The 115,343-nt window shown below is 36.2% G+C and carries 97 protein-coding genes and 3 pseudogenes (2 of these 100 cut by a window edge); 89 read left to right on the plus strand and 11 right to left on the minus strand.

Annotated features, from left to right (window positions below):
- The 16 genes from BR87_RS00230 to BR87_RS00305 form a co-directional block, all read left to right on the plus strand.
- Positions 1-339, plus strand: the 3' portion of a protein-coding gene (locus BR87_RS00230) for an acetyltransferase (protein ID WP_035027312.1). The gene continues 279 nt to the left of window position 1, outside the view; only the last 339 of its 618 coding nucleotides appear in the window; its start codon lies off the left edge, out of view; its stop codon occupies positions 337-339.
- A gap of 24 nt (positions 340-363) precedes the next feature.
- A complete protein-coding gene (gene wecB, locus BR87_RS00235) occupies positions 364-1,509 on the plus strand; it encodes a non-hydrolyzing UDP-N-acetylglucosamine 2-epimerase (RefSeq protein ID WP_035027314.1) in 1,146 nt (381 codons plus the stop codon).
- Positions 1,510-1,763: 254 nt separating this feature from the next.
- Positions 1,764-2,501: a YveK family protein gene (locus BR87_RS00240; RefSeq protein ID WP_035027316.1), complete on the plus strand. Its 738-nt coding sequence runs from the start codon at positions 1,764-1,766 to the stop codon at positions 2,499-2,501.
- A 13-nt stretch (positions 2,502-2,514) separates the two neighbouring features.
- Positions 2,515-3,219, plus strand: a complete 705-nt coding sequence (locus tag BR87_RS00245) for a CpsD/CapB family tyrosine-protein kinase (protein ID WP_035027318.1) — start codon at positions 2,515-2,517, stop codon at positions 3,217-3,219.
- Between the two features lie 651 nt (positions 3,220-3,870).
- Positions 3,871-4,533: a sugar transferase gene (locus BR87_RS00250; RefSeq protein ID WP_156959057.1), complete on the plus strand. Its 663-nt coding sequence runs from the start codon at positions 3,871-3,873 to the stop codon at positions 4,531-4,533.
- A gap of 450 nt (positions 4,534-4,983) precedes the next feature.
- Positions 4,984-5,919, plus strand: a complete 936-nt coding sequence (locus BR87_RS00255) for an ATP-grasp fold amidoligase family protein (RefSeq protein WP_084683533.1) — start codon at positions 4,984-4,986, stop codon at positions 5,917-5,919.
- Positions 5,920-5,947: 28 nt separating this feature from the next.
- On the plus strand, positions 5,948-6,697 hold the full coding sequence (locus BR87_RS00260; protein WP_035027322.1) for a glycosyltransferase family 32 protein: 750 nt from the start codon (positions 5,948-5,950) through the stop codon (positions 6,695-6,697).
- Between the two features lie 15 nt (positions 6,698-6,712).
- Positions 6,713-7,714: a glycosyltransferase family 2 protein gene (locus BR87_RS00265; protein ID WP_051929575.1), complete on the plus strand. Its 1,002-nt coding sequence runs from the start codon at positions 6,713-6,715 to the stop codon at positions 7,712-7,714.
- Positions 7,715-7,890: 176 nt separating this feature from the next.
- Positions 7,891-9,342, plus strand: a complete 1,452-nt coding sequence (locus tag BR87_RS00270) for a flippase (RefSeq protein ID WP_035027324.1) — start codon at positions 7,891-7,893, stop codon at positions 9,340-9,342.
- Positions 9,343-9,388: 46 nt separating this feature from the next.
- A complete protein-coding gene (locus BR87_RS00275; RefSeq protein WP_035027326.1) occupies positions 9,389-10,372 on the plus strand; it encodes a glycosyltransferase family 2 protein in 984 nt (327 codons plus the stop codon).
- A 75-nt stretch (positions 10,373-10,447) separates the two neighbouring features.
- Complete coding sequence (gene pssD, locus BR87_RS00280; RefSeq protein WP_035032603.1) at positions 10,448-10,897, plus strand: PssD/Cps14F family polysaccharide biosynthesis glycosyltransferase; 450 nt, start codon at positions 10,448-10,450, stop codon at positions 10,895-10,897.
- 19 nt (positions 10,898-10,916) lie between these two features.
- Positions 10,917-11,420: a glycosyltransferase gene (locus tag BR87_RS00285; RefSeq protein ID WP_035027328.1), complete on the plus strand. Its 504-nt coding sequence runs from the start codon at positions 10,917-10,919 to the stop codon at positions 11,418-11,420.
- Positions 11,421-11,428: 8 nt separating this feature from the next.
- A complete protein-coding gene (locus BR87_RS00290) occupies positions 11,429-12,568 on the plus strand; it encodes a hypothetical protein (RefSeq protein ID WP_035027330.1) in 1,140 nt (379 codons plus the stop codon).
- A 69-nt stretch (positions 12,569-12,637) separates the two neighbouring features.
- Positions 12,638-13,519 (plus strand): SP_1767 family glycosyltransferase, encoded by an 882-nt coding sequence (locus tag BR87_RS00295; RefSeq protein ID WP_051929577.1) that lies wholly within the window; start codon positions 12,638-12,640, stop codon positions 13,517-13,519.
- A gap of 21 nt (positions 13,520-13,540) precedes the next feature.
- On the plus strand, positions 13,541-14,611 hold the full coding sequence (locus BR87_RS00300) for a glycosyltransferase family 2 protein (RefSeq protein WP_035027334.1): 1,071 nt from the start codon (positions 13,541-13,543) through the stop codon (positions 14,609-14,611).
- 79 nt (positions 14,612-14,690) lie between these two features.
- A complete protein-coding gene (locus tag BR87_RS00305; RefSeq protein ID WP_035027336.1) occupies positions 14,691-14,912 on the plus strand; it encodes a hypothetical protein in 222 nt (73 codons plus the stop codon).
- A gap of 922 nt (positions 14,913-15,834) precedes the next feature.
- On the opposite strand, the gene tnpC is transcribed toward BR87_RS00305, so the two are convergent.
- Positions 15,835-17,373 (minus strand): IS66 family transposase, encoded by a 1,539-nt coding sequence (gene tnpC, locus BR87_RS00315; protein WP_169741123.1) that lies wholly within the window; start codon positions 17,371-17,373, stop codon positions 15,835-15,837.
- Positions 17,374-17,501: 128 nt separating this feature from the next.
- Positions 17,502-17,861: pseudogene (gene tnpB, locus BR87_RS12975) on the minus strand (IS66 family insertion sequence element accessory protein TnpB).
- A gap of 610 nt (positions 17,862-18,471) precedes the next feature.
- On the opposite strand from tnpB (BR87_RS12975), the gene BR87_RS13210 reads away from it, so the two are divergent.
- The 15 genes and pseudogenes from BR87_RS13210 (at position 18,472) to BR87_RS00390 (ending at position 30,180) form a co-directional block, all read left to right on the plus strand.
- Positions 18,472-18,639, plus strand: a complete 168-nt coding sequence (locus BR87_RS13210; RefSeq protein WP_211249957.1) for a TM2 domain-containing protein — start codon at positions 18,472-18,474, stop codon at positions 18,637-18,639.
- A 474-nt stretch (positions 18,640-19,113) separates the two neighbouring features.
- Positions 19,114-19,305, plus strand: coding sequence for a hypothetical protein (locus tag BR87_RS00330; protein ID WP_035027340.1), 192 nt, complete (start codon positions 19,114-19,116; stop codon positions 19,303-19,305).
- A gap of 15 nt (positions 19,306-19,320) precedes the next feature.
- Positions 19,321-19,497, plus strand: a complete 177-nt coding sequence (locus tag BR87_RS12980; RefSeq protein ID WP_156959058.1) for a hypothetical protein — start codon at positions 19,321-19,323, stop codon at positions 19,495-19,497.
- Positions 19,498-19,572: 75 nt separating this feature from the next.
- Positions 19,573-20,043 carry a hypothetical protein gene (locus BR87_RS12520; protein ID WP_169741124.1) on the plus strand — a complete coding sequence of 157 codons (471 nt, stop codon included), beginning with the start codon at positions 19,573-19,575 and terminating at the stop codon, positions 20,041-20,043.
- A gap of 224 nt (positions 20,044-20,267) precedes the next feature.
- Positions 20,268-21,249 (plus strand): annotated as a pseudogene (gene rfbB, locus BR87_RS00340) (dTDP-glucose 4,6-dehydratase).
- Positions 21,250-21,462: 213 nt separating this feature from the next.
- Entirely contained in the window at positions 21,463-22,230 is a 768-nt protein-coding gene (locus tag BR87_RS00345) for a tyrosine-protein phosphatase (RefSeq protein ID WP_035027342.1), read from the plus strand.
- 492 nt (positions 22,231-22,722) lie between these two features.
- Positions 22,723-23,028 (plus strand): PTS sugar transporter subunit IIB, encoded by a 306-nt coding sequence (locus BR87_RS00350; RefSeq protein WP_035027344.1) that lies wholly within the window; start codon positions 22,723-22,725, stop codon positions 23,026-23,028.
- A gap of 73 nt (positions 23,029-23,101) precedes the next feature.
- Positions 23,102-24,430 (plus strand): PTS sugar transporter subunit IIC, encoded by a 1,329-nt coding sequence (locus BR87_RS00355; RefSeq protein WP_035027346.1) that lies wholly within the window; start codon positions 23,102-23,104, stop codon positions 24,428-24,430.
- A gap of 64 nt (positions 24,431-24,494) precedes the next feature.
- Positions 24,495-24,818, plus strand: coding sequence for a hypothetical protein (locus BR87_RS00360; protein WP_035027349.1), 324 nt, complete (start codon positions 24,495-24,497; stop codon positions 24,816-24,818).
- A gap of 81 nt (positions 24,819-24,899) precedes the next feature.
- Positions 24,900-25,997: a DUF871 domain-containing protein gene (locus tag BR87_RS00365; protein WP_035027351.1), complete on the plus strand. Its 1,098-nt coding sequence runs from the start codon at positions 24,900-24,902 to the stop codon at positions 25,995-25,997.
- 82 nt (positions 25,998-26,079) lie between these two features.
- On the plus strand, positions 26,080-26,406 hold the full coding sequence (locus BR87_RS00370) for a PTS lactose/cellobiose transporter subunit IIA (RefSeq protein WP_035027353.1): 327 nt from the start codon (positions 26,080-26,082) through the stop codon (positions 26,404-26,406).
- A 4-nt stretch (positions 26,407-26,410) separates the two neighbouring features.
- A complete protein-coding gene (gene anmK / locus BR87_RS00375) occupies positions 26,411-27,547 on the plus strand; it encodes an anhydro-N-acetylmuramic acid kinase AnmK (RefSeq protein WP_035027355.1) in 1,137 nt (378 codons plus the stop codon).
- A 52-nt stretch (positions 27,548-27,599) separates the two neighbouring features.
- Positions 27,600-28,451, plus strand: coding sequence for a MurR/RpiR family transcriptional regulator (locus BR87_RS00380; RefSeq protein WP_035027357.1), 852 nt, complete (start codon positions 27,600-27,602; stop codon positions 28,449-28,451).
- A gap of 308 nt (positions 28,452-28,759) precedes the next feature.
- Positions 28,760-29,953, plus strand: a complete 1,194-nt coding sequence (locus BR87_RS13285) for a sunset domain-containing protein (protein WP_244877012.1) — start codon at positions 28,760-28,762, stop codon at positions 29,951-29,953.
- A gap of 26 nt (positions 29,954-29,979) precedes the next feature.
- On the plus strand, positions 29,980-30,180 hold the full coding sequence (locus BR87_RS00390; RefSeq protein WP_035027359.1) for a hypothetical protein: 201 nt from the start codon (positions 29,980-29,982) through the stop codon (positions 30,178-30,180).
- 102 nt (positions 30,181-30,282) lie between these two features.
- Here BR87_RS00390 and BR87_RS00395 read toward each other — a convergent pair whose 3' ends face one another.
- Positions 30,283-31,587, minus strand: coding sequence for a PTS sugar transporter subunit IIC (locus BR87_RS00395; RefSeq protein ID WP_035027361.1), 1,305 nt, complete (start codon positions 31,585-31,587; stop codon positions 30,283-30,285).
- Between the two features lie 173 nt (positions 31,588-31,760).
- Between BR87_RS00395 and tnpB (BR87_RS00400) the strand changes: the two genes are divergently transcribed.
- Positions 31,761-32,906, plus strand: coding sequence for an IS200/IS605 family element RNA-guided endonuclease TnpB (gene tnpB, locus BR87_RS00400; RefSeq protein WP_035027363.1), 1,146 nt, complete (start codon positions 31,761-31,763; stop codon positions 32,904-32,906).
- A 501-nt stretch (positions 32,907-33,407) separates the two neighbouring features.
- On the opposite strand, the gene BR87_RS00405 is transcribed toward tnpB (BR87_RS00400), so the two are convergent.
- Positions 33,408-34,163 (minus strand): MurR/RpiR family transcriptional regulator, encoded by a 756-nt coding sequence (locus tag BR87_RS00405; protein ID WP_035027365.1) that lies wholly within the window; start codon positions 34,161-34,163, stop codon positions 33,408-33,410.
- Positions 34,164-34,338: 175 nt separating this feature from the next.
- Between BR87_RS00405 and BR87_RS00410 the strand changes: the two genes are divergently transcribed.
- The 7 genes from BR87_RS00410 to BR87_RS00440 all read left to right on the plus strand — a co-directional run bounded on the left by BR87_RS00410 (position 34,339) and on the right by BR87_RS00440 (position 44,846).
- Positions 34,339-35,691: a 6-phospho-beta-glucosidase gene (locus tag BR87_RS00410; protein WP_035027368.1), complete on the plus strand. Its 1,353-nt coding sequence runs from the start codon at positions 34,339-34,341 to the stop codon at positions 35,689-35,691.
- Positions 35,678-36,397 carry a glucosamine-6-phosphate deaminase gene (locus tag BR87_RS00415; RefSeq protein ID WP_035027371.1) on the plus strand — a complete coding sequence of 240 codons (720 nt, stop codon included), beginning with the start codon at positions 35,678-35,680 and terminating at the stop codon, positions 36,395-36,397. Before BR87_RS00410 ends, BR87_RS00415 begins: the two co-directional genes overlap by 14 nt.
- Positions 36,398-36,451: 54 nt before the next feature.
- On the plus strand, positions 36,452-37,711 hold the full coding sequence (locus tag BR87_RS00420) for a PTS sugar transporter subunit IIC (RefSeq protein WP_035027374.1): 1,260 nt from the start codon (positions 36,452-36,454) through the stop codon (positions 37,709-37,711).
- A 204-nt stretch (positions 37,712-37,915) separates the two neighbouring features.
- Positions 37,916-40,261: a glycoside hydrolase family 65 protein gene (locus BR87_RS00425; RefSeq protein ID WP_035027377.1), complete on the plus strand. Its 2,346-nt coding sequence runs from the start codon at positions 37,916-37,918 to the stop codon at positions 40,259-40,261.
- Between the two features lie 341 nt (positions 40,262-40,602).
- A complete protein-coding gene (locus BR87_RS00430) occupies positions 40,603-41,412 on the plus strand; it encodes a glucosaminidase domain-containing protein (protein ID WP_051929583.1) in 810 nt (269 codons plus the stop codon).
- Positions 41,413-42,049: 637 nt separating this feature from the next.
- Entirely contained in the window at positions 42,050-43,387 is a 1,338-nt protein-coding gene (locus tag BR87_RS00435; protein ID WP_035027379.1) for an FAD-dependent oxidoreductase, read from the plus strand.
- Positions 43,377-44,846 carry an AcpB/EbpR/MafR family transcriptional regulator gene (locus tag BR87_RS00440; RefSeq protein WP_035032616.1) on the plus strand — a complete coding sequence of 490 codons (1,470 nt, stop codon included), beginning with the start codon at positions 43,377-43,379 and terminating at the stop codon, positions 44,844-44,846. Before BR87_RS00435 ends, BR87_RS00440 begins: the two co-directional genes overlap by 11 nt.
- A 269-nt stretch (positions 44,847-45,115) precedes the next feature.
- Here the strand turns inward: BR87_RS00440 and BR87_RS00445 are convergent, their stop codons facing one another.
- A complete protein-coding gene (locus BR87_RS00445) occupies positions 45,116-46,036 on the minus strand; it encodes a nuclease-related domain-containing protein (RefSeq protein ID WP_035027383.1) in 921 nt (306 codons plus the stop codon).
- 927 nt (positions 46,037-46,963) lie between these two features.
- On the opposite strand from BR87_RS00445, the gene glpK reads away from it, so the two are divergent.
- The 3 genes from glpK to BR87_RS00460 are packed head-to-tail and all read left to right on the plus strand — an operon-like array spanning position 46,964 to position 51,042.
- The gene (gene glpK, locus BR87_RS00450; RefSeq protein ID WP_035027386.1) at positions 46,964-48,469 is read left to right on the plus strand and encodes a glycerol kinase GlpK; all 1,506 of its coding nucleotides are present in this window, start codon (positions 46,964-46,966) and stop codon (positions 48,467-48,469) included.
- Positions 48,470-48,486: 17 nt separating this feature from the next.
- The gene (gene glpO / locus BR87_RS00455) at positions 48,487-50,325 is read left to right on the plus strand and encodes a type 1 glycerol-3-phosphate oxidase (RefSeq protein WP_035027389.1); all 1,839 of its coding nucleotides are present in this window, start codon (positions 48,487-48,489) and stop codon (positions 50,323-50,325) included.
- Positions 50,326-51,042 carry an MIP/aquaporin family protein gene (locus tag BR87_RS00460; RefSeq protein WP_035027392.1) on the plus strand — a complete coding sequence of 239 codons (717 nt, stop codon included), beginning with the start codon at positions 50,326-50,328 and terminating at the stop codon, positions 51,040-51,042.
- 171 nt (positions 51,043-51,213) lie between these two features.
- Here BR87_RS00460 and BR87_RS00465 read toward each other — a convergent pair.
- Positions 51,214-52,386, minus strand: a pseudogene (locus BR87_RS00465) (NAD(P)-dependent malic enzyme).
- Between the two features lie 287 nt (positions 52,387-52,673).
- On the opposite strand from BR87_RS00465, the gene BR87_RS00470 reads away from it, so the two are divergent.
- The 9 genes from BR87_RS00470 (at position 52,674) to BR87_RS00510 (ending at position 61,482) form a co-directional block, all read left to right on the plus strand.
- On the plus strand, positions 52,674-53,225 hold the full coding sequence (locus BR87_RS00470; protein ID WP_051929585.1) for a lysozyme family protein: 552 nt from the start codon (positions 52,674-52,676) through the stop codon (positions 53,223-53,225).
- Between the two features lie 654 nt (positions 53,226-53,879).
- Complete coding sequence (locus BR87_RS00475) at positions 53,880-54,695, plus strand: SGNH/GDSL hydrolase family protein (RefSeq protein WP_035027395.1); 816 nt, start codon at positions 53,880-53,882, stop codon at positions 54,693-54,695.
- A gap of 333 nt (positions 54,696-55,028) precedes the next feature.
- Positions 55,029-56,135 carry an ABC transporter substrate-binding protein gene (locus BR87_RS00480; protein ID WP_035027398.1) on the plus strand — a complete coding sequence of 369 codons (1,107 nt, stop codon included), beginning with the start codon at positions 55,029-55,031 and terminating at the stop codon, positions 56,133-56,135.
- A 24-nt stretch (positions 56,136-56,159) separates the two neighbouring features.
- On the plus strand, positions 56,160-56,969 hold the full coding sequence (locus tag BR87_RS00485) for an alkaline phosphatase family protein (protein WP_035027400.1): 810 nt from the start codon (positions 56,160-56,162) through the stop codon (positions 56,967-56,969).
- Positions 56,970-56,983: 14 nt separating this feature from the next.
- Positions 56,984-57,832 (plus strand): ABC transporter permease, encoded by an 849-nt coding sequence (locus tag BR87_RS00490; protein WP_035027403.1) that lies wholly within the window; start codon positions 56,984-56,986, stop codon positions 57,830-57,832.
- A 1-nt stretch (position 57,833) separates the two neighbouring features.
- On the plus strand, positions 57,834-58,718 hold the full coding sequence (locus BR87_RS00495) for an ABC transporter permease (RefSeq protein ID WP_051929586.1): 885 nt from the start codon (positions 57,834-57,836) through the stop codon (positions 58,716-58,718).
- Positions 58,699-59,709: an ABC transporter ATP-binding protein gene (locus BR87_RS00500; RefSeq protein WP_035027405.1), complete on the plus strand. Its 1,011-nt coding sequence runs from the start codon at positions 58,699-58,701 to the stop codon at positions 59,707-59,709. The genes BR87_RS00495 and BR87_RS00500 overlap by 20 nt, the downstream gene beginning before the upstream one ends.
- Positions 59,710-59,788: 79 nt before the next feature.
- Positions 59,789-60,586, plus strand: coding sequence for a histidinol-phosphatase HisJ family protein (locus BR87_RS00505; protein WP_051929588.1), 798 nt, complete (start codon positions 59,789-59,791; stop codon positions 60,584-60,586).
- A gap of 635 nt (positions 60,587-61,221) precedes the next feature.
- Positions 61,222-61,482: a hypothetical protein gene (locus BR87_RS00510; protein ID WP_051929589.1), complete on the plus strand. Its 261-nt coding sequence runs from the start codon at positions 61,222-61,224 to the stop codon at positions 61,480-61,482.
- Between the two features lie 171 nt (positions 61,483-61,653).
- Here the strand turns inward: BR87_RS00510 and BR87_RS00515 are convergent, their stop codons facing one another.
- Positions 61,654-62,586, minus strand: a complete 933-nt coding sequence (locus tag BR87_RS00515) for a competence protein ComK (protein ID WP_035027408.1) — start codon at positions 62,584-62,586, stop codon at positions 61,654-61,656.
- Between the two features lie 448 nt (positions 62,587-63,034).
- Between BR87_RS00515 and BR87_RS00520 the strand changes: the two genes are divergently transcribed.
- From BR87_RS00520 to BR87_RS00565, 10 genes are all read left to right on the plus strand, one after another.
- Positions 63,035-63,580, plus strand: a complete 546-nt coding sequence (locus BR87_RS00520; protein ID WP_035032628.1) for a sigma-70 family RNA polymerase sigma factor — start codon at positions 63,035-63,037, stop codon at positions 63,578-63,580.
- A gap of 89 nt (positions 63,581-63,669) precedes the next feature.
- Positions 63,670-63,873, plus strand: a complete 204-nt coding sequence (locus BR87_RS00525; protein ID WP_035027410.1) for a hypothetical protein — start codon at positions 63,670-63,672, stop codon at positions 63,871-63,873.
- A 107-nt stretch (positions 63,874-63,980) separates the two neighbouring features.
- Positions 63,981-64,205 carry a DUF2922 domain-containing protein gene (locus BR87_RS00530; RefSeq protein WP_035027413.1) on the plus strand — a complete coding sequence of 75 codons (225 nt, stop codon included), beginning with the start codon at positions 63,981-63,983 and terminating at the stop codon, positions 64,203-64,205.
- An 806-nt stretch (positions 64,206-65,011) separates the two neighbouring features.
- Positions 65,012-65,641 carry a VanZ family protein gene (locus BR87_RS12525; RefSeq protein ID WP_051929592.1) on the plus strand — a complete coding sequence of 210 codons (630 nt, stop codon included), beginning with the start codon at positions 65,012-65,014 and terminating at the stop codon, positions 65,639-65,641.
- A gap of 71 nt (positions 65,642-65,712) precedes the next feature.
- The gene (locus BR87_RS00540) at positions 65,713-67,050 is read left to right on the plus strand and encodes a C1 family peptidase (protein WP_035027416.1); all 1,338 of its coding nucleotides are present in this window, start codon (positions 65,713-65,715) and stop codon (positions 67,048-67,050) included.
- 289 nt (positions 67,051-67,339) lie between these two features.
- Positions 67,340-68,278: a phosphate/phosphite/phosphonate ABC transporter substrate-binding protein gene (locus BR87_RS00545; RefSeq protein WP_035027419.1), complete on the plus strand. Its 939-nt coding sequence runs from the start codon at positions 67,340-67,342 to the stop codon at positions 68,276-68,278.
- 754 nt (positions 68,279-69,032) lie between these two features.
- Positions 69,033-69,836, plus strand: a complete 804-nt coding sequence (phnC, locus tag BR87_RS00550) for a phosphonate ABC transporter ATP-binding protein (protein ID WP_035027422.1) — start codon at positions 69,033-69,035, stop codon at positions 69,834-69,836.
- Positions 69,833-70,621 (plus strand): phosphonate ABC transporter, permease protein PhnE, encoded by a 789-nt coding sequence (gene phnE, locus BR87_RS00555; protein WP_035027425.1) that lies wholly within the window; start codon positions 69,833-69,835, stop codon positions 70,619-70,621. The genes phnC and phnE (BR87_RS00555) overlap by 4 nt, the downstream gene beginning before the upstream one ends.
- Entirely contained in the window at positions 70,618-71,409 is a 792-nt protein-coding gene (phnE, locus tag BR87_RS00560; protein ID WP_192986762.1) for a phosphonate ABC transporter, permease protein PhnE, read from the plus strand. The genes phnE (BR87_RS00555) and phnE (BR87_RS00560) overlap by 4 nt, the downstream gene beginning before the upstream one ends.
- Positions 71,410-71,619: 210 nt before the next feature.
- Complete coding sequence (locus tag BR87_RS00565; protein ID WP_035027431.1) at positions 71,620-73,185, plus strand: bifunctional metallophosphatase/5'-nucleotidase; 1,566 nt, start codon at positions 71,620-71,622, stop codon at positions 73,183-73,185.
- A 91-nt stretch (positions 73,186-73,276) separates the two neighbouring features.
- Here the strand turns inward: BR87_RS00565 and BR87_RS00570 are convergent, their stop codons facing one another.
- Together BR87_RS00570 and BR87_RS00575 are read right to left on the minus strand one after the other, a co-directional pair.
- Positions 73,277-74,929, minus strand: coding sequence for a hypothetical protein (locus tag BR87_RS00570; protein ID WP_035027434.1), 1,653 nt, complete (start codon positions 74,927-74,929; stop codon positions 73,277-73,279).
- Complete coding sequence (locus BR87_RS00575) at positions 74,922-75,710, minus strand: ABC transporter ATP-binding protein (RefSeq protein WP_035027437.1); 789 nt, start codon at positions 75,708-75,710, stop codon at positions 74,922-74,924. The genes BR87_RS00570 and BR87_RS00575 overlap by 8 nt, the downstream gene beginning before the upstream one ends.
- 811 nt (positions 75,711-76,521) lie before the next feature.
- On the opposite strand from BR87_RS00575, the gene BR87_RS00580 reads away from it, so the two are divergent.
- The 25 genes from BR87_RS00580 to BR87_RS00700 all read left to right on the plus strand — a co-directional run bounded on the left by BR87_RS00580 (position 76,522) and on the right by BR87_RS00700 (position 109,249).
- Positions 76,522-77,211 (plus strand): response regulator transcription factor, encoded by a 690-nt coding sequence (locus BR87_RS00580; protein ID WP_035027440.1) that lies wholly within the window; start codon positions 76,522-76,524, stop codon positions 77,209-77,211.
- A 40-nt stretch (positions 77,212-77,251) separates the two neighbouring features.
- Complete coding sequence (locus BR87_RS00585) at positions 77,252-78,223, plus strand: sensor histidine kinase (RefSeq protein ID WP_244877013.1); 972 nt, start codon at positions 77,252-77,254, stop codon at positions 78,221-78,223.
- A 114-nt stretch (positions 78,224-78,337) separates the two neighbouring features.
- Positions 78,338-79,108, plus strand: a complete 771-nt coding sequence (locus BR87_RS00590; RefSeq protein WP_035027446.1) for an ABC transporter ATP-binding protein — start codon at positions 78,338-78,340, stop codon at positions 79,106-79,108.
- The gene (locus BR87_RS00595) at positions 79,098-81,098 is read left to right on the plus strand and encodes an FtsX-like permease family protein (RefSeq protein WP_035027449.1); all 2,001 of its coding nucleotides are present in this window, start codon (positions 79,098-79,100) and stop codon (positions 81,096-81,098) included. The genes BR87_RS00590 and BR87_RS00595 overlap by 11 nt, the downstream gene beginning before the upstream one ends.
- A 254-nt stretch (positions 81,099-81,352) precedes the next feature.
- Positions 81,353-83,128 carry a sensor histidine kinase gene (locus BR87_RS00600; protein WP_035027451.1) on the plus strand — a complete coding sequence of 592 codons (1,776 nt, stop codon included), beginning with the start codon at positions 81,353-81,355 and terminating at the stop codon, positions 83,126-83,128.
- On the plus strand, positions 83,109-83,834 hold the full coding sequence (locus BR87_RS00605) for a LytTR family transcriptional regulator DNA-binding domain-containing protein (RefSeq protein WP_035027454.1): 726 nt from the start codon (positions 83,109-83,111) through the stop codon (positions 83,832-83,834). The genes BR87_RS00600 and BR87_RS00605 overlap by 20 nt, the downstream gene beginning before the upstream one ends.
- A gap of 516 nt (positions 83,835-84,350) precedes the next feature.
- Positions 84,351-85,175, plus strand: a complete 825-nt coding sequence (locus tag BR87_RS00610; protein WP_035027457.1) for a Cof-type HAD-IIB family hydrolase — start codon at positions 84,351-84,353, stop codon at positions 85,173-85,175.
- Between the two features lie 87 nt (positions 85,176-85,262).
- On the plus strand, positions 85,263-86,381 hold the full coding sequence (locus BR87_RS00615) for an FtsW/RodA/SpoVE family cell cycle protein (protein ID WP_035027460.1): 1,119 nt from the start codon (positions 85,263-85,265) through the stop codon (positions 86,379-86,381).
- Positions 86,382-86,961: 580 nt separating this feature from the next.
- Positions 86,962-88,023 (plus strand): PTS sugar transporter subunit IIC, encoded by a 1,062-nt coding sequence (locus BR87_RS00620; RefSeq protein WP_035027463.1) that lies wholly within the window; start codon positions 86,962-86,964, stop codon positions 88,021-88,023.
- 38 nt (positions 88,024-88,061) lie between these two features.
- Entirely contained in the window at positions 88,062-89,054 is a 993-nt protein-coding gene (locus BR87_RS00625; RefSeq protein WP_035027468.1) for a D-2-hydroxyacid dehydrogenase, read from the plus strand.
- A gap of 312 nt (positions 89,055-89,366) precedes the next feature.
- On the plus strand, positions 89,367-90,506 hold the full coding sequence (locus tag BR87_RS00630; RefSeq protein WP_035027470.1) for an efflux RND transporter periplasmic adaptor subunit: 1,140 nt from the start codon (positions 89,367-89,369) through the stop codon (positions 90,504-90,506).
- Between the two features lie 10 nt (positions 90,507-90,516).
- Positions 90,517-91,224 carry an ABC transporter ATP-binding protein gene (locus BR87_RS00635; protein ID WP_035027473.1) on the plus strand — a complete coding sequence of 236 codons (708 nt, stop codon included), beginning with the start codon at positions 90,517-90,519 and terminating at the stop codon, positions 91,222-91,224.
- A complete protein-coding gene (locus BR87_RS00640; RefSeq protein WP_035027476.1) occupies positions 91,221-92,456 on the plus strand; it encodes an ABC transporter permease in 1,236 nt (411 codons plus the stop codon). Before BR87_RS00635 ends, BR87_RS00640 begins: the two co-directional genes overlap by 4 nt.
- Before the next feature lie 502 nt (positions 92,457-92,958).
- Complete coding sequence (locus BR87_RS00645; protein ID WP_035027479.1) at positions 92,959-94,221, plus strand: PTS sugar transporter subunit IIC; 1,263 nt, start codon at positions 92,959-92,961, stop codon at positions 94,219-94,221.
- A 302-nt stretch (positions 94,222-94,523) separates the two neighbouring features.
- On the plus strand, positions 94,524-95,498 hold the full coding sequence (locus BR87_RS00650; RefSeq protein WP_035027481.1) for a LacI family DNA-binding transcriptional regulator: 975 nt from the start codon (positions 94,524-94,526) through the stop codon (positions 95,496-95,498).
- Between the two features lie 234 nt (positions 95,499-95,732).
- Positions 95,733-96,650: an ABC transporter permease gene (locus BR87_RS00655; protein WP_425304602.1), complete on the plus strand. Its 918-nt coding sequence runs from the start codon at positions 95,733-95,735 to the stop codon at positions 96,648-96,650.
- A 12-nt stretch (positions 96,651-96,662) separates the two neighbouring features.
- A complete protein-coding gene (locus BR87_RS00660; protein ID WP_156959059.1) occupies positions 96,663-97,544 on the plus strand; it encodes a carbohydrate ABC transporter permease in 882 nt (293 codons plus the stop codon).
- A 28-nt stretch (positions 97,545-97,572) separates the two neighbouring features.
- Positions 97,573-99,192, plus strand: a complete 1,620-nt coding sequence (locus BR87_RS00665) for an ABC transporter substrate-binding protein (RefSeq protein WP_035027484.1) — start codon at positions 97,573-97,575, stop codon at positions 99,190-99,192.
- Between the two features lie 26 nt (positions 99,193-99,218).
- Positions 99,219-100,718, plus strand: a complete 1,500-nt coding sequence (locus tag BR87_RS00670) for a glycoside hydrolase family 32 protein (protein WP_035027487.1) — start codon at positions 99,219-99,221, stop codon at positions 100,716-100,718.
- A 450-nt stretch (positions 100,719-101,168) separates the two neighbouring features.
- Positions 101,169-102,998: an acyltransferase family protein gene (locus BR87_RS00675; protein ID WP_035027490.1), complete on the plus strand. Its 1,830-nt coding sequence runs from the start codon at positions 101,169-101,171 to the stop codon at positions 102,996-102,998.
- 325 nt (positions 102,999-103,323) lie between these two features.
- Entirely contained in the window at positions 103,324-104,658 is a 1,335-nt protein-coding gene (locus BR87_RS00680) for an arginine deiminase (protein WP_035027493.1), read from the plus strand.
- 45 nt (positions 104,659-104,703) lie between these two features.
- Positions 104,704-105,720, plus strand: coding sequence for an ornithine carbamoyltransferase (gene argF, locus BR87_RS00685; RefSeq protein ID WP_035027495.1), 1,017 nt, complete (start codon positions 104,704-104,706; stop codon positions 105,718-105,720).
- A 105-nt stretch (positions 105,721-105,825) separates the two neighbouring features.
- Positions 105,826-107,253: an arginine-ornithine antiporter gene (gene arcD / locus BR87_RS00690; protein ID WP_035027497.1), complete on the plus strand. Its 1,428-nt coding sequence runs from the start codon at positions 105,826-105,828 to the stop codon at positions 107,251-107,253.
- A gap of 19 nt (positions 107,254-107,272) precedes the next feature.
- Positions 107,273-108,214: a carbamate kinase gene (gene arcC, locus BR87_RS00695; protein ID WP_035027499.1), complete on the plus strand. Its 942-nt coding sequence runs from the start codon at positions 107,273-107,275 to the stop codon at positions 108,212-108,214.
- A 330-nt stretch (positions 108,215-108,544) separates the two neighbouring features.
- Positions 108,545-109,249: a Crp/Fnr family transcriptional regulator gene (locus tag BR87_RS00700; RefSeq protein ID WP_051929595.1), complete on the plus strand. Its 705-nt coding sequence runs from the start codon at positions 108,545-108,547 to the stop codon at positions 109,247-109,249.
- Between the two features lie 80 nt (positions 109,250-109,329).
- Here BR87_RS00700 and BR87_RS00705 read toward each other — a convergent pair whose 3' ends face one another.
- A complete protein-coding gene (locus tag BR87_RS00705) occupies positions 109,330-110,397 on the minus strand; it encodes a PucR family transcriptional regulator (protein ID WP_035027501.1) in 1,068 nt (355 codons plus the stop codon).
- A gap of 381 nt (positions 110,398-110,778) precedes the next feature.
- Here BR87_RS00705 and BR87_RS00710 point away from each other — a divergent pair, with 381 nt between their 5' ends.
- Positions 110,779-111,042 carry a hypothetical protein gene (locus BR87_RS00710; protein WP_035027503.1) on the plus strand — a complete coding sequence of 88 codons (264 nt, stop codon included), beginning with the start codon at positions 110,779-110,781 and terminating at the stop codon, positions 111,040-111,042.
- 85 nt (positions 111,043-111,127) lie between these two features.
- On the opposite strand, the gene BR87_RS00715 is transcribed toward BR87_RS00710, so the two are convergent.
- On the minus strand, positions 111,128-112,165 hold the full coding sequence (locus BR87_RS00715) for a YeiH family protein (protein WP_035027506.1): 1,038 nt from the start codon (positions 112,163-112,165) through the stop codon (positions 111,128-111,130).
- Between the two features lie 116 nt (positions 112,166-112,281).
- On the opposite strand from BR87_RS00715, the gene BR87_RS00720 reads away from it, so the two are divergent.
- Both BR87_RS00720 and lacZ read left to right on the plus strand, forming a co-directional pair.
- Positions 112,282-113,172, plus strand: coding sequence for a LysR family transcriptional regulator (locus tag BR87_RS00720; protein ID WP_035027509.1), 891 nt, complete (start codon positions 112,282-112,284; stop codon positions 113,170-113,172).
- Positions 113,173-113,515: 343 nt separating this feature from the next.
- On the plus strand, positions 113,516-115,343 hold the 5' portion of the coding sequence (gene lacZ / locus BR87_RS00725; protein ID WP_035027512.1) for a beta-galactosidase, LacZ type. It continues 1,268 nt past the right edge of the window; only the first 1,828 of its 3,096 coding nucleotides appear in the window; its start codon is at positions 113,516-113,518; the stop codon falls past the right edge of the window.

The raw sequence follows: 115,343 nt of genomic DNA on the forward strand, positions 1-115,343 counted from the left end.
GCAGTAGTAGCTAAGGATGCTATCCTTAGAGAAGGAACGGTTGTGATGGCAGAAACAGTTATTAATCCTGATGTGCAAATCGGTAAACACTGTATTATCAATACAAGTGCGGTCGTCGAACACGATTGCAGGATAGGGGACTACTCTCATGTTTCCCCGGCAGCAGTTTTAACTGGAAATGTTCAAGTAGGAAACAATGTACATATTGGAGCAAACGCAACGATTTTACCTGGTATAAGGATCGGCGATTATGCCGTGATTGGTGCAGGAGCAGTGGTCATTAAAGATGTAGCAGCCGGCAGTGTACTGGTAGGTAATCCGGCACGAAAGATAAAGTAGAAAATGGTAGAAAGGAAGAGGGAAATGAAAAAAATTAAAGTAATGACTATTTTTGGTACACGGCCAGAAGCCATTAAAATGGCTCCGCTTGTATTAGAGCTAGAACGACAATCAGACCGTTTTGAATCAGTAGTTGTGGTTACTGCGCAACACCGTCAAATGTTAGATCAAGTACTAGACATATTTAAGATTCAGCCGGATTATGACTTAGACGTGATGAAAAATCAGCAAACCCTCGCGCAAATTACTGCAAATGTGTTGATTGGATTAGAGGATGCAATGAAACATGAAAAACCTGATATTGTTTTAGTACATGGTGATACAACAACCACATTTGCGGCTGGTATTTCAGCTTTTTATAACCAAATTAAAGTTGGCCATGTTGAAGCTGGTTTACGTACATGGAACAAACAATCGCCTTTTCCTGAAGAAATGAACCGGCAAGTAACCGATGTGTTATCGGATATTTATTTTGTACCGACAAAAGAGAGTGCCGCTAATCTGCTAAAAGAAAATCATTCGTCAGAGCATGTTTATATTACTGGAAACACTGTAATTGATGCCTTAAAAGAAACTGTTAAAGAAGATTATCAGCATGAAATACTAGATAAAATAGCTGACGGAAATCGATTGATTTTAATGACCATGCATCGAAGAGAAAATCAAGGTAAACCAATGGAACGTATTTTCCGAGCTGTCCGTCAAGTAGTTGATAGTCATCCGGATGTGGAGGTGGTTTATCCCGTTCATCTAAATCCAGTTGTTCAAGAAATGACAATTAAAGAATTAGGCGATCATGAACGTATACACTTAGTTAATCCGCTTAATGTCATTGATTTTCATAATATTGCTGCCAGAAGCTTTATAATTATAAGTGATTCTGGCGGAGTCCAAGAAGAGGCTCCTTCATTAGGAGTTCCAGTTTTAGTCTTGCGAGATACGACAGAACGTCCAGAAGGGGTAGCTGCTGGTACATTGAAACTTGTGGGGACAGAAACGGTCAATGTTTTAGATGCCATAACAGAATTACTGGATGTTTCCGAAATACATCGCAAAATGGTAGAAACGGCTAACCCTTATGGTGATGGAAAGGCTACTAAACGTATATTAGATGTTATTGCATATGAATGGAATATGTCAACATTGAGGCCTGAAGATTTTAATTGTTAAGTAGAAAAACGGGATATGATAGAGCATCAGATATTGAAAATATAGCGTACCAAAACGCAATTTAATTAATAAAAATATAGCACGTAAAAATAGAGAAAAATGAAAAAATACTTTTCTTTATTAAAAGAAAAGTATTTTTATGTGAAAAGTTATTAAAAATTGCCGAATATTACTGGCATTATGATATACTATGGAAGTATTTATTTGAAAAGAAGAAAGAATAAAATTTAAAAGGGTATGTGTAGGAGGAAATCATGGAAGAAGAAATTAGTTTAGCGGAATTATTCGCTATTTTAAAGAAAAGAATGACGATGATTATTAGTATAGGTTTAATAGGAATTATCTTAGCGGCTGGCTTTACTTTTTTTATAGCAACACCGAATTACAGTTCATCCGCCCAAATATTGGTCAACCGTACAACAGAATCAGCAGAAGGTATGCAATTGAATGATATCAACACAAATATCCAAATGATCAATACATATAAAGATATTATTAAAGGTCCAGTTATTTTAAATCAAGTTAGTGAAAGATTGGAAACAAATTTGACGACAGCTCAACTATCAGACAAAATCGAAATTGAGACACAAGCTAATTCACAAGTTTTTTCGTTGGTAGTAACGGATGTAAGTCCTTTAGACGCAGCTGAAATAGCCAATGAAGTCGCAACAACTTTTCAAAACGAAATCGGTAATATTATGAATGTGGAAAACGTAACTATTATTTCTGAAGCTGTTCCTAATAATAATCAAATTTCTCCCAACAATTCGCTAAACTTAATTATCGGTTTGTTAAGCGGGTTGATAATTGGGGCCATTGCAGTATTTTTAATTGAATTTATGGATAAAACTGTCCGAGACGAACGATTTATTACAGAAGAATTGGGTTGGACAAGCTTAGGAAATGTCTCTGAAATGACTCAAGCAGAATTAGTGTCAACAGTAGAAACAGCTAAACAAAAAAATACACGAAGAGCTCAAAGTAGAGTATAAGAGGTGAAGAGAAGTGTTTAAAAAGAAACCTAAAGAATTGAACAATGAACGTCCTAGTTTGATTACATTAACAAGACCTAGTTCAGTAATAGCAGAACAATTCCGTACCATCCGTACCAACATTCAATTCTCGATGGTCGATAATGATTTGCAAACCATGATAGTGACGTCGGCAGGACCAGGAGCAGGGAAATCAACAATTTCAGCTAATCTGGCCGTGACGTTTGCGATGCAAGGAAAGCGTGTTTTATTAGTGGATGCAGATATGAGGAAACCAACTGTTCATAAAACTTTCCGCCTAACCAACAGTGATGGTTTGACTACTTTGCTAACAGAACGCAACATTAGTATTGGTGATATTGCTCACCGAACGCCAACAGAGGGACTGTTTGTTATTACCAGTGGTATCATTCCACCGAACCCTTCAGAATTATTAGCTTCTAAACGCATGGATCAATTGATGAAAGAATTTGAAGAATTATTTGATTTAATTATTTTTGATATGCCACCAGTGATAGCCGTAACAGATGCACAAATTATGGCTAGTAAAGTCGATGGCACGATTTTTGTTATCAATAAAGGCGGAGCTGATAAAGAGATGGTACTAAAATCGAAAGAATTTTTGGAAATGGTAGATGCCAACATAATTGGAGCTATTTTTAATCGTGTGGAGTTATTAGGTGATAATTACTATTATTATTACGGAGAAAAGGAGTAATTAATATATTCAATTTGCATTGTCACGTTTAATCTTATTTCTAGGAGAAGGAACCGAGATCGGTAAAAGAGTGCTGAAAACAATTAATATTGATAACATGTAGTATTATGATAAGAACTCTTTAAATGAAATAAGCGCAACAAAAATAAAAAAGACATTGGTTAAAAAAATGGTGAAACCTCCGACAAGCTTTTAAAGATTGGTTCCTTAGTAAAACGATTATTCCTCTATCACCTAATTATTGGAATAACCTGTAATTTTGCGTTTTTTAATTAAAGTAATATTTCTAATAATTAAAAAAGGGTTAGAGTATAAAAATGTAAGAGAATATGTAAGTAATTGACAGGTAGTTTTCCTATCAATTACTTATTTTGAAAGAACAAATAAGTAATGATTAACAATGGCATAGCGCTTAAATCAAAAAAAAGATTATTAGGAAAAGTCTATCAAATATTATCAAAGCTGTTTTTAACCAAATAAAAAGATGCTTAATTCTAAGTGTTTTGATATGAATCTTAATAGGTATAAAGAATTCAATTTTGAGAAAACATTATTTTAATGGAATTCTTTCTTGTAGATACCGGGAATATTATGTCATAAATATTTGTTTTATAGATGACTATTAAGGAACCAAGAAAGGGGAAGAAATATATGATCTCGGAGGAGTTATATGTTAAAGAAGATCTGAAAATTGAAATAAGAGAAAGGATCAGTTATAACATAACAAAAAGATTCATTGATGTTATTCTAGCATTAGCTGGTTTAAGTATCTTAGTTCCTTTGTTTTTAATTGTTGCAATTATAATTAAAATTGATGATCCGAATGGTCCCATTGTTTTTTCGCAAATAAGAGTAGGGAAAAACGGAGAGTTATTTAAAATGTTTAAGTTCCGTTCAATGTATGCTGATGCTGAAACAAAGTTGGCAAGTCTATTGGAATTGAATGAAATCGAAGGCTCGATGTTTAAAATGCGAGAAGATCCTCGTATTACTCGCATAGGAAAATTTATCCGTAAATGTAGTATCGATGAACTACCTCAATTATTTAATGTGCTATTAGGAAACATGAGTCTCGTTGGACCAAGGCCGGCACTGCCAAGAGAAGTAGCGACTTACAGTGATTTTGATAAGCAAAGACTTTTGGTTATTCCTGGAATTACAGGTTTATGGCAAGTCAGTGGAAGAAATTCATTAACATTCCAAGAAATGGTCGCTTTAGATTTAAAATATATTCAGTTAAGATCTATAAGACTAGATTTTAAATTACTTTTTAGAACTATTAAAGAAGTTATTAGCCATCAAAACGCTTACTAATATTTTTATGAAATAAGATTGTTACATATCATTAATTAAAAGAATATAAGTATTTTGAGGACAATATGAATAGAAATTGCATTATTAATTATCAAAAGATTACTTAGTAAAGAAACATGATTTATGGCAATATAGAATAAATTGAAGTTGTTGATTAAATATGAGTCACTTTAATTTCCTTTCTACTTGTGATTATACATTCCTCTCTATAGCAGAAATAGAGAATATAATAAAGCAGAATTTTTTTCAAATGTTCCTTTCCAATTTCTCAATTTGATAAAAATTTGGATACAATTGATTCAAACTTTTTATCCTATTTATTAATATTGGGGATTTTATAATCAAGATTAAAGTTTTATATTATGGAAAAAGTCATAGCAGAGTATTGAGATTTGTATTTTTAAAGTAGCAAATCATAGAAGAGAATCAGTTTAATTTGGAGGCGTAGTTTTGAAAGTATTTTTAAAAAAGCACTTTAGTATATTATTTAGGATTCGGAATGGTATAATAAGCAGAAAATCTTATTTATATTTAAAGAATTTAACACCTAACAAATATAAGTTGAATATAGAAGAAGAATATAAAAAGAAAACGGGCTTTGATTTAAATCTTGATAATCCTAAAACTTATACGGAAAAAATGCAATGGGCAAAATTATATGAGAATACTCCACTTAAAACGGAGTTAACAGATAAACATTTAGTAAGAGAATGGGTAAAGCAAAAAATAGGTTCCGAATATTTAATACCAATATATGGTGTTTGGGAAAAATTTGAAGACATTGAATTTGATAAATTACCTAATTCATTTGTTTTAAAAGCCAATCATGCTTCAGGATGGAATATAGTAGTAAAAAATAAAGTGAATTTTGAATATAACCTTGCGAAAAAAAAATTCAATAAATGGATTAAAAAAAATTATGCTTATATATATGGATTACAACTACATTATAAAAATATAAAACCTCTTATTGTTTGCGAAAAGTATATAGAAGATAGTAACGGTGAGTTAGTAGATTATAAATTTATGTGTTTTGATGGAAAAGTATATTATTGCTGGGTTGACGTTGGTAGATTTGAAGATCACAGGCGTAACGTATATAATACTCAATGGGAATTGCAGCCCTGGATTCAACACAATTATAAAAATACAGATTATACCATTGAAAAACCAAAGAATTTTGAAAAAATGCTTGAAATAGCTGAAAAATTATGTCAAAATTTCTCACACGTTCGTGTTGATTTATACAATGTTGATGACAAAATTTACTTTGGAGAAATGACTTTTACTAATGGTTCAGGTTATGAATTAATATATCCTAATAAATATAATTATATGTTAGGCAATTTATGGAAATTACCTTTAAAGCACAGCAGAAACGAATAAAAAAATATATAAATAGGGAGGAATTACTATGATTCCTAAAAAAATTCACTATTGTTGGTTTGGTGGTGGTGAACCAACTGAAAGCGTGCTTAAATGTATAGAAAGTTGGAAAAAAGTTTGTCCAGAATATGAAATAATTCAATGGAATGAAACAAATTATAATATTGATCAAAATGAATATATAAAACAAGCATATAATAGTAAAAAATGGGCTTTTGTAAGTGATTATGCACGTCTAGATATATTATATAATCACGGTGGTATATATCTGGATACAGATGTTGAATTAATAAAAAATTTGGACCCATTACTTAAAAACAAAGCTTTTGTTGGAAAAGAAGGTGTTGATAGCATATCTACAGGGCTTGGGGTAGGATCAGAAAAAGGGCTACCAATAGTTAAAGATTTAAGAGATATATACGATAAAATGGAATTTTTTGTCAATGGTAAGCCAAATGAGGTTACTTGTGTAGAAATAACCACAAAATATTTACAAGAACATGGTTATCAAAATAATGATGAGTTTCAAAACATTAAAGAATTATCAATATATCCTATTGACTATTTTTGTCCGTTAAAACCAGGAAGTATGAAATTAAATATAACCAAAAATACTTATTCAATCCATTGGTTTGAGGGAAGTTGGAAAAATTCAAATAAAATTCTAAGAAAATTTGAATTTTATTTGATACCATTAAAAAAAATAAGCAAAAAAACTATTAATAAATTATTTGGGGAAGACAGCTACGAAAAACTTAAGTTGAAAATAAAAAACTAAGAATAGGATTTTAGAATGTCAGAATTAGTATCAGTAATTATACCTATCTATAATAGTCAAAAGAAAATAAAGAAAACGATCCAAAGTATAGTTGATCAAACATACGAAAATCTTCAAATTTTACTAATAGATGATGGTTCTACAGATCAAAGCCTTTCAATTTGTCGTGGTTTCGAGAATATTGATGAAAGAATCGATATATATACTGGCGAGAATTTAGGTGTTTCACATGCTCGTAATACAGGACTAAAGGCTAGTAAGGGTAAATATATTTATTTTATTGATTCCGATGATTATATAGAAAATAATACAATAGAAACTTTAGTTACAAACATTGAGAAATATGAAGCAGATATTTCTATTATTGGTTACAGTATGTATTGGGATAATGGTAAAGTGCAAAAAATGTCGAACCCTGATACATTAAAAATTTTAGGATATGAGGATGCAATAAAAGAATGGTTTTCAAGTAGGTTATTTAAAGGATTTATGTGGGATAAAATGTTTCGTTCGGAATTATTCAAAGATATTTTTTTCCCCGAAAGTTTAAGTTATATGGAAGATGTTTACATAGGCAATAAATTATTTTTAAAAAGCCAACGAGTAGTATATAATGGTGAAAATTTATATATGTATTATCAAAGTAATCAGAATATTACTAATGGAGCTTTTAAAAAAGAATATTTAGAGGGATTGGAAAGTATTAAGTTTATGGTAGATTTTTCAATAAATAATGGATGTAAATATGATGAAGCGGCTTATTCACGACTGATTCAAACCTCATATGATTTTATTGAAAAAATATATAATAGTAAACTAGAAGAAGAATATAAAGCTGAAATCAAAGAATTGTTAGATAATATTAAAAATCACCAAAATTATATTTTTTCTCAATATATTAAGAAAATAAATAGTTTTTTTATATTCCTTTTAGCAAAAGGAATTAGTCCAAAACTAGTAACTAGAATAAGAAGTGGATTGCTAAATATAAAAAGAAGAGTACTACCTGAAAAATAAATATTTAAGCTTTGGAAAAACAAAACAACTACTGATTAACATATTAAAATTAATTTGGTTTAGTGTTAGAGAAATATTTAAATAGTTCATTTTCGCGCACATGTTTAAAAAATATTTTCTCTCAAAACTCATAAAGTTAATAGAGAAATATATTTTTAGGAGTAGGAGAGTAAATTTTGAAAGAAAAATCACTGGTAAAAAACGTTATATTCAATTCTATTTATACAGGTCTTAATATACTTTTCCCGCTTATAACTGCACCCTATGTTTCAAGGGTTTTAGGAGCATCTAATTTAGGCCTAGTAAATTTTGCTGCATCGTTTGTAAATTGGTTTGTCATAATTGCTGCATTTGGTACAGCAACATATGGTGTTAGAGAGATTGCAAAGAATAAAAATGATCAAAGCGCTTTAAATAAGGTGTTTTCAGAAATTATGATTATTAATACCATAATGTCTTTACTAATGTTTTTTATTTATATAGTTATTATTCTCTATATGACTCGATTCCAAAGTGATTTGACTTTATATGGTATTATGTCTTTAACATTATTATTAAATATGTTTTCTATTGATTGGTTTTATCAAGGTCTAGAAGAATATGGATATATTACAATTAGAAACGTTATGTTTAAAGTTATATCTATTATTTCTATATTTATTTTTATAAGAAATAGTCAGGATTATACAATTTATGGACTTATAAGTATTTTAGCTACTAGCTTAAGTGGAATTTTAAACGTTATTTATAGTAGAAAATTTGTTAAATTCAGTTTTAAGAATGTAGCTTTACTAAAGCACATCCCCAGATTATCAATATTTTTTAGTCTTACATTAATCGTAAGTTTATATACTAATTTAGACCAAACATTGTTGGGACTATTATCAACGAGTGCTGCTGTTGCATATATGAATAGGAGTAAAACTATCACTGCAGCAGCCAAAGCACTAGCTACTTCTATAAGTAATGTTACACTTCCAAGAGCTTCTTATTATATGAATACTGATAAGAAAAAATTTGCTGATCTTATTAACGTTGTGCCTAATTTTATTTTGTGGATAACGATACCTTTAACTATAGGAATTATGTTCCTTTCTTCTAATATTATGTATATTTTAGGAGGCAACCAATTTATAGGAGCGACTAGTCTTTTACAAATTATTTCTCCAATAATTATACTAGGACCATTATCATCTTTTTTACAAAACCAATTTTTAGTACCAACCGGAAATGAACGTTATGGATTAGTAGCAGCAATTTTAACTAGTATACTAAGTGTGCTTTTAAATATTGTTTTAATACCACGATATAGTTTTAATGGCGCTGCCGTTACATCAGTAGTATCAGAATTATTTGCAGTATTAAGTAGAATATTTATTATTAAAGAGCTTATCCAATATAAAGATATTAATATAGTAAATAAAAACTTTTATAAATATTGTTTTTCTGCATTAGTAATGGGTTTAATTATTTTTCTAATAAAAAGTATAATAATTAATCCATTTGTAGAGCTCCTATTATCTGCTTTATTTGGGGCTTCAGTTTATTTTATTATGTTATTTTTATTAAAAGAAGAAGTGACATTTTTATTAGTGGGTAAACTGAAAGAAAAAGTGAAGTTTTTGTAGCTCATGGCTGATCTTATCTTATATTATATTTTAAGAGGAGAAAAATATGTATAAAATCTCAATAATCATACCTCATTATAATTCAATATTTTCTTTGAAATATCTGCTCAGTACTATTCCTGAGATACCAGAAATTCAAATTATTATTGTTGATGATAGAAGCACATTTGATAACGAAAGTTATGATAAATTAGCAAAAACTATAAAAAGAAAAAACATACTTTTTCTTAGAAATACTAGTGAAAACAAAGGAGCAGGCGCTTGTAGAAATATAGGTCTTAATTATGCTAAAGGAGAATGGATTTTATTTGCTGATTCAGATGATTACTTTATTGAAAAATTTTACAACACAATTTCGAATTACCTTGAATCTGAGAATGATGTAATATTTTTTACTCCTACTAGCATCGAAATAGAATCTGGTAAAGTATCAACACGTCATTTAGCTTATGAAACTTTAATCGATAATTATATTTCATTTCCTAACTATAAGAACAGCCTTGATCTTAAATTTAAATTTTTTGCACCCTGGTCAAAATTAATAAAAAGAAAATTAATTGAAACGCATCATATAAAATTTGATGAAGTAATAGCTTCAAATGATGTTTTATTTTCAACTAAAGTAGGATACTATATGAAAAAATATGAAGTAACCCATAAAAAAATTTATTGTATAACTAGAAAAAAAGGGAGCCTAACTACACAAGTTTCTTTAGATGTTTATAACTCACGCCTACAAGCTTTTATTAGACAATCTAATTTTTTGAAAGAAGGATTACCTAAAGATAGTTATGACAGTCTTGAATTAATTGGACGTTCTATGCTATTAAATGGTTTTTATTATAAAATAGGTTATGTCAATATATTAAAGACTTTTGTATTGATGCAGAAAAATAATATCAAAATTTTCGATTGGAAATTATTAAATCCTTATTTTATATTAAAAAAATTATCTTTCTATAAGAAACAATTTAATAAAGATAAAAAATTTTTGGCGAATAAAAATGATCATATTGATATTCAATACTAAGAAAGATAAAGAGATTAAATATTCAATTAGGAGATATATATAATTATGAGCAAAAAGCTAAATAGTAACAAAAATATAAAGGTTTGTTTAGTAGGCTCAAGTGGTGGACATCTGACACATCTATATATGCTGAAGCCTTTCTGGGAAAATAAAAATAGATTTTGGGTAACCTTTGATAAAGAGGATGCTAAAAGCCTTTTAGAAGGAGAAAAAGTTTATAATTGTTATTATCCTACGAATAGAAACGTTAAAAATTTAATAAAAAACACCTTTTTAGCTGTAAATGTATTATTAAAAGAAAGACCAGATTTTATTATTTCTTCTGGAGCGGCTGTAGCTGTTCCGTTTTTTTATCTTGCAAAGTTAATGAGAAAAAAATTGATTTATATAGAAGTATATGATCGTATAGACAAACCAACTTTAACGGGTAAATTAGTATATCCTATTACTGATATATTTATTGTTCAGTGGGAAGAAATGTTAGAAGTTTATCCTAAAGCAACTAATTTAGGAAGTATTTTTTAATTTAAAAGAAGGTGAAAAAATGATATTTATTACAGTTGGTACACATGAACAACAATTTAATAGATTAATAAGGTATATAGATGACTTTTCTTTAGAAAATAATATTGAAGAGGAAATAATTATACAAAGCGGTTATTCTGATTACAATACAAAAAATTGTAAAACTAAAAGACTATTATCTTATAACGAAATGATTACTAATGTTGAAAAAGCTCGAATCATTATCACTCATGGAGGTCCATCCAGTATTATGATGCCATTACAAATTGGTAAAGTTCCTATTGTAGTACCGAGGAAATATGAGAACAACGAACATGTAAATAATCATCAAGTGTCTTTCTTAAAAGCTTTAGAAGAAAGACAAGCGAATGTTATTCCCATTTATGATATTAATGATTTAGGTCAGGCTATCCTAGATTATGATATTATTGTAGAGAAATTAGAAAAAGGTGTAACAAACAACAACGAAAAGTTTAATAATGACTTATCAAGAATTATAAATAAAATAGTTAACAAAAAGTAGGTGAAAAATTGAATTTCAAAAAAGTAATTAATTTAGATTTTAAAACATTTGATTTAGCAATTATTTTAGTTTTGATTTTTAGCAATTTAGTTTTTCTTGAAGATAGTGTTAATAATATGTTGTTAGCAGCAGTCATTTTATTACTTGGTTTTTTTCGTTTTTTTAAACCAGGGATAAACTTTAATAAAGTTTTTCTACTTATAATTTCTTTAAGTAGTTTTATTACAGTAGTAACATGGCAACCAAACAAAATATCATTAATTGTATTATTGTTTTTATATTTAATTGCTAAATCAAATCCTAAGTTAATTAATATTGATTTATACATCAATCTTTCGATAATAATCTTTTTATTAATAACTTCTTTTTATTTTTTATTTGGATTAAATATTGATTATGATACAACAATATGGAGACCGTTAGAAGGAAAGTCTTATCCAAGGATGAGTCTAGGATATTATCATTCTAACCAAGCTATGCTCAAGTGGTTAATTTTAGTTATGGCTTTATTTTCTAAGGGGCTAAGTAAAAGTAATATGACTAAGATTATACCAATTCTAGTAATTACATACTTACTTTACTCAGTGACGGTGTCCCGTACATCTACCCTTATTGTTTTTATGATATGTTCATTATTTTATATTTTTAAAAATAAATTACATATAACTTTAACAAAAAAAATGGTTAATATTTTAGCATTATTACCACTGTTCTTTACAGTTATATCTTTGTTGATGGTTAGATTAACTGAAATTACTTGGATTAATAATTTATTATCAGGTAGGCTCGTTATCTATAGTAATGCTTTACAGACCTATGGTATTACTTTATTGGGAAGCTCAGAAATTGAAAAATTGATGTTCGATAATGCTTTTCTTCATATGTTGCTTGGAAAGGGAATCATTTTTAGTGTTATTTATTTTTTCCTTTTTTACAAGGTTGTTAAAGGAGCTGAGTACATTACTTTTAGAGAAGCTCTCATTATTTTAGGTTTTCTTTGTGTAGGGATCATGGAAACTATGTTATTGAAATTTGAAATATTGATTCTACTTATCGCTATGTTATATAGAGAGAAGGATGAACTTCTAGTTCCATATAGTACTGGTAAAAAGAAAAAAATATTTAAGAGAATTACACTTTCGAGGTAATATTTTCTGTTATAGTAAAGTGATTAAAAAAGTGTTTTTGATTTTATTATTATTGAAAGGATGATTGTCATGTTTGAAAATTTAAAAAATTTTATTTTTAAAAATATATATAAGATTACTAAACATTCATCTAAAAATCCAAAAATCTATAGTATTGAAGAAACTATAGATAAAATAATAACAGATAAAGTAGCTGTTAGTAGATATGGTGATGGAGAATTCAAATGGATGGCAAATAGAAATCAACAATCTTTTCAAAAGAATTCGCCTCAATTAAAAAATAGATTGATCGAGATTATAAAAACTGATGAAAAAAATCATATAGTATGCTTAACAGACGTATTCGGAGATTTGAATCAATATACTGAAGAAGCTAAACTATGGTGGGAAATATTTATGGGGAAATTTAGATATAAATGGATTTCATTTCTAAAGCCAGGCAAGGATTATTACAATACCAATATTACTAGACCCTATATGGATTATAAAGACAAAGAAAATATAGGAGAACGTTTTGAATTACTTAAAGGTATTTGGAATGAGAGAAATCTATTGATTATTGAGGGAGAAAAAACGCGTCTAGGTATAAATAATGATTTATTTGATAATGCTTCTTCAATTAAGCGAATTCTTTGCCCATCAACAAATGCATTTGATAAATATGACGTAATTATTAATTCAATAAAAAGTAGTACAACTAAAAATGATTTAATATTAATTGCATTAGGACCAACAGCGACTATATTAGCATATGACTTATCTTTAGTTGGACTTCAAGCAATTGATATTGGCCATATAGATATAGAATACGAATGGTATTTAATGAAATCTTTACAAAAAGTTCCTATAAAAGGAAAATATGTCAACGAAGCTTCAAATTTACAAGACACAGCAATTGAAGAAAATGATGATCCAAAATATCTAAATTCAATTATTTTACAAATTAAATAAAGAATGAGGTTTGATTATTATATGAATAATCCTAAAGTATCTTTCATTATTATAACTTATAATACTAAAGAAACTTATCTGAAAAAAAGTATAGATTCAATAATCCAACAAACATACAGGGATATTGAAATCATTATCGTTGATGATGGTTCTACTAATGGAACTGAAAAACTATGTGATGGATATGCGAATTATGATTCTCGGATTCAAGTCATACACCAAAAGAATAGTGGGGCAGGAGTTGCACGCAATAAAGGAATTGAGATTGCACAAGGCGAGTGGATCGCTTTTATTGACTCTGATGACTGGGTATCTTTAAATATGGCTGAAAATATCCAAAAGCATTTTTCTAATGAACAAGATATTATTTCTTTTGGGTATGCAGATTATATTGGTAATAAATATTATAATCATATGTACGGGAATTCAGAAAGCATTCAATTTAAAAAATCAGAATTTGAGTCTATTGAATTAGCTATTATGAAAGATAAAGAAGAGACAGAGAAATACCCAATGTTTTTTGGAGCAGTCTGGAATTGTGTTTATAGACGAGAATTTTTAAATAGAAACAATATTCGTTTTGTTGCGAGTTTAAGAAGAGCACAAGATGCTGTCTTTAATTTACATGCTATAGAAAAAGCAGGAAATATAATGTATTTAAAAGAAGAATTTTATTATTATAGAATACACAATGAATCTATATGTCACCGTTTTGCGAAAAATCCTCAAATATATGATGCCTTGATTAATGAACTGTTTAAATTTTGTCAGTTAAACAATAAAGATATACGATTTTATAAGGCATATGATAATTTTAGAGCTACCTTTTTATTAGAATCTATTAAATTACATTATTTCCACAAGGATAATCCCAGTCCAAAAAAAGAACGTATTAATCAGTTAGATAAAAGTATTAACAAGGAACCTTATAAAAGCTTAATGGTGAAATATGATAATATTGATTTGAATAAGAAGCAAAAACTGCAATTAAATCTTTTGAAAAATAAAAAATATTTTGAATTACAAAGTATTTTTAGACTTTATTACAAAGTAAAAAGCTCTCAACAAAAAATTTATGATTTAACAAAATAATTATCTTATAGTTTGTTGAATCATTTACATGAAAACATTGGAATGCTTTTCATGTAAATGTTTTAGGAGGCATGTATTTTTGGAAGAAAAAAAGGAGAGAGATAAAAGAATAGATATTATTAGAGCATTGGCCATGTTAGGAGTGATTGTGGCGCATATTAATGTCCATGCTATTATCTTGCAATTAAGAAGCTTTGATGTGTCTATGATGGCGTTATTGATGGGGACTTTTTTTTTCTTAGCAGCCCTGAAAAACGCTTTTCTTATAAACAATATATTTTTAAGAGAATTAAAAGATTAGCTATGCCTACTTGGAAAATATTAACTTTATTTTTTTGTCTTATGTTTTTAGGTTATCTTATAACGGGATCAGAGAAATTTGTTTTTTCTTTAAAGGATATTATTAGTTCTTACTTTTTTATAAAAGGAATAGGATTTGTATGGATTATTATGGTTTTTTTAGTAATTTCTTTTGCCAACCCATTACTTTTAAAGATAAGTAAGAAAATACAAAACACTAAAATTTATTTTTTCATATATCTAATGATTTATTTCGTTTACTTGGGTCTAACAGAACTAGATTTCCTCTTTGAGGGAAAGGCACTTACTTTGTACAACAACATATTCCTTTATAATATTGGTTATATGGTTATGGCTGCTATTGGAATTAGATTGAAATTATTGACACAAAAACAATTGCGACTAATGGTTGCTGCATTTTTTATGGTATTTGTTTTTTGATGGTCAGAATTGGTTTTACATTGACTAGTGCTGCCAAGTATCCGCCGACTACTTATTACTTTTCTTATGCCTTGTTTATTGGTTTAGGCCTTTATGACATTTTAAGTATTAAATCTGTTTTGAATATATTTGATAATAAGTTTATATATTTCACTTCCAAATATTCATTTGATATCTATTGAATATTGCGTTTAAATAGAGCCACGTGTGCGGAAAATTGAGCCAGTAGTTGCGGGGAATAGAGCCAGCTATTGTGGATATGAGAACCACTCAAACTATATAACTAAATATAAAAAGAAACCTTCTGTATAATAATATTGCATGTCTAAAAGCATGACACTATATACAGGAGGTTTTTTTATGATTCAATATCGTAAGATTCTGGAGTTACATTGTAAGCGCCTAATAGAAAGGTACCTAGAAAATGGAAAAGGATACCTCTATACTGAGAGGTGTCCAAATGATTGAATATCATGTGCGTTTTAATGACAATTTATCTGCACTTTTGGAGCCCATGGCAAATAAGCCTCCAAAAGTGTGTTTTTTTGATTTGGCAGGTGTGTCAGGAGATAATCAAAATATTTTTGTGGATTCAATCCATTGGCTTTTGCTGTTTCTTGCAGACTCAAGATGGCTGCGTTGGCGTGAGCACCTTCGGTGGTAGCCGCAAACAGCCAATTCTTCCGCCCCATGACGAGTGTTTTTATGCCGCGTTCTGCTAAGTTATTGGAAAGCACTAAGCGACCATCTCTCAGAAAATTCAATACTTTTACTTCCTGTTTTAATGCGTAGGAAATAGCTGTTCCGATTTTTCCTTTGATCATCGGATTCAGTGTTCGAAGCCACCCAAAAAATTCTTCAAGTTTTGGCTGCACAAACTCCCACCTTTTTAATTGCCGTTCCTCGACCGTCAGGTCTGCCAGTTTCTTTTCCTCTTGAAAGATAGCATCGCATTTCTCCACGGCTAACCGTGAAGTACTTTTCTTTTCCCCTTCTTCGGCGGGAAGAGCATCATAGAATTTCCTTCGAACATGAGCAAAACAGCCAATGGACGTAACATCAGTGAGTTTCCCGTAAGAGGAATACCCATCCGAGTGAAGGTATCCTTTATAACCAGCTAAAAAGTTTTCGAGAACCTCGCTTCCTCTGGAAGGTCCATGTTTGTAAATGTGGATTTTCTTCTCCGCATACCGTCCCGAGCTGAAGAGCCAGACGTAATCCTTTGTTCGATGGCTATCCAAAACATTGAAAGTTGTCTCATCCGCATGAAGCACCTCTTCTTCCAATAAGGCTTTCTTCAATAGCTGAACCAACGGTTCAAAATAATACTCACTGGTTTTTTTATGCCAATTGGAAATCTTGGTGCGTTTGATATCAAAATTCATCATCTTCCAATGGGCTTCCTGACGGTAAGTAGGGACTTTTTGTTGAAACTTTTGGTAAATGGTTTCTGCAATAAGAGAAGCAGAAGCGAAAGAGCCGCTGAGTGGAGGTTTCGGTACTTCAGCTTTTATGATAGATGTTTCTCCGTATTTTTCGCAAGATGGGCAGGAATAGGCCCATCGAATATGCCGATGATTCTCTAAGCGGGCAGGAATGTATACGACCTCTTCACGTACGACTTCTTTTCCCATTTCTTTCATGGCAGAAGCACATTGAGGACAAGTACAATTTTCTTCACGGTATAGATGCTCAACAACTGGTAAGTGAGCGAGTTTTTCTTTTTGATGACCTTTCTTCTTATGACGATGAACAGGATTTTCTTCGATTGTTTCTTCTTCGCTTTGGCTGCCAGTCTGCTCTGGCCAACTAAAAGATGGGTCATCCTCAAAAAAATCCGTTTGGTTGGGATGAATTTTTTCAGGAGACAAAGTCTCCTTTTTGCGTCCAAACAATTGTTGGAGAAGGTACTGGTTCTGTTCGCGTTGAAGGGCCAATTCTTCATTTACGTGTTTGAGTTGTTGTGTTAACTCAGTTAGATTTTGAGTCATTAACTCATTTTGTTGTAAGGCTTTTTCCAACTGCTTTTCTAACGACTTCGACATGAAGAGACCCTTCTTTCTGTTTTTTCGATAGGCTAATTATAATCGGTTTTCATCAGAAAAACTAGCCTGGAAAGAAAATTTATTCTCCGTTCCAGACTAGTTTTTTATGTCACGATTCCTTCAGCTGCCGGATGTATGGTAACTTTCTGATCAATTGACAACCCTTCCAGCAGCCAACGTAGTTGCTGGGAAGTCAGTTGTTTGAATTCTTGTTGATTTCTAGGCCACTTCAAACGGCCATTTTCGAGTCTCTTTTATAAAAGAATAAACCCGTCTCCCTCCCAATATAGGGCTTTGAACCGGTCTTTTCTTCCACCGCAAAATAGGAATACGGCATCATCGTAGACATTCATATCGTATTCTTCCACAATTGTTGCAGCTAAACCATCAATTTGCCGGCGCATATCAGTTTTTCCACAAACGATAAATACATTCTTCACTTTAGTAAGGTCAATAATTTTCATGAGCACTTAACTCCGATAAAAGAATATGCACTATCTCCTCTTTGATCTCTTCATAGAGAAATAACTCTGCTCAGGAGAATTTGACACGATCCACCAATGTAGAGGGGGAAGCCTTCGGCTTAAATGACGTGGTAGATGGAGCTTTTTAATCACCGGTTAACGTCACTGGGACAATATCTTGTTTTGCTTTCAAAAATAAAACCTCCTGTAAACTTGAATTGTTTCAAGTTTATCAAGAAGTCTTATATTTCGGAAGATACCTTTCTATTATGCGCTTATGGTGTGCTAATAAAAATGTGAGTTTGTCTATTAACATTTTTAAATAATGTCCGATATTTAAAAGTTGTATAAAAAAGAAAATGCTTGTTTTTATGGATTCTATTATTTTTTCATTGATGAAGGAGGTTTTAATTTACATTTTTATCTGAAGATGATACGAGAGAACAAGGCAAGATAAATGCTTTTTGAATGGAAAAAGTATTTGGCGCGCGAAATGATAGGTAGAGCAATAATACAAAAAAATAATTATTTATAGTATGAGTATAGTCGTTTAAATGAATCTTTAGATAATAGAAAATGAAAAAATATATTTAATGGAGGAGAAGTCTAAATGTATAACAAATTAACAAGCGAAGAAAAAATGTTAGCTTATTCTGAAGTGGCAAATAATAAGAAAAGCACAGATGTCGCTTATTTATTATGGTTCTTTCTGGGGTCAATAGGTATTCACAGTTTTTATCTGAATCGTAAAGGATCAGGTATCACAATACTGATTTAAGCGTCGTTGGATGGTTGACAACGTTCTTGATAATAGGTTTCTTATTCCTTGCAGTAGTTGGCATCTGGGTTCTTGTAGATGTATTCTTAGTTGGTAAAATGGTTAAAGAAGAAAATGAAAAATTAGTCGAAGAATGTTATAGAAAAATATTAGCTGGTAGAGCGGCTACTGTTTAATTGTTCTGAATTTTTAAATCTCTGCCTATTCTGATGTAATGGGATTATAGCAAACAGCTCATTTTCTTTTGTTGATTTTCATCTTAAACAAATCATACAAAAGTTTTGGAGTTGTTTGTATTTTTATACCAAAAAAAATACAAAGCTTATGAAACAGGAGAAAAAAATATAAAAGGAGGAAATAATACAAATGCATATATAAAAAAAAAACGCTGATCGCACTAATTCTGATAGTTTTACTAATTGTTGGAGGCGGTTCGGTAATTGCTATTGAAAAAAATAAAAAGAAGAACAAAAAATGTATGATGAAAAAATTGAAAAATATCTAAATGAAATCAACGAAAAGTACTATGAAACAACTTTAGAAAAAGATGAAACTAAAAAATTAGAAGAGTTAAAAAATATTATTGTAGCACAAAAAGGATATAAAGCGGACAAAGAAAAAGACGAAAAAGTCTTAAATGCACATAAGGATTCAATCAATAAATAAAAAAAAGAATTTAAAATGGGTAATGGAGAAATATTGAAAGAAAATACTATTAAAGAATTAGACAAAGAAGAAAAAGATGCAATTAAGAAAAAATCAGAAGCTTTAAAATCCTTAAAAGAAAAATTTAAATTACAAGAAAATATTGTTTATACTAAGAAAGAAAAAGAAGAATTAGATAAGAAAATAGATTAAATTTTGAAGACATACAATGATAGAGTAATACAATTAGAAAAAGAAAAGGCTGAAAAAAAAGCTGAGGAACAAAGAATGAAAGATGAGCAAGAAGCACAAGCCCGATTGGAAGCAGAACAGCAATTAGAAAATCAAGATGGCGTTGACTATAGTGAAAAAAATGCTTCTGATGCTAATGGTTCTGTTGAAAGCAGCAACAGTAGCGGAAGCAGCGATACTACAAGCAGAAATCCTAATGTGGAAAATAGCCAAACCCCAAGTACAAACAATAGTCAAAACAGTTATAATAATATAAGCAGCAATAATGAAGACAGTAGCAACAATAGTGGAAATGAACAAACACCACAAACAACAAAACCAAATAATTCATCAAGCAACAACAGTTCATCTAATAATTCTAGCAAAGAATATGGACCTTCATGGATAGGAGATAGCAAAAATAAACGGGATAACTGGATAGAAAAAAACACAGATGGTTCCTTTTCAGCAGGGGTAGGTAATGGAACTAACGATGAAGAACTAGGAGGATGGGTGGTTGGTGACTGAACTATAAAAAACAAGAGACTTTACATCCTTATTTTTTTGTTTAAAGATATAGAGGGATAGATTAGTTTAAAAGAATACCATCACTTCATAAATTCTTAAAAACATATATTCTTTTATCGATCTGCAAGGCCTTACAGTGAATTGAATCATTTTTCAAGGGAAATTATTGAGTTGCCAAAGTGAACTGAATTTAATGCATCATTTAACTGGAGGGAACATAAAAAATGAATTTATTAGTAACCGGTAGAGCGGGTTTTATCGGCAGCAACTTTGTTCATTATTTGTTGGAAAACTATCAGGAGTATAAATTGGTCAATTTAGATTTATTGACTTATGCCGGCAATATCCATAATTTAGCTGATATTTGGGAGAATCCCAATCATGTATTTGTACAAGGCAACATTACAAATAAGGAATTAGTACGTCATTTGGTCAAAGAACATGAAATCACTCATTTTGTGAATTTTGCGGCTGAATCGCACGTGGATCGGAGCATTTTTGACCCTGAAGCATTTGTTGAAACCAATATTCAAGGAACGTTGGCTTTATTAAATGTAGCCAAAGAAATGAAAATTGAAAAATACGTACAAATCTCAACGGATGAAGTATATGGAGAATTAGGAGCGGAAGGATATTTTACCGAAGAAACGCCAGTAGCACCAAATAGCCCTTATTCAGCAAGTAAAGCGGCTGCTGATTTATTGGTACGATCATACTATGTAACTTATGAATTTTAATATTACACGCTGCTCATACAATTATGGTCCATATCAGTTTCCAGAGAAGTTGGTAACCTTGATGATCACTAATGGGTTGAATGGGAGAAGCTTGCCAATTTATGGTGATGGTTCGAATGTGCGCGATTGGCTGAATGTTCAAGATCACTGCAAAGCAATTGATTTAGTTCTGCATAAAGGACGCAAGGGTGAAGTATACAACATCGGCGGACATAATGAACGCACCAATAATGAAATTGTTGATTTGATCGTTGATAACCTTGGTCTATCGCAGGAACTGATTACGTATGTGGAAGATCGTTTAGGCCACGACAAACGCTATGCGATTAACCCCTAAAAAATAGAAAATGAACTTGGCTGGAGACCGAAATACACCTTTGATACAGGGATCGAGGAAACGATTGAATGGTACCGACAAAATGAAAAGTGGTGGCGTCCATTAAAGAAGCGTGCTGAACTAACTAATTAAACAGCAATAAGAGACTTATTTTGCAGCTGAAATGAGTCTCTTGTTTTATTGACGCGAGAGCAATTTGATTAACTAAAGCTATGGATGAATTTAAAAAACACTGAAATAAAAGAATTGATTTTCAACTAGCTAGTATAAAGATTCTATTCTATAATGAGAATGTAGATTACATGAAGTTACAGATTACTCAAAATAGATTGAGGGGATAAAAAAATGATTGATTTACACTGCCATATTTTGCCTGGTATTGATGATGGGGCAAAGGATATAGAAGATTCAATAGATATGGCGCGAGCAGCTGTTGCAGAAGGCATTACGCATATTTTAGCTACTCCGCATTATAAAAATGGCCACTGGGACAATGAGAAAAAAGATATTTTAGTTCTAGTAGATGAATTGCAAGAGGAATTAGATGCAAGAGATATTCCGCTGACTATTTTTCCTGGACAGGAAGTTCGGATTAATGGGGAATTGTTTGAAGATTTAGCAGAAGAAAAAATTCAATTTATTGATGAAGGCAACCAATATGTATTAATTGAATTTCCAACACCTTCTATACCGGCATATACAGAATCGTTATTCTTTGAATTGCAAAAAGAGGGAATCACGCCGATCATCGTTCATCCTGAACGCAACCGAGCAGTGTTAAAAAATCCAAATGTCTTATTGCCATTTGTTGAAAAAGGAGCATTAGCACAACTGACTGCTGCTAGTTATACTGGGGGTTTTGGAAAGAGTATTCAAAAAGTAAGCAAACAGCTTGTTGAAGCAAATCTGGTTCATTTTATCGCTTCAGATGCACATAATATTTCTTCACGGTCTTTCCATATGAAAGAAGCTTTTCGAAAGCTGGAAAAAGAATTTGGGAGAGAAAAAGTTAACGAGTATCAACAAGTCACGAAAGACTTAGTTAACGGAGAAGTGATCGTCTCTCCAACAGCACGAACAGTGAAACAACCAAAGTTTTTGGGATTGTTCTAAATAGAAAGATAGAGTAAAACCTACAAGTAACTTCTTTTAATATAAAATAACCTCATGCAATTTTTAATTGTGTGAGGTTATTTTGTGTCTATTGTATAAAAAAATTAGTAACGACATCCCATTGATGGAGAAGATTAGTTAAACAAAAGGATAATATTTTAAAAGAGAAAAGGAATTATATTCCATTTATTAATAAAAAGTGTTGAAATAATATTTCGATTAAGTTATACTCATTTTGAAAGGGGATACATACAGATTGGTTAAAGCATAAATATGATAAAAGACTTAGATTGAAGAATTCGTAAAGGAGGGTAATTCGTTTGTTTTGTAAACGCTTTTAATAATGAATCTAAGTATTGATATTAAAAGTAATAGTATAAAGAGTTTATCACAAAATGCATTAAAAGGTTATGTATTCTTTTTTTAGTAAAAGCTGGAGAGGTATCTAGTAAGAAACAATTAGGAAGTAGTAAATAAGAGGAGGAAAACAAGATGAATGTCATTATGGTTTGTTCGGGTGGTATGTCAAGTACAATTGTCGTTAAAGCAATAAAGAAAGAGGCAGATAAACAAGGTTTAGATTTAGATATCAAAGCTGTTGGATCAGGAGAAGTAGAAGAAGAGTTAAAAAATGAAAAGTATGATTTGCTGCTTGTTGCACCACAGGTAAAGCATAGATTTGCTGCTTTTGAGACTTATGCTAATGAAGCTGGTGTTCCAATCGAAAAAGTGGAGCCAATGGGCTATACTCCTATCGGTGCTCCAAAAACATTAGAAACAATAAAAAAATACCAGTAATTATTTTTAAGAAGATCTATACGTGTAATAAAATGAGTATTTACCAATTATTTACTTAAAGGAGAAAATAAAAATGACGAACTTTTTAAATTGGTTGGAAACAAAGTTTATGCCGCCATTAGCGAAGCTTTCTGAACAAAAACATTTAAAAGCGATTCGGGATGGAGTTATCTCTACATTATCACTGATTATTATTGGCTGTTTCTTCCTAGTTATAGGAAATCCGCCTGTAGAATCTTGGGCTGAAGCTATTGCTCCTTACGCGGCTCAAATAGCTATACCGTTTCGGATTACCACTGGTTTAATGTCTTTATATGCAGCATATGGAATGGGATATAGTTTATCGAAATCATATAAGCTAGATGGTGTTTCGGGAGGAGTTTTGTCTTTAGCTACCTTTTTAATGTTAACGATTCCAGTAAACGTTGATGCTTCTCTTCCTGCAGATGCTGGTATTGGTTGGGTGCTTCCGATGGGTAACCTTGGCGGATCAGGCATGTTTTCTGCTATTTTGGCAATGATTTTTGCAGTTGAAGTATTACGATTTTTCAAACAAAAGAATTTAATGATCAAGATGCCAGAGCAAGTACCTGAATCTGTTGCGCGAAGTTTTGAAGCTCTGATTCCTGGAGCATTCGTTATTGTTTTTGTTTGGATTATTCGTGTATTGCTTAACTTTGATATCAATCAAATTTTAATCAACATTTTTTCACCATTAAATAATATTTTAGGCAATAATTTGTTAGGAGTCTTATTGCCGGTTGTATTGATTACTTTATTATGGGCAGCAGGTGTGCATGGAGTGAGTGTTATCGGTTCGATCGTTAGACCCATGTGGTTAGTCATGCTTGAAGCAAATGGACAAGCATTGATCAGTGGTACTCCGGGGAATGAATTGCCTTATATTGCTCCAGAACAATTCTATCAATGGTTAGTATGGGTTGGTGGATCTGGTGCGACATTGTCTTTATGTATCTTATTATTATTTACAAAATCTGTTTATTTAAAGCAAGTAGGACGTTTTTCAATTATTCCAGCTATTTTTAATATCAATGAACCCTTGATATTCGGAGCACCAATCGTGATGAATCCGATACTGGCTATTCCGTTTGTGGTAGCTCCGTCAGTAACGACAACTATCAGTTATTTTGCAGTGAAATTTAGTATTATTAATGGATTCTCTGTTAATGCCCCATGGACATTACCAGCACCAATTGGAGCATTCTTATCTGCAGGAAATGATTGGAAAGCGGCTGTCTTAGTATTAATCAACATAACTATTGCTAGTTTGATTTACTATCCGTTTGTCAAAGTCTATGATAAGAAAATGCTAGAAGAAGAAAATACAGAAGTACAAGAAAATGAGTTTAACGAAGTAAATGCAGTAACCAGTTCAAGATAAGTGGGAGAGGGCTGTTTAGGATAAACTAATCAGTCCTTTTCATTCTAGAATAGGAGGGGAAAAAATGAAATTGATTATCATACTGGTACTTATTCTTTTTATTTTGATAGGAGTAAAGTTAGTGAATATCTTACAAAAAAAAGGAATCTTTATCAATCGATGGATTTTTGGTTTTGCAGCTTTTCTGATTGTTTTAATTCCGAGTGTATTTTTTGATTCAATTCCTGATATTGGAAAGAACCTATTGTATGTACTTTCCGGTTTGTTTGCAATTATGTTTTTTGAAACAGGCCGTATTATGATCGAAAAGAATGAAATAAAAGGGATGATCCGCTCAGACCAGTTTCCTAAGACAGCTAAAAAGAAGACGAAAGTTGCTAGCAAGTAACTAGAACATATACAAAATAGACCAAGCGATAAAATCTATTCGAGTGATAGTATGAATAAGAAAGAAATGGAGAAAGATAAAATGAGACGATTAGGCATATCCGTATACCCCAATCATAGTACGGTTGAAGAAATCAGAGATTACATTGAACTGGCTGCTCGCTATAATTTTAAAAGAGTTTTTACTTGCTTACTCTCTGTAGAAGGCAATAAGGAAGAAGTAGTTAAAGAATTTACAGAAGTCATTGCATTTGCAAAAGAAAAAAAGATGGAGGTAATTGCTGATGTCAGTCCTAAAGTATTTGGAGAATTAAATATCAGCTACCAAGATCTAACTTTTTTTAAAGAAATAGGAGCGGATGGAATCCGTTTAGATATGGGATATACCGGTAATGAGGAGTCTATTATGACTTTTAATCCTCAAGGACTAAAAATTGAATTGAACATTAGCAGCGGTACGAAATATTTAGACAATATTTTAAGTTATCAAGCTAATGCTGATCAGTTAATGGGATGCCATAATTTTTATCCTCATCGGTATACCGGCTTGAACTATGACCACTTTATCGAAACCAGTAAGCAATACAAGAAACAGGGCATCACGACTGCAGCATTTGTTAACTCTCCGTCAGCTCATATCGGTCCATGGCCAGTAGACGAAGGATTATGTACATTGGAAATGCATCGCGAATTGCCAATAGTAGTTCAAGCAAAACATTTATGGGCTACAGAAGTGATTGATGATGTGATTATCGCTAATGCATTTGCAGCAGAAGAAGAATTAAAAGCATTAAGTGAAATCGATCCTTATCAATTAACCTTAAATTGTGAACTGGTTGAAGACATTCCAGAAACGGAGAAAAAAATCGTTTTAGAAGAATTGCATTTTAATCGAGGTGATGTTTCAGATTATGTCATTCGTTCTACACAAAGCCGTGTAAAGTATAAAGGACATGAATTCGTTCCTTTTAACACTAAGGACCTTCAGAGAGGAGATGTTATCATTGAAACATCTCTTTATGCTCATTATGCCGGCGAATTACAAGTTGCTTTACAAGCGATGAAAAATTCTGGAAAAACCAATGTTGTCGGTCACGTTGTTGAAGATGAACACTTTTTATTAGATTATGTAAAACCTTGGCAAAAATTCAAATTTCATTTAAAAAAGGACGATCTTTAAATGATTTTAAAAGAAAAAGGTCTACATAGATGAGTATTTTCTGCTTTTCTAGTTCTAAAACAACAAAAAGGAGTTTAAAAAAATGGAAGATTTAGAAACTATTATTTTTGAAATTATTATTCATGGAGGAAATGCTCGAGCATTAGCTTATGAAGCTCTTGAAAAAGCTCGTTTAAATGAGTATGAAGAAACTGATCGTTTGATGGAAGAATGCAAAAAAGAAATGAATTTAGCACATAATACTCAGACTAAATTAGTACAAGATGAAGTTCGGGGCAACGATGTAAACATTAGTTTGTTGTTAATTCATGCTCAAGATCAATTAATGACTTCAATGGCTGAGCAGACCTTGATTCTTCAAATGATTGAGATGCAGAAAGAAATCAATACATTAAGAAATAAGGAGTGATGAAATGGCGTTTGCAGTAGGGTTAATGTCAGGAACTTCTCTAGATGGTATTGATGCAGCTTTAGTTGAAATAAAAGGCACAAATACAGAAACTACAGTTAATTTAATCGATTTTATTACGTACCCGTTAGGAACTGAAACGATAGCAAAAATCAAAGATGTACTTTCTATACAAACGTCTTCTGTTGATAAGATTTGCAGCTTAAACTTTGAATTAGGTTATTTATTTAGTGAAGCCGTTAAAGAAGTCTGTAAAAAAGCTGAATTCCCCTTATCACAGTTAGACTTTGTTGCTTCTCACGGACAGACAATTTTTCATTTGCCTATTCCAGACGTATCTCAAGTTGCCTCAACACTTCAAATTGGCGAATCAGCAGTTATTTGTGAAGAAGTCAAAACAACGGTTGTTTCTGATTTCAGAACGCGAGACATGGCATTAAAAGGACAAGGAGCTCCGATTGTGCCCTATTCTGAATTCGTTTTATACCGTGATGAAAAAAGGACCCGTTTACTACAAAATATTGGCGGAATAGGGAACGTTACAGTTATTCCTAGTTCAGCTGAATTAGAAGAGCTTACAGCTTTTGATACAGGACCTGGAAATATGATCATTGATGAATTGTGTGAGGTGTTTTATCAAAAAAAATACGATGAAAATGGTCATTATGCTGCATTAGGGAAAGTAAATGAAGAAGTATTAAATGAAATGATGGAACATCCATTCATTAAGAGGCATTATCCGAAAACGACTGGAAGAGAAGAGTTTGGCAAAGAATATACACAAGCTTTACTAGAAAAGTGGCAAGGAAAAATAAAACCAAATGATTTAATAGCAACCGTCACTATGTTTACTGCACAAGCAATTGCTGTAAATGCGAAGCCATTTATAGATCAATCGACAGATTTGATTATAAGCGGCGGTGGAAGCTATAACGACACTTTAGTTCAAATGATTAAAGAACAATTACCTGAAGTACATGTAATGATTCAAGAAGAAGTCGGACTTTCTTCAGAAGCAAAAGAAGCCATTGCAATGACGATTTTAGCGAACCAAACATTGCATCACTTACCTAGTAATGTTCCAAGTGCCACCGGAGCAAAAAAAGCAGCAATACTTGGAAAAGTTACTTATTATCAATAGATTGATTTCTTCATGAAATTCCTGTAATCTTTGATAATATGAGGTGAAAAAAATGGTCGGAAATAATATTTTAGGCAGGATCAGGAGCGTGTTAAGCGAACTTCCAAATTCAGAAAAAAAGATTGGGAATTTTATTTTACAGCACCCAGAAGAAACAATTAAAATGACAACCGCTCAATTGGGCGAAGCATCTGATTCCAATTCTACCGCTGTGATACGATTTTGCAACCGAATCGGCATAAACGGATTCACAAAATTAAAAGTCGATTTATCAGCTGAAATTGTTTCAGCCGACGAAATAGATTATGCAGATATACAATCAGAAGAATCCATTAATGAAATTAAGAGTAAACTATTAGGCAATGCTTTTAAATCAATGGAAGAAACAATTTCTTTAATGAATGATTACGATATTGAAAAAATAGTGGAACTTTTATATACGGCCTCAATTATCTATGTATATGGAATTGGATCATCACATCTAGTAGCTGAGAACACAGCTCAAAAGTGGAGTAGAATTGGGAAAGTTTGTATTTGTCCTACTGACTCTCATAGTTTGCTTACTATGCTGACATCCGCTCCCAAAAATGCTGTTTTTTTTAGTATTTCTAATTCAGGTGAAACACGAGAAATTATCGAGTTGATTAAAGTAGCTGAAAAATACCATATTAAAACAATTGGATTAACTCAATTTGGAAATAATCCGCTCTCCAATCGAGTGACTTATTCTTTGCAAACTGTAAGACCATATGAAAATGAGAATAAACGTGGTGCAACTAGTTCTTTACATGCTCAATTTATTGCAGTAGATGTACTTTTCTACGCCTATGCTGCTAAAGATTATGAAAGCTCCATTGAAAAAATTAGACGATCGCGTACAGAAATCAATCGCTTTAAAAACTGAAACTTTAACTATTGAATTAAATAGTTGGAGTTAAAGATGTACGGGTCTTTGGAAACAAATGTTTTTAAAGAAGATAATAAAAAAAAGCCATGGTTATCTATTTTATACTGGAGATAACTATGGCTTTGCGGTTGCTTTAAAAGCTGAAATAATTCTTATACTCTCAGAAAGAATCCACTCAATATAGTATTACTTAATTCTTTCTTTTATTTACCGTTATTATCGATATAAACAAAGAAAGGAGAATCAAAAGAGCTGGTATATCCTCATACGTTTTATTATTAATATAAAATAGAAGGGGATTTTTTATGAAAAATTGGAAAGTTATTATATGGTTATGTGTATTTTACCCTGCCGGGATTTATTTCATGTTTAAATATACGAAATGGAAAAAAGGTATTAAGTATACTATTACAGCGTTTCTAAGTATTATTGCAGGTATTATTGTTGCTTCTGGAGAGTTGTTTTTTTCCTTAGTCATTTCTGGAATGTTTATTTTTTTAATTGGATTAATATCCATTGTTAAAAGTGTTGTCAATAAAGGAAGTAAAAAAGTGCCATTTGCTATTTTATTTGTTGGCATCTTGCTATTTGGCTTTAGTATTCCACAAGTTGAAAGCCAAGAAGCAGAACGAGTAGCAATAGAACAACAGCAGCAAAAAGAAGAACAAAAAGAACAAGAAAAGAAAGAAAAAGAAAAACAACTTGCTCAATTAAAAGAAGCCACTGTAGCCGTTGAAGCTGTTGAACAAGATAAAAATAGAGAAAACTATGATAAGGCCTACACACTAGTAGCTGCTCTTGCACTAGAAGATGAAGGTCTAACCAAACGTTTAAAAGTTATTGATACATATTTAATTAAAGAAGAAAAAACGAAAGAAGCTACTCTTGCAGTAGAAGCAGCAGAAGAAAATAAGACGAGAGAAAATTACGATAAAGCCTTTTCTATTGTTTCTTCTATTGACCTAGAAGACTCTGATTTAGATGCACGATTAGCAGAAGTAGAAAAATTTGTAGTCTCAGAAGAAGATAAAAATGAAAAAGCTGTTGCCGCTTTAGAAAAAGTAAAATCAGATAAAAATAGAGATTCTTATAACGCAGCCTCCACGTTAATTTCTGCATTAGCTGTAAAGAATACAAACTTAACTTATAGACTAAAAGAAGTTGATAAAGTTATAAGTGCTGAAGAAACTAGGATAGCTACTGAGAAAGCAAAAGAAGCTGAAGAAGCTCAAAAAGCCGAAGAAGAACTTGTTGCTGAAGAGAATAAAAAAGCAACCAAAGAGGCTGAACAGCGAGAACAAGCTAAAAACGAAAACCCAACAACTTCCAGTGCTGGATCATATGTGGATGCTCAAGTAAACGGCTTAATTAAAGGAAGCAGTTCGGGAATCTATCATGTACCGGGTAGTACGTATTATGACAGAACTACAAATCCTGTTGCCTATTTTACCTCAATAGAAGAAGCGCAAGCTGCTGGATATCGAGCACCCTTGAGGTGAGTTTTAAGAAGGAGCGTGTTGTAGTAATGAAAATAGGAATGAGAAAACCCAATATAAAAAAATCGATTAGCGCCCGGACTACAGGGAAAGCTAAAAGGGTGGTTAAAAAAACTGTCATACCGGGTTACGGAAAAAAAGGCACAGGTTGGATAAAAGATCCAAAAAAAGCAGCTTACAATAAAGTATATAAAAAGACGACCTTTTCTATTTTTGATTGGTTCAAATAAATTAAAAAATCTTATTTTCTGTTTCATAGGTTAGACTTTTAAATAAAACAACAAGATCCAGTTATCATATAAGCGATGATAACTGAGCCTTGTTTCTTTTTTTTAGCTTTGAAGCACTTCTTCTTTGCTTAAACTGTTTTCATAAATTTTAAAGAACGGGTAGTAAATGAAGATACTTAAAATGATCAAAGCGCAATAAAAGAGAACATTTTTAAAGTCCATTGTTGCTAAGTATGCTTGGGCGAAGAATGGAGTGAAAGAAGGATCAATAATATATCCCATAGAAATAATTCCGCTTAGTTGAGCATAATAGGTCAGGACCAAGTTAATGATTGGCGTGATCAAAAAGGGAATAGCCAAGATGGGGTTAAATACGATAGGCAATCCAAAGATAATTGGCTCATTGATCCCGCAGATTCCTGGAACAATCGAAATTTTGCTTAAGGTCTTAAGATGCGTCAATTTACTGCGCATCATTAAAATAATCAAGCCCAATGTTCCGCCGGATCCGCCTAAAACAGAAATCCGGAACATTTGCAGGTTCATCGCCACATCTGGTTGTTGCCCATTAGCAACTAATTCACTGTTGATACCGGTATTGGCGATTCCAATTGAGAAAAGAATCGGAAAAATAATAGAAGAGCCGTTGATACCGAACAACCATAAGAAGTTGCCGAATGTAACAATAGCGATAAAGCCCCAAAGGTTGCCGGCAAATCCTAAAGCAGGTGTGAGAATCGACATAATGAATTCTGGGAAAGTACTGCCGGTTAAAGCAATGATAATTAAATTTGCTCCATAGATAAGAATGATATTAAAAAGTAAAGGAAGCAAGGAGTTCACAAAAGCAGTCACTGCAGTAGGAACAGAATCCGGCATCGTGATCTTCCAGTTCAGCCGATCAATCATCCGAGTAACTTCTACGACAATTAATCCGATAATAATAGCTACGAATAAACCGTTAGTCTCAAGGAATTCAGTTGAGATTTGTCCTTCGACACTGTTGGCAGCTACTAACATGAAAATGGAAACGGACATCATTCCGTTCATCGCGGCATTTAATTGATAGTCGCGTGCCAATGAATAAGCAATACCAAAAGCACAAATCAAACCAAAAATGCCCATTGTCATATTGTAAGGAGCTGTTAGCAAGTCATAATTCGCAACAGCAAATTCTTTCCAACTTGCTAAAAATCGGACAAAAAAGTTGGCTGTTTCTGGATTGTATAAGTCCAGATTGATCGGAGGGTTGGCAAAAATCAAGAATAGCGAACCCACCACGATGAACGGCAACCCGAACATCATCCCTGTAGAAATGGCTTTTAAATGAACCTGGTTACCCAATTTATTCCCGATTGGACTTAAAACACGGTCTAATTTTTCTAGAAAAGTATCATTCTTTTTCATGGCTTTTCTCCTCGTTTTTTAAGTTATTCGACAGAAGACTTCCACTTCTATCAGTAGGAGATACCTTTCGTTTGAGCTTTAGCTCAAAATGGTTGTGATTATCAATCACGTAAGCCTTTCCTTGCTTAAAAATCCTTTGTAGAGTATACTGTATTTAAAAAGGGGTAGAACATATGTTCAGGTCGTTCCGTTACCGGCTTTATCCAAACAAAAAACAACAAACATGTCTAAACAAAACCATCGGCTGTTCTCGTTTTGTCTATAATCACTTTCTGAACCAGTGGAACACACAATACAAAGAAACCGGTAAAGGATTGTCCTACAACACGTGTTCTGCCCTTTTGACACATCTCAAAAAACAAGACGAAACCTGCTGGCTCAAAGAAGCCGACAGTACGGCCCTCCAGTCTTCTCTTCGGGATTTGGCGGACGCATTCGACCGCTTCTTCAAAAAACAAAACCAGCATCCACGCTTCAAGGCGAAGAAACACGCTAACCAATCCTACACAGCCAAAAATAATGTAAACAATGGGAACTCTTCCATCGAAGTCGTTGGGAGCTATGTAAAGCTGCCGAAACTGAAGTGGGTCAAGTTTGCTAAAAGCCGCGAAGTGGAAGGCAAGATCATCAGTGCCACAGTTCGTCGGAATCCTTCTGGAAAGTACTTTGTATCGCTTTTGTGTGAAACAGAGGTGACGCCTTTTCGCTTAACAGGTTCTGCAGTCGGCATCGATTTGGGGATTACGAATTTTGCGATCTTGTCCACAGGAGAAAAACGAGACAATCACCGTTTCACTTCCAAGATGGAACAGAAACTCAAACGGGAACAAAGGAAACTGTCTAGAAGACAGGAGCAAGCAAAAAAAGACGAAAAAGACCTCTTTGAAGCGAAAAATTACCAAAAGCAACGAATAAAAGTGGCAAAACTCCACGGAAAAATCGCCAACCAGCGAGAAGACTTCTTGAACAAGTTGAGTACAGAGATCATCAAAAATCACGATATCATCTGTATCGAAGACTTGAATGTGGAAGGCATGAAGAAAAACCATAATCTCGCTAAATCTATTTCGGATGTGTCTTGGACGGCTTTTGTGGATAAACTAGCCTACAAAGCCAAGTGGCACGGAAGAAAAATAGTAAAAGTGAACCGGTGGTTCCCTTCCAGCCAACTGTGTTCTTCTTGCGGCCATCCTGACGGAAAGAAATCTCTTGAGATAAGAGAGTGGATTTGTTTAAAGTGTGGTACCCTTCACGATCGGGACCTCAATGCGAGCCAGAATATCCTACATGAAGGACTACATTCCCTACAACATGTATAATAAACCAAACCATAGGAACTATGGGAATCGCTTGGCCAATAAAAGTAACCTCTGTCAGCAAAGACATCCGCTGTTAAGTCTGCTTTGTTTCCAAGAATCTCCCACTTCTAAGTGACAAAATAAGTGGGAGTAGTTCAAGGTTCTGTTCTACTAGTATTTGAACTCTTGCTAAGCGCTTATTTGAAACGTTCAATCAGCTGATGAAAATATCATAACAGGATTTGAAGCGGTATCATATATGGTTAAGGTGTTTTTGAACAAGTTTAGAAATGTAAAAACACGTTCACGTTTTAAATGAAAAAAGGTTTAAAATGGTTTTTCTTTAAACTACGTCACAATAAAAAGAAACAGCTCTTTTTTAAAGAGCTGTTTCTTTTATTGTGGAATATATGAGTTAAGTAAACTTAATCCTATGTTTCTTTAGATAGGAATAGTTTGGTTCAAGAAATTTGTCAGTAGGCTAAGATCTGGAATCAAGAAAATATCATCAGTTTTATACCATTACTTATTAGATTTTTTCTTATGTGCTTTTCTAACTTCTTTAGCTAAAAATTCAATAGTATATAATGCAGGAATTTGAGAAGTAATATCTGCATGTTTATTGTATTCTTTGGAAATATAATAAGGAATATTTACATCAGATAATTGGGCAATTGTCGATTTAGAGCTATTTGTAATGGAGATGATGGAGCTGTTAGTAAAGTTAAGATGATTTAAACAATTAATAATTTCGTTGGTTTCTCCAGATACAGATAAAGCAATAATGCAAATTTTTTTAGATAAGCTTTTTGATACATAATCGATAGGTAAGTTTACCGGATCTTCAATTCTTAAAGCGATATTAAAAATGGAAGAAAAATATAACGAACCATATGCAGCTATAATATTTGAAGAACCTAATCCTAAGAATAAAATCAATTCTTTGTCCTTTAGTAAGTCTACGGCTTCTTTTATTCTTTCTTGGTACAACGGCTGGGTTGTTCTGCTAATAAAATCGATCATTGCCATTTCATCTATTCCTTCAAAGGACGTTGTTTGATTTTCTTTTAAATATATATTTAATTTAATACGAAATTCTGAATACCCTTCACATTCAAACTTTCTGCAAAAACGTAAGATACTTGTAGGGCTGGTGTGTGTATTACTGGCTAAATCCCGTATTCTCATATAAATAACCTGTTCCAAATGAGCAGAAATATACTTATATATGTCTCTATCTAGAGGAGTTAGCTCAGGGGTATAGTCTAAAAACAACATGTTAATCAGTCCTTTCAGTTTTGTAAATTAAATGTAGAACGCCCTGTTACTGTAATGTAACGGGTTCCAAAAGTCAAGATGGTATCCTAAACAACTGGTAAATGTAACTATCCATAATTTTTATATTATAATAAAACCGAACAAATGAAAGCGTTATAATTTTCAAGGAGGTTATATTGTGGAAGGTATAAAAATTGTTACGATAGGTGGGGGTTCTAGTTATACTCCTGAATTAATTGAAGGGTTCATTAATCGGTATGATGAATTACCAATTAAGGAAATATGGCTAGTAGACATAGAGAAAGGACGTGAAAAACTCAACATCATTGGAGATCTTGCCAAAAGAATGGTAGAGAAAGCCAAATTGCCTATTCATATTCATTTGACTTTTGATAGGGAAGAAGCGCTAAAAAATGCAGATTTTGTTACGACTCAATTTCGTGTAGGACAATTAGATGCTAGAGAAAAAGATGAAAAAATTCCTTTAAAATACAATACGATTGGACAAGAAACAAATGGCCCAGGCGGATTATTCAAAGGGTTAAGAACTGTTCCAGTTATTTTAGATATTTGTTCGGATATGGAACGACTTTGTCCAGATGCATGGTTGATCAATTTTACTAATCCTGCAGGAATGATTACGGAAGCCGTATTAAGATACAGCAATATAAAAAAAGTGGTTGGATTGTGTAATGGCCCCATTGGAATCGAAAAAGGCATAGCTGAATTATTAAACGTTGACAAAGATGAGATTTTTGTTGAATTTACCGGATTGAACCATATGGTCTTTGCTAAAAAGATTTATTTAAGAGGCAAAGATGTGACTAAAGAAGTTATGGAAAAAATGGTGGGCCAAGAAGAAGCTATTGGATTAAAAAACATTGAAGAAATTGGCTGGGAGCCAGAATTTTTAAAAAAACTTGGAATGATTCCCATTGGTTATTTAAGATATTATTACCAAACATCAAGAATGCTAGAAGAACAGAAGAAATCGTTTGAGCATGAAGGAACAAGAGCAGAAGTGGTAAAAAAAGTAGAAAAAGATTTATTCGAACTATATAAAGATCCTAATCTATCTGTAAAACCAAAGGAATTAGAACAAAGAGGAGGAGCTTATTATAGTGAGGCAGCATGTAATTTAATTAATTCTATTTACAATGATAAAAGAGATATCCAAACCGTTAATACACGTAACAATGGAGCTATCTTAGATATTGATCCTAATTCAGCTGTAGAAGTAAATTGTGTGATTACCAGTCATGGTCCAATCCCATTAACCACTGGAGAGCTGCCTATTCCAATCAAAGGGTTAGTTCAACAAATCAAATCATTTGAAAGAACAGCAATAGAAGCTGCCGTAACGGGAGATTATGATACAGCCTTATTAGCAATGACGATCAATCCATTAGTCAATAGTGATACAGATGCAAAACGTATGCTGGATGAACTACTGGAGGCGCATAAAGAGTACTTGCCTCAATTTAAATCAAAAAATAAAGAAAGGAGGACCAATGATGCAACCTTTTAACTTAATAAAAACCAAAAATTATGAAGAACTCAGTCAGGCAGCAAGCGAAATAATCATTAAAGTGTTAAAGGAGAACCCTCATTCTCTTTATTGCTTTGCGGGAGGCGACACTCCTGTTAGGACACTAGAGCTGCTGGTAAAAGCTCATAAGGAAAAAGAAATCAACTTGTCTGACGCTTATTATATTGGATTGGACGAATGGGTGGGATTAGATAGTTTTAATGAGGGAAGTTGTTTATCTTATATGAAAAGGAATTTGTTTGATCCTGCGAACATTCCTGAAGAACAGGTACATTTTTTTAATGCTACGTCTGAAGATTTGGAAAAAGAATGCAATTTAGCAGATGAGTATATTAAAAAACATGGTGGGATAACGCTCTCTTTATTAGGAGTGGGAGTAAACGGACATTTAGGATTTAACGAACCGGGTACTAGTTTTGAAAGTTTGGCTCACATTGTAGACTTGAATGACATAACTAAAAAAGTAGGCCAGAAATACTTTGAACAAGATGTAATGATTAGTCAAGGAATTACATTAGGAATCAAACAACTATTAGAATCTAAGTACCTTATCCTTGAAGCAAGCGGTGAAACAAAAAAAGAAGCTGTAAAAAAACTAATGGAAAGTAAGATAACTGAAGATTGGCCAGTAACAGCATTGAGACTTCATACTAACTGTACAGTGGTGCTGGATGGAATGCTATAATTTGAAATTTAAAAAACGTTTATAACATTAAAATGATCAGAGGAGAGATGGTATATGTTAGAGGTATTCGAAAATAAAATTGTTCCTGTTCTGTTTAAGATTGGTCAAAATAAGCGATTGATTGCTATACGTAATGGACTTTCCATCACGATTCCATTTACCATTATTGGAAGTTTTTTCTTAATTATCGGAAATCTCCCGATACAAGCATGGATGGATTTTATTTCTCCCTATTCAGAGATATTAAATGCACCTGTAAATGTCACATTTGGTATGCTGGGATTGATCTCCGCTATTGGAATTGGTTATTACATGGGAGAACAATTAGATGTAGAGCCGATTTCTAATGCTGTGATTACGTTGGTAGCCTTTTTGCTAGCTACACTGTCAAAAGAAAATACATTAGATATTGATTCCTTGGGAGCTGTAGGAATGTTCACAGCTATCATTGTCTCTTTGTTTACTGTTGAAGTCTACCGATTCTTTATTCGTAATAATATAACCATTAAAATGCCTGAAGGAGTTCCGCCTGCTGTTGCTCAATCTTTTATTAGTTTGATTCCAGCATTTGTCATTATTACTGTAATTTGGATTGCTCGAGTGATTATAGGAGTCGATCTAAATGCCATTATTCAAACCGTTTTTCAGCCACTAGTATTTGGCCTAGATAGTATACCTGGTTTAATTATTTATTCACTTCTAGTTTGTCTTTTATGGTCAGCTGGTATTCACGGTGATCATGCTTTAGCTGGAATTGCTACTCCCATTTTTTTAAGTAATCTAGCTGCGAATACAGCGGCTTTCCAAGCAGGCACGCCTTTACCTCATGTTGTAGTTGATGGATTTTGGATTGTATTTATGTGTCTCGGAGGTACTGGTTCAACTATTGGATTGGTTTTAAATATGATGAGATCAAAAACAAAAACGTATAAATCACTAGGTCGTTTATCTTTACCCTCAGCTATTTTTGCTATAAATGAACCGGTAATCTTTGGTTTTCCAATAGTAATGAATCCGATCATCATGATTCCATTTATTTTAACACCTATGATCTTAGGAACTATTGCCTATATACTAACAAAATTAGGAATTATTGGAGCAATCGTCTTTTTAGTTCCATGGACGACGCCACCAGTAATTGGAGCTTATCTAGCTACAAATGGAAATATCCCTGCAGCTATTTTCTCAGTTTTATCTATTGTCGCTTCTTACTTTATCTATATGCCTTTTTTCAAGGTAGCAGAGAAAAAACAATTGCTGCTTGAAGAAGGAGAGACTGAAGAAGAAGCAATAGCAGAACTACGTAATGTTTAAAATGATTTTGATAACGCATACAATGCAATGAACCGATATAAAACAACTCCTTCTCTTTAAAGAGGATGTTTGACAACATTCTTGAACGAGAAAGAGTTGTTTTGATTAAAGCTATATCATGGCAGGTAAAAACATAAAAACAATTCAAAACGGTGAATACTTTATATTGTATAAATAATGAGAGGAAAAGAACGGAGAGAGTGAATGAACCAGTTATTGAAAGGAACAGAATGGGAAATTTGGGAAGAAAAGGTTGATCCGGCTTTAATTGCTCATAATGAGACCCTCTTTTCTTTAGGGAATGGGCACATTGGTACGCGAGGCAGCTTAGAAGAAAGCTATTTAAATAAAAACTTTACTGTAAATGAAGGAAGCTATGTAAATGGCTTTTTTGAATCTGCACCGATTATTTATGGAGAAACGGCCTTTGGTTATGCTAAACATACACAAACGATTTGTCAAGTTCCTAATGGAAAAGAAATGAGCTTTTCGATTGATGGAGAGTGGTTTCATTTAGGGGCAGGAACCATCTTAAACCATAAACGTGTTTTAAATATGAAAGAAGGAATTCTTAAACGTTTCTTTACGTGGAAAAACGCAAATGGGAAAATAGTCGATGTGGTGATTGAGCGATTTGTTTCTTATGATACACCTGAAATATTAGCCATTTCGTATACGCTAACACCAGTAAACTTCAGTGGAGAGATCATCTTTAAAAGCTGTTTGGATGGTGATGTAAACGTCTCTCCCGTTGTTGGAGACTTAATAGATGATCCTCGAGTGGTTAAACGTGAAAAGCGCGACTTTCATACTTGCTTAAGCTATGAAGAAAATCAAGCTTTTTTAGTAGCCGCCACAGAAGTCAGCAACTTGCATTTAGCAACCGGACAGCTAGTTAGTGTCTCCTCGTCTAATGAAAAACCTCAACGTAGAGCGACCGATGATTACATTCTAAATGAAATCACCCTTAATGTTACAGAAGGAAAGACAGAAGCCATTGAAGTGTTTACCGGCTATAGTACTTTTTATTCAGCAGCTGAACAAGACAGTACAATGATTAAAACATTAGGAAAAACCTTACAAGAAGTTGAAAAACTAGGGTACGAGAAACTTAAAGAAAAACACTTAAAAACCATGAATGCCTTTTGGGAACAAAGTGACATTCAAATCAAAGGCGATACAGTATTGCAAAAAGGATTGCGGTTCAATTTATTTCATTTAAACCAAGCTGCTGGACGAGACGGTCTAACCAACATTCCGGCTAAAGGACTGACTGGTGATGGGTACGAGGGGCATTACTTTTGGGATACAGAGATGTACATGCTGCCCTTTTTTGTTTATACTCAACCGGATATTGCAAAGTCTTTGCTAATGTACCGCTATTCTATTTTGGAAAATGCACGAAGACGGGCGCGAGAGTTAGGTGTGGAACAAGGAGTGTTGTTTCCATGGCGGACCATTAATGGAGAAGAATGCAGTGCCTATTATCCAGCAGGCACAGCACAGTTTCATATTAATGCCGATATTGCTTATGGAGTAAAATTGTATTTAGAAGCTGTAAATGACCTAGACTTTAGATACCATGAAGGATTAGAAATCCTAGTGGAAACAGCTCGTTTTTGGATAGAATTTGGCGATTATATTCCCAAAAGCGGGAATACTTTTTGCATTAATGGAGTAACAGGTCCAGACGAATATACGGCTATTGTTAACAATAATTATTACACGAATCTAATGGCTAAAACGAATTTAGAGTATGCTGCAAAATTGGCTAAAGAAGTGTTAAGCGAACCCGGAGAAGAGACCTCAGAGATAGTCGAAAGATTAACGATTGATAGTAGTGAAATTCAGCTTTGGGAAGAAGCTGCTGAAAAAATGAAATTACCATTTGATCAAGAAAAAAAATTAACGAAACAGGACGATACATTTTTTGAGAAAACTGTGTGGGATTTTAAAAATACACCTAAGGAAAAATATCCTTTGTTGTTACATTACCATCCATTGATGATTTATCGTTACCAAGTGAATAAGCAAGCAGACGTCGTTTTAGCTCAACTGCTGCACTCTAAAAACATTTCTAAAGAGCAAAAAATACGGGATTACCATTATTATGAATCCATCACAACTCATGATTCTTCTTTGTCCCGATCTATTTTTGGAATGATGGCGAGTGAAATCGGAGAGAAAGAAAAAGCTTATCGTTATTTTATGGATACAGCATTAATGGATCTTGTTGACCAACAAGGAAACACAAAAGATGGAATTCATGCTGCTAATATGGGCGGAACGTGGATGAGTATGGTGTATGGATTTGCAGGAATGGCCATCTATGAAGATAGATTAACTTTTTCGCCTAGATTACCAAAAGAATGGCAGGAGTTACGTTTTAAAATTCATTTTAAAGACAGGTGGCTTAAAATTATCTTATCTGAACAACAAACGATTTATGAGCTGATCTCGGGAGATAGCTTAACTTTTAGTCATAAAGATAAAGAAATTTTTCTTGAAGACAGTTTAACGATTCTCAATGTAAAAGAGGACATCCAGTAGTTTACTGAAGCTAAGTCACTCAGAAAAGTACAGATAGAAGTTTTAAAAATTTATATGTAAAAAAAGCCTTTGTAGGCTTTTTTTATTTTTTGGTAATTCCTGGTTAGAGGCAGGATTTCAAAAACAAAAAAAAGTAAGCACAGATAGGAGAATGAAGTTAACTCCTGCAATTACTGGAAGCGGCAGTGTGATTGTTTTTAGGTTTACTGAGGCTGCTATATAAAATAACCAACTATTAGGAATTTGAGTATTTTTATTTGCAGGGGTTACAGTTATTGGGCTATTTGTCGTTATTATTGTAGTATTTGATTTGTATAAAGAATCAAAAGGAGGAATGAATAATGAGCGCACAAACAGAAGGCTTTATCAACAAAGTGAAAGGAGAGGCTACAGCATTGTGGCCCGTCTACAAGGTTCTGCCATCGGTGGCTATCGCACAAGCAGCGCTAGAATCAGCGTGGGGCACATCTGGACTTGCTGCTAATCACAATAATTTATTTGGCATCAAAGGCGATTATGGCGGGAATGCGGCGAATATGGCTACTTGGGAAGTGTCTGGCGGTATAACTTATTATATTACCGCTAATTTCAGATCCTATCCTGACTGGGCAACTTCGATTAAAGATTACGGCGTATTTTTAAATGTAAACAGCCGCTACAAACATGCTTTAGGTTTAACAAATTATAAAAAACAGATTAAAGCCATTCACGAAGCGGGCTATGCGACGGATCCGCATTACCAAAGGAAAATCATTTCAATTATTGAAGCAAACGATTTAGCGAGATTTGATAAACAAGTATTGGGTGGTATGGTATCTGCTCCTAGTAAACCGTCAAACGATAAAATTACTGGCAAGAGCTACACAGTTCAGTCGGGTGATACGTTGAGCGGAATTGCCGTTAAGCAGAGAACAACTGTAGCTACCTTGCAAAGCTTGAATAGCATTAAAAACGCCAATTTGATCTATATTGGGCAAGTCCTTAAGTTGCCTGGAGCAGCTGCTTCGAGTGGTGGAACCTATACGGTTAAATCAGGTGATACTCTAAGTGAAATTGCCATTCAGGTCAAATCAACGGTTAAGAAGCTGCAAGACAAGAATGGCATTAAAGATGTGAATAAAATTTACATTGGTCAAAAAATAAACTATTAAACGAAGCAAAACTCTATCTCTTAGTTGAGGTAGGGTTTTGTTGTGTTTTAAAGATAAGGATGATTTTGGGCATTTCGGCCGCGCCGAAATGGTCTGACTTAAGCTAATAAAATCTGTTGCGTGACCTAACTAAGATGCAGCAACAAACTTAGGGCAGGATAAACTTCTTTGCGTGACTTAACGGGTTATGATTTCTCTACTTATGTCACGCAATACCTATTTAAGTGCCCTAACAAGTAGTAGGTGCTCTCTTTAGGTCACGCAAATCAAATTTTAAAAATATTTCAATGCGGTTCATTTCGGAGGCAGCCGAAATGGACTGACTTGAGCTAATAAAGTCTGTTGCTTGCCCTAACTAGGAGGCAGTAACAAACTTAGGGCAGGATAAACTTCTTTACGTGACTTAACAGGTTATAATTTCTCTACTTATGTCACGCAACACCTATTTAAGTGCCCTAACAAGGATTAGGCACTCTCTTTAGGGCACGCAAATCAAATTTTTAGACCATTTCAATGCGGTTCATTTCGGCCCCAACCGAAATGGTCCAAATTCTTCCAGCTGGTAACTTTCGTCTGCGCGAAAGTTTTCCGCTATGTGTTATACTTGAGAGAAATCACATGGATGAGGAGTAATAGTATGAAAGTAGTCATTATAGGGGCTTCTTTTGCTGGGGTAGCGGCAGCTTTAGAGGTTCGTAAAAAACAGTCCGATGCAGAGATTCTTTTGCTGGAAAAGCAGCCGACTTTAGGGTACATTCCGAATGGTCTGCATTTGTACTGGGAAAATAGGATCTCCGATTTAAAAGACGCTTATTTCATCACTCAAGAGCAATTGGAAAAACAGCATATTCGTTGCTATTTAGCAGCGGCTGTTGAAAAAATCCACACGAAACAGAAAACAGTTGACTATCTTTACCAGGAGCAAGAAATGACGATCGCTTATGACAAATTGATCATCGCTACGGGTTCGAGCCAGTTATCGCAAAAAATTACAGGCAGCGATAATGAAAATGTCTTGAAGTACAAACGGCATCATGAAGCCGAAGCAGCTTTAGCCAAGATGGAAGCCAGCCAAAGTGTCAGCATTATTGGAGCGGGTCAAGTGGGAGCAGAAGCAGCTGATTTATTAAGCAAGCAGCAAAAGCACGTCACATTGATTGAAAGCATGGACTACGTGTTGTTCAAGTACTTTGATCAAGAGATGATCCAACCTGTGCAGCAGAAAATGCGGGAACAAGGGATCGATTTGCGCTTGAACCAAACCGTTTCGGCTATTGAAACTGAAGCGGATCAGCAGGTCACGGTTCGATTTGGCAATGAAGCGGTTAAGAGCGATGCCGCTATCTTAGGGGTAAACGTGCGACCGGACTTGCGCTTTTTGGATGAACACATTCATCTTCACAGGGACCAAACCATTGCCGTCGATCGCTATATGCAAACGTCGGCGAAAGATGTGCTTGCTGTTGGCGATTGCATCCAGCTGGCTTTTGGAGAAGACGACGAAACGGTGTACATTCCGCTGGTAAACAATGCTGTCCGGACAGGAATCGTGGCGGCTGCGAATCTTATCCAACCAGAAGTGGAATTTAAAGGTTCCTTGCGTACGATTGGAACGCATTTATTTGGCTACTACATTGCCAGCACCGGTATAACCGAAGCCGAAAGTTTGTTTACTGGGCAAACGGTTAAAGCTTGTCGGCAAGAAGTGCGCTTAACCAGTCTGCCGGATGCCGACACCGTCATGATCAATTGGATCTATGATGCAGCCAGTCACGTTTTACTTGGCGCACAACTGATTTCGACTTCAAATATCTTAGAGAAAATCAATACAGTGGCGTTGGCCATTCAAACGAAACAAACGTTGGAAGATGTGCGGCAAAAAGATTATTTCTTCCATCCATCCTTTTCTCAATTGATTTCGGCCACTAATTTGGTTTCGTGGCAAGAAGTGAGGGATGACGGAAATGAAGATTGAACACTTCCTTGAGAAAAATGAAATCAGAGAAGTCACGATTTTTAAACAACTCGTGTTGAACGGTGGGACTCTCTCTTATGCGGAAATGCTAGAACATTTGGCCGTTGCTAAAGCTTCGCTGGATAAAGATTTGGAATCTATTTCTTTTCGGATTCAAGCGCTTGCTGATCAGGTTCAAGTCAACTATGATGGACAGTCCATTTCGTTGTTCATGAGCGATGACTATTCATTGCAGCAGATTTATCAGCTTTATTTGAATCAGTCAGTCAAAGTGGAATTGATCCGTTTTTTATTTAAACACCAAGAATTTTCGATTGTTCAGCTGACTCAAAAGTTGCTGATCAGTGATTCTTCTTTATTTCGTAAAATCAAAGAATTGAACAGCTATTTGAAAGAGTTCGGCATCAAAATCCGTAACGGTCAGCTGCACGGGGAAGAGTTGCACATTCGGTATTTCTACTTTCAATTTTTCAGCTATATTGAGGAAAGAAATGCCCTTTTCACTTCGCATTCCGATAAACAAATCACTCAAATGATCCAAGCCGTGGAAAGTTTTTTGCATGTGGCGATTGAACCTGAAAACAAACAGCGTCTTAACGTTTGGATGCTTATCAGTAAAAACCGTGTCAATAGTAAAGAGAAGCAGTATACCCATTTACGCGAACAAATGCAGCCTTATTTAGAAGATCCGTTGTACCAAAAAATCCGTATTATGGTTTTGCGCTACTTCAGCCGTTATTCGATTGAAGTCGATGAAGAAGAAGCGATGCTGCACTTTGCTTTTTTACTGGCTTTTCCTATCCTGACCGAACACGATTTTCACGAATATCGCTTGGAACGGGATCGTCGTGCACCGATTGCGGTACTCGATACCTATATCGTGGAAACGATTATTATTCAATACAAATTCCGCCGATTGCCGTATATGTTGGAGCGCGATATGTATTATCACTTATCTCATATTCACACAAAACTGTATTTCTTCCAAGGCGATATTGAAATCTATGACTATGACGAAATGCTAGCCAAAGAAAAACAATTTACTGGTCGGGATTTGATTTCATTTGCACAGACATTGCTGACTATCAGTATAGGCAAGCTGGGAATCAAAGAAACTGAAGAAAATAGTCTGGTAAAAATGGAATTGCTGAAATACAGTAGTTTACTGGCCATTGTATCCTTTAAAATGACCACCATCGTGCAAATTGGGATCGATTTAAAAATGGAGAGTATTTATACGGAAACGTTGAATCAGCTGCTGATACTGAATATGCGGCATATCAACGGCATACGAGTAGAGGCTTATCAGCCGAATAAACACTACGATCTCATTCTTACTAATGAGCAACCCACCGAAAAGGACCACTACGAAGATGCTAAAGTGTACGTCCTCTCTGAAATCTTGTCGCCTTTCGATATGAAAAACATCCAGCGCATCGTGCAGCAGTTAAATGCTTAGAATAGGACATTACACTGTATGGGCTTAACGGATTGGATTTTGGAAATGATGAGAAAAGGGTTTGCCTACCTTAACGGTGTTTATTCTACATGCTTAGGGCAGGGAAAAACGGATATCGTGCCTTAACTCGCATAAGTTCATCAGGTTAGGGAAGGGAAATTCATTTTGCGTGCCCTAACGTTGTTCTATCTAAAGGGTTACGTTACGCAACGTCCTAAATAAAACTAACCATCTATAAGCGATAACTGCTTAGGATGGTTAGTTTTTGATTATACATAATACGAAGCTCTTCCTATATCAATTAGCACATATTCCTTTTGCAAGGCAGAACGAATTCTTTTCTCAGAACACAATCCACCACACCAATCGTAAATAGCTGGTACAGTTAGTTTTTTATCTGGAAACAGGTACTTGAATTCCAACACATGCCGGGAAATTAGAGTTGAAATTCGTTCTTTATGACCGCATGCTTTGCATGTGCAGAATTTGCTATTGAGCTCAATCTCTGGAATGAATTGCTCGCATCCTAAACAAATAATGCCTTTTTTACATTCCTCATAGGTGTAATCCGGTATGCCATTTAAATAAGGTTTTGTTTGAGCAGACAATTCGCATAACGTTTTAGCGAGAAGAAAATGTTTTTCAGAAAGAGGTTCTAACTGTCCAGTTAACTTTCTGAAATGTTTTGGAAGTGTTGCGCGCAGCAGAATTTTTTGGATGTTTTCCACGTCATACAGCATAAATTCAGGATGCACAAACGCCACAAAAGATTTAATGGGCAGGTCCATTTGGTGGGTTTCCAATAAGCTTTGGAGCAATGAAGTATGGCGATTGATTCTTTCTGTTGGGCTATGAAAAGATTTTCCAGATGGGATAGATACAAGAAACCCATCGTTGTAAGTATATTCTCCGCCATAATTTTTTACTTCATATAGCAAGATTTCTTGCGCGGTGATGATCAATGCATCAATTTGAAAATCTGTGCTGCCGATTGCTAGCGGTAAATCATTCAAAACGAGACAATCATTGGATAATGTGACTGTCAATGTATCAAAGAAACACTCACCATCTTGATAACCTTTTACTTGGTTCTGGTATTCATTCCAGTTCTCTTGAGAAAATTTAATTCGGTTTTTTAAATAATCCAATATCAGCAATTTATAAGGTTTTTCACGTTTTTTGTAAATCACTTTGCACTCTCCTTTCTAGCTGAATGTCCGCAAAAACTACTTTTTTATTTCTATAAATGGAACTTTATTTATCAAATGAACTTTAGCGGTATCAAGTCAGACCATTTCGGCCACGCCCGAAATGCACCGCATTGAACCTGCTGTAAAAATTTGATTTGCGTGCCCTAAAGAGGGTGCCTACTACTTGTTAGGGCACTTAAATGAGTTTTGCGTGACATAAGTAGAGGAATTATAATCGGTTAAGTCACGCAAAGTGGTTTACCCTGCCCTAAGTCCGTTGCTGCAGCTTAGTTAAGTCACGCAATGGATTTTATCGGTATTAAGTCAGACCATTTCGGCTGCGTCCGAAATGCACCGCATTGAACTGCTGTAAAATTTTGATTTGCTTGCCCTAAAGAGAGTTCCAACTACATGTTAGGGCACTTAAATAGGTGTTGCGTGACTTAAGTAGAGAAATCATAATCAGTTAAGTCACGCAAAGTGGTTTACCTTCTCCTAAGTCTGTTGCTGCATCTTAGTTAGGTCACGCAACAGACTTTATCAGCGTAAGTCAGGCCATTTCGGCCACCGCCGAAATGCACCGCATTGAACTGCTGTAAAATTTTGATTTGCTTGCCCTAAAGAGAGTTCCAACTACATGTTAGGGCACTTAAATAGGTGTTGCGTGACCTAAGTAGAGAAATCATAATCAGTTAAGTCACGCAAAGTGGTTTATCCTGACCTAAGTCTGTTGCTGCATCTTAGTTAGGTCACGCAACAGATTTTATTAGCTTAAGTCAGACCATTTCGGCGCGGCCGAAATGCACCAAATCCGAAAACCTTTCAAAAAATTTCAATTTTTCAAAAATGTTGACGTTTTCTTTTGAGGAAAAACGGTTACAATGTGTATATAAAGAAATCGCTTGCAACTATAAGGAGGAAATGAACATGACAGAGAAAAAATATATTATGGCAATTGACCAAGGAACTACGAGCTCAAGAGCAATTATTTACGATAAAAAAACAAACACGATTGGGAGCTCGCAAAAAGAGTTTACGCAAATTTTCCCGCAAAGCGGATGGGTAGAACACAATCCGAATGAAATCTGGAATTCAGTACAATCTGTAATTGCTGGGGCATTTATTGAATCCGGTGTCAAACCAGAAGAAATTGCAGGAATTGGAATCACGAACCAACGTGAAACGACTATTATCTGGGACAAAGAAACAGGACGTCCAATTTACAATGCGGTCGTATGGCAATCACGTCAATCTGCACCAATTGCGATGGAATTGCAAGAAGCTGGGCACTCGGAAATGATCCACGAAAAAACCGGATTAGTTATCGACTCGTATTTCTCAGCGACTAAAATCCGCTGGATCCTTGACCACGTAGAAGGCGCTCAAGAACGCGCTGAAAAAGGTGAATTGCTATTTGGAACAGTCGACACTTGGTTAGTCTGGAAATTAACGGGCGGCGAATCATTCGTTACCGACTATTCAAACGCCAGCCGGACGATGTTGTACAACATTCATGATTTAGAATGGGATCAAGATATCTTAGACTTATTAAACATTCCGCGTGCGATGATGCCGGAAGTAAAATCCAACTCAGAAGTTTACGGCAACACAACGAACTACCATTTCTACGGTGCTAACACACCAATTTCCGGAATGGCGGGAGACCAGCAAGCTGCTTTATTCGGCCAAATGGCTTTCGAACCTGGAATGGTGAAAAACACTTACGGAACGGGTTCATTTATCGTGATGAATACCGGCGAAAAACCGCAATTATCAGAAAATAATTTGTTGACAACGATCGGCTACGGCATCAATGGTAAAATCTACTACGCATTAGAAGGAAGTATTTTTGTGGCTGGATCGTCTATCCAATGGCTGCGTGACGGCTTGAGAATGATTGAAAATTCAGCTGACTCAGAGGCCCTTGCTAAAGCGTCTAAAAGCGATAATGATGTGTTTGTTGTACCGGCCTTTACTGGACTTGGCGCACCTTACTGGGATTCAGATGCACGCGGATCTGTCTTTGGTCTGACTCGCGGCACAACAAAAGAAGACTTTGTCAAAGCTACTTTGCAATCGATTGCTTATCAATCACGTGACGTTGTTGATACGATGAACAAAGACGCCGGCATTGATATTCCATTATTGAAAGTAGATGGCGGAGCGGCAAACAACGACTGGTTATTGCAATTCCAAGCAGACATCTTAGGAACCAAAGTGCAACGGGCACACAACTTAGAAACCACTGCTTTAGGAGCGGCTTACTTAGCTGGCTTGGCGGTTGGATTCTGGGAAAGCATGGATGAAATTCAAGATATGTATGAGCAAGGCGCTATCTTTGAACCGCAAATGCCAGAAGCAGAACGCGAAAAATTATACAAAAACTGGAAGTTAGCCGTTAAAGCTACACAAGTCTTTAAACCCGAAGACTAAAAGGAGGAAAAAGAGTCATGGTTTTTTCAATTGAACGCAGAAAAAAAGATATCGAAGCTTTAAAACAAGAAACACTCGATGTTTTGATCATCGGTGGAGGGATCACAGGCGCTGGAACGGCTTTGCAAGCCAGCGCTTCTGGTCTTAAAACTGGACTAGTCGAGATGCAGGACTTTGCAGAAGGCACTTCTTCCCGCTCGACTAAATTAGTTCACGGGGGACTGCGCTACTTAAAGAATTTTGACGTTGAAGTTGTAGCCGACACGGTTCAAGAACGGGCCGTTGTGCAAGGAATCGCACCGCACATTCCAAAAGCAGACCCAATGATTTTGCCGGTCTATGACGAACCGGGTTCAACTTTCTCGATGTTTTCGTTAAAAGTAGCGATGGACCTGTATGATCAGTTAGCAAGTGTGACGGGAACTAAATATGCCAATTACATGTTGACAAAAGAAGAAGTTTTAAAACGTGAACCGCAGCTTAACAGCGAAGGCTTGTTAGGTGCCGGTGTTTACTTGGACTACCGCAATAACGACAGCCGTTTGGTGATTGAAAACATCAAACGAGCTGCTGAAGACGGCGGGCACATGGTCAGCCGCGTCAAAGTAGTGGGCATGCTGCACGACGAAAAAGGCAAAGTTTCCGGAGTGAAAGCAGAAGACCTATTGACCGGCGAAACGTTTGAAATCAAAGCACGTACGGTTTTAAATACAACCGGTCCATGGTCAGATACGATTCGCCAACTAGACGGCAAATCAGAAGCTGCTCCGCAAATGCGCCCGACAAAAGGTGTTCATTTGGTCGTCGACAACAAAAAATTATATGTACCGCAACCCACTTACTTTGATACGGGTAAAAACGATGGCCGAATGGTCTTTGTGATTCCGCGAGAAGAAAAAACGTATTTTGGAACGACCGATACAGATTATAACGGCGACTTTGCACATCCAACGGTTGAACAAGAAGACGTCGATTACTTGTTAGACATCGTCAACACGCGGTACCCTTCAGCAGACATCACTATTGGCGATATTGAATCCAGCTGGGCAGGATTGCGTCCGCTGATCATGTCAAATGGCGGCTCTGACTACAACGGCGGCAACAGCAAACCAATCAAAGATGCTAGTTTCGACAAAGTGATTGCAACGATCGAACGCTACCAAAAAGGGGAAACAGATCGTCAGACCGTGGAAGACGTATTGAAAAATATTGAAACCGGCAACTCTGAATCAGAAGCCAACCCTTCAGCGATCTCACGCGGCAGCGCGTTGGATATTGACAAAGACGGCTTGATCACAGTAGCAGGCGGCAAATTGACCGACTACCGTAAAATGGCAATCGGCGCAATGAAAGCTGTTATTGAAATCCTGCAAAAGGACTTCAATTTATCATACGAATTGATCGATTCTGCTAAATACCCTGTATCCGGTGGAGAACTTAATCCGCAAGAAGTCGATGAAGAAACCGAAAAATTAGCACAAATGGGTGTTGAAAAAGGCCTGAGCGAATCAGAAGGACTTTACCTGGCTCATTTATATGGTTCAAATGCTCCTAAAGTATTTGCTTTATTGGATGATGGAGTCGAACAAATAGAAGGATTGACGTTAGCGGATACGATCAGTTTGTGTTATGCTTTGAACGAAGAGATGACGTTAACTCCAAGCGACTTCTTGATTCGCCGGACAAACCATATGCTGTTCATGCGCGATACTTTGGATGGAGTGATTGAACCTGTGATTGCCGAAATGTCTCGTTACTACGACTGGACAGAAGAAGCAACTGCTCGCTATAGAAAAGAATTAGAAACGGCTATTGCAGCCTCTGATTTAAAAAACTTAAAAGGAGATGGAGAATAGATGACTGGAGATACATTACAGATTTTTAGCGAGTTCTTAGGAACGATGGTTTTGGTGTTATTGGGTGACGGTGTATGTGCTGCCGTTAATATGAAAAAAAGTAAAGCAGAAGGAGCAGGATGGGTTGCCATTGCTCTTGGATGGGGAGCAGCTGTAACGATTGCGGTATATGTTTCAGGTTCTATGGGACCCGCTCACTTAAATCCCGCTGTAACACTTGGAATGGCTATCATTGGTAATTTCGAATGGGCATTGGTTGTGCCGTTTATTATTGCTCAAGTACTCGGAGGTATTTTAGGAGCGGTTTTAGTTTGGTTGACTTACTTGCCGCATTTCAAAGAAACAAAAGACCAAGGCGCTATTTTAGGAACATTTGCAACGGGTCCTGCTATCCGCAATACTACTAGCAATGTGATGTCTGAAGTAATCGGTACTTTCGTATTGGTATTTGCACTAATGATGTTCGGGAAAAATACATTCACTGATGGACTAAACCCATTAGTCGTAGGGGTATTGATTCTTTCAATCGGTCTTTCTTTAGGAGGATCAACAGGCTACGCGATCAACCCTGCACGTGACTTAGGTCCGCGTATCGCACACCAATTGCTTCCAATCGCTAACAAAGGAACTTCTGACTGGAGCTATTCATGGATTCCAGTCGTAGCACCGATGATTGGCGGAGCTATCGCTGCAATGCTTTATATGGTCATTGTTTAATTTTTACTCATTAAGTGATTTTTCGTTAAGTGCTTATAAATAAAATGGAAGTCTCCGCTATCTTGTAACTGAAGATAACGGAGACTTCTCTATTTTGTACACATTCTTTCTCTTCTAGTGCTGGTAAGCAAACTTCCTGCAGGCTAGAGGGTTGTAAGAGAAAGCATCTGATTAAATCTGGTTAACTCCTGTCTGGATAGCAGCTTCTTGAACAGCTTTTGCAACAGTAGGGCAGACACGTGGATCTAAAACAGCTGGAATAACATAGTCGGCTTTCAATTCATCATCCGTAACCAGTGAAGCTATTGCATGAGAAGCAGCCATTTTCATTGCTTCGTTGATATCATGCGCCCGTACAGTCAAAGCACCTCTAAATAGGCCAGGGAAAGCTAAAACGTTGTTGACTTGATTCGGAAAGTCGCTGCGTCCGGTTCCCATAACCGTTACTCCAGCTTTAAGAGCGGCTTCCGGCATGATTTCGGGCACAGGATTAGCTAAAGCAAAGACGATAGGATCTTGGTTCATTTGTTTGACCATTTCAGGAGTCAGTACATTTCCTGAGGATACTCCAATAAAAACATCTGCACCGGCTAAGGCATGAGCCAGGTCTCCATACTGGTTATCAGGATTTGTCAAAACCGTCATTCTCTGTTGCTCGTCATTCAAGTTAGGCATGTCGTTAGTCAAAATTCCGGCTTTATCGGTTAAAATCAGGTTTTGAACACCAAAATTCATGAGGTGTTTGGCAACTGCGATACCCGCTGCTCCAGCACCATTGACAACGACTTTTATCGTCTCAAAAGTTTTTCCTACAAGCTTTAGGGCATTGATCAACCCTGCTGCTGTCACAACAGCGGTACCGTGCTGATCGTCGTGAAATAAAGGAATATTCAGTGAGGCTTTTAAGCGGCGCTCAATTTCAAAGCAGTTAGGTGCGGCGAAGTCTTCTAAGTTGATGCCGCCAAAGCTGCCGCTGATCTGCTCAATTGTTTGAACAATCGTATCCACATCTTTTGACTGGAGACAAATTGGAAAAGCATCGATATCAGCAAATTCTTTAAATAAAATACATTTGCCTTCCATCACCGGCATAGAAGCAGCTGGACCAATGTAGCCTAATCCTAAGACAGCAGTACCGTTAGTGATCAGCGCTACCAGATTATTCTTACGGGTCAACTAATAAGCTTTGTCTGGATCTTCTTCGATTGCCAAGCAGGCTTCAGCTGCTCCGGGAGTATAGGCCAAGGCCAAATCTTCGCGGGTCTTTAGCGGTACTCGACTGTTGACTTCTATTTTTCCGTTCCATTGATAGTGTTTTGCTAAGGCTTCTTTTTTATGGTTCATCATGCTCTCCTTTAAGCTTCAAAAGCGAAGCGGTAGTTTGTAAAATGTCATCGTCGAAACTCAGTTCATTTTTAATTGTTGCAGAAAACGCTTACTTAAGAAGTAGTTTAGAACAGAAATTTGAGCAACTCAATCCTTCAACGTTGAAAATCAACCAATCTAATTTACAGTAGTTCCTGCATCTTTTCATTTTAAATATGCTTGTAGTAAAGCAGGCTTTCATTTTCTCTTAAACAAAGTTATGGTAGAATAAATGAAAAGACATTTAGCAAGGCAGGTGAAGCAGAATGAAGCAATACAACCGAAAAAAACAGCTGAAAAATAGCATCATCATTTTAAGCGGTGTGTTGTTAGCCTGCGTTTTTCTTACTTGGCTGTTTTTCACTGCGGGGTCGATTCCTCTATCTGTTCGAATCTGGACGCCGCTTGTCAAAAAAGAGCTGCAAGCAAATGATCTGGAAGAATACACGCCGATCGTTATGGCGATCATTGCTCAAGAATCTGGCGGTAAAAAATTAGATGTGATGCAGTCCAGCGAATCAATCGAATTGCCGCCCAATACGATCAAAGATCCGCGCGAAAGTATCAAGACCGGTATCGCTTATTTCAAACAAAGTATTGAGCGGATGGAAGAAACGGATGTCGACTTGGACACTGCGATTCAAAGTTACAACTATGGATTGGGGTATATCGATTATATCAAGGAAAACGGCGGAAAGCATTCTGCCGATCTGTCTGAAGAATTTGCAAAAGAATGGGCAAAAAAGATGGATTGGCCCAGTTACGGCGATGCAAAATATGCTTATAAAATCAAACATTATCGGAAAAAAATATCTTAATAAACGAGTAAAAAAGAGACTTTTGTTCTCTTTTTTTTGGCTTGAAAGGTAAAAGTTGCGTTGCGTGCCCTAACTAAGCTGCAGTAATGAACGTAGGTCACGGTAAACGTCTTTTCCTGACTTAACCAGTTGTGAATTCTTTTTTATGTCACGCAAAGCCCTTTTAAGTGCCTTAACAATGAGCAGAACTTCCTTTTGTGTCACGCAAATCAAATTTTAGAGCATTTCAATGCGGTTCATTTCGGCAGTTTGCCGAAATGGTCTGACTTGAATGGTTAAATCCTTTTTACTTGCAATATGAAGTAAGAAATATCCACCATATCTTAGGTAAACCCTCTTTACGTAACATATGAAAGAAATAAAACCATAGATACATCACACAATCATGGTTTACGTACTATATCGATTAAGCAAATACATCGATATAGCAGGCAACCCTATTTTGAGGATTTATGTAGTACATAAATCAATTGAATGTTCCGATGTATTTAGGCTGTTTGCTGAAATAACCAGATGGTATTTTAATTTTCGGGATTTTTGTTCTATTTGAAAAGACCTGCTTCAAAAACGCTAAATGAATCGTTGAAATTTTGCCACATTTAAGTGCTTGAAAACATGGTATACTGCATGAACTAACAAGCGGAGGTTTTTAAGATGAATAGGAAGAGACAACTAAAATCAACAGGTTTTATTATCGGATCAGCTTCAGTTTTCGTTTGCTTTTTTGTCCTCTTTTTCAGTGTTTCTCAAAAAAATAGAACATTTGCACAGATGAATAAAGACTATCAATCATCGGATACCTACCAAGAAGATAGTCTGTTGGACCGTGCAAGATTTGTGACAAAAAGAGATGGAGAAGCGACTATCGTTGTGCTGGGAAGCAGTGTTACCTTTGGCAAAGGGGCAACACTAGAACAACCGGTCTGGGGAGAGCTGCTGGAAAATGAACTGAATCAGACAGACGGGGTTAAAGCGACCGTGATTAATCGCGGTTACAGCGGCTATAGTACTGCCGACTTAATTTCGAAGAATAAAATTGAAGCAGTAATTCAGGATAAACCAGATATCATTCTTTTTGAATTGTGTTTAATCAATAATAACCGTTACCCGCAAAACGATATCGGTCAAACTAAAGCAGACATTCAACTTATTATGAATACGTTTAAAGAGCAGCTGCCGGATACGTTGATCATTTTACAAACTGCCAATCCTACCCACTACGATCAAGTTGTCTTGGAACAAGGGAAAGTGACGTATGACCAATACAATGACGAAATCGCTGAGTATGTCAGAACGAATCAATGGCCTTTTATTGATACATATCATCTGATGCTGAATGAAATGGAAGAACACCATTTATCGGCAGAGGCTGTTTTATCAGACGCTGTTCATCCCAATGGCGACGGATATTATGTATGGTTTGATTTATTGAGAGATCGATTAGCTGTTCCGGTTAAGATGCTGCACTGATTACCAAAATATTATGAAAGCCTCAGGAATTTAAATTCTTGAGGCTTATTTTTTTCGGTGTATCGTATGACATTTATTTACATAAGTTTTAGCGTTCTCTAGCATTTGTAACCGTTTCTTATTTTGAGAGACGGTTTTTTTCTAATAAAACATTTACAAAGGGAATTGCCTTTTACAAATATTTAACAAGAAGTTGATTTAAAATCCACATGAGCTTGTTAAGCTTTGGGTGTTGAAAGGAATACGTTACCTAAAAAAGACGGTAGTGAAGTATCCTTTTAATACTATGTAAAAGGATCAAACAATAAACATTATTATGAGGAGGAAAAAAACGTGAAACATTTAAAAAAAGGATTAGTTTCAACTATATTAGCTGGAGCATTACTTGCAGGATGTGGGACAAAAGGCGAAGCAACAGAAACTTCAGTCGTTGATTTAAATGCGTTAACAACTGAAGAAATCGAGACAAAAGCTAAAGAAGAAGGCAAACTTCAATCTGTTGGGATGCCAGACACATGGGCGAACTGGGGTGAAACATGGAGTGAAATCGAAAAGAACTATGGCATTACTCAATCCGATACGGATATGAGTTCTGCAGAAGAAATTGCTTTGTTTGAAGCGGAAAAGAACAATCCGACTAAAGACATTGGAGATGTTGGACAGTCATTTGGTCCGATTGCGGAAGACAAGGGAGTGACGATTCCTTACAAAACGTCTTACTGGGATGAAATTCCAGAATGGGCGAAAGACGATGACGGCGACTGGGTAGTAGGGTACACTGGAACGATTTCTTTTATTACTAACACAAATGCTGTAGCAGAAGCACCGACATCATTTGCCGATGTTTTAGAGGGCGACTACAAAGTCAGTATAGGTGATGTAAATGCAGCTACTCAAGCTCAAAATGCTGTCTTGGCAGCAGCGATTGCGAATGGCGGAGATGAAACCAACCTTGAACCAGGGATTGCCTTTTTCGCAGAACTAGCGAGTCAAGGACGATTGGATATGGGAGATACTGATTTAGCTCGTTTAGAAGCTGGTGAAATTGAAGTGGGCATTTATTGGGACTTCAACGCATTGAATTATGCCGATTCGATTGAATCAAGCAATCCAGATGCAGCCTTTGCTGTCACGATTCCTCAAGATGGTACAGTTCAAAGCGGCTATGCGACTATTATCAATACTTATGCGCCAAATCCTCATGCAGCAGCATTAGCAAGAGAATATATTTTATCGGATGAAGGGCAAATCAACTTAGCAAAAGGTTATGCACGTCCGATTCGTGAATCGGTTGAATTGCCGGCAGATGTGCAAGAAAAATTGATTGCTGCTGATCAGTACGAAGCGGCGCAACCCATTGAAGATACGGCTGCTTGGGATAAAGCAGCCGCTGGATTAGGACAGACTTGGCAAGAAGAAGTGTTAACAAAAATCAACTAATCAAGCGGTTAGGAGTGTAAAAAAATGAATAAAGTGATTTTAATCGTATTAGATGGATTAAATGCCAGAACAGCTCATGTGTATATGGGCTTTCTGGAACATTTAATCGAAAACAAGCAGTGTGCCGCGTATACGGTAAAAGCAGAATTGCCGGCACAATCTAGACCGCTGTATGAAGTTATCCAAACGGGAGTGCCGACATATCTGAATGGCATTGTGTCCAACGGAACAGTAAAACGTTCGAAAGAAGCCAGTGTGTTTCAATTAGCTAAAGCAGCAGGACTGAAGACAGGAGCTGCCAGCTACCACTGGGTAAGTGAGCTGTACAATCAAGCTCCATTTGACCCAATGACCGACCGCATTCAACTGGATACGGAACGCGTTATTCAAAATGGATTATTTTATTTTGAAGACCATTACCCGGACAATCATTTGATGGCGGATGGCGCGTATTTGATCCGCGAGAAGCAAACCGATTATACACTGATCCATTCGATGAATATTGATGATATCGGGCACAAGTTCGGTTCGCAAAGCAAAGAATATATCCAAGCAGCTGTCACGATGGATGCTACCTTATCCAATTATCTGATGGAGTGGCTCGAAAAAGGGTATCAAGTCGTTGTGACAGCTGATCATGGTATGAATGAATATTTTACTCATAATGGTGTGACAGATGACGAAAGAAAGGTTCCGTTGTATCTCTTTTCTGATAAAATCGCTGTCGGAGATTACCGAGAAACGGTTGTGCCGCAATTGCAAATGGCTCCGTTGCTGTGCCACTTATTAGACATTAAGAAAAGCGACGCGATGCAGGTATTGACATTTATTTAAGGAGGAAGAACGTTGTGTCCGTTAAAAAAACAAACTTAACCTATTTATTGTTTTTACTGCCGTTTATGGTATTGATCGTGTTGTTTGAACTTTTACCATTGCTGAGCATTGTGATCAACAGCGTTTCGCCCATTGGAACCAACGGCTTTACGTTGGATCACTTTACGAGTATTTTCGCCAGCGACTATTACATGATGTCCATTCGCAATAGTTTGCTGATCGCTGTCTTTTCTTCACTGATCGGCTTATTGGTTGCTGTTCTAGGGGCTTATGCTATCCACCATGCGACACCGAAAGTAAAACAATTTTTTATTAATCTCATCAATATGACGTCAAACTTTCAAGGCATCCAATTGGCTTTTGCGTTTATTATTTTGCTGGGAAATGCTGGAGTATTGGTATTGATCGGACAGCAAATGGGCATTGACTTTTTAGCAAACTTCGATGTGTATTCCAGCATGGGTATTCTGCTGACGTTTGTTTATTTTCAGATTCCGTTAGCCACATTGTTGATGTATCCGTCATTTGATGCGATCCACCAGGAATACAAAGAAGCCGCTATGCTGCTGAATGCTTCTCAATTTAGTTTTTGGATGCGTGTAGGCATTCCGATTGTTTTACCGAGTATTTTTGGAACCTTTTCCGTGCTCTTTTCAAATGCGTTAGCCGCTTACGCTACACCGTATGCTTTGATGGGCAATAACTACGCTCTTTTGCCGATTCGAATCTCGGCTATGTTTACGGGAGACGTTGTCCAGCAAGTTGAACTGGGTAGTGCGCTGTCGGTGATCTTATTGTTTTTAATGAGCGTGATGACGGTCATCAGTACCAATTTATTGAAAAAAATGCGAAAGGAAGGCTAGTATGCAGAAAAAACATCCATGGGTCAGCAATGCTATCTTGTTTATCCTTTCATTTGTTCTAGTCTTACCGCTGATTGGAACCTTTTTAAACTCCCTTTTCAGAGATTTTACGAGCATCGTTCCAAAAGGATTCACGTTATCGTTTTATGCTGAATTGTTTACAGGCGATAATCAGCTGCTGCCGGTATTGCTGCGGACAGTAGTGATTTCGGTAGTGCCGACAGCAATTTTACTAGTGCTCTTGCTTTTAGCGATGTACGCTGTGCAAGTTTACTTTCCACATTTGGATAAATACTTAGATATCTTATCGAAAATACCTTATGGGATCCAAGGTGTGATCTTAGCAGTCAGTATTCTTTCGCTGTATACCAGTGGAGGAGGGATTTTATCCAACCGGATTTTGCTGCTCATTTGTGCGTATTGCATCATCATCTTGCCGTACATGTATCAAGGCATCAAAAACGCTTTGTTAACGATCGAAGCGCTGCCTATTCTAGAAGCAGCAGAAATTCTAGGTGCCAATAAAATTTATGCTTATTTCAGAATTGTGGTTCCGAGTATGATGAAAGGATTACTCGCCACCATGTTGTTGTCCACAGGAATTTTATTCGGAGACTTTGTATTGGTCAATATTTTAGCAGGAAGCTACTACAAAACAATGGGGATCTACTTAAATGAAATCCGAGGATTATCTGGACATGCAGCCAGCGCAATTTCAGTGATCATGTTCTTTGTGATGCTTGGGTTGTCTTTTGGCGTGAATCAAGTGAACAAAGACACAAAAGCCAAACAAAAATCCGCTAAACAAAAGCAAGCCCTTAAAGTGATAAAAATTGACAGTTCAGCAGAAAAGGAGAGAGCGAATCATGAGTTATATCGAGTTTAAAAACATTCAAAAATCGTATGATGGAGAAAACTTAGTTTTAAAAGACTTATCTTTATCAGTTGAAGAAGGTCACTTGGTTACTTTGTTAGGTCCTTCCGGCTGCGGGAAATCTACGTTGCTCCGTTCATTAGCCGGTTTTGAGAGCTTGGACAGCGGCACGATCACCATCAATGGCAAAGACATCACCAATTTGCCGCCCGGTAAGCGTGAGATTGGCATGGTCTTTCAGCAATATTCGCTTTTTCCCAATATGACGATTGAAGAAAATATTGCTTTTGGCTTAAAAATGCAAAAACAAGCGAAAGCGAGCATCAAAGAAAAAGTAGCGCGGATGATTGACATCGTAGATTTGAAAGGGAAAGAGAAAAAATACCCGAAAGAATTGTCTGGTGGACAAAAACAACGGGTGGCTTTGGCGCGTGCGATCGTTAATGAGCCGAAAGTTTTGCTGCTGGATGAACCGTTATCGGCTATTGATGCCCAATTGCGCAAAAGTTTGCAAAAACAGATCCGCCGCATTCAAAAAGAACTAAACATTACAACGATTTTTGTCACACATGATCAAGACGAAGCCATGATCCTATCTGATGTGGTTCATGTTATGAACCAAGGTAAAGTGGAACAGTCTGGCAAGCCGACTGATATTTATACGCATCCCAAAACCCATTTTGTCGCTTCTTTTATGGGCAACTATAATGTCCTGGCACCTGAACAATTCAAACAGTTTTCCGGAAGAACAAATGGGGCCAGCATAGCCATTCGGCCAGAAGTGATCGATTCCTCTAAAATGCCTTTTGAGCCGGATGAGGAACGCTATGCCCTACACGGGAAAATAGTGGATCAATCGACCAGCGGCAATATATTAAGTTACTATGTCGATTGTTCGGGAATAAATTTGCGGGTAGATGAATTGTACCGCTCGTTTAACTTATTTAAAGTTGGAGAAGACGTTCATTTGAGTTTTGAAAAGCGCAATTGCCTTGAAGTTTAATAAAAATACCGGTAAGGTTATCCATAAGAGCAGATAGTTACTTGTCTGCAGTTTAATTTGAATTGGAGGAGAATCATTCATGGCTATTTATGATCAGCATATGCACACATACTTTTCGCCGGATGCATCTGAAACATTCGAAAATTATTTGAAACAGACATCGGGTTCGATTGTAACGACGGAGCATTTGGACTTTAAAGATTGCTTTATGGGAGGGCAAGATACCCTGCTAGATTATGAGAAATATAGTAAAACCATTGACGAACTAAATAAGCAGTACACTAATCGGATTCGCAAAGGCATTGAAATTGGATACACCAAAGAGTCTCATCAGCAAATTCAAGACTATTTAGAAGGAAAAGAGTTTGATGTGCAGCTGTTGAGTGTCCACCAAAATGGAACATACGACTTTTTACAACCAATTGTAAAAGAGAAAAACGTTCAAGATGTGATGAATGAATATTTTCCGTTGCTGTTAGAAGCAGTGGAAAGTTTTCCAACGGCTAATGTACTGAGCCACTTTGACTACGGTATCCGTTTATTTGAAGTTACAGTAGAAGAGCTGCAAGAGCATCAATCGATACTAAAAAAGGTTTTGCAAGCAGTCATCGATAAACATATGGCTTTTGAATTGAATACGCGCAGCATGTACCAATACGGCAATGTGGATCTCTATGAACAAATGATCAGCTGGTATTTGGAATTGGGCGGGCATTCTTTTTCTCTAGGATCAGATGCGCATTCTATTGCCTATTACGGCTTTCATTTTGATGATGCTATTGCGTTATTAGAGAAACATGGCGTTTCAACTGTGACGGTTTTTGAACAGCAAAAGCCGACTCAAGTGTCTTTGAAACAATTTAAAGAAAATGAGTAGATTTTGATTGAAAAGTCAACCAAACAAAAAGCCTTTAATTTTATGAAGGCTTTTTTGTAGATTAGGGTATTATAAGTTTTCTGCATTCAATGTCTAGCAGGACAAGCATGCCTCTCGGAAATTAGATAAATAAGGACCTAAAGTCTCGCTATGCGAGCTTTATACTAGTCGACGTAACCAGCTAAAGCTGGAAGTCTCTTAGCAATTGCGCTCTGTGATGCTCATTTGCCATGGCTCTTGCCATTTTAATGGCTTAGAGACAATGGTACACTTGAGCTTTGCTCACAGTACTACTTTCCTAAATTTCTTTCGAGTCAGGGCGGGTTTGTCCCGCTTTTCTTGCTGTTTTCTATGCGTTAAGGGTTGTATCGGTCATATAGTTGAATGGAAAAAGCACATTTGGTATAGTGAAATAAATAGGAAACGTTTCCTTTTTCAGCTGTGATAAAACCCTTAGATGAACTTTTTTCCTTAAATGAAAAGTACCACTAGTTTATTTAGGAAATAAGCGGTATGATAAAAGTGAATGAATTCTAAAAGCTTTTTGTAAATAATGTAACCGCTTCGAAATAAAAAGTTTTTAAGAATGTTATTCACTATACGTTAAAGCAAAAGAGTACAAGGAGGCAGAAAAAATGGAAAAACAAGAAGTTTTTTCAGGTTATTTCAGTGGGCATGTAGAGGGAAAAGAAGTCGTACTGCACTATGCAGAAAGTAAAGACCTGGCACATACTTATGCTTTTGAAACAGAACAAGAAGCTAAAAACTTTTATGACATGTGTTTAAGAATCGGTGAAATGACTTCAGAAGTGTCAGAAAGTAAACAAGCTTTAGCTCATCAAGTACTAATTAAAGAGAATCTTAAAGGAAAAAAATACGAAGAAACTGTGTATTAAACGAGAAAGACAGCACATATTATAGTTAGTGGTCTGACTATAATGAAATAACATATTAAGCAAGTAACAGAGAAGAGACTGGATTTTTCCACTTTCTTCTCTATTTTTTTGCTCAGCCACATGTTTTAATTTTTAAAAATATATTCAGTAAGACGGACTTATTAAAGAAAGTCAGCTGAAATTGAAAGGAAAAGGCGGGATTTTAAAGTGGTTCATGATTTCCTCAATATAAGGATTTTCTTCGCCTAGTATCCGTGTTAACCCTTCTTGCATTTTAAAGTAATCTAAGTAACAGAAATAATCACGTAATGTAAAAAATTCTGGTAGTTCAGGTGTATGGAATTGCAGGCGTTTTTGAATAACATTGCGTTCTGCTTGGTAATTGAAGTCAGAAACGAGATGAAAAATCGACATGACTTCGCCTTTTAAAAGTTGTTGGACATAGTAAAGACTAGCTGCGCGCTCTAACTGATCATAATAGCCTCGTTTACCCAATGGCAGCAACAAACGATGTTGATTTCGGCAAAATAAATAGGTTAGACCATCTTTAGAATTTTTCTCTGCGTGCAATACATGGTGCATACCATACCAATTCGTATGTGCGGAGCTGGGTCCTTTTTCAGGAACAAAGGCTTCCTCTCCAAGAACATAAGGACAACATTTCTGAATACCCAGACTCCTTCCTAGTAAGCTAATGTTTTTATAAGAAATTCCTTTGTGTTTAAAGTACCGTTCCATGATTGTACCCGAGTATTCAGTCGTTTTTAAAGGAGATTGGTTTAACTGGAAAACAATTGTATTGAACGGCGAAACTTTAAAGCGGCTGATATCAAATACATAAAGCGTTTCTTCGTTTAATAGAATACAGGTGTGCTCAAAACTCATATCGAGTAAGGGGTGAATATTTTGATGTGAAATGATTAAAGGTTCGATGTTTTGTTTCGGAACAAAGTAGTCATAGGAAGAAGCGGTTTCGTAAAGGTGGCCATGCTTTTCATTTTGTCTATTTACATTGGTGACTAGAGACAATTTTGACTTTTCATAGAATTTTTTTCCCTTTCTGTAATATTCTATTGCTTGTTGGTGCTGAAAGTTTTTTACCATGAAACATTCCTCATTTCTTTTTTTTGTTAAAACCGTAACATGATTAGATTGTAACCGATTTCAATATAAAAATCAGTATTATTTAAGCTGCCATTAAATTATTAGTGTTTTTTAATCAGTTCCTCTTTATGTTCAGTAATAAAAAAAGAAACGGAACGAGAATGAGCCATTTTTTTAGTGCTTTTTGAAGGAAAGGGTCTTCTTCTCATTTTATTTTTACTCTTTTTCTATAGAAAAGGCATCAAAACAAGCTTCCTAACTTTTTTATTTTTTTAATAAGAAAATTTTTCTTTTTTTAGTCAAACTGAGAACAATTTCTGGCATAACGAGTGATTTCTTGATTTTCGGCTGGATTTTAACTGCTTTTGAGCTTTTGTCGGAATCAACTGCTTTCGAGTACTCTATGAGTGTACAAGGCCTTGTAACACTTTTTGAAGGAATGATGAAGATGCTCAGAAAATTAGCAGTAGAAAAGGAAGAAGCGTTTTTTGAACGGCATTCTGGGATTGTATTTGGTGCGTTAAAAAAAGAAGGTGTATTGCGTTCTTATCCCGATTACGATGATTATGTGCAACAAGGTCTATTAAAGTTAGTAGAAGCTTATGAAACATTTCCACAAGACCCCGAACACCCTGAATTCATTTATCCATTTGGTGGTTTTGCATTCAGAAAGGTACAGTGGCACATTCGTGATTTACGCAGAAATCAATATAGAATCCACTCGAATGAATCGGCTTGGCCAGAATTTATGGAAGAGAACCACCCTGATACACAGCCGTGGTTTGAAGAAAACTGGCTGGAAATGGAACTATTCAAGGAAATGCTGCTGTTATTAACTGCTAAAGAACAAGGCTATTTAATTGATGCTGTTGTCTACCAATTGACCGTAACGGAAATTGCCCAAAAAAACCAAGTGAGTCGCAAGACCATTTACCAATGGAAAAAACGGATCCAACAAAAACTTGAACATTTTTTAGTTTTTTTAAAAGAATAACGTAACACTCTGATCTGCTAAATCGTTATTACTGGTGTAAGCAGTCATGACAAACCTTACAAAAACTACTAAACAGGAGGGAACACATCATGGAAAAAGAATGGAATAAAGGCGCAGTTGCAGTTTATTTTGAGGATATGGCCAATGAAAAAATCATTAAACGCAATTACTCAGATGCAGTGCAAGGAGTCACACCAGAACAAGTAGAAGGCTTCACAAATACACTGGAAACATTAACTACACTGCCAGCTTCATATACTGTGGTAGTAGAAGAATACCGCTACGTTCGTTAATACACTGTTTGACCTGTCCACTGATTCTTTTGTTTAATGGCAGAGCATCAGTTGCAGAATCTATTTAAAATCAGCCTTTCCAAAAAAATTAAAGGAGGAAAAATACAATGGCAAAATCACTAGAGTTAAGATTCAATACAAGTTTAGGAAAAGCAAAAACAATGAGTGTGCAAGATCCGGTCTTGGATCTATCACCCGAGGATGCACAAAAAGCGATGGCTGATATTATCGCTTTAGACTTGTTCGAAAAAGAAGGCGTTAACCTTTATACCTCTGTAGTTGGAGCGCGTTACGTTGAACGAGTAGTGGAAGATATTTTTGAAGTAGAATAACTGTAAAAAATAAAGGCGTCGGTTTAGTTGAAAGACTAAGCTGGCGCCTTTTTTGTAGAGTATGATAAAACAGTGTAGGAAAATAGAGGTAGATTAAACTTTTATAGCCTTTTACTTGTTTTGTATTTGGTAAAGGGCGATATGTTAAATAAAGCCGGTCTAGCGAACAAACGGAGCAGGAAATAGGAGAGAAGTGTCTGCTAGAGCCGGTCTAGCGAATAAAAGAAGCAGAAAACAGGGAAGAAATGTCCGATAGAGCCGGTCTAGCGAACAAACGAAGTAGGAAACAAGTAAGAATTGTCTGGTAGAGGCGGCCTAGCGAACAAACAAAGCAGGAAACAGGGAAGAAATGTCCGGTAGAGTCGGTCTAGCGAACAAACGCAGTAGGAAACAGGGAAGAGATGTCTGCTAGAGTCGGTCTAGCGAACAAACGGAGCAGGAAATAGGAGAGAAATGTCTGGTAGAGGCGGTCTAGCGAACAAACGTAACGCAAAACAGGAGTGATTTGTCTGGTAGAGGCAGTCTAGCGAACAAAAGAAGTAGGAAATAGGGAAGAAGTGTTAAGTAGAATCACACTGGTTAATAAAAAAATAAAAAATCAATAAAAAAGCTCTTATCAAAGGTCCTAATGTTTGTTTTTCCAAATTTCTTTCGAGGAAAGACGGGCTTATTCACTTTTTTTGTTTGAGACAAACCTTAGATAGTAAGTTTTTGTTGGAAAAGAAGAAAAACGTGAATTTAACGAAAGAAACCTGTAGAATGTAAAGAATACAAAAGTAACCGGAACATAAAGGGTGTGAAAAAGGATGAGAACAGTAAAAAACAAAAAAATGAACCAACTTATTGCTTGGGCGACAGTCATCGTCTGGATGGGATTGATTTTTTACCTTTCTTCTCAACCAGCAGGAGAATCATGGAATCTCAGTTACGACATGATGAAAGTAACTGTACAGGCAGTTAAAGTATCTCAAGTCCTTGTTAGTCTGGTGTTGGCCTATGTAGTAGGAAGATTTTTAAAAAAGAAAAATAAAACGATCGGGTTAAAAGAACTCATTGGAATTGCTGTTATCATCGGCGTGCTGTATGTAGTGTCAGGTATCTTGCTGCGGCATTTTGCTCCGTCTGATCTGCATCATTTTATTAGGAAAAATGCTCATTTTTTTATTTATATGGCGTTAGGTTTTCTGCTCAAATATGCATTGAAAAGCAGTGGGATAACTGGTTTGAAAGCTGTAGGAATTGGACTGATAATCTGTGTTCTTTATGCTTTTTCAGATGAATTTCATCAATATTTTGTACCAGGAAGAGGGGCATTGTTGAGCGACGTGATGATCGACAGTACAGGAGCGACTATAGGAATTGCATTACAAAGCCTATTCAGCAGGATAACAAAGCCGGTATGGTTAAAAGGAAATGCTGAAACAATTAAAAAATGATTAAAAAAGATTTGTAAGGTGCTTTAAAAAGGAGTAACATGGTAATTATCTAATTATCAGGAGGAGATTATTTGACCATTAACACAGAATTATTAACCAATTTTAAAAAACGGTTTGATGAAAACCGCGAAAACCAAGTTATCCAAGGAGCGATTGCCAAAGTCGGCATCAATACGGCTTCTATCGACAACGATGTTTTGCGTCGTCATTCGTTTACTTTTTCGGATGAAACGAAACGCGGAGAAATCACGAATCAACAAGCGAGCGGACGTTGTTGGATGTTTGCTGCCTTAAATACAGCTCGTGTTGATACCATGAATAGATTAAATGTGGATACTTTTGAGTTTTCGCAAAATTATACGTTGTTTTGGGACAAATTGGAAAAAGCTCATTATTTCTTAGATAGCATTTTAGATACACTAGATGAAGCACAAGACTCAAGAATCATTGCTCATTTATTGACAGACCCCGTTCAAGATGGCGGCCAATGGGACATGTTCTCAGGTATCTTAGAAAAATACGGTGCAGTTCCTAAAGCCGTTATGCCGGAAACATTCCATTCTGCTAATACGGCTGTGATGAACAAAATCTTGACTTCTAAGTTGCGTGAATTTGCCAGTGTATTGCGTGAAGGTCATCAAAATAACGAAACACTTGAAGCCTTAACAGCGAAAAAAGAAGACATGTTGTACTTTATTTATAATGTATTGGTCAAAGCTCTAGGAGAAATTCCTGAAACGTTTACGTATGATTACCGTGATAAAGACAATGCGTTCCATCGGATTGCTGATATCACACCGCAAGAATTTTTCAAAAAATATGTTGGTTGGGACTTGACGAACTTGGTCAGCTTATTGAACGCTCCCACGGCTGACAAACCATATGGCAGAGCTTACACCGTTAAATATCTGGGAACGGTAAAAGAAGCTCAACCGATCCGTTACATTAACGCACCCATCGAAGTTTTAAAAGAAGCTGCTATAACTTCCATTAAAGCGGGCGAACCGGTTTGGTTTGGTTGCGATGTCGGTCAAATGTCGATCAGAGACGGCGGCATTATGGACGAAAAGAGTTACCAATATGATTTGACGTTAGGGGAAGGTTTGAATTTAACAAAAGCTCAACGGTTAGATTATGGCGACAGTTTATTGACACATGCGATGGTCTTTGTCGGAGTCAACTTAGATGATGAAGGCAAACCGTTAACTTGGAAAGTCGAAAACAGCTGGGGCGATAAAGCCGGTAAAAAAGGTATTTATTCAATGAGCGACAAATGGTTTGATGAATACAACTACCAAATAGCGGTTGACCGAAAATATATTCCTGAAAAATGGTTAAAAGCATTAGATGAACCTGTGATTGAGCTTGAGCCTTGGGATCCTATGGGCGCCTTGGCAATGGTTAAATAAACGGTTGATTTGATAAGATAATGAAGAAGGAGTGTGATTTTATATCATACTCTTTTTTTGTGGGAAAGGGGCGATAAACCGCTATTTTCTCGAAAAGAAAGTTTCTCTAAAGACGAACGAACGAATTGTAAATATGTTAATTATTCGTTTTATTGTTGTAAATTTATTGTAAAAGCGGTAACTGAGTATTGATAAATTGAAAAATAACCGATATACTAATAAAGGACTTAAGAGCGGCTTACTGCTTTTGAGTTACATATCAGCTCTTTTAGGGAGGAAAATCAGTAAAATGAAGAACATGAAAAAGATGGTTTTATTTGGTTTAAGTTTAGCCTTGACTGCGACTTTAGCGGCTTGTGGCGGAGGATCGGACAGCGGTGATGGTACGCAAACGGACGAAGGATATGTGCCAAAAACATTAAAAGTTCAATTTGTTCCTTCTCAGGCAGCAGAAACACTTGAAGCCAAAGCAAAACCGTTAGAAGATTTACTAGAAGCTGAATTGGATATTCCAGTTGAAGTAAGTGTTTCTACTGATTACAATACTATTATTGAAGCAATGTCTTCAGAACAAATCGATATTGGATTCTTACCTCCAAATGCTTATGTATTAGCTCACGAACAAAGTGACGCAAAAGTATTGTTGCAAGCTCAACGTTATGGCGTTGAACAACCTGGCGGAAAACCAACAGACTCATTGGTTGATTCGTATAAATCAATGATCGTCGTTAAAACCGGCAGCGACATTAAAACACTAGAAGACTTAAAAGGCAAAACGATTGCTACTCAAGATGTTACTTCTTCAGCAGGGTATGTATGGCCGGCTGCTGAAATGAAAAAAGCAGGTGTCGATATTGAAAATAGTGACATCACAACTGTACAAGTAAAAGGACATGACCAAGCGATCCTTTCCGTTTTAAATGGCGATGTAGATGCAGCGTTCGTTTTTGAAGATGCTCGTAACAATGTAGTAAAAGATGTTCCAGATATTTTTGAAAAAGTTGAACCAATGTACATTACTGAACCTATTCCAAATGACACAATTACTGCTCGTGCTGATATGAGTGAAGAATGGAATAAAAAAATCCAAGACGCTTTTATTGCAATTGGAAAATCAGAAAAAGGCAAACAAATCATTTCTGACGTCTATTCTCACGAAGGCTATGTCGTATCCGATGACAAAAACTTTGATATCGTAAGAGAATATGCTGAAGAAGTTGGACAATAAGAGAGAATAAAAAATATTGTTTCACTATGAGAAGTTCTCTGCCTTTAGTAAATGGATTGAAAAAGGTTATCTTTGGTTGAATCCAAAGATAACCTTTTTTGTCATATAGGGTTTGCAAATATGAGAACGGCCATAGAAAAGAGATAATGAAAGATGGAACGTTTCTACCAGACAAAAGCAGCAGGAAAATAGTCAGAAGTGTCAGCTAGAGGAGTTCTATCAGACAAAAGCAGCAGGAAAATAGGTGGAAGTGTCAGCTAGAGGAGTTCTATCAGACAAAAGCAGCAGGAAAATAGGTGGAAGTGTCAGCTAGAGGGGTTCTACCAGACAAAAGCAGCAGGAAAATAGTCAGAAGTGTCAGCTAGAGGAGTTCTATCAGACAAAAGCAGCAGGAAAATAGGTGGAAGTGTCAGCTAGAGGAGTTCTATCAGACAAAAGCAGCAGGAAAATAGGTGGAAGTGTCAGCTAGAGGGGTTCTACCAGACAAAAGCAGCTAGAAAATAGGTGGAAGTGTCAGCTAGAGGGGTTCTACCAGACAAAAGCAGCTGGAAAATAGGTAGAAGTGTCAGCTAGAGCCCATCTATCGTACAATTTACACAAAAAAATAGATTCAATTGGTAAGTAAGTTGTTCTTTTTACATCAATTGTTTGTTTTTAGCAAAACTTAATAATTCTAGTAAAAAAAGGTCAAATACTTTACACTGTAATGAGGCAAAATGTATGAATTAAATTTAAAAATTGGAGGAGAAGAAAAATGACACCCATTGTCGATAAAAATGCATCGATTATTTCTTTTCAGAATGTAAGTAAAGTATACCCAAATGGGGTTCAAGGATTAAAAGACTTAAATATTGACATCAAGCAGGGGGAATTTGTCATTGTCGTTGGTTTATCCGGTGCGGGTAAGAGTACCATGTTACGAGCTATTAACCGACTACATGAGATTACATCTGGTGATATTCAAATTGATGGAAAATCGATTACTCAGGCAAAGGGTAAAGAATTGCGTTTGATTCGCCGTGATATCGGAATGATTTTCCAAAGTTTCAACTTAGTGAAGCGCTCGACCGTTTTACGAAATGTCTTATCAGGCCGTGTTGCTTATCATTCTACTTTCAAAACAATGTTGGGCATGTTTCCAAAAGAAGACAAACAACTTGCTTATGAAGCTTTGCAACGGGTCAATTTGGCAGAAAAAGTTTATACGCGTGCGGATGAATTATCCGGAGGACAACAACAACGGGTTTCCATTGCACGAGCATTAAGCCAAGAACCGAAAATTATCTTAGCCGACGAGCCGGTTGCTTCTTTAGACCCGGTGACAACGGAAAAAGTAATGGATGATTTATTGCGGATCAACCAAGAACTAGGAATAACGATTGTAGTGAATTTACATTCTGTTGAGTTGGCGCGCCAATACGGTACACGAATTATTGGGTTACGGGACGGAGAAGTTGTTTTTGATGGACCAGTAGCAAAAGCCACTGATGAAACATTGCGCGGTATTTATGGAGAAAAAATCCTAGAAGAACCTAAACCCGAGGAGGTTACTGCATGAACACCCATTCTTCAGACCTACCCAAAGGCAAAAGCAAAGTAAAATCACTTCTTTGGGCGATTCTATTTGTTCTTATTTTTCTTTATAGTGCCAATCTTTCTGAAGTAAAGATGGGGCGTTTATTTGCCAATATGGGCCAAATGACAGTTATTTTAAAGCAAATGGCGTTACCAGATTGGAGTTACATAAGTATTGTCATTCAACCTTTGCTGGAAACAATCCAAATGGCTATTATCGGAACAACCTTTGGAGCCTTGGTCGCTTTGCCGTTTTCCTTGTTAGCTGCGCGTAATATTGTTAAAAATCCAATAGTGAATAGCGTCTTACGCTTTATTTTAAATATTGTCCGGACTGTTCCGGATCTAATGTTGGCTGCTGTATTTGTGGCCATCGTAGGAATTGGACCAGTTGCCGGTGTCATTACCTTATCCGTCTTTTCTTTCGGAATGATTTCAAAATTATTTTATGAAGCGATTGAAACGATTGACGAAGGACCGGTTGAAGCATTGACAGCTTCTGGTGCAAATAAAATGCAAATTATTCGTTACGCTATTTTCCCGCAAGTCAGTAGTCACTTTTTCAGTTATTTCTTGTATTGTTTTGAAATCAATGTCCGTGCTTCCACTGTTTTAGGTTATATTGGAGCTGGAGGAATCGGTATTTATTTACAACGATCATTGAGCCAATTCAGATACGACAGAACAGCTGTCATTGTGATCGTGATTTTTTTGGTGGTATTGGTCATTGATGCCATCAGTAACAAACTAAGGGAGAGATTACTATAATGCTACCGACTCAACCAAAGAAAAATAGGTATAAAACGATTCTGATCGTGGTTATTCTTGCAGCTATTTATATCTGGGCATTTGCAGGAATACCATTCAGCGGTGTTAAAGATACTGCAGGCAGCGTATCAAAAGCCATCTTTAGCGGTTTGATTCATCCCGACTGGGGCTACGTGTACACAGGTGATGGTGAAGATTTAATCAGTTTATTGATTGAAACCATTGCGATTGCTTTTCTAGGAACTTTTATTTCAGCCATTTTAAGTTTGCCTTTTGCATTTTGGGCAGCGCGCAATAAGAAGAGTAAACGTTTTGTTTCAACGACTGGCAAATTTGTCTTAACCGCTATTCGGACATTTCCCGAAATTGTTTTGGCAATCATGTTTATCAAAACAGTTGGTCCCGGTTCTTTTGCAGGGGTATTGGCGGTTAGTATTCACTCAATCGGTATGCTGGCTAAATTGTACAGCGAAGCGATTGAGAATATGGATCAAGGGCCTTCTGAATCGATCATTAGTGCTGGTGGAAATAAAACCAATGTCTTATTTTTTGCTACTTTGCCGCAACTGGTTCCTGAATTTATTTCCTATACGCTTTATCGGTTTGAATTGGCTGTCCGTTCAGCCTCTATCTTAGGGATTGTAGGAGCCGGCGGGATCGGTACTCCGATGATCTTTGCCATCGATGCACGTTCATGGGACCGTGTTGGAATTATTCTGATTGGAATCATCGTGATGGTTACGTTGATCGATTTCCTTTCTGGAACATTAAGAAAAAAACTAGTTTAATTAGGAAAAGCAGTATAAGCCGTTTTGGTTAGATAGGAAAATAGCAAGTACAGCTCCGAATGAGCATACTGCGCAATGGGTTGGACTTGTCTATTTCTCGAGAGCCAGGCTTGAACTGCTAGACATCTACAATAAGGCTAAATAAGAAGTGCATTTTCTTGTTTGGCTTTTTTTACATTAAAAATGAATTTGTGAAAGGGATGGACAAAAATGAAACTAACGATTTTAGCGACAAGTGATATGCACGGCTATATTAAGCCAAGTAACTTTGGAGCGAAAGACCAAGATATGCCTTTTGGCTCAGCAAAAGCTGCGACCATTATTAAAGAAAAAAAAGCAGCAGCAGATGGACCAGTATTAACTATTGAAAATGGCGACTTTATTCAAGGATCGCCGTTAAGTTACTATATTGCCAGACGCAGAAAAACAAATAACCCTGCTGAATTAATAAACGTACTAAATTTGATCGATTATGATGCGGGAGTATTAGGAAACCATGAATTTAACTATGGGAAAGATTACTTGCAACAAGCCATCTCTGCCACTAATCATCCTATCTTGGCAGCCAATATCGTGAATGAAGAAGGCAAGCCGGCTTTTGGCAAAGCGTACGAAATTTTTGAAAAAGATGGAATTAAAATCGCTGTTTTAGGATTGACGACTCAATACATTCCGAACTGGGAGCACCCAAACCATATTCAAGGGTTGACGTTTAAGAGTATTGTCGATACAGCCAAAGAGTATGTGCCAAAGTTAAGAGAGTTGGCAGACGTAGTGGTGGTCAGTTACCATGGCGGATTCGAAAAAGAACTGACGACCGGGGAACCAACCGAAGCTTTAACTGGTGAAAATGAAGGCTACCAATTAGCAACACAAGTGGCAGGTATCGATGCATTGATCACAGGACACCAACACCGCGTGATCGCTACTACACTAAACGGCATTCCGGTTATTCAACCAGGCTATCGCGGAGAATACGTCGGTGAAATCACATTAAACCTTGAACAGAATGCTCAAGGAAAATATGAAGTAACGGCTAATGAAGCACAATTGGTGGAAACAGGTAAGGCTGTCCCGGATGCAAACGTATTGGCTTCTTTAACAGAATTGTCTGAAGAAGTTGAGGAGTGGTTGGATCAGCCATTGGGCAAAGTTGAAGGCGATATGACGATTCAAGATGCAAATCAAGCTCGTTTGAAGGAGCATCCTTATGTGGAATTTATTCAAAAAGTACAAATGACAGCAACCGGAACGGATATTTCTGGAACAGCTTTATTTAACAATGAAGGAAAAGGATTCGGCTCCATTATTACCATGCGTGATGTAGTGACCAATTATATTTACCCGAATACGCTAGCTGTTCTTCGCATTTCAGGCGAAGACCTAAAAGCAGCTTTAGAACAATCGGCTGCCTTTTTCCAAGCAGAAGCAGATGGCACGATTGGAATCAATCCGCAGTTTGTTGAGCCTAAACCGCAATACTACAACTATGATATGTATGAAGGCATTGAGTATACGATCAACGTGAAACAGCCGATTGGAAAGCGAATCACAACGTTGCTGTATAAAGGAGAACCTGTTCATGCAGCTGACTGGTTTGAAGTAACAGCGAATCAATATCGAGCTGTTGGCGGTGGAAACTATGCCATGTATACAGCTGATAAAATCATTCGCGAAGTACAAAAAGACATGACAGAACTGATAGCAGATTATTTGGCTGAGCATCCGATTATCAAAGCTGAAACAAATGATAATTTTAAAGTGATAGCTGAGTAAAAGAGACACAAAAAACGATAAGAAACGCTAAGGATCATAACTTAGCTTCTTATCGTTTTTTATATAGAAAAAATTCTAGGATTATATTGTATTACGCTTGATTGAATGGCCTTTTTTTATGTGCTTTAAATAAATAGTAAAACGCTATGACAGCTAAGATGAGTGTCATCAACCAGCTGCCAATGGGGTTAAAAGAGGAGACCCAAAAGTTGATTAATCCGAACAAACCAGCTGTAATAAATAAAAGGATGATCATCACAAAATCATTCGTGCTGTCTGCAGCAGTGAACTTTTGTGAAAAAAGAAAAGTAGTCATTGTTGTATTCAGGTATCCAAAAAAAACGATCGTCGTGGCTAAGAAGCCGTTGAGGATCACAGAAAGGTCATCCCAGCCGAACAAGAATAATAATAAACTTCCTAGTACTACATAGAAAGGTACCAGCAGTCTCATCCAGACGGATTTTCCAGCAGCTCTTATGAAGAGACCGTCATTGCTGCGCGGACTCATTTGAAAAATCCAAGCTCCTTTATAAGAAGATGAATACTTCAATGAACCGGCTAATTGCGGAACCATGAATAGTGTGATGTAAACAGAATAAGGAAAACTGTTGCTTCGAATATCATTAAGCGTCATGCCGTCACTGAAGCTGTTAAAAACAAAAATCAACGGAAGGATAAAAGAAATAGCTAATGACGGATAAATTCTGGTTTTGAATTCGCGTTCGTTTTGAATGATTTTCCATGTAAATTGATAATAAGGCCGTTCTGCCTGATTGAGACAAAGAACATTCTTTGTTCGATTCATCCAACGGTTGTGCTCTTCAATGGATTCATTTTGATCCGTCAACTTTTGAATGTTTTGTTCCAATTGAGAGCTGTTCTTTTTGTAATAGAAAAAGAACAGAATTGTTACGACCACAAACAGTAAAGTATACAAGACATAATATCTATTCGCACCTTCTTGAAGCAAACCAAGCGGAGCGGCGAACCACAATGGAAATAATGGAATATGCCAGATTTTTGGTTGATATATAATGGAGACATCAAAGATATCAAATAGCCGTCCAACTAATTGATAGCCTAAAACAGTAAAGATAGATAAGCCGATTTGACTGTAAGCGATGATGTTTCTTAATTTTTCCCCATTGAACCGTTTCAGAATAGCGGCGTAGATGACTAAGGTAAACAACAACGTCCAAAAACTGAAAATAACAGTCAACAAGGTGACAAGCAAACCAGCAATCAGGCCATGAACAAAGTAAGTGGCGAGCGTCACTGGACCGCCTAACGCTAAAGTCAAAGAGAACAGGTAAACAAAAACATGGGTAGCTTTAGCTGCGCTGAGTGTTTGTCCTGTCACCGGCTTTGTACCAATTAAAATTTGATCTTTCGTATCAAGCAAAATAGAAGAAAAACTGGCAATCATCGTAGATAGCAACATAATAAACAAGTAACTAAAAAAGAAGGTATACTGTACAATCAAACTGTCGCCGAAAAATAAAATAGCAATCATAAATATACTGATAATAAAATATAAGATCAAAGAAGAAAAGAAAGAATTTTTCTCTGTTGTATCTTTTTTACTTTGCATGATGGGATTAGGTTCACGTCCATCCATCATGATTTTGGTTTTCACAATTAACCGCAATTGATCATAATCTACTCCATTTTTTTCATAAAGAGAAGAAAAGAGATCCAATGCTTTTAAATAGATCGGCTCTTTTAAAGGAAGCGGCTTAAGCATCGGGATCTTCTCCCTTCATGGCATGCACAAAGTCTTGAGCGAGTTGCTGTTGTTCATCAAATCCGGTCAGCTCGTTAAATAAGTCTTCTAAAGTTCCTTCTGCTTCATGTTGAATCTCATTAAAAGGACCGTCTGCAACGATTTGTCCGTTGTTAAGAATTAAAATACGATCACTAAGTTTTTCAACTGTATCCATAATATGTGATGAGTAAAAGATCGTTTTTCCTTCCATTTTTAATTGAGTTAATATCTCTTTGATAACGAGTACGCTATTGGCATCTAGTCCGTTCAGCGGTTCATCCCAAAAAAGAATATCAGGATTATGTAATAAACTGGAGATGATCAATACTTTTTGGCGCATCCCTTTGGAAAAAGATGAAAGTCTGGTCCGAAAAGCTGATTCAATCTTCATGGCAGTCATCATGGCGAAACTTCTTTGCTGAATATGGGATTCGCTTAACCCATATAGTTGACCAACAAATAAAAAGTATTCTTCCGCTGTCAGCGTCTCATACAAATCAGCATTTTCCGGTACATATCCAATTCGATTTTTATAAGCTGTCTCATTTTTAATTAATGGACTTCCAAAAATCGTAATTTCTCCGGCGTCAGGTTTCAGTAAACCTAAAATCATCTTGACTGTAGTACTTTTTCCGGCACCATTTGTACCGATATACCCTATGATTTCACCAGGATAAACGGCAAAATCAACACCTCTTAACACTTCATTTGAACCAAACGATTTCTTGAGATTTTTAATTTCTAAAATTGGTAACATCATTGGTCTCCTTTTCTTTTTAAGTTGCTTTTTTCAGCTTCGAAACAGTTGGTCCTACTTTTCTTATTTCATCAATTGCTCGCTTGATTTTCCTTAAGTTTGGTTCTGTCGGTATATTTTGAACACATAAAAATAAAGTGTTTCAACCAATACAAGTTTTCTTTGTTCATATTTTTCCAAGATATCACGCATAAATAATCCCTCCACGTATGTAGTAAATAACAAAGTAAACAGCCCAAAGAATAGAACAGTGTCCTTAAGAGGATGAGGTGAATTATTTTTTTGAGATGGATCAAAAGTTATTCTGTTGGTTTTATGTATGTTTTTCTTAGAAAAGAAACGACTTTTGTAATACAATTAGCCAGCTTTGAATAAAAAAAGCCGCCTGAATTTCATGCTATATTGAAGTGACCACACTCTCAATAAATAAGGACGAATTCACGTGATTCAACGTAACCATACCATAAATTTAGATAAAGAAAAATACTTTTCCTACTCGTGATACTGGCAAATCGCCTGAGTAAAAAAGCACGATTTTCCAGCTGACAAGTTGCAGATATTTCAAGCTGTGCACCGCAAACCGATTCTAACTAAAGCAAATACGAAACGTTTATTCAACTAAAGCATCAAAAGCAGAAAGGATCATAAAAAGTGCGATCCGTTAAAATACATTTATTTTCTCCATTATGCGGGGATATCAATCTTTTTGATAACTTCTCCATTCTAGGTAACATTTGTTGCTGTTTTTAGGAATGATTATCAGGTAAACTGGAGATAACAACTAAAATGATAAGAACAGTTAGGAAGGGATACCATGTTTAAAATCATGATTGTTGAGGATGACTTGACGATTGCTCATGTATTGCGCGAAGAACTAGAGCGTTGGCAATATGAAGCAGTAGTGGTGACTAATTTTAATACGATTATTGAAGAATTTACGGCTGCAGCACCTCAGCTGGTATTGATGGATATTCGGCTGCCTTATTTCAACGGGTATTATTGGTGTCAGGAGATCCGCAAGTTTTCTCAAGTTCCGATTATTTTCATTTCTTCACGGAACGAGAACATGGATATTGTAATGGCCATCCAAATGGGAGCAGACGACTTTATCAGCAAGCCGTTTGATTTGACGGTCGCTGTTGCAAAAGTACAAGCGCTTTTGCGAAGGACGTATGATTTCAATGAAGCAGAAAATTTTTTAACGTACCATCAAGTGATTTTAAAATTAGGCGAATCGAAGCTCCAATACCAAGAACAAGAAATAGAGCTGACACGAAATGAATTAAAGATCATGGAACTGTTATTTTTAAGCAAAGGCGACTTCGTATCAAGAGAAGACATCATGGTTAAATTATGGGAAGATGAGTCTTTTATCGATGATAATACGTTAGCTGTCAATATCACTCGTTTACGTAAAAAGCTCACCGCTATCGGGTTAAAAGAGTTTATTTTAACGAAAAAAGGGTGGGGCTATGGATTGAGTAAAGGAGACGATTCTCATTAAATCACTAAATAAACACCTCCTCGTTTCTTTTTTTAAAGCTATGCGGCCTCAATTTTTCTTGTATATCGGCATGCTCTTGTTTTTTAGTGCCGTTTATTTATTAGGTAAACTGCCATTAGATTTGTTATTTTATACGATTGAACTGACGGCGTTTTTATTTTTTCTTTATTTGTTGGCGCAATTTTATCGCTATGCTAAAAGATACGACATGCTGCAAGATATCCAGCAAGACAATGTAGAACTGGAAAATTACTTGCCTAAGAGTGTAGATCCGGCAGATGAATGGTATCATGAAAAAATCCTTGCTTTAGTCAGTCAGTTGCGTGAAAAGGAACAGCACTTCGGTGAAAAAAATAGCGAACAACTGGAATATTTCACTCTTTGGCTGCATCAAATCAAAACACCGATTGCTGCTATCAGCTTATTGATGCAAAGCCAGCCCAAACAACCACTGACCAAGCAAGTGAATCAGGAGTTGCTGCGTCTGGAAGATTACACTCATATGGCTTTGAACTATTTAAAAATTGAAGAAAGCGGTACGGATCTCGATTTCGCTGAAATCGAACTCGATGGTGTTATTAAGAAAATCATCAAGAAATATTCGATTCTCTTTATATATAACCATATTTCATTAGAGTATGAAGAAATTCAAGAGTCGATTTTGACCGATGGCAAATGGCTTCAAATCTTGTTGGAACAAATTTTGTCCAATAGCCTGAAATATACGGTCGGTGGGACAATCAAGATTTATATGGATCCTGAGAGATCAGAAACATTAGTGATTGAAGACAACGGCATGGGCATCCGAGCTGAAGACTTGCCAAGGATTTTTGAAAAAGGTTATTCCGGATTAAACGGTCGGCTTCATGAAAAATCAACTGGACTGGGTCTTTTCTTGAGTCAAAAAATCGTTAATCGATTGGGTCATCAGCTGACGATCGAATCTGTGCTGGGGGAAGGGACAAAAGTGTTTATCCATTTAGCCCGAAAAGAATTAGAGCTATTTGATTGAAAACAAGCAGCCTTACAAAACTGTAAGGTTGTTTTTCTGTTTTGTAAGAATAGGTAAATGCAATGAAACATTATTTATCATAAGATGTAAGAGAAGAAAAGGAGGAGGTAGCATATGCCTTTATTAGAAGTTAAAAATGTAAAAAAAGTTTATACCGCTCGTTTTTCGAGTCAACAAACAGAAGCACTGACAAATGTAAACTTTTCAGTTGAAAATGGCGAGTTTGTTTCCATTATGGGAGAATCTGGGTCGGGTAAAACAACCTTACTGAATATCTTGTCAACATTGGACAGTGCCAGCAGCGGAGAAGTATATTTAGACGGTAAACCTTTATCTAAAATCAAAGACCGCGAAATCTCTGCTTTTCGTCGGAACACACTGGGTTTTGTTTTTCAAGATTTTAATCTATTGGATAACTTTACCATTCGCGACAACATTTTATTGCCATTAGTTTTATCCAATACACCGGTCGCTGAAATGGAAAGCCGGATTCAACCGATTGTTAAAAACTTAGGCATAGAAGCTTATTTGGACAATTATCCCTATGAAGTCTCTGGCGGGCAAAAACAACGGGTGGCTGTTTCTAGAGCTTTGATCACCAACCCTAAAATCATTTTGGCAGATGAGCCGACTGGAGCACTGGATTCACGAGCTTCACAAAATTTGTTAGAAACATTTGAACGGATCAACGAATCAGGACAAACGATCATGATGGTCACGCATAGTGCGCGGGCAGCCAGCTACTCGAACCGAGTCTTGTTTATCCGAGACGGAGCTGTTTACCATGAAATTTATCGTGGCGATCAAACAGCAGAAGAATTTATGGATCAAATCGCTCAATCTATGAGAGTGTTATCTAGCCGAGGTGAGCAGTATGAACACTAAATTTTTCGCCAAATTAGCCGTGCGGAATATTCGTTCTAACAAGCAAACGTATTTACCTTATGTGCTTTCTTCTATTATGACAGTGGCCATGTTCTTTTTGATGGTCTCGTTATTGACCAATGAGTTTGTTCAAGGACGTTCAAGTACATTACCTATGTTATTTGGTTTTGGAGCCGTTGTGGTCGGAATCTTTTCATTTATCTTTATTCTGTATACCAACAGTTTTTTGATCAAACGCCGAAAAAAAGAAATTGGGCTTTACGGTATATTAGGCTTAGGAAAAAAACACGTGGCGAAAGTATTGTTATTGGAAATGGTGTTGACGAGTTTCTTTAGTATTGTGGCTGGCTTAATCACTGGACAAGTATTCGGGAAATTATTTTTCATGTCTTTGAATTACCTACTCAATTTGCCAGAACCAATGAAGTATACGGCTTCCGTAGACAAAGCTTTGCTGACGGTTGCTTTATTTGCTGGGATTTTCTTGGTCGGTCTGCTTTACAATATCAGCCAAGTCACTTTTTCTAATCCAATCAAATTATTGAAAGGTCGTAAAGAAGGGGAGAAAGAGCCAAAAGGATCGATTATCTTGTTTCTTCTTTCCGTCGGTTTGCTTGCAGGCGGCTATTGGATTTCCTTAACGATTGAAAATCCGCTTGATGCGCTGCAATATTTCTTTATCGCAGTTTTATTAGTCATTGTCGGTACCTATTTGTTCTTTATTTCTGGCTCTATTTTTATTCTTAAGGCTTTAAAGAAAAATAAGAACTTGTATTACCGTCCCGGTCCATTTATTTCCATATCTGGAATGCTGTACCGCATGAAACAAAACGCCGTCGGATTAGCCAATATTTGTATTCTGGCTACCATGGTCATTGTGGCTTTGTCGACAACCGTTGCGATGTTTGTCGGTACAGAAGAGACCTTGGATAACCGTTTCCCATTTGAGAACGCGGTAACGATCTATGGCGGAGAACAAGAAGAATCGGCAGGAAATAGTCAGCTGCCTGAGATGGAACAAATCAAAACAACTATTGATGAGCAGACTGCAGCAGCTGATTTAAAAATTGATCAGCTGGAAAGCTACAGATACCAAACGCTTCTTGGAATGCTTGAAAAGAATAAATTTGTGATACCAGAGAGTACCTCACTCACTGACTTTACTTCAATAGTATCTGTCATTATCCTTCCATTGGAAGATTACAATCAATGGACGGATGAAACGATTGAATTAGGAGAGAATGAAGCGTTGTATTATCATTCAAAAGATACTTTGAAAGGACAAACACTTTCGTTAGGGGAACAAACGTATCAGCTGCAGAAAATGGCAGTTGTTCCAGGAGATATCGAAAGTCAAGGTGAGTTGTTAGAAATTTTGGTGCTGGTCTTGCCAAATATTTCAGAAATTGAAACGGTGACTCAAGATTATATGCAGCAAAACCCAGATACTTTTATAGGGGGTCTTTCTGGAACAATCAATTGGAACACGACAGGCAGTCCAGCAGAGAAAGCGGCATATGCTGCTGATTTAAAAGCAGTATTTAACGACACACCTTCAATGAGTTATGAATCCAAAGAAATGAATCGGGATGAATGGTATGGTATGAACGGCGGGTTCCTATTCCTAGGTGTCTTCTTAGGTCTGTTGTTTACCATTGGGACTGTTTTGATCACGTACTTCAAACAGGTTTCCGAAGGGTATGACGACCGTGAAAAATTTCAAATCATGCAAAAAGTCGGATTGGATAAGAAGATGATCAAAGATTCTACTCGTTTGCAAATTGTTTGGATGTTTTTCTTGCCAATCATTATTGCGGTTATCCATATCGCTTTTGCTTACCCAATCATTCAAAAAATGCTGGTCATCTTTGGAATCACCAACCAAAAATTATTGGTTTTATCGATTCTTGGTGTTATCGTAGCATTTAGTCTAATTTATTGGTTGATTTACCGCATCACTTCAAGAATTTACTATAATATAGTTAAATAAAAAACTAACTACTGACTAAATAGTAGTCGTAATTAACATAACACGTCTTAAAACTTCGTAGATTGAATTTTCGAATTCGACTTACGGAGTTTTTTTGGCTCCATACCTAAGACAGGGTGCATATTTTTTGTTTATTTTATAATTATTGTTATAGAGGAATATTAATGAAACTATCAAGCTGTTAAAATCATTTTAAGTTTCTAAGTGTTTTGATGTAAACTAGAGGTAGCCATAATGGAGGTGGGAAGACAGATATGTTGAATTTATTTATTCTAATGATCGAGCGAGTCGGCTTAATCATTATCGTGGCCTATATGCTAATGAATATTCAATACTTTAAAAATATGTTAACGGAACGGAAACAATTAGCGACAAAACTTCAATTGATTGTTGTATTTAGTATCTTTGCTACGATCTCTAATTTTACCGGAGTTGAGATCGGCCGTGACCAAATTATATCAGATCAACTATTTACTACTTTAGCTGCTAATTCTTCACTAGCCAATACACGTGTGTTGACTATCGGTGTTTCAGGATTGATCGGTGGTCCCGCTGTTGGTGTGAGTGTCGGGATTATTTCTGGAATCGTTCGCTATTTTCAAGGCGGAGAAGCGGCTTTTATTTACGTGATTTCTTCTATCTTAATCGGATTGTTTACCGGGATTTATGGAGGGAGGACAATGAAAAAGAACAGTTACCCGACTGTTTCTGAAGGCATGCTTATTGGTGCGTTGGCTGAAGGAATCCAAATGGTATGTATCTTGATTTTTAGCGGAGATCTTCAAGAATCGATCAAATTGGTCAGTTTTATTTCATTGCCGATGATTTTGATAAATAGTCTAGGAACAGCAATTTTCTTATCGATTATTATTGCAACTTTGCGTCAGGAAGAACAAACCAAAGCAGTGCAAACTCATGATGTTTTGCATCTGGCCAACGAAACACTGCCTTACTTTCGGGCAGGGATGAACGAACAATCGTGTACAGAAGCAGCTAAGATCATTAAGCGATTCATTAAAGTCTCCGCCGTCAGCATCACCGATCAAGAAAGAATTTTAGCTCATGTTGGTGCAGCCAGCGATCATCATATTCCTTCTAATGGAATTTTGACGAGTTTATCAAAAGAAGTATTGCAAAGCGGGAAAATTAAAGAAGCTCATTCACATGAGGAAATCGGCTGCCATCATGCCGGTTGTCCGCTAGAAGCAGCAATCGTGATTCCCTTGAAATCGAAAGGTACGACAGTTGGAATCTTGAAAATGTATTTTACAGATGCGACAAAATTGACTTTTGTCGAACGCCAATTAGCGGAAGGCTTGGGCAACATTTTTTCCAGTCAAATCGAATTAGGTGAAATGGAGTTGCAAGGAAAACTATTACAAGATGCTGAAATCAAATCGCTGCAAGCTCAAGTGAATCCGCATTTCTTTTTTAATGCCATCAATACGATTTCTGCTTTGATTCGAGTTGATAGTGAAAAATCTCGCAGTCTGTTGATTCAATTAAGTCACTTTTTCCGTTCTAATTTGCAGGGAGCGAGGACCAATTTGATTCCGTTGTCAAAAGAACTAGAACAAGTAGAAGCCTATTTGTCTTTAGAACAAGCTCGTTTTCCAGACCGCTATCAGGTCAACATAGAAGTAGCAGAAGGACTTTCAGAAGTTTTAGTGCCGCCTTTTTTGGTGCAAATTTTAGTGGAAAATGCCTTTAAACATGCTTTTGGAAGCCGTAAAATGGGCAACCAAATTTGGGTTGAGGTTACTAAGCAGGAAGAAGGAGTGCGAGTCAGCGTAAAAGATAATGGACTGGGAATAGAAACGGAACGCTTGATCAAGTTAGGCAAAGAAGCTGTTTTATCTGAAAAAGGCACAGGGTCAGCGCTTGAAAATTTAAACAAGCGGCTAATCAGTTTATTCGGAGAAAATGGGAAGTTGCATTTTGAAACATCTGCTCAAGGAACCGCAGTTTTATGTACTGTTCCATACCGGGAAAAGGAGGAAGGAAAAGCACATGCATACATTGATCGTTGATGATGAGCCTTTAGCTCGAAATGAACTGGCTTATTTATTAGAACAATGCGAAGAAATAACTTCAGTGAGGGAAGCAGACTCGATTGAAGAAGCATTGGAACAAATGCTGCAAAAATCGGTAGATTTGATTTTTCTTGATATTCATTTAACTAATGAAAGCGGCCTAACATTAGCTGATAAACTCAATCATTTAAAAAATCCACCGCTGATCATTTTTGCCACTGCTTACGATGACTACGCAGTCAAAGCATTTGAATTAAATGCGAAAGATTATGTCTTAAAACCTTTTGAACAAAAGCGTATTCAGCAGGCCGTTACGAAAGCCTACAAAATGCATCAAAAAGAGAACCAACTGCTCCATGAATTTCCGCAAGAGCCGTTAAATGCTATCCCCGTTCAGTTAGAGGATCGGATTTTTTTAGTAAAGACTGAAGAGATCATAGCAGTAGGAGTCGAAAACGGTGAGACAACGATTTATACTAAAAAACGCGAATACCCGATCAATGAACCATTGAGTGCGATTGAGAAAAAAATCAGTTTTCCTACTTTTTTACGAGTGCACCGTTCTTATTTGATCAACATAAATGCGATTGAGGAGATCCAGCCTTGGTTTAACCACACCTATCAAGTCACATTGAACAATCAGTTGAAGATTCCTGTTAGCCGTTCTTATATGAAAGAATTTAAAGAACAAGTGGGATTGTAAGAAGCACAAGGATTGAGTTTCGAAAAAAATAAATTAAAAGAGAAGCAGTTGAGTAGGATGAAATTCATTTGTGCTGCATTAAAACAGCTCAATCATTTTTTTATAAATAAATTGGTCCAATTTTCTTTAACCGTTCCGATTAGACCTTTTCGGTGGATACCGAAAAACACATTATTTTAAAAGATCTCTCAATAATTGGTTTATCGTGACTTAAAGATAAAGAATTCCAATCGTTAGGGCACGCAAAAAGGGTTATCGTGACTTAAAGGCAAGTATTTCTAATCGTTAGGTCACGCAAAGACATTTATCGTGACTTAAAACCGCTACTGTATCTTTATTAAGGCACGCAACAAGTTTGAGTTGATCAATTCTAATTTAATTTAAGGACAAAGAGCAGTTGAACCCATCTAAGTTTTTTTATCAATGATTAAAGAAGGGAATTTTGCTCTCTTTTAATTTAGTATTTGTATGGTACATTAAGTAGTGACTAGAATGAAATTAAAGGGGAAGATAAGAATGATTAAATTGATTGCGATTGATATGGATGGAACATTGTTAAATGAATCTCATCTTATAACTGAAAAAGTGAAAACGGCTTTACAAGAAGCGATTGAAGCTGGTATAAAAATTGTTTTATGTACTGGAAGACCGTTGAAAGCTATCTATCCTTACCTAGAAGAATTGGAATTGTCTCAAGAAGAAGATTATGTTATTTCATTAAATGGAACGCTGGTTCAAAAAACCAACACTCAAGAAATTGTCTATAGCCATACTTTATCTCATGAAGATGTAGCAAATTTAGAAGGATTAAGACGAAAGGATTTGGAAATAAGTTTTTCATACTTCAACGAGAAAGATTACTACTATACAGGAAAGCAAACTGAAATTTTACAATATGATGCAGATTTATTAGGAATGGAATTGAATTACTTGCCGGCAAAAGACATTCCAGATGACATGACGATTTATAAAGCAGTGTTTGTAGCAGATTCAGAAGTTTTAGATGAATTTGTTCCACAAGTTACTGAATTTATTTATCAGGACTATTATCCAATCAGAAGTTTGTCGTATGTATTTGAAGTATTGCCTAAACAAGCCAATAAAGGAGCTGCGTTGCTTGGCTTAGCTAAAAAACTCGGCTTTGCAAAAGAAGAGATCATGGCAATTGGTGATGGTGCCAACGATATCGATATGATTGAAGCAGCCGGTGAAAGTGTCGCAATGGGGAATGCGACTGAAGAAATTAAAAAAGCTGCCAAATATGAGACCAAAACAAATGAAGAAGATGGAGTAGCACACGCTATTTACCGGTGGGCTCTTGGTTCTGATACAAAAGAGTAAACAATTAGTGTGATTCATTCCAAAATATATTCTTTGCTTAAAAAGTCTAAAAACTAAAACAGAAAGAAGGAAGTTGAACCAGCAAAAATGAAGAAACTAGATTATTATATTATCGTTCCGTACATTACCCTGTTGTTTTTAGGTGTATTAATGGTTTACAGTTCCAGTAGTTTTGTCGCACTGACCAATACACAAAATAGCGCTACTTATTTTAGAAACCAGTTGATTTATATAACAATGGGGTTAGCAGGATTACTCTTTTTTTATTTTTTAAAAACATGGCTGTTAAAAAATAAAAAAATTTTAGCTTATGCTTTAGGCGTGATGTTTTTTTTACTAGTTGTTGTGCTGTTTGCTAAAAAAGTCAATGGTGCTAGTCGTTGGATTTCATTAGGTGTTTTTAACATCCAGCCGGTAGAAGTGACGAAATTTATTTTATTATGGTATACAGCCTATATTCTCTCCAGAAAACAATATGCGATTGAGAAAAACTGGACTCAAGCCGTGTGGCCGCCTTTTGCAGTCTTATTTTTAGTTGCTGTACTGGTTTTACTGCAGCCAGATGCAGGCAGTTTGGTTATCATTGGAGTGGTTATGACGATCCAAGTTTTTTCAAGTGGTATGCCGTTTAGAGTAGGCTTCGCTAGTACCGCAGCTTTCTCGGGGCTCTTAGGAATATACATCAGGGCGATTTACTTGTTTAGAGACAAGATGCCGGGCATATCAGAGTATCGGTTAGAACGATTCGAAGCTTTTTGGTCGCCATTCACTTTAGCTGAAGGAGCAGGGATGCAGCTAGTCAACTCTTATTATGCGTTAAGCAGAGGGGGCGTTTTAGGTGTTGGTTTAGGCCGAAGTGTACAAAAAACCGGTTATTTGCCTGAACCGCATACAGACTTTATCCTAGCCATTATTGGTGAGGAACTGGGATTGGCTGGTGTCTTTTTCCTATTAAGTTTATTATTTTTTTTAATTATCCGTATTTTATACGTCGGCATCAAAAGCAAAGACACCTTTAGTTCATTGATCTGTATCGGTGTTGGGACGTTGCTGCTGATTCAAAGTGTCATCAATATTGGCGGTGTAGTAGGCTGGTTGCCGATTAGCGGAGTAACCTTACCTTTTATCAGTTACGGCGGTTCAAGTATGATTGTTTTATCTTGTTGTATTGGATTAGTTTTAAATGTTCAAAAAAACAGCCGATAAAGATACCGGTTGTGTCCTACAGGATTATGATGTTGAAAAATAACAGAGAAGTAAAGCAGCCTGCTGATAGAAAAGCAGGCTGCTTTATTATTGTGTTGGGTTAATAAGTTTTTTCTACAGTGAATGACTAGCAGACAAAAGAAGTAGAAAACAAATAAGAAGTATTAGGTAGAAGGGGGCTATCAAACAAAAGAATAGGAAAATCACGAAAAAGATTTTCTTAAAGGCATAAAGAACATTTCTGATTAAAAAAATACCATATAAAACTATTCACAAGAATGAAAAAATGAAATTAATAAAAAAATATATCAGGATAAATCTTATTAAATAGCGTTTTTAATCGTTTTCATAAAATATTCAATGTAAAAAGTTAGAAAATTGTGCTTGACTTTTAATTGAAAATCATAGATACTATAGATGTAATGGTGAATAACTTCACAAAACAAAAAAGATTAAGAAAGGAGCCGTTCACTAATTAAAAGTTAACAATTGTTTAATTGTTAATCTAGCTCAATGCTATTATTATCATGCATTATATTTTTATCTCATTTTGTGAAATATATATCAAGGAGGAAACATCATGTCAGAAAAAGAAACGAAATTAACAGGTAAAGTATTTTTAAATCGGGTTTTAGCAGGGACCGCAACCGGGATTGTGGTTGGGTTGATTCCGAATGCTATTTTAGGAGAATTATTTAAATATTTAGGCACAAAAATGGACATCTTTATTTCCTTATTGCAAGTCGTTCAAGGGTTTCAGTATTCCGTTCCCATTATTGTAGGTGTGCTGATCGCTATGCAATTCAAGTTAAATCCAATGCAAACGATCATTGTCGGAGCTGCAGCATTTGTTGGATCAGGAGCATACGTGATCACTGACGGAGCTTTCATGCTGGTCGGTATCGGTGACTTGATCAATACTATGATCACAGCATCCATTGCGGTTCTGCTAGTTATGGCACTTGGAAACAAACTTGGTTCGATGACCATTTTGCTGCTACCAATCATTGCAGGCGCCGGTGCGGGTGCAGTTGGTTCGTTCACACTCCCTTATGTGAAATTAATCACTTCTAGTATTGGAACATTGATCAACAGCTTTACTGAATTACAACCTGTCTTAATGAGTGTTTTGATTGCTGTTTCATTCTCTATTCTTATTATCTCTCCAATCTCAACTGTGGCAATTGCTACTGCAATCGGTTTGTCAGGACTGGCTTCGGGAGCAGCAAACATTGGGATTTGTGCAGCAGCTGCAAGCTTGGTTATCGGATCAATGAAAGTGAACAGTATCGGAGTAACTTCTTCAGTTGGTCTAGGAGCAATGAAAATGATGATGCCCAACTTGATCAAATATCCAGTTATCGGTATCCCGCTTGCAGTCAATGCAGCAATCAGCGGAATTTTTGCAGCACTGTTTAATATTCAAGGCACACCTTTTTCAGCAGGATTTGGCTTCTCAGGATTGGTCGGACCCATCAATGCAATGAAGTTTATGGAAGGTAACGCTGTTGGTAATATGGGAATTGCTCTATTAGCCTTCTTTATTATTCCATTTGTTGGTGCTTTTGTAGTAGACTTTGTATGTACGAAATTGATTAAATTATATGAAAACGAAGCGTTCAAATTTGTTGCAGCTAAATAAAAAAATAATCAGTAGATAAAATTTAGGAGGAATTATAAATGAACTTAATTATGTTTGGAACTCGTGAAGATGAAAAAGACGCAGCAATGGTCTGGAGCAAAAAATCTGGTGTGAATGTTGAAACCACAACTGATATTTTAACAATGGATACACTGGAAAAAGTACGAGGCAATGACGGCGTTTTGATCCAACAAACAGGAAAATTAGATGAAGAATTGTATCCTGCTTTAGCTGAGATGGGTATCAAACAATTGGCTACTCGTTCTGCCGGTTACGATATGTTTGATTTAAAAGCAGCACAAGAAAATGGATTGACGATTACAAATGTTCCAGCCTATTCACCTAATGCTATTGCCGAATTTGCAGTAACAGCTTCATTAAATATGATTCGCCATCTAGATTTGATTAAAAAAAATGTAGAAAACCACAACTTCAGCTGGAATAAAGCCATTTTAAGCAGAGAAGTTCGGTCAATGAAAATCGGGATCGTTGGAACTGGCCGGATTGGACGTATTACCGGTGAATTATTTGCCGGATTCGGTGCAGAAATTATAGGATTTGATTTGTATCAAAATGATGAAGCACGTAAATTTTTAACCTATAAAGATACGCTTGAAGAGTTAGTACAAGAAGCCGATTTGATTTCTATCCATATGCCGGCAACAGAAGACAACTACCATTTATTCAATAAAGAATTGTTTGCACAAATGAAAGACGGCGCTTATTTGATCAATACAGCAAGAGGAACGATCGTGGATACAGAAGATTTACTTGAAGCTTTGGAAAACGGAAAATTAGCTGGAGCAGTTTTAGATACTTATGAATACGAGCATCCATTTGTTAACAAAGACTTAAAAGGTGCTGAAATCGATGATGACATTTTCAATGCATTGATGGCCAGAGATGATATTTTCTATACTCCGCATATTGCATTCTATACAGAAACGGCTGTTGAGAATTTAGTAGAAGGTTCATTAAATGCAACGTATGATATCGTGACAACAGGAAAAAGTGATTTCCAAGTACAGTAAACACAAAATTTTTTAAAACTGTTATTCTAAAAAATGAGCAAATAGCCTTCTTATTAGTCAGGTTATTTGCTCAATTTTTTTGCTTAATAATAGTTATTAATTTTTAAAAATAAGCTTGGAAAAACGATACCAAATAAGGTATGATGCAATCAGGAGATTTTGCAAAACGTTTGTTTTTTGTGAAGGATTTATGTGTGAGTAAAGTAAAGAAACGATTTGTAAAAAAGATAAAAATATAGAGAAAGGCCCTCTAAAAATAAAACTGAAAGCAACTAAGCAAGTATAAAAATAAAACAAGCAAGGAGTAGACAAATGAAAAAGAAACTATGGATTGGTTTGGGTGTTTTATTAGTAGTAGTCATTGGCGGAGTCGCTGCCAAGTCGTTATTTTTTTCAAATGAAGAAGTGACAGAGGAAGCAGCAGATCCTTATGGAATCGACTATTTTGTTGTACCGGGAATGGATCAAGTCTTTGTTAATGGAACGGTGAAACCGGAGCAATCACAGGAATTTCGTAAAGAAGAATCTCTTGGTACGATGGGAGACTTGCAAGTCGAGAATGGTGAAACCGTTGAGAAAGGAACCCTTTTATATACTTATGAAAATACAGAAGTTTCCGCTCAGCTGAATGATTTTAAAAATCAAGCAGCCAGAATGGAGACACAGCGCTCGAATGCCGTTTATAAACGTGACTTAGCCATTCAAAATTGGCAGAAACTGCCAGAAGAAGAACGTACTCAAACATTGGAAGAATTAAAAATAGATATGAGTACAGCTGATTTGGATGCAGAAGTCACGGAATTATATAATAATATTGAGTCGCTAAAAGAACAGCGCTTCAAGGATATCGTTGCGCCATTTAGCGGAAAAGTATACATACCGGAAGTTAAAGATGCGGAATCGCCTATTTTAAAATTAATCTCAGATAGTTTTTATGTAGCAGGAACCGTTAATGAAAAAGATGTCGGGAAATTAGCAGCCAAGCAAACGGCAGATATCAAAGTCATTTCCAATAACCATACCGTGACGGGTAAAGTTAATTTTATTGATTTGAATCCAGCAGAAGCTGGAGATGGTATGGAAAACTATGGCGGTCAAGAATCAATGATGTCAAGCTATCCAGTAAAACTGTCATTGGATACATTAGAAGGCATTCGAAACGGCTACCACGTTCAAGCAATCATAAACATTGGTGAAGCGACTGTTAATATTCCAACGATAGCGATTCATCAAGAAGACGACCAATCATATGTTTTGGTCAATGATTTTGGAACAGTGGTTAGACGTGTGATTCAATTAGGGGAAGAAGAAGGCGAAAATACAGTTGTTACAAGTGGTTTGGAAGCTGAAGACCAAATCATTGTTTCGTCTCAAGTTGAAATTGAAGAAGGTCAATTGTTATCTGAATCGCTGGAACAAGAAGCGATGGATTCAATCACTATAGAAGAGTAGGGGTGAAAAAATGAAATCAGCACAAGCACCTCAACCCTTGATTGTTTTAAAGGAAATCAATAAGTCCTTTAAACAAGGAAAACAAGAATCACATATCCTAAAAGGCTTGGATTTGACAATTAATGAAGGCGATTTTGTCATGATCATGGGGAAATCCGGCAGCGGAAAAACAACATTGATGAATATCATTGGTTTCTTAGATCGAATCAGTACGGGAACTTATTTATTCCGAGGAGAAGATGTCTCGTTATTGAACGAAAACCAAAAATCAGAGTACCGCAATGCATTTTTTGGCTTTGTTTTCCAGCAATTCTTTTTGATCGATTCCTTAAATGTGCAACAAAATGTTGAATTGCCGATGGTATATAAAGGGATGAACAATTCAAAAGAAAAAAAAGAAAAAGCCCAACATTTTCTGGATCTAGTCGGGATTGGAGACAAACTGAAAATGAAAACCTCTGAACTGTCAGGTGGTCAACAACAGCGTGTCGCGATTGCACGTGCATTGATCAATGATCCGCTATTGATTATGGCTGATGAACCAACGGGTGCGTTGGATAGTGAAACCGGGAAAACCATTATGGAAACATTGAAAAAATTGAATCAAGAAGGCAAAACCATTGTGATGGTCACTCATGATGAAGATATGACCGCTTATGCTACACGTGTTATTCGAATGAAAGATGGAGCTTTTGAAGAAGAGGTGACAACAGTATGATCCGCAATATTTTGATTAGTACATTTTTGAGTTTGAAAGCTCATAAGTTCCGTGTCTTTTTAACGATGTTGGGCATTATTATTGGGATAGCTTCAGTGGTAACCATTGCTGCTTTAGGCGAAGGAATCCGACAACAAACAGTAGAGTTAGCCGATTCCACTAATGCGAATGTCATCCAAATCAATTACACCATGCCGATGACAGACGAAACAGCTATTTATGAAGATTCAAGTTTTGTATTTTCACGAGTCGATATGAAGCGAATTCAAAAAATAGCAGGAGTCGCTTCTGTTTTACCTGATTATGGAGAAGGATTGGGAATGGGCGGTAGCACAGAAGAAATGATCAGTGCAGAATTTGAATATTTTGGGCAGCAATCTTCTCTTCAGTTGACGCCTTACAGCCAAGACCAAACGCTTTTATACGGACGCAATGTTACAACGGCAGACGCTAATCAGAACGTCATTGTTTTATCGCATGAGGTCTTTGACTATGGCATGATGATAGACGATCCGGAAGAGATGATTGGTCAAGCTATTTCAATTAACGGCTATATGTACCAAGTGATTGGGATCAAACAACCGTATGATTATGAGAGCATTTCATTAGGCGGCGATGATTATATGACAGCGATGACTTCCGATGTACCAAGAGCCTCTTATAATGAGCTGACCAAATTCAAACCGATTAATGCATTAAAAATTAAAATGGAGACTACGGCTGATCGGTACGCTGTTACTGAAGCAGTCATTCAATCATTAACTGAAAGTTATCCTGATGAAGAAGGGATTTTTGAAGAAGACCGTTCAAATGAAGAAATGCAGCAAGAGATGGAAAGTTACATGTCTGGAATTGTGAGCTTTTTAATGGCTATCACGGCTATTTCTCTGCTAGTTGGCGGGATCGGTGTGATGAACATCATGTATGTATCCGTTACTGAACGTAAGAGAGAAATCGGGATCCGACGTGCAATTGGAGCTAAGCCGCGGAATATTCTGTTCCAATTTATTCTAGAAGCAGCTTTTATTACGTTTATTGGGGGGATATTAGGATTGGTATCGGGTTATGGAATTGCTGTGTTGATCGGTAATTTTATGGAACTGAAACCTGTTTTGACGATGCAGACGATTTTGTTATCTACTTCTGTTTCTGTTTTGACTGGATTGTTTTTCGGCATTATGCCGGCTATCAATGCAGCTAAAATGGACCCCATCAAAGCCATTTATCGATAAAATAAGAATGGCAAGACTCTTGCTGCAGGCAGACAGAACCGTAAAACAAATACAACAAAGAGAATCAAGCAAAACGGCTAATGACTGTTTTTGTTTGGTTCTCTCATTTTAATCGGTTCTTTATCGAATTGTGTTGGTCATGCTTAATAATGAAATTTCCTCCGGAATTTACGCGTCTGCTTGCAAGAGCCATGGGAACGACTGGAGCCTTACATGTCTCCAGCCTTTCAAGCCTTGCCATGGCTGTTGCTGCTTCAGCAGTTTTACAGACATGATACACTTGGGCGCATGCCCACAGTGCTTCGTTTTTAAGAATCCTTTACATGGCTGCAAGGAGCCGCTATTCCTCCGAAAATTTCAAGTTGTGGAATAGACTCATTCTTCTTACCAACACTAAAAATAATAGAACCTTTTAATCGCAAGACAAATCGTTTTCCAATAGTGAGTTCTGTAAGGTAAACTGAAGCTATATGTAACTATAAGAGGATGAGGAGGAAATGACATGCTGACAGGATTAGAGAAACATGTACTGCCATTTTTTTTGAAAGTTGGAGAAAACAAAATTTTAGTAGCTATTCGGAACGGTTTAACATTGACGATTCCTTTTACGATCGTGGGCAGTTTTTTTCTGATTATCGGCAACTTGCCGATCAAAGCTTGGACAGATTTTATTGCTCCGATTGCCGGAAAATTAAATGCTCCAGTTGCCATTACATTTGGCTTGTTGGGATTGATTTCTGCTATTGGAATTGGCTATAATATGGCGCTGGAATTCGGTGTTGATCCGATATCGAATACGATCATTACCACTATTGCTTTTTTACTGGCGACGCTGACCGATGACTTTGCGATCAATACAGCATTACTCGATGCTACAGGAATGTTTACAGCCATTATAGTCGCTATTTTTACCACATTTATTTATAGGTTCTTTACAGTTAAAAACATCACGATTAAAATGCCGTCAGGAGTTCCGCCGTCTGTTGCCCGTTCTTTTGCTAGTCTGCTGCCGGCAGGGGCAGTGATCGTATTTGTCTGGATTTTTCACGTTTTATTAGGAATTCATTTAAACGAAATTCTGCAGTTGGTATTTCAACCGCTCGTCTTTGGTTTAAGTACGTTGCCAGGCTTGATGGTCTATACTTTACTAGCCTGTTTTTTATGGAGTTGCGGTATCCATGGACCAAATGTTTTAGCGGGTATTGCTACACCGATTTTTTTAAGTTATTTAGCTGCAAATACAGCTGCCTTTCAAAATGGCCAGCCCATTCCCTATGAAGTAGCGGATGGTTTTTGGATATTGTTTATGAGTATTGGCGGATCTGGCGGCACAATGGGTTTAGTGCTGGCTATGTTGCGTTCAAAAAGTAAAATGTACAAATCGCTTGGAAAAATGTCTTTTCCCTCAGCCATTTTTTGCATCAATGAACCGGTTATTTTTGGTTTTCCCATTGTAATGAATCCGATTATGATGATCCCTTTTATTGCTACTCCTATGATTTTAGGAGCTAGTAGTTACCTATTAATGAAAGCCGGTATCATTGGAAAAATTGTTTTTCTTGTTCCATGGACGATTCCGCCTGTTATCGGGCCTTACTTAGCGACGAATGGCAATATACCCGCTGCTATTTGGTCTGTTTTCACGATTCTTATTTCTTATCTGATTTATCTGCCGTTTTTCAAAATAGTTGAAAAAAGACAATTGCTGATCGAAGCAAGAGAAAATGACAAACAAGCTGATACGGCTTTGTATACAGAATCTTAAAAAGCACACAAGCCAGTCTGAAACATAAAAGAGCAGGTGGTTATTTAATTGAGTAGGGTATTATAAGTTTTTCTGCATTCAATGTCTAGCGTTCAAGCCCTGACCTCTCGTAAAAAAGATGACTACTTCCCACTGCGCAGTATGCTCATTCAGGGTCGTACTCCCTATTTTTACAGAGGTCAAGGCGGGCTTGTTCGCTTTTCTTGTTTGTTTTAATCAACATATTTTTTTGAAAGAGATTGTATTTAGCAGAAAGAGATTGTAGTATAGAGAAAAGATGCAAAAAGAAAAGAGGTGGAAAAATGTCAACGCCAACAATGAAAGATGTTGCTGCTTTAGCAAAAGTTGGAGTGGGAACAGTTTCAAGAGTTGTTAATAATAAAGGTGCTGTGAAAGAAAGCACACGAAGAAAAGTAGAAAATGCGATTAAAGAATTAAATTACCAGCCAAATGAATATGCACGCGGCTTAAAAACGAATCAGACCAATACAGTTGCTTTAATTTTACCTACTATTTGGCATCCGTTTTTTTCTGAATTTGCTTATTATGTAGAAGCAGAATTGGAAAATCGGGGTTATAAGTTGTTGCTTTGTAATTCAGAAGATAATTATGAAAAAGAATTAGAATATATCCAAATGGTGCAGCAAAATAAAGTGGATGGCATTATTGGAATAACATATAGTGATCTAGACAAATATGTTTCAGCTAATCTTCCGTTTGTTAGCATTGATCGCCATTTTACAGAGGATGTCGTTTACGTAACAGCTGATAACGAAGCAGCAGGACGTCTTGCTGTAGAAAATTTAATTGAAAAAGGCTGTACTACGCTTGCTTATATAGGTGGTTTTTCTAAAATACCGAATGAAACTCGAAACAGACAGAAATATTTTTCAAAAGAAGCGGATAAACGCAACGTTAAGAATTACAGTTTAGAAATGCCAGAACCCGTTCATGCATTAAAAAAAGAAGTGATGGCTTTTATTAGAGAACACCCAGCAATTGATGGCATTTTTACGATTAACGATTTTATGGCTTTAGATGTCATTGACATTTTAGCTGAAATGGGAAAAAAAGTTCCAGAAGATATTCAAGTTATTGGATGTGATGGCATAAAATTAGGAATGCATCGGCCTTTAATCGTTTCTACTATTCAACAACCAGTTGAAGAAATGGCTATCTGTTCCGTACAATCTTTAATGAAGATTATTAAGCAAGAACCGGTTGAATCACGTATTGTTTTACCAGTAAAATACATTGATGGAAAAACTACAAAATAATTATTGACAGAAAACGCTTACTGTGTTAATTTTAAATCAATAAAAGTTTAGAAAAACTATTTTTTTAAAAAGGATTGGAAACGTTTCAAAAAATAAATGCAGTTTCTGCTTTTATTTTTTACTACCTATTTGAAACGTTTCCAATTATTAATAAAAGATTTTTGGAAACGTTTCTAAAATAAATAAGGAGGGGTTTACTTGGAGGAAACAATTGCAAAAACGGCTGCAATAAAAATAGAAAGGAAAAAGAAGAAAAGCAAATGGAGTTATATCAAAAAGAATAAGAGTTTATACATCTTATTGATTCCAGGATTAGTTTTGACATTGGTATTTAAGTATTTTCCGATGTATGGGACATTATTAGCCTTTAAAGATTACAATCCAATGAAGGGAATTATGGGCAGTGCTTGGGTAGGAATGAGCCACTTTGAAAGTTTTATCCATTCGCCAAATTTTAGTGTTTTATTGTGGAATACAGTAAAGCTAAGTGCATATGGATTAATATTAGGATTTTTACCGCCTATTATCTTAGCTTTAGCTTTAAACCAATTAATGAATAAGAAAATGAAGAAAAGAATCCAATTGATTTTATACGCACCAAATTTTATTTCTGGTGTAGTGATTGTTGGGATGATCTTTATTTTTCTATCTGCCAGCGGACCAATTAACCAAATTATCGGTAGTTTAACTGGTAAGAGCTTCATGTTTATGAGCAATCCAGATTACTTCAGAAGCATTTATATTCTTTCTGGAATTTGGCAAGGGATGGGATGGTCATCCATTTTATATACAGCTACTTTAGCTAATGTAAGTCCAGATTTAATTGATGCAGCTACTATTGATGGAGCGAATATTTTCCAAAAAATTAAGAATATTGATTTGCCGGCTTTGAAACCTGTTATGGTAATCACTTTTATTCTAGCAGCTGGAAATATTATGAACGTGGGTTACGAAAAAGCGTTTTTAATGCAGACCTCAATGAATTTGCCGGCTTCAGAAATTATTTCTACTTATGTCTATAAAGTCGGGCTGCAATCAGGTGATTATGCCTATTCTACAGCAGTAGGGCTCTTTAACTCAGTGATCAATATTATTTTACTTTTTGCAGTAAACAATATCGTTAAACACATTAACGATGGGAATGGTTTATAGGAGGTAAACGAAATGATGAATTTTACTAGTTTTGACAAAAGAATGTTAGTCATTAACCGAATAATCATCGCCTTTCTGGTGTTGATTACTGTAGTTCCTTTAGGATATGTTTTGATCGCTTCTTTTATGGATCCCGCTGTATTGCTGGCAAAAGGAATTAGTTTTAATCCAAAAGATTGGACATTGACAGGTTATCAAAAAGTATTTCAAGATGATTCCATTATTCGAGGTTTTATCAATTCTTTATTTTATTCATTTGCATTCAGTGTAATTACTGTTTTTATTACCATGATTACTGCCTACCCCTTAGCAAAAAAAGATTTAGTTGGGAAAGGGCCTATTATGACATTTTTCTTAGTCACAATGTTTTTTGGCGGAGGGTTAGTTCCTACGTATTTGCTGATCAAAAATTTAAATATGTTAAATACGGTTTGGGCCATTATCATACCGGGTGCAGTAAATGTCTGGAATATTATTCTCGCTCGAACCTATTATCAGGGATTACCGGATGAATTAACTGAAGCAGCCATTATCGATGGAGCTAATGATATTCAAATACTATTTAAAATTATGATGCCATTAGCGAAGCCCATTATGTTTGTACTGTTTCTATATGCTTTTGTAGGGCAGTGGAATTCTTACTTTGAAGCTATGATTTATATTAAAGACCCTAAATTAGAACCACTCCAACTCGCTTTGCGTAAGATATTGATTCAAAATCAACCTTCGCAAGATATGGTGGGTTCACAAACAGAAATGGCTGAATTGAAACGAATCGCAGAGTTGATCAAATATGCCACTATTGTGATTTCTAGTCTCCCGTTGTTAGTGATGTATCCATTCTTCCAAAAATATTTTGATAAAGGAATCTTAGTGGGTTCAGTGAAAGGATAAAAAAATAAAGAGTAGGAGAGAAAACAAAATGACAATAAGAAAAATGATAGGGACTATTTTAATTTCTAGTACGGCTTTATTAACTTTAACAGCTTGTGGAAACGGCAGCGGAAAAGCGGCAACAAAAGATTTAGGATTAGAAAATATTGAGTTTCCTTTGAAAGAGGAAGCAAGCTTAAAATTCATGACACAAAGTTCGCCAATTTCGCCCCAAGATCCAAATGAAAAGCTGATTTTCAAACGACTGGAAAAAGATACAGGTGTGCATATTGACTGGACGAATTACCAAGCAGATTTTGGAGAAAAACGCAATTTAGATATTTCAAGTGGAGATTTACCAGATGCTATTTTTAATGCTGCAGCTGGAGATTACGATTTATTAAGTTGGGCAAAAAATGACATTATTGTTCCTGTAGATGAACTGGTTGATCAATATATGCCAAACTTAAAAAAAATCTATGAAGAGCATCCTGAATACAAAGAGTTGTCTACCGCTCCTGATGGGAAAATGTATTCTTTTCCTTGGATTGAAGAATTAGGTGCAGGGAAAGAATCGATTCATACGGTGAGCGATATGGCGTGGATCAACGTGGAGTGGTTAGATAATTTAGATTTAGAAATGCCGGAAACAACAAATGAATTAATGGAAGTGTTGGAAGCTTTCAAAACACAAGATCCTAATGGGAACGGAAAAGATGATGAAATTCCGCTTTCTTTTATTAATGGAGCAGGAAATGAAGATATGAAACTGTTGTTTGGAGCTTTTGGTATCGGTGATAATGATGATCGTTTAGTTGTTGACAATGATGGGAAGCTAGATTTTACTGCCGATAATCCAGAGTACAAAGAAGCTGTAACATACTTTAACGAAATGCAAACGAAGGGATTAATTGATAAAGAAGCTTTTGAACAAGACTGGAATACATTCTTGGCTAAAGGAAAAGACGAACGCTATGGCGTGTATTTTTCTTGGGATAAAGGCAACATCACTGGCATGAATGATAAATACGATGTTTTACCTGTTTTAGCTGGACCAACAGGCGAAAAACATGTTGCCAGAACAAATGGTATGGGCTTTAGCCGGGATCGGTTTGTTATTACTAGTGCTAATGAGAACTTAGAATTAACAGCTAAATGGGTCGATAAAATGTATGAACCGCTTCAATCTGTCCAAAACAACTGGGGAACGTATGGAGATGAAGAGCAGCAAAATATTTTTGAATTTGATAAAGAAAACAAAATGTTAAAACATTTGCCATTAGAGGGAACCGCTCCTGGCGAACTGCGTCAAAAAACTGAAGCTGCAGGTCCGTTAGCTGTTTTAGATGAATACTACGGCACTGTAACCACAATGCCGGAAGATGCTAAATGGCGTTTAGATTTAATGAAAGAAACTTATTTACCGTATGTTAACAATGACAATATCTTCCCGCGTGTTTTCTTATCACAAGAAGATACTGACCGAATCAGTAAAATTGATGCCGATATGCAAGATTACATTTACCGCAAACGGGCAGAATGGATTACGAACGGTAAAATAGATGACGATTGGGATGACTATTTAGCGGAATTAGAACGTATGGGCTTAACGGAATGGTTAGACATTAAACAAAAAGGATATGACGAGTTTACTAAAAAACAATCATAATATGGATGAATAAGGAGATTTACTCAATGAAAACTGCCAATTACACTTTAGAAAATGCAAATGAATTTATAAGACAAAAAGAAAAAGATGTTATCACGACATATAGTCCTGGTTATCATTTAACAGCGCCTGTAGGCTGGATCAATGATCCAAATGGATTTGTTTATTATGAAGGAGAATACCACTTATTTTATCAATATTATCCTTATAAAACCGTTTGGGGACCTATGCACTGGGGACATGCGAAGAGTAAAGATTTGGTTACATGGGAAAATCTGCCAGTAGCATTGTCGCCAGACCAGTACTATGATGAAGGTGGATGTTTTTCGGGGAGTGCTATCGAAAAAGACGGCAAATTATATTTGATGTACACTGGACACTTGCCACAATCAGACGAAGAACAATCTCGTCAAATTCAATGTATGGCTGTTTCAGAAGATGGTATCCATTTTGAAAAAATCAATCAAAATCCTGTATTGGATGAAAAGGATTTGCCGGATAACGCGCGTGTTCAAGATTTTAGAGATCCAAAAGTTTTTGAACGCAATGGCGTTTACTATAGTATCATCGCTTCGCAAACGAAAGAACTCACTGGACAAATTTTATTGTATCAGTCAACAGATTTAATTGAGTGGGAATTTAAATCTATTTTACTAGAAGGTACAAAAGATCAAGGTATTATGTGGGAATGTCCTGATCTATTTGAATTAGATGGAAAAGATGTATTGATCACTTCGCCGATTCAAATTCCTAAATCAGGCAATGAATTTCACAACGTTAGTTCATGTGTTGCATTTATTGGTAAAGTTGATTGGGAAAAAGGAACATTTGAAGTTGAATCTATGGAAGAAATCGATCATGGACTGGATTTTTATGCTCCACAAACAACTATAGATGAACAAGGAAGACGAGTTATGGTAGCTTGGATGCAAATGTGGGGACGAAATATGCCAACACATACTGAAAACCATGGCTGGGTTGGAGCGATGACTTTGCCGCGCGAATTACGCATTAAAGATGGCAAATTGATCCAGCTGCCTATTTCTGAGATCGCTAATTATTATCAGAAGAGTGCTGAAATCAAAGAAGTTGTCTTAGTAGATGAAACAAAAGAATTTGAAGGAGTGGCAGGTAAAGTTGGTGTACTTGAACTAATTGTGGACCTTAAAGAAGCCACTCGTTTTAGAATCGAATTGCGTGCAAGTGCAACAGAACGGACCTTGCTAACTTATCACACAGAAACGAATGAACTGGAATTCGATCGTTTCCAAAGTGGCATTCCTATTTCCGGTGAAGAAGCGGAACCTTTAAACAAACGGAAAGTTTTGTGTTCATTAGATGAAGGCAAATTAAAATTGAAGATCCTTTTAGATAACAGTTCTATTGAAACCTTTGTCAATGACGGAAAAGAAACAATCACATCAACCATTTACCCATTATCGGATGAATCTGAAAAAATTTATCTGGAAGCAACAGGAAAAGTCAGAATTGATTCTTTAGACATGTATGATATTGATATGCTTTAGAGAAGTAGAGCAAGCAAGAAGTAATAGGATTTTATCAACATAAGTGAGACTGATAAATCAATGGCTAATGGAAATAGAAACAAATAAGAGACGCAACTCGTCGATTATTTGTTTCTATTTTTTATGTTTTATGGAAGGATGAAATGTGAAAAAGAGATTACTTCAGTTTATTAACAATTTATTAAACAGGAGAGTATTACCGAAATAAAAGTAATCAGAATTGAGACTATTCTTCAATTAATAAGTAAAGAGTATATTTTTTAACCTTCTACACTAATGTGAAAACGATGGCAACAGAATGTTGTTTTTGAAAGAAAGAAACAGTCTTAATGTAAACTTAGGGTTTCTTTAGTATAATTAGAAATACAATATAATTACTTTCAATTGAAGCTTTTTCGAGCATTCAGTCATTTTGATTCTATAAGAAGAGAAAGAAAGAAGGTGTAGAAATTGAAAAAACAGCAAACGGTAACGAACATACCTTATGTCAAGGGCCTTGACGGTATTCGTTTTCTTGGCATCATCGGGGTTATCATCTATCATTTAGCTCCACAATTGATGCCGGGCGGTTATTTAGGTGTAAATTTGTTTTTTGTATTATCGGGTTATTTAATCACAGATAAATTAATACGCGAAATAAAACAAACAGGGCAGCTACATATAAGAGCATTTTATCGAAAACGAATGAAGCGTTTATTGCCTTCGACGTTATTTATGCTGGTGTTGGTGTTGGCTTGGATTACATGGTTTAATCGGGAATTATTGGTCAATTTAAAAGGAACCGTCGTCAGTGCCCTTTTGTTTGTTAACAATTGGTGGCAAATTATCCAAGGCGATTCTTATTTTGATCGGTTTACAACGCCGTCTCCTTTTGTCCATTTATGGTCACTAGCAGTGGAGATGCAATTCTATATCCTGATTGTTTTAGTAATTTGGGGTTTATTTACCTTTCTATCTACTCAACGGGCCCGTTTAATAGCAATCGGTATCTTGACACTTTTATCTGCTGGGTTAATGGCCTGGTTGTATCAGCCGGGAGTTGATCCAAGCCGTGTTTATTATGGAACGGATACCCGATTGTTCTCATTATGGGTAGGAACCGGATTTGCGGCAGCCTTTCCGTTAGCGACTTTACAAACAAAGCAAATGCCTCAAAAATTACGGCAATGGCAGGAAATGATAGGACTAGCGGTACTATTTTTGATAGGGGTCATGATGAAATATGTGACTGATCAAAGTCCGTTTAATTATTATGGCGGGATGCTGTTGTTTAGTTTATTAGCGGGTGTATTGATTATTATCGTTGCTCAGCCAACGGTTAAATTATCCTTTCTTTTTCGTTTTAAGCCAGTTACATGGCTGGGTAAGCGCAGTTTTGTTTTGTACTTGTGGCATTATCCGCTCAATGTTTTAATCCAACAACAATCAAATGGGCAACCAGCTTCTGCTGCACGACAACTGTTTTTAGTGTTGGTTCTTACGCTTGGTTTAGCTGAAGTAACGTATCGGTTTATTGAAATGCGCAATTGGCAAGGATTGTTCCAAAAGGGAGTAAAATGGGCGCAGCAATTATGGAAAAGTCCACGTAAAGCTCATTTAAAAGAAAAAGGATTATTAGCAGTCAGTATGTTAGTTGTTTTATCAGCTTTGACTGGTTTTGCAATTTCACCTACTGATCCTGATCATGCTTCGCAACAAGTCAAAAAAGTGATTGAAAAGAATGAACAGTTGCTGCAAGAAACACAACTAACTGGTATCCAAGCGGAAGCTCTAGCAAACGGCGTTTTTAACACAGAAGAGTTGAGTGAATTAGCCAATAAAAAAGTTACTTTTATTGGAGACTCCGTTTTGTTGAGTGCTTCAGAAGAGTTGGTACAATTTTTCCCAGCAGCAACGATTGACGGAAAAGTAGGGCGCCAATTGTATCAAACAGTTCCAGTTGTCCAACAATTAAAAAAAGACCGGAAATTGAATAAAACGGTAGTGATCGAGTTAGGTTCTAATGGGGACTTTACGAAAAACCAACTGGATGATTTAGTAGGGGCTATTGGAAAAGATAAAGAAGTGTATTTTCTGACAACCCATGTTCCGCGTCATTGGCGTGAGAGTGTCAATCAAAAGTTGGTCTCCTTAACGAAGAACGAAAAGCACATTCACTTAATTGATTGGAGCAACACGAGTACAAATCATGCTGACTGGTTTTATGAAGATGCAGTTCACCCAAATAAAACCGGCGCAGAACAGTACGCGGTCTTGATAGCTAAAAGCTTATTAAATTAAGAAAGTTCAGCCTCTTCCATAAAAAGAGACTGAACTTTTTTGCTATAAAATTTGCGTTAAAACAAATGAACTCTCATTTTTTTTTAATACAAGGGCCTAAAGAAGGATATATATATAAAATAAATTATTTATAAAAATTGTATAAAATAAGTGAATATACAGTATAATCACTCATTTTATTAGGGATATACTGTATAGAGAATATATATGAAAAAGGGGTCAAATAATGTGATGAAATCGACATTTTGTTTGCGGCATACTATTTTTCTTTTCCGAGTGTTAGCGTTATCATAATGGTGTAAATAAATTAGAGGAGGAAATACTAGTGGATAAACCGATTCATGTCATGTCAGAGATTGGAAAATTAAAGACGGTTCTATTGAAGAGACCCGGTAAAGAGGTGGAGAATCTAACTCCTGAAATTATGGAACGTTTATTATTTGATGATATACCGCACTTGCCTGTTATTCAAAAAGAGCATGATGCTTTTGCTAAAGTGCTGGAAGATAATGGCGTTGAAGTTTTGTATCTTGAAAAACTATCGGCTGAAGCAATTGATGCCGGCAATGTCAAAGAATCATTCCTTGAAAAAATAATGAGCGAGTCAAATATTCAATCACCGAGCGTATACGAAGGATTAAAACACTATTTATTGAAGATGGATACACAAGAAATGGTCAATACGATTATGGCCGGTGTCCGTAAAAAAGACGTTGAAACTGCATCACAACATTTAAGTGATGTATCAGATGATGGTGGAGACCCAGCACAATCAAGAACAGAATCGCCGGATTCTTACTTTACAGAAGATAAAACGCAACACTTGGGAGAAGTTTCAAACGATGAAGATTACCCATTTTACATGGACCCTATGCCAAACTTGTACTTCACAAGAGACCCAGCTGCTTCATTAGGCAATGGTTTGACGATTAATCGTATGTTGTTTGAAGCTCGTCAACGTGAATCTTTATTTATGGAAACAATTATCAACTATCACCCTCGCTTTGCGGGCAAAGACGTAGAAATTTGGCGCAATCGCGACCATACTTCAAATATTGAAGGCGGAGACGAACTCGTATTGAATGATAAAGTTTTAGCTATTGGGATTTCGCAACGAACTTCGGCACAAGCCATCGAAGAATTGGCCATTGAATTGTTTAATCGCGGTGCAACGTTTGAAAAAGTCTTAGCCATTAAGATACCGAATGTAAGAGCGATGATGCACTTAGATACCGTCTTTACTATGGTAGATTATAATAAATTTACTATCCATCCTGGAATCCAACGATTGGGAGGGTCAATAGACACCTACATGCTTGAAAAGAGCGATGAACCTGGAAAAGTGAAAATTACGCATAAAACAAACTTGCAAGAAGTATTGAAAGAAGCTTTGGAAGTAGACGAACTGACTTTAATTCCTTGTGGAGGTGGAGATGCCATTGCAGCACCGCGCGAGCAATGGAATGATGGTTCAAATACGTTAGCAATCGCACCTGGAGTAGTTGTCACTTATGACCGGAATTACGTTTCAAATGCATTGCTGCGTGAGCAAGGGATCAAAGTGATTGAAATAGAATCAAGTGAATTGTCTCGCGGACGTGGGGGCCCTCGCTGCATGAGTATGCCGCTTATCCGGGAAGATTTACCTAAACAAAATTAAAAAGCAACATTCGAATCAAAATAATCTTATTGGAGGAAATCAACTATGATCACATCGAAGTTTCAAGGGCGCAGCTTATTAGCTGAAAAAGATTTTACTAAAGAAGAATTAATGTATTTGATCGACTTTTCTGAACATTTGAAAGATTTAAAGAAACGTGGTATTCCACATCGGTATTTAGAAGGAAAAAACATTGCTTTGCTGTTTGAAAAATCTTCTACACGGACTCGTTCAGCATTTACCGTTGCTTCTATCGACTTAGGTGCACATCCAGAATACCTTGGAAAAGACGATATTCAATTAGGTAAAAAAGAATCGGTTGAAGATACTGCACGTGTTTTAGGCAGTATGTTCGATGGGATTGAATTCCGAGGATTTAAACAATCCAACGTTGAGAAATTAGCTGAGTTTTCTGGTGTACCTGTTTGGAACGGCTTAACAGACGAATGGCATCCAACACAAATGATTGCTGACTTCTTAACGATTAAAGAAAACTTTGGACATGTTGAAGGAGTAACATTAGCTTATGCAGGCGATGGACGCAATAATATGGCGAACAGCTTGCTCGTAACTGGAGCTATCTTAGGCGCAAATATTCGTATCGTATCTCCTAAAGCTCTATTCCCAGATCAAGAGATCATTGACATGGCACAGGAATTTGCAGAAAAATCAGGCAGCAAACTAATGATCACAGACGATGTTCAAGAAGGCGTGAAAGATGCTGATGTGCTGTATACAGACGTGTGGGTGTCAATGGGTGAAGAAGATAAGTTCGAAGAACGTGTCAACTTGCTGAAACCTTACCAAATCAATATGGATATGATCAAAGCAACTGGAAAAGAAGATGTCATCCTATTGCATTGCCTTCCTGCTTTCCATGATACGAATACAGAATATGGCGAGATGGTCAAAGAAAGATTCGGTATCAGCGAAATGGAAGTAACCGATGAGGTTTTCCGCAGCTCACATGCGCGTCAATTCGATCAAGCAGAAAATAGAATGCATTCCATTAAAGCCATTATGGCTGCTACGATGGGTAATTTGTTTATTCCCAAAGTCTGAGCTTTAACACCATAAGTTAGGGATATCAGAGCATGAGGAAAAGTAAAGTCCTTATGCTCTGTCTTTATTTTAAAAAATAAAGCATGCAGGAATGAGGAAAAGAAAATGGAAGAAAAGAAACTTGGATTGATTCCGTTAATGAGCTTGGTTGTCGGTTCTATTATCGGAGGCGGAATATTTAACCTGATGTCAGATATGGCACTGACGGCTTCTCCCGGACCTGTTATCATCGGATGGCTGATCACAGGAATAGGAATGGGATTATTGGCATTTAGTTTTCAAAACCTATCTGCTAAACGACCAGATTTAGAAGCAGGTATTTATAGTTATGCACGAGCTGGGTTCGGCGATTATATGGGGTTCAACTCTGCTTGGGGTTATTGGTTATCAGCATTTTTAGGAAACGTTGCTTATGGAACATTGATGTTCAGTTCAATCGGCTATTTTTTCCCTTTATTCAGCAACGGACAAAATTTGGCTTCTGTTATTGGAGCTTCTATCATGTTGTGGCTGGTCCATGCGTTGATTTTAAAAGGGGTACAAACGGCTTCGTTCATTAATACAATCGTTACATTTGCTAAATTGATTCCCTTAGCTATTTTTCTAGTTACCATGTTTATCGCTTTTAAACTTGATATTTTTACTGCTAATTTTTGGGGTACACAAAGCGGCGGATTTAGTTTTAGTGAAGTGATGAGCCAAGTTAAAGGGACTATGTTGGTGACAGTCTGGGTATTCATCGGTATTGAAGGTGCGGTCGTATTCTCAGGACGTGCTGCAAAAAAATCTGACGTTGGAAAAGCAACTATTTTAGGGTTGATCACCGTTATTAGTATTTATTTATTAACAACGATTTTATCAATGGGTGTCATGTCCCGGCCTGAATTGGCTGATTTGAATCAACCTGCAATGGCTTCACTGCTTGAAAGTGTAGTCGGACACTGGGGTGCTATTTTGATCAATATCGGAGTCATCATTTCCGTAGCAGGAGCTTGGTTGGCTTGGACGATGCTGACCGCTGAATTGCCTTACCAGGCAGCACGAGAAGGTTCGTTTCCTAAATTCTTTACTAAGAAAAACAAAAACGACGCACCAGTCAATTCACTTATCTTTACCAATGTGATTGTTCAGTTGTTTTTATTCACCTTTTTAATTAGTGAACGAGCTTATAACTTTGCTTTTTCTCTTGCATCTTCTGCAATACTGATTCCTTACGCTTTTACAGCATTTTATCAGTTGAAACTATCGCTTCAGGAAAGTAAAACGACGCCAAACCGCACTCGAAATGTCATGATTGGCATTTTTGGAAGTATTTTTTCTTTATGGCTGATTTATGCAGGCGGAATCGATTACCTATTGATTACGATGCTGCTTTATGCACCAGGAATTTTAATTTTTGCATGGGCACAAAAAGAAAATGGTCGAAAAGTATTTACAAGAAACGAAATGATTGCTGCGATAGTCATTGTTGTTTTATTTATTATCGCTTTGCTTCAAATAGTTAATGGAACAATTGATATTGGAAATATGTAAAAGACAGGATGGGATAATGATGACAAAACGAAAAATCGTAATAGCTTTAGGCGGTAATGCTATTTTATCAGATAATGCAAGTGCAGCAGCCCAACAAGAAGCATTGGCTAATACGGCTGAATATTTGGTCAAGTTCGTTGAAAATGGCGACGATCTTATCATCTCACACGGCAACGGACCGCAAGTTGGAAACTTGTTGCTGCAGCAAGCTGCTGCAAACAGCGAAAAGAACCCTGCTATGCCTTTAGACTCATGTGTGGCCATGACACAAGGAAGTATTGGATATTGGATGCAAAATGCGCTTGGAAATGCCTTGGAAAAAAGAAATTTAACAAAATCTGTTGTTTCCATCGTGACACAAGTAGTGGTAGACGAAGCAGATCAAGCATTTAAAAACCCGACTAAACCAGTAGGACCGTTTTTGACCGAAGAAGAAGCAAAAAAAGAAATGACGGAGACCGGAGCCGAGTTTAAAGAAGATGCCGGCAGAGGATGGCGTAAAGTCGTTGCATCTCCTAAACCGGTCAGTATCAAAGAATACGAAGTAGTGAACCAATTAGTTGAAAACGGCGTGATCACTATTTCTGTCGGTGGAGGCGGGATTCCCGTTGTAGAAAAAGATGGGGAATTGACAGGAGTTGAAGCAGTAATAGACAAAGACTTTGCTTCTCAAAAATTAGCTGAATTAGTAAAAGCAGACTTGCTGATCGTGCTGACTGGTGTCGACAATGTGTTTGTGAATTACAATCAGCCTAATCAAAAGAAATTGGAACAAGTAACGACAGCGGAAATGAAACAATACATTGAAGAAAATCAATTTGCTCCAGGAAGCATGCTGCCGAAGGTAGAAGCTGCGATTGCATTTGTTGAAAATCATCCTGCAGGAAAAGCTATGATTACGTCATTGGAAAATATTGAACAAGTGTTAACAGGAAAAGGCGGCACAGTCATCACAAAATAGACTAACTTTTGAACCGAAAATAAGATTGTATGGAAAGTAAATAAGACTAAACATTAAAAATAAAAAATTCTTTAGATGGACAAGTTGAAAGGTATTAGCAATCAACTTGTCCATTTTTGTGTTAAAATTTAAAACGTAAATAGTTGAAGAATACTAACACGAATTTGTCTATTCAAGGAAAGAAAAACAAGAAAAAAAGAGATGAGAACAAGTAAACATACAGCGTTTATGATATACTAAAAGGGATAAATGAGAACCTCTTTTTTGTCTTCTAAAGCTAAGAGATTCCATTCTAATTCGTTTAGTTCATTACGACGAGGAGAGAATCAAATGCCCATAAAACAAATGAAATCCAATCAGCTATATGAGTTACGTTACAAACCGGTTTTTGCGAATTTTACAGAATCGGAGTTTAATGTGCTTAAAAAGCATCTGTATGTTAGGAGTTATAAAAAAGGACAAGTTTTATTTGATGAAGGCGACAAGCGTGAAAAGGTTTTTTATTTAATGAACGGGCTTGTACGGTTTGAACGGTATGATGAAAGTGCTACATTTTTATATATTGATTACACCAAGCCAGATAGGCTGTTTCCTTATGGCGGAATGTTTTCCGATGAAGCGTATCATTTTTCAGCTTATGCAGCTACCGATATCGAATTGTATTATTTGCCGACAAATGTTTTTGAACAGCAAGCTGCTTATAACCCTACTCAGCTGCTTTACTTATATAAGAGAATATCGGCTATTTTAAATCAACAAGAAAAACGCATTCAATATTTAGCTATCTCCAGTGCTACCAGCCGCATTGTCAAGGCGTTGACTTACTTGATGGAAGATTTGGGCATCGATTGTCCACCGAAAAAAATCGAAGTTCCTTACCCGATCACGATCAACGAAATAGCTGAAATTAGCGGATGCTCGAGAGAAACAGTAGGAAACGTAGTAAAGCAGCTGAAAGAAACAAACAAATTAGAGTACGAACATAAACAATTTACATTTAAAGACGTTTCTTATTTTCGTATGTATGCAGAATAGGATAGTCGAAAAAAAGAACTTTAGTTAGACAACTATGTGTATTAATACACAAGATGCCTCTAAAGTTCTTTTTTGCTGCTTTATTGCTGCAACATCTTCAGTAAACGCAAGCCGATATTGATTTGGAGCAGTTCTTCTGCATTGTGGAAGTCGATCGAAATGGATTGTTTTATTTTGTCCATTCGATATCGGACTGTTTTAGGATGCACAAAAAGAGCATCTGCTGTTGCTTTATAGTTTTGGTTTGCATCTAAAAATATTTTTAACGTTTCAATTAAATCAGGATGGTTTCGATTTAAATCAAGTAAAGAGCTGGGAATGTACTTTTCAAAATGAGTTAAATTGTTTGATTCTGCAAATAATTGGTAAATTCCAATATCGCGGTAACTGTAAATAGTATTTGCTTCGTCAAATAAAGCGGTTATTTTTTGAGTATCTTGTGCTTGTTTATAGAGACTTGACAGTTGAAAAATTTCGCCTGCATAACTGGAATTAACTGTCATTTTTAAAGCTTTCATCTGGAGTTTATTCTTACTGGTTTGAATAGTTTTAGTTATTTTTTCTTTAAGCACTTGTTCAGTGTCTGATTGAGTATCTGCAATAAAGTCGATTTTATTTTGACGAATCAGGTAAATGCGCTGCGGCCAGTGTTTTTTTATCTCTTCTGTGAAAATCAGAGCAAAATGATGCTCTTTTTTTTGAGAAAGCTCTTGATGGTCTGCATTTGACGAAGAATTAGAAAAATGACAGATAAAGACTCGGTAATTAGGATTGTTCTTTAGTTTTAAGTAAGTCGTTTTTTCGATTAGTTCTTCTTTATTTTCCATACGATCATTTAATAACTCAGAAATAATACTATTTTTGTAATTTAAGTTATTTTGAGTGACAGCGTGCTTTTTTAATAGTTCCATTTGTAAAAAACTGACAGTATTTTCGATAGCCATGAAATCTTCATTGGGAATAGAAAAATCAATTTCATGAATGACCAATTCAAAAGAATTAAATTCTAAATTGGGAATATTTACTACTAACTGGTTATAGTTTTGGGCTTCTTGAAACGATTGATAAGTAACATTACGACGAATGTAACCGTAATTCATATATTTCTTTTTATTTAAAGCTGCTGTTTTTAACGCAGGTTCAATCATAAAGCGTATCTGTGCTTATCCAACAGAAAATGGAACACATGCTTTTATTTGGGCATACTTCAGGCACAGATACCTTGTTCGGCATGTTGATAGGAATATATGCAATGATCAATTCAGAAAAAGCGGAAGGTGAAAAGATGTCATTATTTAGACATAATTTGGAAACTGAAGACGAATGAGAAAAACAAGATAAAAGCATAGAGATAATAAGGTTTTTAAGCATAATAAAAAGAATGGGATTTGTTTTCAGCTTAGAAGCAGTGAAGAAAGTTTAATGCTAGCTAATCGCTCGATAATCACCTTGACAATAAAAAAGGTATCCCTTATTCTATGGTAGCAAAGCTTAGAGCTTATAGTTTCCTACGTGAGGAGTATTTTGAAATGAACCAAGGCGATATTGAAGATTTATCGATTGAAGAAAGAAAAAAATTGCAAGAATGTTCTGATTTGATATTTGTAGAAACGGTAATAGACGGCTTTTATGAAATCAAAGTTAAATCACCGACTGAGATGTTTCCGACAGATGTTTTTTATACAAAAGAAGCTATTGGAGAATTTTTGATGTCTAAGTTCAAACTGCATATTTTGATTGAATCCAATAATGGAAAATTTATTTATCAACCAAATCGAATGGGCAAAGAATAAATGAAACTAAAAAAAGGGTCCGCCAGCTTTATCAGCTGACGGGCCCTTTAGACCGTTTTGATTGTTTATTGAATGAAATAGGCGCTTAAAAAAACCAAGCGATCAAGACGACAGCGATAATGACTTGGAAGAGTCCAATCAACAAACCATAAAGCATTGTTTTAGGTCCTTCTTTAACAATATCTGAAAACTTCACACGCAAGCCGATTGCGGCTAAAGCAGCAATTTCAAACTGGCTGCTGATGGTTTCTGCGCTATGAAGGATTTGAGAAGGCAAGTCTGTTAAACTTCTAAGAACAAATAATAGGAAGAAACCGATGATAAACCAAGGAATGCCAATGGATGCAGTTTTCTTTTTTTTCGTGCCGGCTTCTTCAACGTCAGATTTTGAAAGCAGCGGCTCTGTTTCTTTCAAATTTAACTTGCCATACAGCAATGCTACACCTACGATCAGCAGAACTCTCATTAATTTAAAGACAATCGCTAAGTTCGTTACATCTCCGCCGACTATTTTAGCGGAAGCAATCACTTGACCGATCGATTGGACAGTTCCGCCGATCAAAGCAGAAGTTTGCACTGTTTCGTTCTGATAAAGAAAAGAAGAAAGCAGCGGCAATAAAATCATTAAAATCGTTCCGATAACGTTGACAACAGTTATGGACATCCCTTTGTCTTTTTCATCGGCTTTGATGATTGGCGAAACGGTTCCGATTGCCGAGGATCCGCAAACTGCATTTCCAGCTCCCATCAATAAGGAGAACTTTTTATTGAACTTCATCAATCTGCCAAGTTGATAAGCAATGAATAGGGTCAATCCCATTTGTACAATAACAAAAGCAAAGCCGCTGAAGCCTACTTTTTTAAGCACTTGAAAATCTAGGATCAAGCCATTTAAAACAATGGATAATTCTAATAATGTTTTTTCTGAAAATTTGGTTCCGGTATTTAGGACTGGTTTATTCAAAATGGTGTTTCCAAGCAAAATACCGATAAAAATAGCTAATAAGGCTGATCCTATGGTGGGTATAAAGGTTGCTAAATATTGACTGACAATCGAAATAATCACACTGATCAATAGACCAGGCAGAATAGCTTCGGTCGTTTTTTTAAAGTTAGTAAGCATGCGTTCTCTCCTTTTTGTTAATTCTTTTATAGGTATAGTTTACGCTAAATATTGCATAAAAGAAAATAATGATTTATTATTTTTATATAAGCTCTTCTTATAAAAGGAGGAAGACCATGCTTGATTATCGATATCAAACGTTTCTTATACTTGCCGAAGAAATGAATTACACTTTAACGGCAAAACGCTTGCACATTACTCAGCCAGCAGTTACGCAACACATTCAATATTTGCAGAATGAATTAAACGTTGAATTGGTTCATTATGAAAACCGTCAATTAACCATTACAGAAAAAGGGATGCAACTGCAAAAAGATCTGTTGCTACTGCAAAAAGAAATCTTTCAGATTCAGCAAAAGCTTGTTCCAAAAACGGATACTGTTTCGTTCACATTCGGGGCAACATTAACGATCGGAGAATACATCATGCCGCAATTGATCGAAGACTATATGAATGTGTATCCTTCTCATGATTTGTCGATGTTAGTAGATAACACGGAATCGTTGATCGACCAATTAGAACATGGACGGATTGATTTTGCATTTGTTGAAGGAGAATTCAATCAGCATTTTTTTGGGTTTCAGAAGCTTTCTGACCAGCCTTTTATAGCGGTTTGTTCGAAAAACAGTCCTTTATGGAAGAAAGAACAGGGAATCAATGAGTTGTTTTCATATCCATTGTTGATAAGGGAACCCGGTTCAGGCTCTCGTTTGATTTTAGAAACAGCTTTAAAGAACAAAGGGATCCACCTAGACAGCTTTGTAAAACGCATGATGATTGGGAGCATCAGTACAATTAAAACATTAGTAGAAAAAGATATCGGAATTACTTTTTTATACCGCAGCGCTGTTGAAACAGAACTTGAAGCAGGCAGTTTAAAAGAGATCAAACTAAACGATTTTGCTATTCAACACCCATTTCATTTGATTTATTTAAAAGAAGCTAATTTAAAAGGAACAGAAATAGCTAAAAACTTTAAACAATTGATCGATCTAAAAAATGAATAGCTTTACTTGTTCACTCAAGCTGTTAGCTGCTGTCTTAGCAACTAACAGCTTGAGTGAGCTTTTCTGATGCTTGGAAATATAAAAGCTGTAATTTGTTGATTTAAAGCTATACTTTGTTCCTTTTTTTGCTGGCTTAAGACGATTAAACTAGAATTGTTTGGAAGCGATTCCTTTAACCGGTAAAATAAAAAGGTCCGCTTTTGTAGAAAAAAGGATAAGAGCAAGTACCGGCATATGTATATATTCAATCATTTTTATTTGAGAATTTAAGTAAAATAAATAAAGGACGAAAGAAACAGCTGATACAAAAAGTTTCTTTTTCTTTTTAAAGGAGAGTATTTAAATGAACACAATGGACCTTCAAAATCCCAATCGATTAAGCCGAAACCGTTTAAAAAGCCGATCTTATTTTATTCCGTTTGCAGACAAATCGGCAGCATTAACGGATCAAAGAAAGAATTCTACTCGCATCCAACTATTGAATGGCAGCTGGAAGTTTCATTATGCTGAGAATCCAACTGATGCACCAGAGGGTTTTTATGAAGAAAGGTACGATTGTGATTCATGGGATACCATTACAGTACCTTCTCATTGGCAATTAAGCGGGTACGGACGTCCGCATTATACAAACGTAGCGTATCCGTTTCCTGTAGATCCGCCTTACATTCCAAATGAAAATCCTACAGGCAGTTATAAACGTCAATTTTATATTTCAGAAGATTGGGAAGCTCAGCAAGTTTTTCTGCGTTTTGAAGGAGTCGACAATAGTTTTCATCTTTGGATCAACGGACACGAAGCAGGGTTCAGCAAAGGCAGCCGCTTGCCGGCAGAATTCGATATTACTCCTTATTTAAAAACAGGAAAAAACGAACTATCCGTAAGGGTTTATCAATGGTCTGATTCTACTTACATAGAAGATCAAGATATGTGGTGGTTAAGCGGGATTTTTAGAGATGTCTATTTAATAGCAAGGCCTCAAGCTACCATCGAGGATTTTTATATTGAAGCTGCTCTTGATGAACAGTACGCTGACGGGCTGCTGACTGTTAACTTGAAGTTTGATGGAACTGTGCTGGAGCAATTAAAATACCGTAAAGTAATCTATACATTATTAGACAGCCGTCAGCAAGTTGTGCAAGGAATATCCGGTGAATTAAACGAACTCCAGCAGCAAAACGAGATCAAAGCTGTTATTCAAAAACCTTTAAAATGGACAGCAGAAACACCTCATTTGTATCAAATTCTATTGACAGTGACCGACGAAAAAGGAGAAGTATTAGAAGTAATAACACACAAAATAGGATTTCGAACGATTGAAATAAAAAACGGTCTTTTTATGGTCAATAATGTGCCGATAAAATTCAAAGGAGTCAACCGGCACGATAATCATCCTGACCTGGGCCGAGCGGTTACTCTTAAAGACATGGAAAAAGATATCCAATTGATGAAACAAGGCAATATCAATGCTGTTCGTTCGGCACATTATCCTAACGATCCTCGTTTTTATGCTTTATGTGATGTATATGGATTATATGTCATGAATGAAGCCGATTTGGAAACTCACGGATTTGAGATCGTCGGCAATGTCGATTTCTTAAGTGACGATCCGAGATGGGAAGATGCTTATATCGATCGGATGGAACGCATGGTTGAACGAGACAAAAACCATCCTTCAATCGTATTATGGTCTCTGGGAAATGAATCAGGAGCCGGCTGCAACCATGAAGCAATGGCAAGTTGGCTTCATCAAAGATACCCTGCTTTTTTGATCCACCATGAAGGCGCTACAAAACAATTGTTTGAAGCAGAACAATACGATTTAGACTCGCCGATTTCCGCTGTGAACTCAACAATGTATACCGAAATTGATCGATTAGAACAATTAGGATCAGCCGCTAACCATCAAAAGCCGCATATTTTATGCGAATACGGACATGCAATGGGAAATGGGCCAGGAGCATTAAAAGAATATTGGGAATTATTTTATCGTTACCCAAGAATGCAAGGCGGATTTGTGTGGGAATGGTCTGATCATGGGTTAAGACAATATACTCAAACAGGTGAAGAATTTTTTGCATATGGCGGCGACTTTGGAGACCAGCCAAATGACCATAACTTTGTGATTGATGGACTGGTTCAGCCGGATCGCAATCCATCTCCGGCATATTATG

The organism is Carnobacterium mobile DSM 4848 (genome assembly GCF_000744825.1).
Lineage (GTDB): Bacteria > Bacillota > Bacilli > Lactobacillales > Carnobacteriaceae > Carnobacterium_A > Carnobacterium_A mobile.

Coding starts and splice junctions, on each gene's coding strand:
- wecB (WP_035027314.1), top strand. CDS start 364: ATGAAAAAAATTAAAGTAATGACTATTTTTGGTACACGGCCAGAAGCC.
- BR87_RS00240 (WP_035027316.1), top strand. CDS start 1,764: ATGGAAGAAGAAATTAGTTTAGCGGAATTATTCGCTATTTTAAAGAAA.
- BR87_RS00250 (WP_156959057.1), top strand. CDS start 3,871: ATGATCTCGGAGGAGTTATATGTTAAAGAAGATCTGAAAATTGAAATA.
- BR87_RS00260 (WP_035027322.1), top strand. CDS start 5,948: ATGATTCCTAAAAAAATTCACTATTGTTGGTTTGGTGGTGGTGAACCA.
- BR87_RS00265 (WP_051929575.1), top strand. CDS start 6,713: ATGTCAGAATTAGTATCAGTAATTATACCTATCTATAATAGTCAAAAG.
- BR87_RS00275 (WP_035027326.1), top strand. CDS start 9,389: ATGTATAAAATCTCAATAATCATACCTCATTATAATTCAATATTTTCT.
- BR87_RS00285 (WP_035027328.1), top strand. CDS start 10,917: ATGATATTTATTACAGTTGGTACACATGAACAACAATTTAATAGATTA.
- BR87_RS00295 (WP_051929577.1), top strand. CDS start 12,638: ATGTTTGAAAATTTAAAAAATTTTATTTTTAAAAATATATATAAGATT.
- BR87_RS00300 (WP_035027334.1), top strand. CDS start 13,541: ATGAATAATCCTAAAGTATCTTTCATTATTATAACTTATAATACTAAA.
- BR87_RS13210 (WP_211249957.1), top strand. CDS start 18,472: ATGTATAACAAATTAACAAGCGAAGAAAAAATGTTAGCTTATTCTGAA.
- BR87_RS00330 (WP_035027340.1), top strand. CDS start 19,114: ATGTATGATGAAAAAATTGAAAAATATCTAAATGAAATCAACGAAAAG.
- BR87_RS12980 (WP_156959058.1), top strand. CDS start 19,321: ATGGGTAATGGAGAAATATTGAAAGAAAATACTATTAAAGAATTAGAC.
- BR87_RS12520 (WP_169741124.1), top strand. CDS start 19,573: ATGAAAGATGAGCAAGAAGCACAAGCCCGATTGGAAGCAGAACAGCAA.
- BR87_RS00345 (WP_035027342.1), top strand. CDS start 21,463: ATGATTGATTTACACTGCCATATTTTGCCTGGTATTGATGATGGGGCA.
- BR87_RS00350 (WP_035027344.1), top strand. CDS start 22,723: ATGAATGTCATTATGGTTTGTTCGGGTGGTATGTCAAGTACAATTGTC.
- BR87_RS00355 (WP_035027346.1), top strand. CDS start 23,102: ATGACGAACTTTTTAAATTGGTTGGAAACAAAGTTTATGCCGCCATTA.
- BR87_RS00360 (WP_035027349.1), top strand. CDS start 24,495: ATGAAATTGATTATCATACTGGTACTTATTCTTTTTATTTTGATAGGA.
- BR87_RS00365 (WP_035027351.1), top strand. CDS start 24,900: ATGAGACGATTAGGCATATCCGTATACCCCAATCATAGTACGGTTGAA.
- BR87_RS00370 (WP_035027353.1), top strand. CDS start 26,080: ATGGAAGATTTAGAAACTATTATTTTTGAAATTATTATTCATGGAGGA.
- anmK (WP_035027355.1), top strand. CDS start 26,411: ATGGCGTTTGCAGTAGGGTTAATGTCAGGAACTTCTCTAGATGGTATT.
- BR87_RS00380 (WP_035027357.1), top strand. CDS start 27,600: ATGGTCGGAAATAATATTTTAGGCAGGATCAGGAGCGTGTTAAGCGAA.
- BR87_RS13285 (WP_244877012.1), top strand. CDS start 28,760: ATGAAAAATTGGAAAGTTATTATATGGTTATGTGTATTTTACCCTGCC.
- BR87_RS00390 (WP_035027359.1), top strand. CDS start 29,980: ATGAAAATAGGAATGAGAAAACCCAATATAAAAAAATCGATTAGCGCC.
- BR87_RS00395 (WP_035027361.1), bottom strand. CDS start 31,587: ATGAAAAAGAATGATACTTTTCTAGAAAAATTAGACCGTGTTTTAAGT.
- tnpB (WP_035027363.1), top strand. CDS start 31,761: ATGTTCAGGTCGTTCCGTTACCGGCTTTATCCAAACAAAAAACAACAA.
- BR87_RS00405 (WP_035027365.1), bottom strand. CDS start 34,163: ATGTTGTTTTTAGACTATACCCCTGAGCTAACTCCTCTAGATAGAGAC.
- BR87_RS00415 (WP_035027371.1), top strand. CDS start 35,678: ATGCAACCTTTTAACTTAATAAAAACCAAAAATTATGAAGAACTCAGT.
- BR87_RS00420 (WP_035027374.1), top strand. CDS start 36,452: ATGTTAGAGGTATTCGAAAATAAAATTGTTCCTGTTCTGTTTAAGATT.
- BR87_RS00425 (WP_035027377.1), top strand. CDS start 37,916: ATGAACCAGTTATTGAAAGGAACAGAATGGGAAATTTGGGAAGAAAAG.
- BR87_RS00430 (WP_051929583.1), top strand. CDS start 40,603: ATGAGCGCACAAACAGAAGGCTTTATCAACAAAGTGAAAGGAGAGGCT.
- BR87_RS00435 (WP_035027379.1), top strand. CDS start 42,050: ATGAAAGTAGTCATTATAGGGGCTTCTTTTGCTGGGGTAGCGGCAGCT.
- BR87_RS00440 (WP_035032616.1), top strand. CDS start 43,377: ATGAAGATTGAACACTTCCTTGAGAAAAATGAAATCAGAGAAGTCACG.
- glpK (WP_035027386.1), top strand. CDS start 46,964: ATGACAGAGAAAAAATATATTATGGCAATTGACCAAGGAACTACGAGC.
- glpO (WP_035027389.1), top strand. CDS start 48,487: ATGGTTTTTTCAATTGAACGCAGAAAAAAAGATATCGAAGCTTTAAAA.
- BR87_RS00460 (WP_035027392.1), top strand. CDS start 50,326: ATGACTGGAGATACATTACAGATTTTTAGCGAGTTCTTAGGAACGATG.
- BR87_RS00470 (WP_051929585.1), top strand. CDS start 52,674: ATGAAGCAATACAACCGAAAAAAACAGCTGAAAAATAGCATCATCATT.
- BR87_RS00475 (WP_035027395.1), top strand. CDS start 53,880: ATGAATAGGAAGAGACAACTAAAATCAACAGGTTTTATTATCGGATCA.
- BR87_RS00485 (WP_035027400.1), top strand. CDS start 56,160: ATGAATAAAGTGATTTTAATCGTATTAGATGGATTAAATGCCAGAACA.
- BR87_RS00495 (WP_051929586.1), top strand. CDS start 57,834: ATGCAGAAAAAACATCCATGGGTCAGCAATGCTATCTTGTTTATCCTT.
- BR87_RS00500 (WP_035027405.1), top strand. CDS start 58,699: ATGAGTTATATCGAGTTTAAAAACATTCAAAAATCGTATGATGGAGAA.
- BR87_RS00505 (WP_051929588.1), top strand. CDS start 59,789: ATGGCTATTTATGATCAGCATATGCACACATACTTTTCGCCGGATGCA.
- BR87_RS00510 (WP_051929589.1), top strand. CDS start 61,222: ATGGAAAAACAAGAAGTTTTTTCAGGTTATTTCAGTGGGCATGTAGAG.
- BR87_RS00515 (WP_035027408.1), bottom strand. CDS start 62,586: ATGGTAAAAAACTTTCAGCACCAACAAGCAATAGAATATTACAGAAAG.
- BR87_RS00520 (WP_035032628.1), top strand. CDS start 63,035: ATGCTCAGAAAATTAGCAGTAGAAAAGGAAGAAGCGTTTTTTGAACGG.
- BR87_RS00525 (WP_035027410.1), top strand. CDS start 63,670: ATGGAAAAAGAATGGAATAAAGGCGCAGTTGCAGTTTATTTTGAGGAT.
- BR87_RS00530 (WP_035027413.1), top strand. CDS start 63,981: ATGGCAAAATCACTAGAGTTAAGATTCAATACAAGTTTAGGAAAAGCA.
- BR87_RS12525 (WP_051929592.1), top strand. CDS start 65,012: ATGAGAACAGTAAAAAACAAAAAAATGAACCAACTTATTGCTTGGGCG.
- BR87_RS00545 (WP_035027419.1), top strand. CDS start 67,340: ATGAAGAACATGAAAAAGATGGTTTTATTTGGTTTAAGTTTAGCCTTG.
- phnC (WP_035027422.1), top strand. CDS start 69,033: ATGACACCCATTGTCGATAAAAATGCATCGATTATTTCTTTTCAGAAT.
- phnE (WP_035027425.1), top strand. CDS start 69,833: ATGAACACCCATTCTTCAGACCTACCCAAAGGCAAAAGCAAAGTAAAA.
- BR87_RS00565 (WP_035027431.1), top strand. CDS start 71,620: ATGAAACTAACGATTTTAGCGACAAGTGATATGCACGGCTATATTAAG.
- BR87_RS00570 (WP_035027434.1), bottom strand. CDS start 74,929: ATGCTTAAGCCGCTTCCTTTAAAAGAGCCGATCTATTTAAAAGCATTG.
- BR87_RS00575 (WP_035027437.1), bottom strand. CDS start 75,710: ATGATGTTACCAATTTTAGAAATTAAAAATCTCAAGAAATCGTTTGGT.
- BR87_RS00580 (WP_035027440.1), top strand. CDS start 76,522: ATGTTTAAAATCATGATTGTTGAGGATGACTTGACGATTGCTCATGTA.
- BR87_RS00585 (WP_244877013.1), top strand. CDS start 77,252: ATGCGGCCTCAATTTTTCTTGTATATCGGCATGCTCTTGTTTTTTAGT.
- BR87_RS00590 (WP_035027446.1), top strand. CDS start 78,338: ATGCCTTTATTAGAAGTTAAAAATGTAAAAAAAGTTTATACCGCTCGT.
- BR87_RS00595 (WP_035027449.1), top strand. CDS start 79,098: ATGAACACTAAATTTTTCGCCAAATTAGCCGTGCGGAATATTCGTTCT.
- BR87_RS00600 (WP_035027451.1), top strand. CDS start 81,353: ATGTTGAATTTATTTATTCTAATGATCGAGCGAGTCGGCTTAATCATT.
- BR87_RS00605 (WP_035027454.1), top strand. CDS start 83,109: ATGCATACATTGATCGTTGATGATGAGCCTTTAGCTCGAAATGAACTG.
- BR87_RS00610 (WP_035027457.1), top strand. CDS start 84,351: ATGATTAAATTGATTGCGATTGATATGGATGGAACATTGTTAAATGAA.
- BR87_RS00615 (WP_035027460.1), top strand. CDS start 85,263: ATGAAGAAACTAGATTATTATATTATCGTTCCGTACATTACCCTGTTG.
- BR87_RS00620 (WP_035027463.1), top strand. CDS start 86,962: ATGTCAGAAAAAGAAACGAAATTAACAGGTAAAGTATTTTTAAATCGG.
- BR87_RS00625 (WP_035027468.1), top strand. CDS start 88,062: ATGAACTTAATTATGTTTGGAACTCGTGAAGATGAAAAAGACGCAGCA.
- BR87_RS00630 (WP_035027470.1), top strand. CDS start 89,367: ATGAAAAAGAAACTATGGATTGGTTTGGGTGTTTTATTAGTAGTAGTC.
- BR87_RS00635 (WP_035027473.1), top strand. CDS start 90,517: ATGAAATCAGCACAAGCACCTCAACCCTTGATTGTTTTAAAGGAAATC.
- BR87_RS00640 (WP_035027476.1), top strand. CDS start 91,221: ATGATCCGCAATATTTTGATTAGTACATTTTTGAGTTTGAAAGCTCAT.
- BR87_RS00645 (WP_035027479.1), top strand. CDS start 92,959: ATGCTGACAGGATTAGAGAAACATGTACTGCCATTTTTTTTGAAAGTT.
- BR87_RS00650 (WP_035027481.1), top strand. CDS start 94,524: ATGTCAACGCCAACAATGAAAGATGTTGCTGCTTTAGCAAAAGTTGGA.
- BR87_RS00660 (WP_156959059.1), top strand. CDS start 96,663: ATGATGAATTTTACTAGTTTTGACAAAAGAATGTTAGTCATTAACCGA.
- BR87_RS00665 (WP_035027484.1), top strand. CDS start 97,573: ATGACAATAAGAAAAATGATAGGGACTATTTTAATTTCTAGTACGGCT.
- BR87_RS00670 (WP_035027487.1), top strand. CDS start 99,219: ATGAAAACTGCCAATTACACTTTAGAAAATGCAAATGAATTTATAAGA.
- argF (WP_035027495.1), top strand. CDS start 104,704: ATGATCACATCGAAGTTTCAAGGGCGCAGCTTATTAGCTGAAAAAGAT.
- arcD (WP_035027497.1), top strand. CDS start 105,826: ATGGAAGAAAAGAAACTTGGATTGATTCCGTTAATGAGCTTGGTTGTC.
- arcC (WP_035027499.1), top strand. CDS start 107,273: ATGACAAAACGAAAAATCGTAATAGCTTTAGGCGGTAATGCTATTTTA.
- BR87_RS00700 (WP_051929595.1), top strand. CDS start 108,545: ATGCCCATAAAACAAATGAAATCCAATCAGCTATATGAGTTACGTTAC.
- BR87_RS00705 (WP_035027501.1), bottom strand. CDS start 110,397: ATGATTGAACCTGCGTTAAAAACAGCAGCTTTAAATAAAAAGAAATAT.
- BR87_RS00710 (WP_035027503.1), top strand. CDS start 110,779: ATGAACCAAGGCGATATTGAAGATTTATCGATTGAAGAAAGAAAAAAA.
- BR87_RS00715 (WP_035027506.1), bottom strand. CDS start 112,165: ATGCTTACTAACTTTAAAAAAACGACCGAAGCTATTCTGCCTGGTCTA.
- BR87_RS00720 (WP_035027509.1), top strand. CDS start 112,282: ATGCTTGATTATCGATATCAAACGTTTCTTATACTTGCCGAAGAAATG.